This window comes from Sphingomonas rosea (assembly GCF_039538065.1).
Taxonomy (GTDB): domain Bacteria; phylum Pseudomonadota; class Alphaproteobacteria; order Sphingomonadales; family Sphingomonadaceae; genus Sphingomicrobium; species Sphingomicrobium rosea.
In genome coordinates this window covers 1722989-1835978 of record NZ_BAABBR010000001.1, presented here as the reverse complement: position 1 = coordinate 1835978, position 112990 = coordinate 1722989, and the positions used below count along the sequence as shown (strand labels likewise).

At 67.8% G+C, this 112990-nt stretch carries 106 protein-coding genes and 3 tRNA genes (2 of these 109 cut by a window edge); 77 read left to right on the top strand and 32 right to left on the bottom strand.

The window, feature by feature from the left end:
* From ABD693_RS09180 to tpiA, 7 genes are all read right to left on the bottom strand, one after another.
* A protein-coding gene (locus ABD693_RS09180; protein WP_344696762.1) for a hypothetical protein crosses the window boundary here: on the bottom strand, positions 1 to 527 show its start. 1024 nt of this gene lie to the left of the window's left edge; 527 of the gene's 1551 nt are visible here — the first part of the coding sequence; the start codon lies at positions 525 to 527; the stop codon falls past the left edge of the window.
* A gap of 55 nt (positions 528 to 582) precedes the next feature.
* Entirely contained in the window at positions 583 to 879 is a 297-nt protein-coding gene (locus ABD693_RS09175) for a hypothetical protein (RefSeq protein WP_344696761.1), read from the bottom strand.
* A 38-nt stretch (positions 880 to 917) separates the two neighbouring features.
* Positions 918 to 1667, bottom strand: coding sequence for a MauE/DoxX family redox-associated membrane protein (locus ABD693_RS09170; RefSeq protein ID WP_344696760.1), 750 nt, complete (start codon positions 1665 to 1667; stop codon positions 918 to 920).
* Positions 1668 to 1732: 65 nt separating this feature from the next.
* Positions 1733 to 2425, bottom strand: coding sequence for a M10 family metallopeptidase C-terminal domain-containing protein (locus ABD693_RS09165; protein ID WP_344696759.1), 693 nt, complete (start codon positions 2423 to 2425; stop codon positions 1733 to 1735).
* Between the two features lie 46 nt (positions 2426 to 2471).
* A complete protein-coding gene (pyrG, locus tag ABD693_RS09160) occupies positions 2472 to 4103 on the bottom strand; it encodes a CTP synthase (RefSeq protein WP_344696758.1) in 1632 nt (543 codons plus the stop codon).
* Positions 4104 to 4245: 142 nt separating this feature from the next.
* Positions 4246 to 4635 carry a preprotein translocase subunit SecG gene (secG, locus tag ABD693_RS09155; RefSeq protein ID WP_344696756.1) on the bottom strand — a complete coding sequence of 130 codons (390 nt, stop codon included), beginning with the start codon at positions 4633 to 4635 and terminating at the stop codon, positions 4246 to 4248.
* Between the two features lie 49 nt (positions 4636 to 4684).
* The gene (tpiA, locus tag ABD693_RS09150; protein WP_344696755.1) at positions 4685 to 5428 is read right to left on the bottom strand and encodes a triose-phosphate isomerase; all 744 of its coding nucleotides are present in this window, start codon (positions 5426 to 5428) and stop codon (positions 4685 to 4687) included.
* A 124-nt stretch (positions 5429 to 5552) separates the two neighbouring features.
* On the opposite strand from tpiA, the gene ABD693_RS09145 reads away from it, so the two are divergent.
* The 4 genes from ABD693_RS09145 (at position 5553) to ABD693_RS09130 (ending at position 9527) form a co-directional block, all read left to right on the top strand.
* Entirely contained in the window at positions 5553 to 7508 is a 1956-nt protein-coding gene (locus ABD693_RS09145; RefSeq protein WP_344696754.1) for a peptidylprolyl isomerase, read from the top strand.
* A 27-nt stretch (positions 7509 to 7535) separates the two neighbouring features.
* Positions 7536 to 8099 carry an anthranilate synthase component II gene (locus ABD693_RS09140; protein ID WP_344696753.1) on the top strand — a complete coding sequence of 188 codons (564 nt, stop codon included), beginning with the start codon at positions 7536 to 7538 and terminating at the stop codon, positions 8097 to 8099.
* 116 nt (positions 8100 to 8215) lie between these two features.
* Positions 8216 to 8875, top strand: coding sequence for a transcriptional repressor LexA (lexA, locus tag ABD693_RS09135; RefSeq protein ID WP_344697605.1), 660 nt, complete (start codon positions 8216 to 8218; stop codon positions 8873 to 8875).
* A 124-nt stretch (positions 8876 to 8999) separates the two neighbouring features.
* A complete protein-coding gene (locus ABD693_RS09130; RefSeq protein ID WP_344696752.1) occupies positions 9000 to 9527 on the top strand; it encodes a PRC-barrel domain-containing protein in 528 nt (175 codons plus the stop codon).
* Between the two features lie 25 nt (positions 9528 to 9552).
* Here the strand turns inward: ABD693_RS09130 and ABD693_RS09125 are convergent, their stop codons facing one another.
* From ABD693_RS09125 to ABD693_RS09110, 4 genes are all read right to left on the bottom strand, one after another.
* Entirely contained in the window at positions 9553 to 10152 is a 600-nt protein-coding gene (locus ABD693_RS09125; RefSeq protein ID WP_344696751.1) for a methyltransferase family protein, read from the bottom strand.
* A 64-nt stretch (positions 10153 to 10216) separates the two neighbouring features.
* Positions 10217 to 10867 (bottom strand): hypothetical protein, encoded by a 651-nt coding sequence (locus ABD693_RS09120; RefSeq protein ID WP_344696750.1) that lies wholly within the window; start codon positions 10865 to 10867, stop codon positions 10217 to 10219.
* Between the two features lie 70 nt (positions 10868 to 10937).
* A complete protein-coding gene (locus ABD693_RS09115) occupies positions 10938 to 12980 on the bottom strand; it encodes a M13 family metallopeptidase (RefSeq protein WP_344696749.1) in 2043 nt (680 codons plus the stop codon).
* 123 nt (positions 12981 to 13103) lie between these two features.
* Entirely contained in the window at positions 13104 to 13931 is an 828-nt protein-coding gene (locus ABD693_RS09110) for an energy transducer TonB (RefSeq protein ID WP_344696748.1), read from the bottom strand.
* A gap of 165 nt (positions 13932 to 14096) precedes the next feature.
* Here ABD693_RS09110 and uvrA point away from each other — a divergent pair, with 165 nt between their 5' ends.
* Positions 14097 to 17096, top strand: a complete 3000-nt coding sequence (gene uvrA, locus ABD693_RS09105; RefSeq protein WP_344696747.1) for an excinuclease ABC subunit UvrA — start codon at positions 14097 to 14099, stop codon at positions 17094 to 17096.
* Here the strand turns inward: uvrA and ABD693_RS09100 are convergent.
* Complete coding sequence (locus tag ABD693_RS09100) at positions 17082 to 18131, bottom strand: sterol desaturase family protein (RefSeq protein WP_344696746.1); 1050 nt, start codon at positions 18129 to 18131, stop codon at positions 17082 to 17084. The genes uvrA and ABD693_RS09100 overlap by 15 nt on opposite strands.
* 150 nt (positions 18132 to 18281) lie before the next feature.
* Between ABD693_RS09100 and ABD693_RS09095 the strand changes: the two genes are divergently transcribed.
* The 3 genes from ABD693_RS09095 to ABD693_RS09085 all read left to right on the top strand — a co-directional run bounded on the left by ABD693_RS09095 (position 18282) and on the right by ABD693_RS09085 (position 20702).
* Entirely contained in the window at positions 18282 to 19160 is an 879-nt protein-coding gene (locus tag ABD693_RS09095) for an SMODS domain-containing nucleotidyltransferase (protein WP_344696745.1), read from the top strand.
* Positions 19160 to 19702 carry a hypothetical protein gene (locus ABD693_RS09090; RefSeq protein ID WP_344696744.1) on the top strand — a complete coding sequence of 181 codons (543 nt, stop codon included), beginning with the start codon at positions 19160 to 19162 and terminating at the stop codon, positions 19700 to 19702. The genes ABD693_RS09095 and ABD693_RS09090 overlap by 1 nt, the downstream gene beginning before the upstream one ends.
* A gap of 136 nt (positions 19703 to 19838) precedes the next feature.
* Positions 19839 to 20702, top strand: coding sequence for a hypothetical protein (locus tag ABD693_RS09085; protein ID WP_344696743.1), 864 nt, complete (start codon positions 19839 to 19841; stop codon positions 20700 to 20702).
* A gap of 49 nt (positions 20703 to 20751) precedes the next feature.
* On the opposite strand, the gene ABD693_RS09080 is transcribed toward ABD693_RS09085, so the two are convergent.
* Complete coding sequence (locus ABD693_RS09080; RefSeq protein ID WP_344696742.1) at positions 20752 to 20967, bottom strand: hypothetical protein; 216 nt, start codon at positions 20965 to 20967, stop codon at positions 20752 to 20754.
* 112 nt (positions 20968 to 21079) lie between these two features.
* On the opposite strand from ABD693_RS09080, the gene ABD693_RS09075 reads away from it, so the two are divergent.
* Positions 21080 to 21655, top strand: a complete 576-nt coding sequence (locus ABD693_RS09075; RefSeq protein WP_344696741.1) for a NifU family protein — start codon at positions 21080 to 21082, stop codon at positions 21653 to 21655.
* On the opposite strand, the gene ABD693_RS09070 is transcribed toward ABD693_RS09075, so the two are convergent.
* The 6 genes from ABD693_RS09070 to ABD693_RS09045 form a co-directional block, all read right to left on the bottom strand.
* Entirely contained in the window at positions 21652 to 23076 is a 1425-nt protein-coding gene (locus ABD693_RS09070) for an MATE family efflux transporter (protein WP_344696740.1), read from the bottom strand. The genes ABD693_RS09075 and ABD693_RS09070 overlap by 4 nt on opposite strands.
* Positions 23077 to 23093: 17 nt before the next feature.
* Entirely contained in the window at positions 23094 to 25721 is a 2628-nt protein-coding gene (locus ABD693_RS09065; RefSeq protein WP_344696739.1) for a valine--tRNA ligase, read from the bottom strand.
* 121 nt (positions 25722 to 25842) lie between these two features.
* Positions 25843 to 27897: a S9 family peptidase gene (locus ABD693_RS09060; protein ID WP_344696738.1), complete on the bottom strand. Its 2055-nt coding sequence runs from the start codon at positions 27895 to 27897 to the stop codon at positions 25843 to 25845.
* 44 nt (positions 27898 to 27941) lie between these two features.
* On the bottom strand, positions 27942 to 28382 hold the full coding sequence (locus ABD693_RS09055) for a DUF2497 domain-containing protein (protein WP_344696737.1): 441 nt from the start codon (positions 28380 to 28382) through the stop codon (positions 27942 to 27944).
* 15 nt (positions 28383 to 28397) lie between these two features.
* Positions 28398 to 29846 carry a TolC family outer membrane protein gene (locus ABD693_RS09050; RefSeq protein ID WP_344696736.1) on the bottom strand — a complete coding sequence of 483 codons (1449 nt, stop codon included), beginning with the start codon at positions 29844 to 29846 and terminating at the stop codon, positions 28398 to 28400.
* A 17-nt stretch (positions 29847 to 29863) separates the two neighbouring features.
* Positions 29864 to 30499 carry a protein-L-isoaspartate O-methyltransferase family protein gene (locus ABD693_RS09045; RefSeq protein WP_344696735.1) on the bottom strand — a complete coding sequence of 212 codons (636 nt, stop codon included), beginning with the start codon at positions 30497 to 30499 and terminating at the stop codon, positions 29864 to 29866.
* A 252-nt stretch (positions 30500 to 30751) separates the two neighbouring features.
* Between ABD693_RS09045 and ABD693_RS09040 the strand changes: the two genes are divergently transcribed.
* From ABD693_RS09040 to metK, 24 genes are all read left to right on the top strand, one after another.
* Entirely contained in the window at positions 30752 to 33613 is a 2862-nt protein-coding gene (locus tag ABD693_RS09040) for a M16 family metallopeptidase (RefSeq protein WP_344696734.1), read from the top strand.
* A gap of 41 nt (positions 33614 to 33654) precedes the next feature.
* Positions 33655 to 33728 (top strand) — tRNA-Cys (locus tag ABD693_RS09035).
* A gap of 137 nt (positions 33729 to 33865) precedes the next feature.
* Entirely contained in the window at positions 33866 to 34618 is a 753-nt protein-coding gene (locus ABD693_RS09030) for a TorF family putative porin (protein WP_344696733.1), read from the top strand.
* A 94-nt stretch (positions 34619 to 34712) separates the two neighbouring features.
* The gene (kdpF, locus tag ABD693_RS09025) at positions 34713 to 34802 is read left to right on the top strand and encodes a K(+)-transporting ATPase subunit F (RefSeq protein ID WP_344696732.1); all 90 of its coding nucleotides are present in this window, start codon (positions 34713 to 34715) and stop codon (positions 34800 to 34802) included.
* Between the two features lie 12 nt (positions 34803 to 34814).
* Positions 34815 to 36533: a potassium-transporting ATPase subunit KdpA gene (gene kdpA, locus ABD693_RS09020; protein WP_344696731.1), complete on the top strand. Its 1719-nt coding sequence runs from the start codon at positions 34815 to 34817 to the stop codon at positions 36531 to 36533.
* 14 nt (positions 36534 to 36547) lie between these two features.
* Positions 36548 to 38587 carry a potassium-transporting ATPase subunit KdpB gene (gene kdpB / locus ABD693_RS09015; protein ID WP_344696730.1) on the top strand — a complete coding sequence of 680 codons (2040 nt, stop codon included), beginning with the start codon at positions 36548 to 36550 and terminating at the stop codon, positions 38585 to 38587.
* A gap of 11 nt (positions 38588 to 38598) precedes the next feature.
* Entirely contained in the window at positions 38599 to 39189 is a 591-nt protein-coding gene (gene kdpC / locus ABD693_RS09010) for a potassium-transporting ATPase subunit KdpC (protein ID WP_344696729.1), read from the top strand.
* The gene (locus ABD693_RS09005) at positions 39186 to 41843 is read left to right on the top strand and encodes a DUF4118 domain-containing protein (RefSeq protein WP_344696728.1); all 2658 of its coding nucleotides are present in this window, start codon (positions 39186 to 39188) and stop codon (positions 41841 to 41843) included. Before kdpC ends, ABD693_RS09005 begins: the two co-directional genes overlap by 4 nt.
* Positions 41840 to 42517: a response regulator gene (locus ABD693_RS09000; RefSeq protein WP_344696727.1), complete on the top strand. Its 678-nt coding sequence runs from the start codon at positions 41840 to 41842 to the stop codon at positions 42515 to 42517. Before ABD693_RS09005 ends, ABD693_RS09000 begins: the two co-directional genes overlap by 4 nt.
* 47 nt (positions 42518 to 42564) lie before the next feature.
* Entirely contained in the window at positions 42565 to 43113 is a 549-nt protein-coding gene (locus ABD693_RS08995) for a pseudouridine synthase (RefSeq protein WP_344696726.1), read from the top strand.
* Positions 43114 to 43163: 50 nt separating this feature from the next.
* On the top strand, positions 43164 to 43994 hold the full coding sequence (locus ABD693_RS08990; protein WP_344696725.1) for a 23S rRNA (adenine(2030)-N(6))-methyltransferase RlmJ: 831 nt from the start codon (positions 43164 to 43166) through the stop codon (positions 43992 to 43994).
* A gap of 1 nt (position 43995) precedes the next feature.
* Positions 43996 to 46011 (top strand): TonB-dependent receptor, encoded by a 2016-nt coding sequence (locus tag ABD693_RS08985; RefSeq protein WP_344696724.1) that lies wholly within the window; start codon positions 43996 to 43998, stop codon positions 46009 to 46011.
* A gap of 76 nt (positions 46012 to 46087) precedes the next feature.
* Positions 46088 to 47062 carry a quinone oxidoreductase family protein gene (locus tag ABD693_RS08980; RefSeq protein WP_344696723.1) on the top strand — a complete coding sequence of 325 codons (975 nt, stop codon included), beginning with the start codon at positions 46088 to 46090 and terminating at the stop codon, positions 47060 to 47062.
* Positions 47063 to 47143: 81 nt separating this feature from the next.
* Entirely contained in the window at positions 47144 to 47752 is a 609-nt protein-coding gene (gene tsaB, locus ABD693_RS08975) for a tRNA (adenosine(37)-N6)-threonylcarbamoyltransferase complex dimerization subunit type 1 TsaB (RefSeq protein ID WP_344696722.1), read from the top strand.
* Complete coding sequence (locus tag ABD693_RS08970) at positions 47749 to 48225, top strand: GNAT family N-acetyltransferase (protein ID WP_344696721.1); 477 nt, start codon at positions 47749 to 47751, stop codon at positions 48223 to 48225. The genes tsaB and ABD693_RS08970 overlap by 4 nt, the downstream gene beginning before the upstream one ends.
* 122 nt (positions 48226 to 48347) lie before the next feature.
* Positions 48348 to 48776, top strand: a complete 429-nt coding sequence (locus ABD693_RS08965; protein WP_344696720.1) for a Ros/MucR family transcriptional regulator — start codon at positions 48348 to 48350, stop codon at positions 48774 to 48776.
* A 116-nt stretch (positions 48777 to 48892) separates the two neighbouring features.
* Positions 48893 to 49315: a Fur family transcriptional regulator gene (locus ABD693_RS08960; protein WP_344696719.1), complete on the top strand. Its 423-nt coding sequence runs from the start codon at positions 48893 to 48895 to the stop codon at positions 49313 to 49315.
* A gap of 82 nt (positions 49316 to 49397) precedes the next feature.
* Entirely contained in the window at positions 49398 to 50057 is a 660-nt protein-coding gene (locus ABD693_RS08955) for a lysophospholipid acyltransferase family protein (protein ID WP_344696718.1), read from the top strand.
* Between the two features lie 10 nt (positions 50058 to 50067).
* On the top strand, positions 50068 to 51381 hold the full coding sequence (gene miaB, locus ABD693_RS08950) for a tRNA (N6-isopentenyl adenosine(37)-C2)-methylthiotransferase MiaB (protein ID WP_344696717.1): 1314 nt from the start codon (positions 50068 to 50070) through the stop codon (positions 51379 to 51381).
* Positions 51382 to 51443: 62 nt separating this feature from the next.
* Positions 51444 to 52454 (top strand): PhoH family protein, encoded by a 1011-nt coding sequence (locus ABD693_RS08945; RefSeq protein WP_344696716.1) that lies wholly within the window; start codon positions 51444 to 51446, stop codon positions 52452 to 52454.
* Positions 52451 to 52957 carry an rRNA maturation RNase YbeY gene (gene ybeY / locus ABD693_RS08940; RefSeq protein ID WP_344696715.1) on the top strand — a complete coding sequence of 169 codons (507 nt, stop codon included), beginning with the start codon at positions 52451 to 52453 and terminating at the stop codon, positions 52955 to 52957. The genes ABD693_RS08945 and ybeY overlap by 4 nt, the downstream gene beginning before the upstream one ends.
* Positions 52957 to 53835, top strand: a complete 879-nt coding sequence (locus ABD693_RS08935; protein WP_344696714.1) for a hemolysin family protein — start codon at positions 52957 to 52959, stop codon at positions 53833 to 53835. The genes ybeY and ABD693_RS08935 overlap by 1 nt, the downstream gene beginning before the upstream one ends.
* Before the next feature lie 5 nt (positions 53836 to 53840).
* Complete coding sequence (gene lnt / locus ABD693_RS08930) at positions 53841 to 55385, top strand: apolipoprotein N-acyltransferase (RefSeq protein ID WP_344696713.1); 1545 nt, start codon at positions 53841 to 53843, stop codon at positions 55383 to 55385.
* A gap of 47 nt (positions 55386 to 55432) precedes the next feature.
* Complete coding sequence (gene metK / locus ABD693_RS08925) at positions 55433 to 56647, top strand: methionine adenosyltransferase (RefSeq protein ID WP_344696712.1); 1215 nt, start codon at positions 55433 to 55435, stop codon at positions 56645 to 56647.
* Here metK and ABD693_RS08920 read toward each other — a convergent pair.
* On the bottom strand, positions 56644 to 56898 hold the full coding sequence (locus ABD693_RS08920) for a hypothetical protein (RefSeq protein ID WP_344696711.1): 255 nt from the start codon (positions 56896 to 56898) through the stop codon (positions 56644 to 56646). The genes metK and ABD693_RS08920 overlap by 4 nt on opposite strands.
* A gap of 50 nt (positions 56899 to 56948) precedes the next feature.
* On the bottom strand, positions 56949 to 57452 hold the full coding sequence (locus ABD693_RS08915; protein WP_344696710.1) for a DUF2231 domain-containing protein: 504 nt from the start codon (positions 57450 to 57452) through the stop codon (positions 56949 to 56951).
* Between the two features lie 57 nt (positions 57453 to 57509).
* Here ABD693_RS08915 and trmB point away from each other — a divergent pair, with 57 nt between their 5' ends.
* Positions 57510 to 58208: a tRNA (guanine(46)-N(7))-methyltransferase TrmB gene (trmB, locus tag ABD693_RS08910; RefSeq protein WP_344696709.1), complete on the top strand. Its 699-nt coding sequence runs from the start codon at positions 57510 to 57512 to the stop codon at positions 58206 to 58208.
* A gap of 50 nt (positions 58209 to 58258) precedes the next feature.
* Positions 58259 to 58507 carry a CsbD family protein gene (locus ABD693_RS08905; protein ID WP_344696708.1) on the top strand — a complete coding sequence of 83 codons (249 nt, stop codon included), beginning with the start codon at positions 58259 to 58261 and terminating at the stop codon, positions 58505 to 58507.
* A 63-nt stretch (positions 58508 to 58570) separates the two neighbouring features.
* On the opposite strand, the gene ABD693_RS08900 is transcribed toward ABD693_RS08905, so the two are convergent.
* Positions 58571 to 59797, bottom strand: a complete 1227-nt coding sequence (locus ABD693_RS08900; protein WP_344696707.1) for a PQQ-dependent sugar dehydrogenase — start codon at positions 59795 to 59797, stop codon at positions 58571 to 58573.
* Between the two features lie 70 nt (positions 59798 to 59867).
* On the opposite strand from ABD693_RS08900, the gene ABD693_RS08895 reads away from it, so the two are divergent.
* The 14 genes from ABD693_RS08895 to ABD693_RS08830 all read left to right on the top strand — a co-directional run bounded on the left by ABD693_RS08895 (position 59868) and on the right by ABD693_RS08830 (position 73995).
* Positions 59868 to 60914 carry a type III polyketide synthase gene (locus ABD693_RS08895; protein ID WP_344696706.1) on the top strand — a complete coding sequence of 349 codons (1047 nt, stop codon included), beginning with the start codon at positions 59868 to 59870 and terminating at the stop codon, positions 60912 to 60914.
* Entirely contained in the window at positions 60911 to 61411 is a 501-nt protein-coding gene (locus ABD693_RS08890; RefSeq protein WP_344696705.1) for an isoprenylcysteine carboxyl methyltransferase family protein, read from the top strand. The genes ABD693_RS08895 and ABD693_RS08890 overlap by 4 nt, the downstream gene beginning before the upstream one ends.
* A gap of 125 nt (positions 61412 to 61536) precedes the next feature.
* A complete protein-coding gene (gene rimP, locus ABD693_RS08885; protein ID WP_344696704.1) occupies positions 61537 to 62106 on the top strand; it encodes a ribosome maturation protein RimP in 570 nt (189 codons plus the stop codon).
* A 3-nt stretch (positions 62107 to 62109) separates the two neighbouring features.
* Positions 62110 to 63747 carry a transcription termination factor NusA gene (gene nusA, locus ABD693_RS08880; RefSeq protein WP_344696703.1) on the top strand — a complete coding sequence of 546 codons (1638 nt, stop codon included), beginning with the start codon at positions 62110 to 62112 and terminating at the stop codon, positions 63745 to 63747.
* Positions 63728 to 64444 carry a DUF448 domain-containing protein gene (locus ABD693_RS08875; protein WP_344696702.1) on the top strand — a complete coding sequence of 239 codons (717 nt, stop codon included), beginning with the start codon at positions 63728 to 63730 and terminating at the stop codon, positions 64442 to 64444. Before nusA ends, ABD693_RS08875 begins: the two co-directional genes overlap by 20 nt.
* A gap of 17 nt (positions 64445 to 64461) precedes the next feature.
* On the top strand, positions 64462 to 67152 hold the full coding sequence (gene infB, locus ABD693_RS08870) for a translation initiation factor IF-2 (protein ID WP_344696701.1): 2691 nt from the start codon (positions 64462 to 64464) through the stop codon (positions 67150 to 67152).
* 136 nt (positions 67153 to 67288) lie between these two features.
* The gene (rbfA, locus tag ABD693_RS08865; RefSeq protein WP_344696700.1) at positions 67289 to 67681 is read left to right on the top strand and encodes a 30S ribosome-binding factor RbfA; all 393 of its coding nucleotides are present in this window, start codon (positions 67289 to 67291) and stop codon (positions 67679 to 67681) included.
* Positions 67678 to 68286, top strand: coding sequence for a GNAT family N-acetyltransferase (locus ABD693_RS08860; protein ID WP_344696699.1), 609 nt, complete (start codon positions 67678 to 67680; stop codon positions 68284 to 68286). The genes rbfA and ABD693_RS08860 overlap by 4 nt, the downstream gene beginning before the upstream one ends.
* Before the next feature lie 82 nt (positions 68287 to 68368).
* Positions 68369 to 68515, top strand: coding sequence for a hypothetical protein (locus ABD693_RS08855; RefSeq protein ID WP_344696698.1), 147 nt, complete (start codon positions 68369 to 68371; stop codon positions 68513 to 68515).
* A gap of 38 nt (positions 68516 to 68553) precedes the next feature.
* Complete coding sequence (locus ABD693_RS08850) at positions 68554 to 69141, top strand: thymidine kinase (RefSeq protein ID WP_344696697.1); 588 nt, start codon at positions 68554 to 68556, stop codon at positions 69139 to 69141.
* Positions 69138 to 70031 carry a tRNA pseudouridine(55) synthase TruB gene (truB, locus tag ABD693_RS08845; protein WP_344696696.1) on the top strand — a complete coding sequence of 298 codons (894 nt, stop codon included), beginning with the start codon at positions 69138 to 69140 and terminating at the stop codon, positions 70029 to 70031. Before ABD693_RS08850 ends, truB begins: the two co-directional genes overlap by 4 nt.
* An 11-nt stretch (positions 70032 to 70042) precedes the next feature.
* Positions 70043 to 70312, top strand: coding sequence for a 30S ribosomal protein S15 (rpsO, locus tag ABD693_RS08840; protein WP_344696695.1), 270 nt, complete (start codon positions 70043 to 70045; stop codon positions 70310 to 70312).
* A 157-nt stretch (positions 70313 to 70469) separates the two neighbouring features.
* Positions 70470 to 72836 carry a polyribonucleotide nucleotidyltransferase gene (pnp, locus tag ABD693_RS08835; RefSeq protein WP_344696694.1) on the top strand — a complete coding sequence of 789 codons (2367 nt, stop codon included), beginning with the start codon at positions 70470 to 70472 and terminating at the stop codon, positions 72834 to 72836.
* Between the two features lie 172 nt (positions 72837 to 73008).
* Positions 73009 to 73995, top strand: a complete 987-nt coding sequence (locus ABD693_RS08830) for a sensor histidine kinase (RefSeq protein ID WP_344696693.1) — start codon at positions 73009 to 73011, stop codon at positions 73993 to 73995.
* Positions 73996 to 73998: 3 nt separating this feature from the next.
* Here the strand turns inward: ABD693_RS08830 and ABD693_RS08825 are convergent, their stop codons facing one another.
* The 5 genes from ABD693_RS08825 to ABD693_RS08805 all read right to left on the bottom strand — a co-directional run bounded on the left by ABD693_RS08825 (position 73999) and on the right by ABD693_RS08805 (position 76781).
* The gene (locus ABD693_RS08825; protein ID WP_344696692.1) at positions 73999 to 74925 is read right to left on the bottom strand and encodes a methyltransferase; all 927 of its coding nucleotides are present in this window, start codon (positions 74923 to 74925) and stop codon (positions 73999 to 74001) included.
* A gap of 46 nt (positions 74926 to 74971) precedes the next feature.
* Complete coding sequence (locus ABD693_RS08820) at positions 74972 to 75874, bottom strand: iron-containing redox enzyme family protein (protein ID WP_344696691.1); 903 nt, start codon at positions 75872 to 75874, stop codon at positions 74972 to 74974.
* A 132-nt stretch (positions 75875 to 76006) separates the two neighbouring features.
* Positions 76007 to 76282, bottom strand: a complete 276-nt coding sequence (locus ABD693_RS08815) for a DUF3253 domain-containing protein (protein WP_344696690.1) — start codon at positions 76280 to 76282, stop codon at positions 76007 to 76009.
* The gene (locus ABD693_RS08810) at positions 76279 to 76569 is read right to left on the bottom strand and encodes a UvrB/UvrC motif-containing protein (protein WP_344696689.1); all 291 of its coding nucleotides are present in this window, start codon (positions 76567 to 76569) and stop codon (positions 76279 to 76281) included. Before ABD693_RS08810 ends, ABD693_RS08815 begins: the two co-directional genes overlap by 4 nt.
* Before the next feature lie 136 nt (positions 76570 to 76705).
* Positions 76706 to 76781, bottom strand: a tRNA-Ala gene (locus ABD693_RS08805).
* 193 nt (positions 76782 to 76974) lie between these two features.
* On the opposite strand from ABD693_RS08805, the gene ABD693_RS08800 reads away from it, so the two are divergent.
* Both ABD693_RS08800 and ABD693_RS08795 read left to right on the top strand, forming a co-directional pair.
* A complete protein-coding gene (locus ABD693_RS08800) occupies positions 76975 to 78342 on the top strand; it encodes a DUF2171 domain-containing protein (protein ID WP_344696688.1) in 1368 nt (455 codons plus the stop codon).
* Between the two features lie 180 nt (positions 78343 to 78522).
* Positions 78523 to 79515: an NADP-dependent oxidoreductase gene (locus ABD693_RS08795; protein WP_344696687.1), complete on the top strand. Its 993-nt coding sequence runs from the start codon at positions 78523 to 78525 to the stop codon at positions 79513 to 79515.
* 44 nt (positions 79516 to 79559) lie between these two features.
* Here the strand turns inward: ABD693_RS08795 and ypfJ are convergent, their stop codons facing one another.
* Positions 79560 to 80450, bottom strand: coding sequence for a KPN_02809 family neutral zinc metallopeptidase (gene ypfJ, locus ABD693_RS08790; protein ID WP_344696686.1), 891 nt, complete (start codon positions 80448 to 80450; stop codon positions 79560 to 79562).
* A 164-nt stretch (positions 80451 to 80614) separates the two neighbouring features.
* Here ypfJ and ABD693_RS08785 point away from each other — a divergent pair, with 164 nt between their 5' ends.
* The 8 genes from ABD693_RS08785 to ABD693_RS08750 all read left to right on the top strand — a co-directional run bounded on the left by ABD693_RS08785 (position 80615) and on the right by ABD693_RS08750 (position 91013).
* Entirely contained in the window at positions 80615 to 81400 is a 786-nt protein-coding gene (locus ABD693_RS08785) for a 3-hydroxybutyrate dehydrogenase (protein WP_344696685.1), read from the top strand.
* Between the two features lie 38 nt (positions 81401 to 81438).
* Positions 81439 to 82059 carry a DUF4893 domain-containing protein gene (locus ABD693_RS08780; RefSeq protein WP_344696684.1) on the top strand — a complete coding sequence of 207 codons (621 nt, stop codon included), beginning with the start codon at positions 81439 to 81441 and terminating at the stop codon, positions 82057 to 82059.
* A gap of 37 nt (positions 82060 to 82096) precedes the next feature.
* Positions 82097 to 83380, top strand: coding sequence for an amidohydrolase (locus ABD693_RS08775; RefSeq protein WP_344696683.1), 1284 nt, complete (start codon positions 82097 to 82099; stop codon positions 83378 to 83380).
* Positions 83381 to 83432: 52 nt separating this feature from the next.
* A complete protein-coding gene (gene prsK / locus ABD693_RS08770) occupies positions 83433 to 85511 on the top strand; it encodes an XrtA/PEP-CTERM system histidine kinase PrsK (RefSeq protein ID WP_344696682.1) in 2079 nt (692 codons plus the stop codon).
* Positions 85508 to 86878 (top strand): PEP-CTERM-box response regulator transcription factor, encoded by a 1371-nt coding sequence (gene prsR, locus ABD693_RS08765; protein ID WP_344696681.1) that lies wholly within the window; start codon positions 85508 to 85510, stop codon positions 86876 to 86878. The genes prsK and prsR overlap by 4 nt, the downstream gene beginning before the upstream one ends.
* 109 nt (positions 86879 to 86987) lie before the next feature.
* On the top strand, positions 86988 to 88118 hold the full coding sequence (locus ABD693_RS08760) for a DUF47 family protein (RefSeq protein ID WP_344697604.1): 1131 nt from the start codon (positions 86988 to 86990) through the stop codon (positions 88116 to 88118).
* Complete coding sequence (locus tag ABD693_RS08755; RefSeq protein WP_344696680.1) at positions 88118 to 89131, top strand: inorganic phosphate transporter; 1014 nt, start codon at positions 88118 to 88120, stop codon at positions 89129 to 89131. The genes ABD693_RS08760 and ABD693_RS08755 overlap by 1 nt, the downstream gene beginning before the upstream one ends.
* Positions 89132 to 89189: 58 nt before the next feature.
* Positions 89190 to 91013, top strand: a complete 1824-nt coding sequence (locus tag ABD693_RS08750; protein ID WP_344696679.1) for a DUF885 domain-containing protein — start codon at positions 89190 to 89192, stop codon at positions 91011 to 91013.
* On the opposite strand, the gene ABD693_RS08745 is transcribed toward ABD693_RS08750, so the two are convergent.
* Complete coding sequence (locus ABD693_RS08745) at positions 91010 to 92794, bottom strand: ABC-F family ATP-binding cassette domain-containing protein (protein ID WP_344696678.1); 1785 nt, start codon at positions 92792 to 92794, stop codon at positions 91010 to 91012. The two genes, ABD693_RS08750 and ABD693_RS08745, sit on opposite strands and share 4 nt — an antisense overlap.
* 129 nt (positions 92795 to 92923) lie before the next feature.
* On the opposite strand from ABD693_RS08745, the gene ABD693_RS08740 reads away from it, so the two are divergent.
* From ABD693_RS08740 to ABD693_RS08705, 8 genes are all read left to right on the top strand, one after another.
* A complete protein-coding gene (locus tag ABD693_RS08740) occupies positions 92924 to 93214 on the top strand; it encodes a hypothetical protein (RefSeq protein ID WP_344696677.1) in 291 nt (96 codons plus the stop codon).
* A gap of 76 nt (positions 93215 to 93290) precedes the next feature.
* On the top strand, positions 93291 to 93953 hold the full coding sequence (locus ABD693_RS08735; RefSeq protein WP_344696676.1) for a response regulator transcription factor: 663 nt from the start codon (positions 93291 to 93293) through the stop codon (positions 93951 to 93953).
* A gap of 77 nt (positions 93954 to 94030) precedes the next feature.
* Positions 94031 to 95362 carry a sensor histidine kinase gene (locus ABD693_RS08730; RefSeq protein ID WP_344697603.1) on the top strand — a complete coding sequence of 444 codons (1332 nt, stop codon included), beginning with the start codon at positions 94031 to 94033 and terminating at the stop codon, positions 95360 to 95362.
* 83 nt (positions 95363 to 95445) lie between these two features.
* On the top strand, positions 95446 to 97464 hold the full coding sequence (locus tag ABD693_RS08725) for a M13 family metallopeptidase (protein ID WP_344696675.1): 2019 nt from the start codon (positions 95446 to 95448) through the stop codon (positions 97462 to 97464).
* A 77-nt stretch (positions 97465 to 97541) separates the two neighbouring features.
* A complete protein-coding gene (locus tag ABD693_RS08720; RefSeq protein WP_344696674.1) occupies positions 97542 to 98549 on the top strand; it encodes a polyprenyl synthetase family protein in 1008 nt (335 codons plus the stop codon).
* Between the two features lie 84 nt (positions 98550 to 98633).
* Positions 98634 to 99029 (top strand): DUF6632 domain-containing protein, encoded by a 396-nt coding sequence (locus ABD693_RS08715; protein ID WP_344696673.1) that lies wholly within the window; start codon positions 98634 to 98636, stop codon positions 99027 to 99029.
* 133 nt (positions 99030 to 99162) lie between these two features.
* Positions 99163 to 99588, top strand: a complete 426-nt coding sequence (locus tag ABD693_RS08710; protein WP_344696672.1) for an ExbD/TolR family protein — start codon at positions 99163 to 99165, stop codon at positions 99586 to 99588.
* 94 nt (positions 99589 to 99682) lie between these two features.
* A complete protein-coding gene (locus ABD693_RS08705; protein WP_344696671.1) occupies positions 99683 to 100798 on the top strand; it encodes an NAD(P)-dependent alcohol dehydrogenase in 1116 nt (371 codons plus the stop codon).
* Between the two features lie 154 nt (positions 100799 to 100952).
* On the opposite strand, the gene ABD693_RS08700 is transcribed toward ABD693_RS08705, so the two are convergent.
* Positions 100953 to 101219, bottom strand: a complete 267-nt coding sequence (locus tag ABD693_RS08700; protein ID WP_344696670.1) for a hypothetical protein — start codon at positions 101217 to 101219, stop codon at positions 100953 to 100955.
* 194 nt (positions 101220 to 101413) lie between these two features.
* Between ABD693_RS08700 and ABD693_RS08695 the strand changes: the two genes are divergently transcribed.
* The 10 genes from ABD693_RS08695 to ABD693_RS08650 all read left to right on the top strand — a co-directional run bounded on the left by ABD693_RS08695 (position 101414) and on the right by ABD693_RS08650 (position 110630).
* Positions 101414 to 101773, top strand: a complete 360-nt coding sequence (locus ABD693_RS08695; RefSeq protein ID WP_344696669.1) for a hypothetical protein — start codon at positions 101414 to 101416, stop codon at positions 101771 to 101773.
* A gap of 76 nt (positions 101774 to 101849) precedes the next feature.
* Entirely contained in the window at positions 101850 to 102017 is a 168-nt protein-coding gene (locus ABD693_RS08690) for a hypothetical protein (protein WP_344696668.1), read from the top strand.
* An 81-nt stretch (positions 102018 to 102098) separates the two neighbouring features.
* The gene (locus ABD693_RS08685) at positions 102099 to 102410 is read left to right on the top strand and encodes a hypothetical protein (RefSeq protein WP_344696667.1); all 312 of its coding nucleotides are present in this window, start codon (positions 102099 to 102101) and stop codon (positions 102408 to 102410) included.
* Between the two features lie 65 nt (positions 102411 to 102475).
* Positions 102476 to 104932: an ATP-dependent helicase HrpB gene (gene hrpB / locus ABD693_RS08680; RefSeq protein WP_425567272.1), complete on the top strand. Its 2457-nt coding sequence runs from the start codon at positions 102476 to 102478 to the stop codon at positions 104930 to 104932.
* A 32-nt stretch (positions 104933 to 104964) separates the two neighbouring features.
* Entirely contained in the window at positions 104965 to 105246 is a 282-nt protein-coding gene (locus ABD693_RS08675) for an NADH dehydrogenase ubiquinone Fe-S protein 4 (protein ID WP_344696664.1), read from the top strand.
* Positions 105247 to 105332: 86 nt separating this feature from the next.
* Positions 105333 to 106454: a non-hydrolyzing UDP-N-acetylglucosamine 2-epimerase gene (gene wecB, locus ABD693_RS08670; protein WP_344696663.1), complete on the top strand. Its 1122-nt coding sequence runs from the start codon at positions 105333 to 105335 to the stop codon at positions 106452 to 106454.
* A gap of 58 nt (positions 106455 to 106512) precedes the next feature.
* Positions 106513 to 106588, top strand: a tRNA-Glu gene (locus ABD693_RS08665).
* Positions 106589 to 106750: 162 nt separating this feature from the next.
* The gene (gene otsB, locus ABD693_RS08660) at positions 106751 to 107476 is read left to right on the top strand and encodes a trehalose-phosphatase (protein ID WP_344696662.1); all 726 of its coding nucleotides are present in this window, start codon (positions 106751 to 106753) and stop codon (positions 107474 to 107476) included.
* Positions 107473 to 109254, top strand: a complete 1782-nt coding sequence (locus ABD693_RS08655) for a glycoside hydrolase family 15 protein (protein ID WP_344696661.1) — start codon at positions 107473 to 107475, stop codon at positions 109252 to 109254. Before otsB ends, ABD693_RS08655 begins: the two co-directional genes overlap by 4 nt.
* On the top strand, positions 109251 to 110630 hold the full coding sequence (locus tag ABD693_RS08650; RefSeq protein ID WP_344696660.1) for an alpha,alpha-trehalose-phosphate synthase (UDP-forming): 1380 nt from the start codon (positions 109251 to 109253) through the stop codon (positions 110628 to 110630). The genes ABD693_RS08655 and ABD693_RS08650 overlap by 4 nt, the downstream gene beginning before the upstream one ends.
* 92 nt (positions 110631 to 110722) lie before the next feature.
* On the opposite strand, the gene ABD693_RS08645 is transcribed toward ABD693_RS08650, so the two are convergent.
* Positions 110723 to 110914 carry a hypothetical protein gene (locus tag ABD693_RS08645; RefSeq protein WP_344696659.1) on the bottom strand — a complete coding sequence of 64 codons (192 nt, stop codon included), beginning with the start codon at positions 110912 to 110914 and terminating at the stop codon, positions 110723 to 110725.
* A gap of 47 nt (positions 110915 to 110961) precedes the next feature.
* Positions 110962 to 112990, bottom strand: the 3' portion of a protein-coding gene (gene mprF / locus ABD693_RS08640; RefSeq protein WP_344696658.1) for a bifunctional lysylphosphatidylglycerol flippase/synthetase MprF. 587 nt of this gene lie beyond the right edge of the window; only the last 2029 of its 2616 coding nucleotides appear in the window; its start codon lies off the right edge, out of view; its stop codon occupies positions 110962 to 110964.

Sequence of the window (112990 nt, the reverse complement as noted above, 5' to 3'; positions counted from 1 at the left end):
TTGAGGTCGGCATGCCCCATCAGCATCCACTCGCCGGCCTGGCGCATCAGCCCGCGATGCTCGGTGCTGTCGGGCGCCCAGGCGGTACCCGAGGATTCGCGCCCGGCCGGATACACGCCGAGCGCGCCCGTCATCGCATGCGCCTCGTGCCCCATCGCCGCATGATCCATCCCCGGCATGGCGTTATGATCCATGGTCGTCGCGGCGGACGGCGGCGTCGTGGACGGCATGGCCATGCCCGGCATCGCCTCATGGTCCATCGCGCCATGGTCGTGAGCCGCGGGCGCTTCGGCGGCGGGCGGCGCGGCCTCGGTGACCGACGGCTTCGTCGCCGCGGGCTTGGCCGCGACCGGCTTCTTGGCAGCGATCGGCTTCTTCTTGGCCGCAGGCTTCTTCGCCGCCGGCTTCTTCGCCGGCTTCGGCATGGTCATGCCCGGCATATTATGGCCCATGTGCGATTGCGCGCTCGCGGGCGCGGCGACGAGCAGGCCGGCAAGGCCGCTCGCCAGCAGAAACTGGCTTTTCATCGTGTCAAAACTCCTGAGGATAGCGTCAGCGGACGTCATCATCCGCGTTTCGGCCTCAGGATCGTGGCGGAGGAACTTCGACGTCGGCGCGCTGGGCGGTCAACTGCGCCACCGGCCCGGCCTTGGCCGAGACCACGGGAGGAAGCGGATCGGGCGCATCGCCCGCGCTCGGCAAGGCGGCCGCTGCCGCGACGCAGCAGCTCTTCTCCTTAGGAGCCGCCTTATCGCCATGCGACTTGGCCATGCCACCCATCTCGGCGCAATGATCGGGCCCCGCCGCCGCCATCGCAGGCGTCGCCAGCGGCGCCACGAGCAGCGCGCACAAGGTCAAGAGGGCAAGCCAGAGCCGCATCGGCGCTATCTGATGCCTCGCGCTCCCAACCACAACCCTCACATCAATGCCATCCACAGCGCCATCGCGACCATCATCACGTTTTCGGTCAGCGAGACGAAGCCCAGCGGCACGTTCGACGAGCCCCCGACGCAGGCGCATTTCAATTCGCGCCTGTCGACATAGACCGCCTTGAACACGCTCACCGCGCCGATCCCGCCGATCACCAACGCGATCGGGACCGACAGCCAGCGCGCCCCGCCCCACAGCATCAGCACGCCCGCCAGCCCTTCGAGCCAGGGATAGGCATAAGCATAAGGCACCCAGCGCTTGGCCAGCAGGTCGTAGTTCAGGAACATCGAGGAGAATTTCTCGATGTCCTGCAGCTTGAGGAGCGCCAGCACGCACATCGACAAGGCGATGAACCACTCGCCCGCGCGCACCGTCAGCGGAGTCCCGTAAACCGCCAAGCTGAGCGCCAGCGCCATCAGCGCGGTCATCCCGAACAGCGCCGCCACCGGCCGGTAGCTGGTCGCCCCCGGCTCGGCCACGCGAAGCCCGAGGAACCGCCGCAGGTCGTCATGCCCGCCGATCCTTTTGCCGTCGATGAACACCTGCGGGGTCGTCTGGACGCCATGCTCCGCCTTGAACGCGTCGGTCTCCTCGCGCGTCCGCAGGTAATGATCCTCGACTGCATAGCCGCGGCTTTTCAGCAGATGCAGCGCCTTCAGCCCGAACGGGCAGGTGTGGCTGGGCATCACCATCCGGTAGAGGACGGCGCGCGGCTTGGTCGTGGCGGGAGCGTTCATGCCCCCGAGATAGGAAGCGCGGTCGTTTTCGGAAACCGGCGCTTGCCGTTGCCGTCGTCGGCAGGTCACTCGGACGGTTCGGTCACCGCGCCCTCGCCGACCCCGCAGAAGAGAGCGGGCGTCAGGCTGAAATTGCCGATCAACCGCAAGGCCACATCGGCCTTGGAGTCACCATCGACATCGACGAGCACTTCGGTATCGCCGCTCCGGGGGCGCGACCAGACGGCGTAATTGCCCGGCCGACGACCGGTGAAGAGGAACGTTGCCGGGACGTTCGCGCCTTCCTTGCGCATGCCGCGCAGGTCGATCTTGTCAAAGTCCTTCGGCGTCAGGACGACGATAGTGTCGCCGTTCAATTGCGACCAACTCCCGCTCTCGTCCGCCGCGCTGTCGTCGGCGCTGTCGATCACGAAGCGGTCGCTGCCCGCGCCGCCGACGAGGATGTCGAGGTCGGGCCCACCGACCACCTCGTCGTCGCCGGGCCCACCGGCGAGGAAGTCCTGCCCTGCCCCGCCGAATAGCCGGCTGTTCATGTCGCTGCCCCACACCCGCTCGCTGCGCGGTCCACCGCGAAGCGCCGGAACCCCGCTGTCGTCACGCGAGCAGGTCGTGTCGGTCTGCGGGAAGCCCGACCTCCAGCCCGGCGTCCCCGCGCTCGGCGTCGGCGGTGCCGGAGTCAGGATCTGCAGCGGCTCACCGCTTGCGGGCGGTTGAGCGGGCGGCAAGGGCTGCGCGAGGGCGAAAAGCAGGAACAGCATGCCACCACTTGTGCCCGCCGCGCCTTACCGCCCGGTTAGCGGAAGCTCAGACCAGCCGGCTCTGCTTCACCGCCGCCGCGATGAAGCTTGCGAACAGGGGGTGGGGTTCGAACGGGCGGCTCTTGAGTTCGGGGTGGAACTGGACGCCGACGAACCAGGGATGATCGGGCCGCTCGACGATCTCGGGCAGCCGGCCATCGGGCGACAGCCCGCTAAACACCAGACCGTCCTTTTCGAGCGCGGGCCGGTAATGCGCATTGACCTCGTAGCGGTGGCGGTGCCGCTCGCTGATCGTGGTCGTCCCGTAGATCGCCGCGACATGGCTGTTGCCGCCAAGCGTCGCCTCATAGGCGCCGAGGCGCATCGTGCCCCCGAGGTCGCCGCCGGCGGCGCGCTCCTGCAGGCCCTCTTCGCTCATCCACTCGGTGATCATTCCGACCACCGGCTCGCTGGTATCGCCGAACTCGGTGCTCGACGCCTCGGCGTGACCGGCCGCCCGCGCACCCTCGATGCAGGCCATCTGCATGCCCAGGCAAATGCCGAAGAACGGCACCTTGCGCTCCTTGGCGAAGCGCACGCTCGCGATCTTGCCCTCGCTCCCGCGCTCGCCGAACCCGCCGGGCACGAGGATCGCGTGCATCGGCTCTAGTTCGCCCGCGAGGCTCTCGTCGCCCTTCTCGAACATCTCCGCGTCGAGCCACTTGATGTTGACCTTGACGCGGTTGGCGATGCCGCCGTGGACCAGCGCCTCGCGCAAGCTCTTGTAGGCGTCCGGGAGGCCGACATATTTGCCGACCACGCCGATCGTCACTTCGCCCTCGGGATGGTCGACCGCATCCATCACGCTTTCCCACCGGCTCAAGTCGGGGCGCGGGTCGGTCGGAAGCCCGAACGCCTTCAGCACCTCGTCGTCGAGGCCTTCGCGATGATATTGCAGCGGCACGTCGTAGATCGAGCGCGCGTCCAAGGCCTCGATCACCGCGCTCTTGGGCACGTTGCAGAATTGCGCGATCTTGGCCCGCTCGGCCTCGGGGATCGGCATCTCGCAGCGGCACAGCAGCACGTCGGGCTGGACGCCGAGGCTCGAGATTTCGCGCACGCTATGCTGGGTCGGCTTGGTCTTGAGTTCGCCCGCGACCTTGATCCACGGCACCAGCGTCGTGTGGACGCTCACCGTATTCCCGCGCCCGAGGTCGTTGCGAAGCTGCCGCAGCGCCTCGATGTAGGGCAGGCTCTCGATGTCGCCGACCGTCCCGCCGATCTCGCAGATTACGAAGTCGAGGCCGTCGGTGTCGGCCAGCGCGAATTCCTTGATCGCGTTGGTGACGTGCGGGATCACCTGCACGGTCGCGCCAAGATAATCGCCGCGCCGCTCGCGCGCGATGATGTCGCGATAGATGCGCCCGGTGGTGACATTGTCCGACTGCTTGGCCGACACGCCGGTGAAGCGCTCGTAATGGCCGAGGTCGAGGTCGGTCTCGGCCCCATCGTCGGTAACGAAGACCTCGCCGTGCTGATACGGCGACATCGTCCCCGGATCGACGTTCAGATAGGGGTCGAACTTGCGGATGCGGCACTTGTAGCCGCGCGCCTGCAGCAGGGCTGCAAGACTAGCCGAGAGGAGACCCTTACCGAGGCTGGAAACCACGCCGCCGGTGACAAAAACAAACCGCGCCATGGGAGTCGGGCCTTAGGGATGAGAATCGAAAAGGGGCAAGGAGAATCTTTCTCCCGGCCCGGTGGACGCATCACTTCCGGTCGCCTCGAGCGAGGCCGGGGCGCGGCCCGCGACGTCACCCGGGCCTGGCGGAAAATGGTGCTTATTGCGCGAGCGGGACCGCGCCGTTGTCGGCCGGCGGGGCGTTGTTCGGCTTGACCGCACCCGCCGGCGGGGCGGTAGTGGTGCCGGCATCGCCGAGCGGCGCGGTCGGTGCCTGCTGCGACACCGGCTGAGCGGCGATCGAGGCATCGACCTTCTGCGCATCGCCGCGCGTGCCGGCGATCGCGGCGAGCACGATGCACAACACCACGAACAGGCCGCCCAGCGCCGCCGTCGCCCGGCTGAGGAAATCGGCCGCGCCGCGCGCGGTCATGAACCCCGCGCTCGACCCGCCCACGCCGAGGCCGCCGCCCTCCGAGCGCTGCAGCAGGATGACCGTGCAGAGCGAGACGGCGACGAGGGTCTGGACGATGAGCAGGAAGGTGAACATGGGCGGCCACTTAGCGGCGAAGCCCGACAAGTTCAACGATGCGGATTTTCTACGCCGCGCCCGCCTCGACGATCGGCAGGAAGTCCGCCGCCGTCAGGCTCGCGCCCCCGACCAGCGCCCCGCCGACCTCGGGCGTCGCGAAGATCTCGGCCGCGTTCGATGCCTTGACCGACCCGCCGTAGAGGATCCGTACCCCCGCCCCCGCCTCGCCATAGGCTGCGACCAGCCGCGCGCGGATCGCCGCGTGCATTTCCTCGATGTCGCCGCATTCGGCGACGCGGCCGGTGCCGATCGCCCAGATCGGCTCATAGGCGACGCTGAACCGCGCCGGATCGACCGGCCCTTGCGGCAGCGAGGCATCGACCTGCGCCGCGACCGTTTCCTCGGCCCGCCCGGCCTCGCGCACTTCGAGGCTTTCGCCCACGCACAGGATGACCTTCAAGCCCGCGCGAAGCCCCGCCTCGGCCTTGGCCCTGACGTCGGCATCGGCCTCGCGATGCGCGTCGCGTCGCTCGCTGTGCCCGACGATGACGATCTGGGCGCCCGCGTCGTGAAGCATCGCCGCCGCGAGGTCGCCGGTATGCGCGCCCTCCTCGTTGGCATGCATGTCCTGCGCGCCGACGGTAAAGCCCGGGACCGCTTCGGCCGCGCGGTGGATGAGCGTCGCGGGCAGGCACAGGGCGACGTCGACCGCCCCCTCGTACTTCGCCGCAAAGGCCGCGATCGCGCGCACTTCGCCCAGATCGGCCGAGGTTCCGTGCATCTTCCAGTTGCCGGCGACCAGCTTGACCATATGCGCTCCGTTCACTTGCCGTTGAAGTGCCGGCGCCTAGCAAGCCCCTGTGCTTGAAGGAAGCGCCGCGCGGCCCTACAGCCCCGCCCCAGTCTCTCACACGTCCAGGACCAGATACGCCCCCATGCTCGGATTTTTCCGCCGCCTCACCAAGTCCAAGGCCGGCACGGTCATCGGCATCCTGTTCCTGGTCGCGATCCTCGCCAGCTTCGCGGTCGCCGACATCACCAACCTGCGTCAGGGCGGCGGGTCGCTGCCGCAGGGCACGCTCGCCAAGGTCGGCGGCGCCGAGCTGACGCAGGCCGATCTCGACACCGCGCTCCAGCGCCGTCTCGCCCAGGTCCGCGAGCAGAACCCGCAGGCGACCTACGCCGACCTCGCGGGCGAATTCGACACCATCGTCGACAGCCTGATCCAGGAGCGCACGCTCTGGGCCTATGCCAAGAAGCACGGCTTCACCGTCTCGAAGAAGCTGGTCGACGCCGAGATCGTCAAGATCCCGGGCGTCCAGGGCCTCGACGGCCGCTTCAGCGACGCCGCCTACAAGCAGTTCCTCGCCCAGAACCGCCTGACCGACAGCCAGGTCCGCCGCGAGATCGAGACCGCGCTCCTCCAGCGGCTCGTCCTGACCCCCGTCGCCGCCAACGCCCGCGTCGCGCAGGGCCTCGCACGCCCCTATGCCGACAGCCTGTTCGAGCAGCGCTCGGGCGAGCTCGCGCTCATCCCCTTCGCCGCCTTCGTCAACGGCCCGGCCCCGACCGACGCCGAGCTGCAGGCCTTCTACCGCCAGAACCTCCCCCGCTACACCATCCCCGAGCGCCGCGCGCTCCGTATCGCCCGCCTCACCGCCGAGCAGCTCGGCTCCATCGCCCCGAGCGAGAAGGAGATCGCGGACTATTACAAGGCGAACGCCGCGACCTACGGCGGGGTCGAGAAGCGCGTCGTCTCGCGCGCCACCCTGCCCGACCGCAACCAGGTCGCCGCAATCGTCCAGCGCGCCCGTGCCGGCGGCACCTTCGCCGCCGCCGCCGCGCCCGCCGGCTTCTCCGCCGCCGATGTCAGCGTCGGGCCGCAGACCCGCGCCGAACTCGCCGCCAAGACCGGTGAAGCCGTCGCCGCGCAGGTCTTCGCCGCTCCCGCCGGCACCGTAATTGGCCCGGTCCAGTCCTCGACTGGCTTCGACGCGATCAAGGTCGAGAGCATCCAGGCCGCCGGCGGCAAGAGCCTCGAGGCCGCACGCGCCGAGATCGTCGCCAAGCTGACCGCCGACAAGAAGAAGGAAGCGCTCGCCGACCTCGTCGGCAAGGTCGAGGATGCGCTCGCCGACGGAAAGACCTTCGACGAGGTCGCCGCCGCCTACAAGCTGCCGGTCCTCACCACGCCGCCGCTGACCCGCACCGGGGCGGTGTTCGACCAGCCAACCTACAAGCTCCCGCCCGAATATGGGCAGATCGCGACGCAGGGCTTCGACCTCGGCGTCGACGACGATCCCGTGGTCGAGACGCTTCCCAACGAGGTCGGCTACGCGCTCGTCGACGTGACCGACACCGTGCCGGCGACCCCCGCGCCGCTGGCCCGGATCGCCGCGCAGGTCCGCAACGACTTCGTCGCCCGCCGCGCCAACGAGCAGGCCGCCGCCGCCGCGCAAACCGTGCTCAACCAGGTCGCCCGCGGCACCGCGCTCAAGGACGCCATGGCCGCGCTCAAGCAGCCCGGCATCAAGCCCGCCGAGGCGATCGAGCTCAAGCGCGGCGCGCTCGCCCAGTTCGCGCAGCAGGGCCAGGAAGTCCCGCCGCCGCTGCGCATCCTGTTCTCGCTGCAGCCGGGCAAGGCCCAGCGCGCCGCGGGTCCCTCGGGCATCTATCTCGTCAAGCTCGACAAGATCGTGCCCGGCAGCGCCGCCTCGCAGCCGACGGTGATCGCCCAGCAGCTCGTCGAGGTGCAGCGCGCCGCCGGCACCGAACTCGCGCTCGAGTGGCTCACCGCCGCCCAGAAGGAGCTCAAGGTCAGCCGCAACGAGGAGGCCATCGCCGCCGCCAAGGCCCGCATCCTCGGCAACGGCGCCGCGCCGGCGGAGTAACGCCAGCCTTCTGCGCGTGAGGCCAGGATGAAGCTGCTCGTCATCGACAATGTCGACAGCTTCACCTTCACGCTGGTCGATTACCTCCGCCAGCTCGGCGCCGAGGTGACGGTCGCCCGCTCGACCGACATCACCGTCGCCGACGCCCTCGCCCACCCCGGCCCGCTTCTGATCAGCCCCGGGCCCGGCCACCCCGCCGACGCCGGCATCTCGGTCCCACTCGCCGCCGCCTGCGTCGAAGCGTCCAAGCCGCTCCTCGGCGTCTGCCTCGGCCACCAGGCGATCGCGCTCGCCGGCGGCGCGACCATCGCCCACGCCGCGCCGATGCACGGCAAGACCGACGCCATCACCCACGACGGCAGCGGCCTCTTCGCCGGCCTCCCCACCCCCGTCACCATGACCCGTTATCACAGCCTCGTGGCGGAGGACCTTCCGCCCGACCTCGTCGCCACCGCCCACGGAAGCGACGGCACGGTCCAGGCACTCTCCCACCGTTCCGCCCCGGTCCACGGCGTCCAGTTCCACCCCGAGAGCATCGCCAGCGACCACGGCCTCGCCCTCCTCGCCAATTTCCTGGCGCTGGCCGGGTAACCGGTCAGCGCTCCCGCCGGGTTGGCTGGTCGGCGGCGGGCACAAAAACGTCTTGACGGACCTCGTAACGTTCCTTACCCGTTCCCCGTCTGTTCACTACAGGGCCCGTGAACCTCATGCTGACCGCCAAGCAACGCGAACTGCTCACCTACATCGACCAGCGTCTCAAGGCGGAGGGGGTGAGCCCGAGCTTCGACGAGATGCGCGAGGCCCTCGACCTCAAGAGCAAGTCGGGCGTGCACCGCCTCATCTCCGCGCTCGAAGAACGGCAGTTCATCCGCCGCCTTCCCAATCGCGCCCGCGCGCTCGAGGTCGTCCGCATGCCCGAGACGGGTAGCGGCGCGCCGGCCCCTGCCCTGTCGCCGGCCCCGCGTCCGGTGGTCGCCGCCAATGACACAATCGACCTGATGCTCGCCGGCCGGATCGCCGCCGGCACCCCGATCGAGGCGCTGCAGGGCCAGGACAGCTTCCCCGTCCCTGCCGCCCTGCTGGGACCTGGCGAACATTATGCGCTCGAGGTGTCGGGCGACTCGATGGTCGACGAGGGCATCCTCGACGGCGACTATGTCCTCATTCGCAAGACCAACGTCGCGCGCGAGGGCGAGATCGTGGTCGCGCTGATCGACCATGAGGAAGCGACCTTGAAGACCTTCCGCCGCGAAGGGCAGATGATCCGCCTCGACCCCGCCAACCGCGCGCACGAGCCGCAGCGCTACGAGCCGCGGCGCGTCGAGATCCAGGGCAAGCTCGCCGGCCTGATCCGCCGCTACCACTGACACGCCCGCCGCCGGCCGCGCGGCACTTCGGCGGACGGTCGCGCCGTTCGGGCGCACGCCTCCGAAACGGTCGGAACGCGGCGGCGGGGTCTGGCTTTTCTCCTGCCTGAAGGAGGAACAAGCCATGGCTTTCGACCGATATCGTGACGACGACCGAACCCGCGACCGGCTCCGCGACGACGAGCGCGCGCCCGACCGCGACGCTTACCGCGATCGCGACCGCGGCTTCTTCCGTTCGGGCCGCGACGACCGCGACCCCGCCAGCCGCCGCGAAGACGCCCGCGACCGGTTCGCCCGCACCGATCGCGGCGCTCCCGTCCCGACCGACGAGACCCGCGACCTGATCGCCTCGAGCAAGGTTGAGGGAACGCCGGTCTACGGCCGCGACGACCAGCGCCTCGGCACGATCAAGACGCTGATGCTCGACAAATATCGCGGCCAGGTCCGCTACGCCGTCCTGTCCCACGCCACCGGATTCCTCGGCATGGACCAGCAGCATTTCCCCGTGCAGTGGGACGAATTGCGCTACGACGAGCAGCGCGGCGGCTACCGTGTCGATTTCACGAGCGAGGACGTGCGCTACACGCTCGAACGCCGCCAGCGTGAACGCGCGGACCCTGGCCGCGACATCGACCGCGACTGGCGCCGATAGACGGCGCCAGACGGATCGTCCCGGGTCAGATCAGGCCCGGGATGATCCTTTTCACTCGCGCCGCATAAGCGTCATAGGCCCCGCCGAAACGCGCGCGCAGCAACCGCTCCTCGGCCTGGACCCGGATCGCCGTCCCGACTGCGAAGGCGACCAGGGCAAAGGGCAGATGCCGCTCATATCCCAGCGCGACCGCCATTCCGCCGAGGTAAAGCAACAGCCCGAGATAGATGGGATTGCGCACCAGCGCGAACGGCCCGTTCGTCACCAGCCGGTGCGCCTCGCGGGTCCGCGCGACCAGCGCCCATTCCTCACCCATCACGCGAAACGCGCTCAGCACCAGCCACAGGCTCGCCCCGATGAGTAGCAGCACGAGCCAAGTCCGCGGCGCTGCAAGCCCCTCGGAGAAGCCGGTCGTGACGGCGACCGGGCCCGAGGCGAGGGCAAAGCCCAGCGCCTGGACGAGGATCCCGAGCTTCGAAGAGCCGGCCTTCTCGCCGCCCTTCTGCTGCTCCGCATCCTGTCCGCGGCTGACCCGGATGATCCCGATCAGGCCGATCGCCAGACCGACGAACAGCACCGCCAGCGCCGCCGCATTGGTCGGCACGCCGCGCCACAATTGCATCATGCTTCACTCCCCCACGTAAACCCCGCGCACGGAGTGCCGCACGGTCCCGGGACTGGCAAGCCGATCAGTAGCCCGACGCGCTTTGCCCGGTCGGCTTGCTCGGGTCGATCATCGGCGCGGTGCTCGCCCCGGCGGTGCTTGCGCCGCGCGTGCTCACCATCGGACGGCTCGCGGCATAGGCCTGCGAGCGCGCTTCCATCTCGCGCTCTTCGGGATCGGTGCTCGCCTGCCGTGCGCGGCTCGAAAGGCTGCCGAACGGCCCGCCATAGCCGAGCGTGCCGTCGACCTTCATCTGCTTGGATGCCTCGGCCAGAAGCGACTTCAGCGCCATGTTCGCGAGCATCCCGTTCAGCGGCGGCATGTCGGTCGCGCCGGTCGCCTTGCGGAACTTCTCGTCGTCGATCCGGATCGTGCCCTGGACGTCGGTCGCCTTGCCCTCGTCGGCCGCAACCATCTCGAGCCCGACCATCGCGGCTTCCTCGCCGTCGATCGTCATGATCGCCTCGAGCCTCTTCCCCTCGACCTTTTCGTAATCGTAGGCGACGACGACGCTCTTGCCGTCGATCGTGCGCAGGTCCTTGCTCGGCTTGCCCCACGCCTGCTCGAAGGCGGCATAGGTCGCGCTCGGGCTCGCCTCGAACCGCTGGGTCACCGCCGGACCGCAGCCGGCCACCGCGAACCCCAGCACGCATATTCCAAGCAGACGCAACGCCATGAAAAACCCCCTAGCTCGGCACGGGCCAAGCTAGGGGGCGATCACTTGAAAATCGATTAAACGACCGCGCTTACCAGATCCGGACCCGGTCCTTGGGCGCGATGTAATATTTGCTGTCGGGCCCGACCTTGAACGCCGCATACCAGGCATCGAGGTTGCGGAGCGGCCCGATCACGCGGAAGCGCTGCGGGCTGTGCGGATCGCTCGCGACCTGCGTCTTGATCGCCTCGGGCCGCGCCTTGCCGCGCCAAGCCTGGGCGAAGGCGAGGAAGAAGCGCTGGTCGCCGGTCAGCCCGTCGATCACCGGCGCCTTCTTGCCGTTTAGGCTCTTCATGTAAGCGAGGTGCGCGACCTCGAGCCCGCTCATGTCGCCGATATTCTCGCCCATGGTGAAGTCGCCGTTGATGAACACGCCCGGCGCCGCCTCGTAGCTGCTGTACTGCTTGCCGAGCGAGGCGGTCAGCGCCTTGAAATTCTCGGCGTCCTTGGGCGTCCACCAGTCGCGCACCGCGCCATTCTCGTCGATCTTGCGGCCCTGGTCGTCGAAGCCGTGCATGATCTCGTGGCCGATGATCGCGCCCGCCGCGCCGTAGTTGACCGCGGCGTCGGCGCGCGGATCGAAATAGGGCGGCTGCAGGATGCCCGCCGGGAACACGATCTTGTTCTCGAGCCCGCCATTATAGGCATTCACCGTCGCCGGGCTCATCGCCCACTTCTTGCGGTCGACCGGCTGGCCGAGGTCGGCGAGGCGGTAGTTCCACTCGAACTGGCTCGAGCGCTTGACGTTGCCGTAGAGGTCGTCGGCCGACATGCTCAGCGCCGAATAGTCGCGGAACTTGTCCGGATAGCCGACCATCACGTCCATCTTGGAAAGCTTGCGCAGCGCCGCTTCCTTGGTCGGCTGCTCCATCCAGCTGTTGCCGCGGATCCGCTCGGCCGCCGCCAGCTTCAGGTTGGCGACGAGGCTTTCCATCTTGGTCTTGGCCTCGGCCGGGAAATAGCGCTCGACATAGGTCTTGCCGACCAGCTCGCCGAGGCGGCTGTCGACCTGCCCGATCCCGCGGCGCCAGCGCGGCCGCTGCACCGCCACGCCCGTCAGCGCCTTGGCGAATTCGAACTGGCTGTCGACGAAGCGCTTCGACAGATAGGGCGAGGCCTGCGCGGTCACCTTGTAGCGCTGCCACGTCTTCAGGGTGTCGAGCGGGGTCGCCGCGAACAGCGCCGACTTGGCCTTGATCGCCGTATTGTCGCTGACCAGCACCTTGGGGCTCGCCGCGACGCCCGACAGCGTCAGGTAGCGGTTCCAGTCGACGCCCGGCGCATAGGTCGCGAGGCTCGCCGGGGTCATCGGATTGTTGATCTTGTTGATGTCGCGAAGGTCGGTCCGCGCCCAGCTCGCCTTGGCCAGCTCGGTCTCGAAGGCGAGGATCTCGTCGGCCTTGGCTGCCGCATCCGGCGTGCCGGTCAGCGCCAGAGTCCGCTCGACATAAGCGCGATAGGCGGCGAGCTGCGGCTTGTACTTGTCGGAGAGATAGTAATCGCGGTCGGGCAGGCCGAGCCCGCCCGAGCCCACCGCCAGGCTGTTCATCGTCGGATTGGCGAGGTCGGGGATGATCTGCACCCCGAACAGCGATCCGCCGAAGCTCCACTGGCTCTCGGCCATGAACTTGAGCATCTCGTCCTTGCTCGCGATCGCGTCGACCCGCGCGAGGTCGGCCATCAGCGGCTTGGCGTCGAGCTGCTCGAGCAGCGGCTCGTTCATGTAGCTCCGGTACAGCGCGCCGATCTGGCTGTTAGCCGGCGCGCTCATCACGATCGCGCGCAGCTGCTCCTGGTTGCGGTCGTTGAGCTCGGTGCCGACGCCATTGCCCGGCTTGTCCGAGGGGATGTCGTTCGAGGCGAGCCACTTGCCCGAGGCATAGGCCTCGAAATCGTCGCCCGGCTTCACCGACAGGTCGCGCGCGCCAAGATCGACGCCCCACTTGCCGAAGGTCACCGGCACCGGCGGCGCGGCGACGACCGGCGCGGGCGCCTGCATCTGGGCGATGGCGGCGGGCGCAATGAGCGCAGCCCCCGACAGAAGCAGCGCAGCGCGTGCAAGACGATTGGTCATTAAAAATCCCCCAAAAACCGGAAAAACATGAGTCGAGCCGGAGACTGACGCGCCCCCACGCCCGCGCCAAGCCTGATCGACGAACGACTTGCGGGCATCGACGGACCTACGGAGGAACGTCGCTCAGACGGTCGGCATGACCCAGCGCACGCTGGTGAAGGTCGGCGCGTCCATCGGCTGGCCCGCCTTGTCCCGCGCCGGCTCGAACTTCCCGCGCTTGCGCAGCAGGTCGCAGGTGACGGCATCGAGCCGGGGATAGCCGCTGCTGTAACGCACCTTGCAGTCCTTGAGCTTGCCGTTCGCCCCCACGACGCCGCGCACACGCACTTCGCCCTGCTCGCCCCGCATCATCGATTCGGGCGGATAATCGACATAGGTCAGCATGGTCTGGGCATTGCGATGCTTCGGCCAGGTCGCGAGCCGGTCCTGCTCGGCGAGGGCAAAGCCCCAGCTCTTGAGGAGGTCGCGCGTGCACTCGTCGAGCACCGCGGCGACCTTGTCGGCGCCGCTGACCGGCAAGGTCACCGACAGCCGCGCCGTCGCCAGCGAGAGCGACTTGAGCTGGGGGAGCGGCATTGCGGGTTCGCGATCGTCTCCCCGGCTTCCGCTGTAGATCAGGAGCCCGTCCTTGGCGGCCGGCCAGATCATGACATAGCCCCACTTCTGCTCGACGCCGTTGATCGACAGCCTGCCCGACGTGCTGCCGTACGGTTCGTCCTTCCGCGCCGGCACCCGGAAGATGATCCGCATCCCGTCCCTGTCGGGCGAAGGCTCGAGGGCGAGCACCACCGGTCCCGCGGGCGTCGCATATTGCCTGAGCGCGACGCAGCGTTCGCCGGCGAAGTCGACCGTCCACGCGCTGGTCGGAACCGCTTCCTTGGGCGCTCCCTGGGAGAAGGCGGGACCGGACAGGATCGCCGCCACGACGCACGGAGCCAACAACAGACGCATGACAACTCCCCCTCGACCCGGCCGCACTCGGCCGTCGCCAGCTTGCCCTGCCGCGCCGCTTCCATCAACCCGGCCTTCGCCTTGAGTTTCAACGGGTCGCTACCCATCTGACCAACCCAGCGCTGGCCGCTTGCTTCAAGAACGAAAACGGAACAAAATCCCTCCATGCTGACTCACATCACCGTCAAGGGCGCGCGCGAACATAACCTCAAGGGCGTGGACGTCGCGATTCCCCGCGACCAGCTGACGGTGATCACCGGCCTCTCGGGATCGGGCAAGTCGAGCCTCGCCTTCGACACCATCTATGCCGAAGGCCAGCGCCGCTACGTCGAATCGCTTTCGGCCTATGCCCGCCAGTTCCTCGAGATGATGCAGAAGCCCGATGTCGAGCATATCGACGGCCTCTCGCCCGCCATCTCGATCGAGCAGAAGACCACCAGCCGCAACCCGCGCTCGACCGTCGCCACCGTGACCGAGATCTACGACTACATGCGCCTGCTCTGGGCGCGGGTCGGAATCCCTTACTCGCCCGCCACCGGGCTCCCGATCCAGGCGCAGCAGGTCAGCCAGATGGTCGACCGAGTCATGGCCCTGCCCGAAGGCAGCCGCCACTATCTCCTCGCCCCCGTCGTGCGCGGCCGCAAGGGCGAGTATCGCAAGGAGATGCTCGAGTGGCAGAAGGCCGGCTTCACCCGTGTCCGCATCGACGGCACCTTCTACGAGATCGACGAAGCCCCCGCCCTCGACAAGAAGTACAAGCATGACATCGAGGTCGTGGTCGACCGCATCGTCGTTCGCGACGGCCTCCAGACCCGCCTCGCCGACAGCTTCGAGACCGCGCTCAAGCTCGCCGAGGGCCTCGCCTACCTCGACCCCGCCGACCCGCCCGCCGACCCCGCGGGCGCCGAGAACACCGGCGTCGCCGAAGTCCTCCACAAGGCCGCCGACCGCGCGGTCCTCGCGACCAACGCGCCCCCGGGCCGCATCACCTTTTCGGAAAAGTTCGCCTGCCCCGTCTCGGGCTTCACCATCGCCGAGATCGAGCCGCGCCTCTTCTCGTTCAACGCGCCGCAAGGCGCCTGCCCCGCCTGCGACGGCCTTGGCGAGCGGATGGAGTTCGATGAGGACCTCGTCGTCCCCAACCACGACCTGACCCTCGCCAAGGGCGCGGTCGTGCCCTGGGCCAAGTCGCAGCCCCCCTCGCCCTACTACATGCAGGTCCTCTCGAGCCTCGCGCGGCATTACGGCTTCGAGCTTTCCACTCCGTGGAAGGACCTCGCGCCCGAGCACCAGCACGCCATCCTCCACGGCACCGGCGGCAAGGCCATCACCCTGCGCTTCGTCGACGGCCGCAAGAGCTACGAGGTCAAGAAGGCGTTCGAGGGCGTCATCGGCAACTTGAACCGCCGCCTCGCCCAGACCGAGAGCGCGTGGATGAAGGAGGAATTGTCACGCTACCAGGCCGCGCATCCGTGCGAGACCTGCCATGGCGCGCGCCTCAAGCCCGAGGCGCTGGCGGTCAAGATCGCCGGCGAGGACATTTCCATCGCCGTCCGGCGCTCGGTCGCCGATGCCTTCGCCTGGTTCGGCAGCCTCGAGCCCAAGCTCACCCCGCAGCACCAGGAGATCGCCCGCGCGATCCTCAAGGAGATCAACGAGCGCCTCGGCTTCCTCCACAATGTCGGGCTCGACTATCTTCACCTCGACCGCACCAGCGGCACGCTGTCGGGCGGCGAAAGCCAGCGCATCCGCCTGGCCTCTCAGATCGGCAGCGGCCTCTCGGGCGTCCTCTACGTCCTCGACGAGCCCTCGATCGGCCTTCACCAGAAGGACAATGACCGCCTCCTCGAGACCCTCCAGCGGCTGAAGTCGCTCGGCAACACCGTGCTCGTCGTCGAGCATGACGAGGATGCGATCCGCGCCGCCGACCATGTCATCGACATGGGGCCGGGCGCGGGCCTCCACGGCGGCGAGGTCCTCTATTCGGGCGAGCTTTCCGGCCTCCTCGAACAGGAGGGCAGCCTCACCGCCGACTATCTTTCGGGTCGCCGCGCCATCCCGCTGCCGGCCAAACGCCGCAAGGGGTCGGGCAAGAAGCTCACCGTCCACAATGCGCGCGAGAACAACCTGCGCGGAGTCACCGCCTCGGTCCCGCTCGGCACCTTCACCTGCATCACGGGCGTCTCGGGCTCGGGCAAGTCGAGCTTCACCATCGACACGCTCTACGCCAGCGCCGCGCGCTCGCTGAACGGTGCCCGGATCCTCGCGGGCAAGCACGACAAGGTCACCGGCCTCGAACAGCTCGACAAGGTCATCGACATCGACCAGTCGCCGATCGGCCGCACCCCGCGCTCCAACCCGGCCACCTACACCGGCGCGTTCACCCAGATCCGCGATTGGTTCGCCGGCCTCCCCGAAAGCCAGGAGCGCGGCTACAAGCCCGGGCGCTTCTCGTTCAACGTCAAGGGCGGCCGCTGCGAGGCCTGCACCGGTGACGGCCTCCTCAAGATCGAGATGCACTTCCTCCCCGACGTCTACGTCACCTGCGACGTCTGCCACGGGCAGCGCTACAATCGCGAGACGCTCGAGGTGAAGTTCAAGGGCAAGAGCATCGCCGACGTGCTCGACATGACGGTCGAGGACGCGGTCGAGTTCTTCAAGGCGGTCCCCGGCATCCGCGACAAGATGGCGATGCTGGCCGAGGTCGGCCTCGGCTACATCAAGGTCGGCCAGCAGGCGACCACGCTCTCGGGCGGCGAGGCGCAGCGCGTCAAGCTCGCCAAGGAACTCGCCCGCCGCGCGACCGGCAACACCCTCTACATCCTCGACGAGCCGACCACCGGCCTCCACTTCGAGGACGTCCGCAAGCTCCTCGAGGTGCTCCACGCGCTCGTCGAGCAGGGCAACACCGTGGTGGTGATCGAGCACAATCTCGACGTCATCAAGACCGCCGACTGGATCATCGACCTCGGCCCCGAAGGCGGGGTCAAGGGCGGCGAGATCGTCGCGGTCGGCACCCCCGAGCAGGTGGTGCAGGAGCCCCGCAGCTTCACCGGCCATTATCTGAAGCCCCTCCTCGAACGCGCCGTCCCCGTCGCCGCCGACGAGCCCGAGGCCCCCAGGCGCCGCACCCGCAAGAAGGTGGTCGAACTAGCCGCCGAGTAACGCCCCCTCTTCTCCCCTCCCGCTTGCGGGAGGGGCCGGGGGAGGGCTTGCCCCTCCCTCGTTCGTCCTGAGCGCAGTCGAAGGACGCATCCCCAGGGCCCGCCAGAACGGCGCCACCAGGCTCCCGCCCACCGTCTCCAGCGCCCTGTCCTCCTCGCCCAGCCCGAACCGGTAGCGCGCGCCCTTCTCCGGCACGACCAAAGTCCCGAACGCCCAGTCCCACAGCGACAGGCAGAAGCCGAGGTTGCGGTCATAGTGCGCCGGATCGACCGAATGGTGGATCTGGTGGTGCGCCGGCGACTGGACGAGCCGCCCGAGCCAGCCGGTCGCCGCGAACGGCAGCTCGCTGTGCCGCAGGTGCAGCACGCTCACCATGAAGCCCACCAGAATGAGGTTCGCGCCCCCCGCCGCGGTCACCGCCGCGGCGCCGAACGCCGTCACCAGCGCCCCCTGCACCGCCGCCACGACCGCCCCGATCACCACCGGGAACAGCGCCCATTCGAGCGGATGCTGCCGCCATTCGGTCAGCGGCGTCAGCACTTCGGCGCTATGATGGACCTTGTGGAACTCCCACAGCGCCGGCACCCGGTGCATCGCTAGGTGCGCCAGCCAGTAGCCGAGCTCGATCGCCAGAAAGGTCGCCAGCACCGACAGCCCCGTCACCCAGGGACTTGCGGCCCCGTTCGGCCCAAGCGCGGTCGAGGCACCGAAGACCAGCCCCTCCCCCCGCGCCACCGCGTCCCGCACGAAGGACACCGCCCCCGCGACCCACGGCTCCTGGAGCGTCCCCACGACCAGCGCCACCACCAAGAGCTTCACGTCGAGCCGCGTCGAGCGATGCCCGACCAGCCGCGCCGGCAACAGATAGCGCAGCACGGCCCTTGGGGACCCCACCCGCCCCCGCCGCCGCCACAAGAGCCCCGCCGCCAGTCCGGCCGCCCCGACATAGGTCCACCAAGCAAACTGCGACCCCCACGCCACGAACGGCAGCGTCCAGGCGCGGAGCAGGTCGGTGAAGGCGGCGAGCGAGGGCATCGCCGGAGAGGCTAGAGCGGGAAGGTGAAGATGGGGTTAGGAAATCTCAGTCGAGTAAACGATTGCCGAACGACAATTTTTGCCACTGGACGACCGGATCGCAGCGGTTAAGCTCACAACCAGCGAAGTTTTGCAGGCCTAGGACTTTTCATGAGCGTTAGTAAACGGTTCTCGACGTTTCTCAACAACCTTAAACTTACCGACGCTCAAAAAAGCGACGGAGCGTCTAAGAGAGAAAGTGTCGTTAGAGCTCTCAACATCCATTATTGGGGTTCAAGCAGCGGAACTTCCAATTCCCGTTTCGTCGGCTCGTGGGCCAAAAAGACGCGTATCCGTCCACCCCGAGATGTTGATGTGCTCTTCGAGCTTCCTGCAAGTATACATGCGAGGTTCGAGCAGCGGTCAGGTAACAAACAATCGCAGTTGCTTCAGGAGGTCAAGACTGTCCTCGCCAATTCGTTTACGAGGACCGCGATTAAAGGCGATGGTCCAATCGTGCTCGTCTCATTCGCCAGCTACGATGTAGAGCTTATTCCATCTTTCCAGCGATTGGGCGGTGGACACTTCGTCTGCATGACCTCTCTCGGAGGATGGTATAAACACGAGGCATACGAAGCTCAGAATGTCGCCATGACGGCTAGCAATGCTCTCTCTCGTAACAACACCCGTGATCTTGTACGAATGATGAAGCGATGGCAGAGCTTCTGCGGAGTACCTCTACGATCTTTCCATATAGAACTTCTTGCAATCGAATTCATTGCGACATGGGGAAATCGGGGTAATTCAGAAGTTTACTATGATTATATGTGTCGAGACTTCTTTGCATATATCATGGGACGTCAGAATGGCTACGTTTACGCTCCCGGTACCGCAGAAACGATGTCGCTCGGTTCAATGTGGAGCAGCAAGGCCCAATCGGCTTTAAATCGAGCCCAGAAGGCGTGTGCCCATGAAGCGAACGCCGAAATCGGACTAGCCGGTGAACAGTGGCAAATGATTTTTGGTACTGACATTCCTAGGTTTGTATGATGGATAAGACCACTTCTGCACTAATCGATGAGTGCAAACGGCAAGAGGAGTCCTGCAAGTTTACTGCAGCCAGCCTTTATATTTGGCAGAAGCGTTCGCGCTTTTGGCGCGCTGTTTTTATAATTGCTCCGATTGTTTTTGGATCAATCGCAGGGTCACAGATAATTGGCGTTTTTGGAGAGGATCGCGGAAAGCTACTTGGGCTGGCTAGCGGACTTTTAGCAGGTTTTTTCCCCGCCATATATTCGAACTTTGATCTTGGAATGCACGTCAAGGACATTGGTCGTGCAGCAGGAGATTTTACAAGCTTACGTGATCGCTTTCGTCTTCTCGCGAATGTGGACTCATTATCCTCTTACGAAGAATTCCGTAGTGCCTTCGAGCAAGTCATAGATCGGAAAGAAGCCGTCCGAAGTGGTGCTCCGACTGCACCGGAGTGGTGCTTTAAGATTGCACAAAAGAAGATCAAAGATGGTGACTACACTTTTGCAGTAGATGAAAAAGACGCACCGGCAAGCGAGCCGAGCTCGCAGGCATCTTGAGATGGCATACGTTGACCGCTTTTGCCGAGTCGTGAGCAACCTTCAGACTTGAAGCACGAGCGTCCTTTCGCTCGCGGTCTTACATTCAGAAAGCGACCCCTTGCCTAGTAGGATTTCGCCTGTTCTATCCTAGCGGATGAAGCCCTTCCCCTTTCCGCTCGACGCCGAACCCGGCGACACCGCGACCGGGCCCGATGGCCGGACTTACCGCTTCGACTATGACTGGTGCTGGCACGTCTCGCACGCCGAACGCCGCCCCGACGACAAGCCCATCCCCGTCCCCGACGATCCCGAGACCCGCGCCGCCGAGCGCGAGGCGAACCTCGCGTTCAACGCGCGGCTGAAGGCGCAGGAAGCCGCCGAGCGCGACGTCTTCCTCGCCGAGGCCGCCGCCAAGGCCGCGCGCGAGACCCGCGCCGCCGACGCCCGCGCCGTCCTTGCCGCGCAGGACAGCCGGCCCGATCCCGACGACCAGATCGTCGACCTCTACAGCAAGGACGATTACGCCGCCGTCATCGCCGAGGTCCCGCCCAACACCCGCGTCGACGGCTGGACCGCCGCGCGCCGCGTGCTGTTCCTCGAACGGCTGGAGGAGCAGGGCAGCATCATCGCCGCGGCACGCGCCGCCGACATGTCGCGCCGCGCCGTCTACCGGCTGCTGCCGCGCGCGCCGGCCTTCGCCGCCGCCTTCGCCAACGCGCTGCGCCACCATACCGCGATCCTCGCCGACACCCTGTTCGACCGCGCCATCCACGGCCACCAGGTCCCCGTCTTCCACGGCGGCGAGCTGGTCGGGACCCGCACCGTCCACCACGATGCGCTCGGCATCTACCTGCTGCGCGTGCGCGATCCGTTGAACTATGCGCCGATCGACGAGCTCGAGCGGTGGAAGCGCGAGCGCGCGCTCGATGCCGGGGCCGAAACGCCGGAGCCGCCCGCGCTGCCCTCGCCGCGCCCGCCCGAATGGCCCCTGCCCCATGGCGGTGCCGGCGCCGCGTGATTTCGACTCGCGGACCCTAGGACATTCGAGACCTTGTTCAGCTTTCTCCCTAGACCGGCGGGAGCACCGACACCCGCGCCCCCTTGCCCCCGCAGCGCGCGCAGCGGAGCCGGGCCTCGGCCTCCTCGAAGCTCGTCACCCCCATCGCCCGCACCGTCTCGAGCCCGCTCATCGTCCGGGCGGCGGCGCAATGGGGGCAGTCGATCCGGATGCTGGCGCGAAAGCGCATGAGGTCACCGGTGTTGCGGATATGCTTGGCGGACATGGGTGCTGATTATACGCATGGGAGAACGGAACGGGAACATCGACGCGGCGAAAAAGCTGTGGATCATGTCCCCGGGGTTGCGTCGGTCGGCCGGGGACCACAAATGAGCCCCATGCTGATCCAGACCGAGCGCACGCCCAATCCCTCGACCCGCAAGTTCCTTCCCGGCCGGACCGTGATGGAAGCGGGCAGCCGCGACTTTCCCGACGCTGCCTCGGCCGAGGCGAGCCCCCTCGCCGCCGCGCTCTTCGCGACCGGCGACGTCGAGGGCGTCTTCTTCGGCAGCGACTTCGTCTCGGTGACCGCCGCGCCCGACGTCGACTGGGCGGGGCTCGAGATCGACGTGATCCAGATCCTGCTCGACCATTTCGTCGGCGGCGCCCCGCTGTTCGTGGCCGGAAGCGCCGGCTTCCACGTCGCGCCCGACGACACGCCCAGCTTCGACGAGGACCCCGCCGACGCCGAGATCGTCGAGCAGATCAAGGAACTGCTCGAGACCCGGGTCCGCCCGGCGGTCGCGCAGGACGGCGGCGACATCGTCTATCGCGGCTACAAGGAGGGCACGCTCTTCCTCGCGATGCAGGGCGCCTGCGCCGGCTGCCCGTCCTCGGCGGTGACCCTGAAGCGCGGGGTCGAGAACCTCATTCGCCACTACGTCCCGGAGGTCGAGACGGTCGAGGCGGTCTAGACCGCCGCGGGCGCGACCCGCCCCGCCCCCATCTTGGCCTGCCGCCAGTGGCCCGACTTGTAATAGGCCGTGGCGAGCGCGAGGTTGACGAGCGTCGAGGCGGGGAAGCTCCACCACAGGGCGTCGGGCCCGATCAGCGGCTCGCCCGCCCAGGCCACCCCCAGCCGCACCGGCAGCAGCCCGATCGCGAGGATCACCAGCGGCCCCACCACCGCGCCATTGGCCCGGACGGTGCCGAACAGCACCAGGGTGACGCCGAACAGGAGGAAGCTCCAGGTCGCGATCCACTGGATGTGCATCGCGATCGGCAGCGCCGGGCTGTCCATCCCGAGGAACAGGCCGAGCGCCGGCTTCTCGAACAGGAGGAACAGCCCGATCAGGCTGGCGGTGATGACGAGCGTCTGGACGATCGCGGTCCTGGTGATCTCGGCCACCCGGTCCCAGCGCCCCGCCCCGATGTTCTGCGCCGTCATGGCGCTCACCGCCGCGCCGAACGCCATCGCGGGCATCTGGATATAGGTCCACAGCTGCATGGTGACGCCATAGGCCGCGGTGGTGTGGACCCCTTGGCGGTTGACGAGGAACACCAGCATCAGGCTCGACACCGAGATGACGATCATCTGGAGCCCCATCGGGAAGCCCTTGACGATGATCGACCGGAGCGTCGGCCCGAACGGGTTGAGGTAGGCGAGCTCCGGCCCCCGCAGGCGGAGGACGAGGTCCTTGGCGTAGATGTAGGTGACGAGCCCACCGAGCGCGACCCAGTTGGCGATGACGGTGGCGGTGGCCGAGCCGGCGATCCCCATCTGCGGGAACGGCCCGATCCCCGCGATCAGCAGGGGGTTCAAACCGCTGTCGAGGATCACCGCGAGGATCATGAACCAGAGCGGCGTCAGGCTGTCCCCCGACCCGCGCAGCGCCATCATCGACATGACGAGCAGGATCGTCGGCGGCATGCCGAGGAAGATGACCCGCAGATAGTCGTCGGCAAGCGGCACCGCTTCTGGCGGCGTTCCGAGCATCCCCAGGATATGCGGCGACAGGAACCAGCCGCCGATCGCGACCAGCGTCCCGAGCAGCGCGAAGAAGCCAGCGGCATTGCCGAAGGCGCGGCGGGCGCTGTCGATGTCGCGGCGGCCGAACGCCTGCCCGATGAGGATCGAGCTCGCCATCGAGAAGCCGAAGGTGAAGGCGGTCAGCACGAACACCGTCATGTTCGCGTTGGCGGTCGCGGCGAGCGCGTCCTCGCCGATCAGCCGCCCGACCCAGGCGGCGTTGATCGAGCCGTTGAGCGACTGGATGATCGACGACCCCAAGGTCGGCAGCGCGAAGGCCAGCAGGGTCCGGGCGATCGGCCCCTGCGTCAGGTCACGTCGGTTCGGGCTCTGGGCGCTTGGGGGCTTGGGATCGGCGTCGGCCATTCACTCTCCTTGGACGGTCACCCCAAACGCGCCAAGGCGGCCGAAAGTCGCTCCGCCTCGGCCGACCTGGTCTCATGGTCAGCCCGCGCCTTGGCGACGGCCTCGGGCTTGGCCCGCTCGGCAAAGGCGGGATTGGCGAGACGCGCGGCGAGGCTGTCGCGTTCCTTCGCCGCCGCCTCGATCGCCTTGGCTAGACGCGCCTTCTCCGCGTCGAGGTCGATCGCGTCGCCTAGCGGGAAGGCGATGGTCGCCCCGGCCGCGAGGATCTGGGCCGAGCCCGCCGGCGGCGCATCGGCGGCAATCGGCACGCCGATCTTGACCATGCGCGCGAGGATCGCCTCGCCCTTGCGCAGCTGCGCCAGCGCCGCGTCCGACCCGCCGAGGACGTGCGGCACCAGCGTCGCGGTCCACGGAATGTTGAGCTCGGCGCGAAGCGTGCGGACCCCCGCGACCACGTCGATCAGGCTGTCGATCTCGGCCTTGGCGGCGGGGTCGACCGAGGCTTTCGGCTCGGGCCACTTGGCGACGATCAGGTCGTAGGGACGTGTGCCCATGCCGTGCCACAGCTCTTCGGTGACGAAGGGCATGAAGGGGTGGAGCATGACGAGGATCTGGTCGAACGCCCAGGCGGCAACGGCGCGGGTCTCGTCGTCGAAGCTGCCCTTGATGAGCTCGACATACCAGTCGCAGAAGCTGCCCCAGGTGAAGTGGTAGATGGCGTCGGCCATGCCGTCGAAGCGCAGTTCGTCGAAGGCGCGGTCGAGCTTGCCAAGCGTCCCCACCACCTCGCCGATGATCCAGCGATTGACCGGCTGGGTGGCGGCGGGCGCTTCGATCGAGGCCGACGGGCCGACCCCGTTCATCTGGAGGAAGCGGGCGGCATTCCACAGCTTGGTCGCGAAGTTGCGATAGCCCTCGACGCGCTTCTCATCGAGCTTGATGTCGCGGCCCTGGCTTTCCATCGCGGTCAGCGTGAAGCGCAAGGCGTCGGCGCCGTACTTGTCGATGAGCCCAAGCGGATCGACGGTGTTGCCCTTGGACTTGCTCATCTTCTGGCCGGCGGCGTCGCGGACGAGGCCGTGAAGGTAGAGCGTCTTCCACGGCACCTCGTCCATGAATTCCAGCCCTTGCATCGCCATGCGGGCGTCCCAGAAGAACAGGATGTCGAAGCCCGAGATGAGAACGTCGTTGGGATAATGGCGCTTGAGGTCCGCGGTCTCCTCGGGCCAGCCGAGCGTGGCGAAGGGCCACAGCGCCGAGCTGAACCAGGTGTCGAGAACGTCGGGATCCTGCACAAGCTCGCGGTCGTCGCCGGCAAGCGCACGGGCCTCGGCTTCGGTCTCGGCGACGAAGGGCGTGCCGTCGGCGTCATACCAGGCCGGGATGCGGTGGCCCCACCAGAGCTGGCGCGAGACGCACCAGGGCTGGATGTTCTCGAGCCAATTGTACCAGGTCTTGGCCCAGCTTTCGGGGACGATCCTGATCGCGCCCGAGCGGGTCGCCTCCATCGCGCGGTCGGCGAGCGGCTTGACGTCGACATACCATTGGTCGGTCAGCCACGGCTCGATCACCACGCCCGAGCGGTCGCCGAACGGGGTGGCGATGGTGCGGTCCTCGACCTTGACCAGCGCGCCCGCCTCGTCGAGCAGTTCGACCACGCGGCGGCGGGCATCGAAGCGCTCGCGGCCGACGAGTTCGTCGGGGACCAGCCCGTCCTGCGTCTGGCAAACGTAGGCAGCGGCATCGAGCATGTTGAGCATCTCGCCCGCCTTGAAGCCGGCCCGCTTGCCGACCTCGAAGTCGTTGAAGTCGTGCCCCGGGGTCACCTTGACCGCGCCCGACCCAAGCTCGGGATCGGCATGCTCGTCGGCGACGATGGGGATGAGGCGGCCGGTGATTGGCAGCTTGATCTGCTTGCCGACCAGCGCGGTGTAGCGCGCGTCCTCCGGGTGAACCGCGACCGCCATGTCGGCGAGCATCGTCTCGGGCCGGGTGGTGGCAACCTCGATGTGGCCGCTGCCGTCGGCGAGCGGATAGCGCAGCGTCCAGAACTTGCCCGCGACTTCCTTGGTCTCGACCTCGAGGTCGGAGATGGCGGTGCCAAAGCGGGGGTCCCAGTTCACGAGGCGCTTGTCGCGGTAGATGCGCCCGCGCTTGTGGAGCTCGACGAACACCTTGAGCACGGCTTTCGAAAAGCCCTCGTCCATGGTGAAGCGCTCGTTCGACCAGTCGCACGAGGCGCCGAGGCGGCGGAGCTGGCGGGTGATCTGGCCGCCGCTCTCGTGCCGCCACTCCCAGACCTTGGCGACGAAGTCGTCGCGGGCGAAGTCGGTGCGCTTCTGCTGGCGCTCGGCCATCTGCCGCTCGACCACCATCTGGGTGGCGATGCCGGCATGGTCGGTGCCCACGACCCACAGCGCGTCCTTGCCCTGCATGCGGGCGCGGCGGGTCAGGATGTCCTGCAGCGTGTTGTCGAGCGCGTGACCGATGTGGAGGCTGCCCGTGACATTGGGCGGCGGCATGACGATGGTGAAGGGCTCGGCCTCGCCGCGGCTCGGGCGAAACTGGCCCGAGTGTTCCCAATGGTCGTACCAGCGGGCCTCGATCGGGCCCGGCTCGAAGGTCTTCGGCAGTTCGGTGCTCATGGTGCAGTGCGGTAAAGAGCGCAGCCGCATCCATCAACCGTCATGCCGGACTTGATCCGGGATCCCCTGCCTTCCCGTATAAAGAAAGGCAGGCGGACGCCGGATCAGGTCCGGGGTGACGTCATTGTGCAGGCGGCGTCGCGGCGGTCCACTTGTTCAGCCAGTTGCCGACCTCGCGGTACCACTGGATCGAGTTCTGGGGCTTGAGCACCCAGTGGTTCTCGTCCGGGAACACGACGAGGCGCGAGGGGATGTTGCGGCGCTGGAGGGCGGTGAAGGCGGCGATCCCCTGGGTGTAGGGAATGCGGAAATCCTTCTCGCCGGTGATCACCAGCTGCGGGGTCTTCCACTTGGCGACGTGGTTGACCGGGTTCCACTTCTCGAACGCGGCGGGGTCCTCGTAATAGGTCTTGCCGCCATGCTCCCACTCGTCGAACCACAGCTCCTCGGTCTCGTAGGCCATGGCGCGGGCGTCGAACACGCCGTCATGCTGGACGATGCACTTGAAGCGGTCGGGCCATTGGCCTTCGATCCAGTTCATCATGTAGCCGCCGTAGCTGGCGCCCAATGCACAGGCATTGTCGGCCTGGAGCTGCTTGTCCTGGCTGGTGGCGAAGGCGAGGCCCTTCTGGAGGTCCTCGAGCGGCCACCCGCCCCAGTTGTTGCGGATCGAGTCGGTGAAGGCCTGGCCGTAGCCGGTGCTCCCGTGGAAATCGACGCTGACCACGCCATAGCCCGAGCCGAGGCCCGCGAAGGCACGCGGGTTCCAGCGGTAGGACCAGCCGTTGCCGAAGCTGCCCTGCGGGCCGCCGTGGACGACGAAGGCGATCGGCAGCGGCTTGTCGGTCACCGGCTTGATCTTGATGCCCCAGACCTTGTCGCCATTGGCACCGGTAAAGCTGAAGCGGTCGACCGTGACGGGGTCGAGCTCGGCCAGCAGCGACTTGTTCACCGCGGTGAGCTGGACCGGCTTGGCCTTGCCGCGGAGCATGTAGAGGTCGTCCGGCGCCTGGATGCTGTTGGAAGTGTAGAGCACGGTGCCGTTGGGAAGCTGGCGGACGTTGCCGGTGTGGCCCTCGCCGGTCAGGCGCGCGACCTTGCCGCTGCGCACATCGACGCGGAAGACCGGGGTCTCGAGCGTGTCGTCGGCGGTGACGAGGATCGACTTGCCGTCGGGGGCCCAGGCGATCGAGCCGACCGAGCGGTCCCAGCCCTGGGTCAGCGCCCGGACCTGGCCGGTGGCAATGTCGCGCAGCTTTAAGACCTGGCGGTCAGCCTCGTAGCCCGCGCGGGCCATCGAGACATAAGCGAGCGTCCGGCCGTCGGGCGAGACGGTCGGCAGCGTGTCGGTGCCGTCATTGTCGTCGGTGAGGTTGGTCGGCTGGGACGAACCGTCGGCGGGCGCGGCGAAGATGTCCAAGTTGGTCGAGGTCGGCTCGATCCGACCCGCCTCGCGCAGCGCGAAGAAGACCGTCCGGCCATCCTTCGACCAGCTGATCTCCTCGCCGCCGCCGAAGGGCTTCGAGGGCGTGTCGCCGACGAGCCCGCCGGTGACCCGGGTACCGAGGCCGGTCAGGCGGCCGTTGACCACCGGGAAGGTGAAGATGCGGCTCTTGACGCCGGGCTCGGCCCAGGTGTCCCAGTGGCGCACGAACAATTGGTCATAGGTGCGGCCCGAGCCGCCTTCCTTGCCGGCGAAGCGGACGGTGGCGCAGGTGAGATCGGGGCAGTCCTTCTGGTCGGCCCAGACGAGGACCGCGTTGCCCGCGGGCGACAGCTTGAAGCCGGAGATGTCGGCGCCGAATTCACTGATCTGGGTCGCCTGGCCGCCGATCGGCATGCGGTGCAGCTGGTCGCGCTCGCCGACCGCCTTGAGGAAGTAGAGCGCGCCGTCGGGTCCGAACACCGCGTCGTGCGCGCCCTCGGCGCCCGCCAGTGGCTGCGGTGCGCTGCCCGGCTTCGTCAGGTCGAGGATGTGGAGGACGTTGCTACGCTTGTTCTTCTCGAGATCGGTAGTCGAGAGGGTGAAGACGGCATAGCGACCGTCGGGCGCAACCTCGGGGCTGCCGAGACGACGCATCGACTGCATGTCGGTGGCGGTCATCGGCCGCGCGGTGGCGACGGCAGGGGCGACAATGGCGGCAGCGGCCGCGAGGAGGGCAAGACGCTTGATCATGGCGCGAGGGGTAGCAGCGCCGCGATGAACCGCAAGTGGTCGTTCTAGAGCGGCTGCCCGGTGATGCGGCCGATCTCGCGCTTCACATGCTCGTCGACGATCGCCGGCAGGTGCTGATCGAGCCATTCCTTGAGGATCGGGCGAAGCATGTCGCGGACCACCTGCTCGAGCGGATTGACCGACGGCGGCGGGGGCGCGGCGGCGGCGACTTCCTGCAACGCGACGAGCTTGGCGCGGCTGGCCTCTGCGGCATCCTCACTGACGAGCGGGGGGCCGAGGTCGACGTCGGGGAGGTGCAGTTCCTCGACCACCGGATCATCGAGTTCGAGCACGTGGGCGTCGTCCTCGTTTTCCTCCGAAGCCGGCGCGGGCGACCCATCCCCGATCGGCCCGGCCTGCACCGTGGTGCGCAGCTCCTTTTCCTCCGCGATCACTTTCTTGATCGACGCAAGGATGTCTTCCATCGAGGGTTCGCGGCCGGGCATGGTTACTTGCTAACCTTAACGCGGACGCGTTGTCACCCCCTCGGGCGGCCCCGCGACCGGGGTTTCGGAGCTCGTAACGGTACGAGTCGACTGCGGCGTGTGCCGCCCCTCGCCCGCCCAGTCGTTCCAGCTTCCGGACACGCGGCGATAGTTGCCGAGCGGATCGTAGAGCGGACCGCCGTCGAGGCCGAGGTCATCGGCTTCGGCCTGGCCGAGCGCGTTCAGAAGCTGGAAGCCCGCGACATAAGCATCGCGGCGTGCGCTGACGGTCTGGACCTGTGCGTTGAGCAATTCCTGCTCGGCGTTGAGGACGTCGAGCACGGTGCGGGTGCCGACGCTGCGCTCGGCGCGGGCGCCTTCGAGCGCGAGCGTCGCGGCCTGGACGGCGACGTCGTTGGCCGAGATCGCGCGCTGCGTCGCCTGGTAGGCAGCGAAGGCCGACCGGGTGTTGGCGACGACGAGGCGCTCGGTGCCGATCACCTGCTCGAGGGTCTGGCCCTCGATCGCCTGCGCCTGCCGGATCCGCGCCGCGGGCAGGCCGCCCTGATAAAGCGGAATGCGGGTGTTGATGCCGATGCTGGTCTGCGTGCCGGAATTGGGTAGGCCGTTGGGGACGTTGGTCCGGTTTAGATAGTCGCCGCTCAGCGTGCCCGAGACGGTCGGCAGGCGGTCGGCGCGGACGGTGCGGACGTCGAGCCCGGCGGCCTCGGCCTGACGGACGATGGCGATGATGTCGGGGTTCTGCGCAATCGCGATCCGGACCGCCTCGTCGGCGCTGGCCGGGAGGGGCGGAAGCGGCGGCGGCGAGGCGAGCGCGCCCGGCGCACGGCCGATGATCCGGCGATAATTTTCCTCGCTCGCGGCAAGGCGCGACTGGGCGTTGGCGAGCTGCGCGCGCTGGAGGCTGAGGCGCGACTCGCTCTGCGCGACGTCGGTACGGGTGACGTCGCCGATCTGGAAGCGGTCGCGGGTCGCCTCGAGATTGGTCGAGAGAACGCGGATCTGGTTGTCGTTCAACTCGACGATCGCACGGTCGCGGATCACGTCCATGTAGGCCGAAACGGCGTCGGTGAAGACGTCACCCTCGACCGCGCGCAACGTCGCGCGCCCGGCCTCGACCCGGGTGCGGGCCGCGGCGATCGAATTCTTGACCCGGCCGCCCGAGAAAAGCGGGACGCTGAGGTCGACGCCGCCCGAGATAGTCGGCCCCTTCGACCCGCCGGTGTCGAGGATGCCCGAGCGGGTGAGATCGCGGTTGACCCCGACCACGCCGCTGACCGCGGGACGACCGGCGGAGCGCGCGATGGCGACGTTGGCATCGGTCGAACGGAGCGACTCACGCTGCGCGTTCAGGGTCGGATTGGTGCGATAGGTCGAGACCAGTGCGTCGCGCAGGGTGTCGGCCACGGCCGGGCTGGCGATCACCAGAGCGGCGGTGGCGCAGCAGGCGAGAAGGCGTGACAAGGCGGATTGCTCCAGTTCTAGAAAGTGAAGGCGTGGGGACGGGCGAAGCCGGGCAGCGGCGCCATGCTCGCGTCGGCGACCGACTTGAGCCCGAAGCCATGAACCGAACGTGTCCCGGTCATCAGCCGCGGAACGCCATTCTCGACGATGCAGGCGGCGATGCGGCCGCCAATGCGGAGTTGCTCGACCAGCGCATCCGGAAGTTGCTCGACCTGACCGTCGACGAGAATGATGTCGTAGGGGGCACCGTCGGGGGCGCCCTGTTCGAGCGGGCCGCTGACGACCTCGATGCCCTCGACCTCGCCGAGTCGTGCCGCCAGCGCCGCGTCGCTCTCGACCGCGGTGACGATCAGACCCATGTCGGCGAGCACTGCGGCGCTGTAGCCGGTGCCGGCCCCGATCACGAGCACGCGCTCGCCCTGGCGGCATTGGAGTTCGGTCAGCATCCGGCCGAGGCTGGCGGGCGGGCTCATGGAGCGGCCGCCGCCGATTGGCACGATGCGGTCGATATAGGCGCTCGCCGCCGCGCTTTCTGGCACGAAGCGCTCGCGCGGGACGACCGCCATCGCCGCCACGACCAGCGGGTCGGTCACGGCCTGCGGGCGCAGCTGGCTGTCGACCATCGCACGGCGTGCAGCGGAAAAGTCCATCATGTTCCTCTTGTCGATCGGCGCTGTCCTATCTCGATAAGACAGCAAAGTGCAATCGCCCATGTAGCGAGGCGCGTCACGGACGCCAAGCAAACTGACCGCCGTTCGTCGAGCGGATGGGGCCATGCAGTCGAGTGGCGCAGCCCCGGCACTTGGCAGCAGTGGGTGGCTCGGCTTTAGCTAGGACCCTCGCAAGTTGCCGTGATTCGGGCTGGAGTGGTTGTGATCTCTCGATTTTCCCGGGCGTTCGCCCTGTTGCTTGCCGCCGCTCCCCTGTCCATCGCCTCGGCCGACGTCCAGCAGCCCTCCGCCACTAGCAGCGCCTGGTTGCAGGGCGCCGGTCTCAAGGCCGACCCGCAGCTCCGGATCGGCACGCTGTCGAACGGCATGCGGTACGTCATCCGGGTCAACAAGACGCCGCCCAAGGAAGCCTCGCTCCGGCTGCGGATCGACAGCGGATCGCTGAACGAAGCGGACGACCAGCGCGGCCTCGCCCACTTCCTCGAGCACATGGTGCTGAACGGGACCGAGAACGTGCCCGAGGGCGACTTCGTGCGGCGGCTCGAGCGGCATGGGCTCAGGTTCGGGCCAGACACCAATGCCTCGACCGATTTCGGCCAGACCGTCTTCAAGCTCGACCTGCCCTCGACCGACAAGGCGACGCTCGACGAAGCCTTCTTCCTGCTGCGAGAGGTCGCGGGCCGGGCGAAACTCGACGCGGCCGCGGTCGACCGCGAGCGCGGGATCGTGCTGTCCGAGGAGCGGGCCCGGGCGAGCGCTGCTTATCGGCAGTCGATCGACCAGCTCGGCTGGCTCTATGCGGGCCAGCGGCTTCCGAGCCGGCTTCCGATCGGCACCACCGAAGTCATCAGCACCGCGCCGCGCCAGCGCCTGCTCGATTATTATCGCGCCTGGTATCGGCCCGAACGGGCGACGCTGGTGGTGGTCGGCGACGTCGATCCCGCCGACATCAAGGCGCGGCTCGAAGCGCAGTTCGGCGACTGGCGGGGCGTTGGCCCTGCGGGCAAGCCCGCCGACGAGGGGCAACCCCAAGCGCGGCCGAGCGCGGCGCGGCTGTTCGTCGACCCCGCGGTCGGCGCGAGCTTCAACGCGACCTGGATCCGCCCTGCCGACCGCTCGCCCGACAGCGTGGAGAAGCGGCGCCGCGACCTCGAGGAGCAGATCGCCGCCGCGGTGCTCAATCGCCGGCTCGAGAAGCTCGCCCAGCAGGATGGCAAGCCACCGTTCGTCGGCGCGCGCTCGGGGGTGAGCGACATCGAGCAGACCGCCGAGACGACCAGCATCGGCGCGCAGGCGCGGATCGGCGAGTGGCGCGGGTCGGTCGTCGCGGTCGAGCAGGAACAGCGCCGGCTGGTGCAATATGGAGTCACCCCGGACGAGCTCGAGCGCGAGCTGACAGGGGCCCGCGCGGCACTCGAGGCAAGCGTCGCGGCTGCTTCGACCCGGACGACCCCGGCGCTTGCCGAAAGCCTGGTCGCGGCGGTCAATCGTGACACGGTGGTGACCTCGCCCGAGGATCGCGTCGCCTTCTACCGGAGCATCGAACCGTCGCTGACTCCCGAGCGGATCCACGCCGCCGCGCGACGCATGTTCACCGGTTCGGGCCCCCTCCTCTACCTCAGCACGCCGCGGCCCGCCGCGACCGAGGCCCAACTGCTCGCGGCATGGCAGGAATCGACCAGGGTCGCGCTCAATCCGCCGACCGCGCAGGCCAAGGTCGCCTGGCCCTACGACAGCTTCGGCGCGCCGGGCCAAGTGGTCGAGAAGCGCGAGATCGCCGCGATCGGCACCACGCTCGTTCGCTTCGCCAACGGCGTCCGCCTGACGGTCCGGCCGAGCAGCAGCCGCAAGGAGCAGGTGCTGGTCAGCGTCCGCTTCGGCAATGGCCGGCTGGCGATGAGCCGCGACCGGACCAGCCCCGAATGGGCGCTGGCGCAGGGGCTGATCCTGGGCGGCACCGGCAAGCTCGACGCCGACAGCGTCAATCGCGCGCTGACCGGCAAGCTCGTCGGTGCGTCGCTCGGGATCGAGGACGAGCGGTTCGTGCTCGGCGGGGGCACCCGTCCAGCCGATTTCGCGACCGAGATGCAGCTCCTCGCCGCTTATCTCACCGACGCCGCATGGCGGCCGCTCGGCTGGGAGCGCGCGCGGGCGACTTCGGCCAGCATCCACGACCGGCTCGAAAGCACGCCGGGCGGGGTCCTCACCCGCGACCTCGGCTACATCCTGCGCAGCGGGGACAGGCGCTGGGCGCTGCCCGACCGGGTGGCGATGCGGACCAGCAGCATCGCGCAGGGCCGTGCGCTGCTCGAGCCGGCGCTCAAGGACGGGACCATCGAGGTGATCGTGGTCGGCGATATCGGGGTCGACCAGGCGATTGCCGAGACGGCCAGAACCTTCGGTGCGCTCGCACCCCGTGCGGCTGCTGCCGCCGAGGCTGGACCGATGCGCTTCCCCGCGCCGCCGGCCGAGCCGATCACGCTCTTTCACAAGGGCCGCGAGGATCAGGCGATGGGGTTCATGGCGTGGCCGACGACCGGTTATTCGCAGGCGACCCGCCGCGAGGCGCGGCTCCTTACGCTTCTTGGCGCGGTCTTCCAGCTGCGGATCACCGACCAGCTGCGCGAAAAGGAAGGCGTCAGCTATTCGCCGAGCGCGGGGCATGCGGCCTCGGCGACTTGGGCGAACTACGGCTATCTCGCCGCGCAGATCGAAGCGCCACCGGCCAAGCTCGACAGCTTCTTCACCGAAGCGCAGGCCATCGCCGCCGACCTTGCAGCCAAGCCAATTGACGCGGACGAGCTCAACCGCGCGCGCCTTCCCTTGCTGTCCGCGAGCACCCGCGCCCGCGACGGGAACAGCTTCTGGCTGAACGCGCTCGAGGAAGTCGGCACCAAGCCGTTCGTGGTCGAGAGCATCACCAGCCAGCTGGTGGACTATCAGGCGGTAACGCCCGCGATGCTCCAGGATGCGGCGAAGCGCTATCTCAGGGCCGGGGCAGCACTGCGGATCAAGGTCGTGAAGGGCGGCTCCGCTCCGCGCCTGCTGACCGTGCCGGCCATTAAGGGACCCAAGCCGGTGACCGACAAAGATTGACAGTGCGGCGGCGGGCGGCTTTAGGCAGCCCACCACGCCGAGGCCCGATGGCGGAGTGGTGACGCAGAGGACTGCAAATCCTTGCACGCCGGTTCGATTCCGGCTCGGGCCTCCATTTTCCCGGCTTTCTTACTGGCGAACGGCGTAACGGAAGTTTTACGCTTCGCCCGCGTGGCTCACATGGCTTTGTAACGGCCACCCCGCCCACATGACCGTCCGTCCGGCACCTCTTCGCCGGCGGAGAATGTCATCTTGGCTCAGTATAGTCTTTTGCTGGTCGGCGCGCTGCTTGCCTCGGCCTTTCCCCTGCGCGCCGCAGCCCAGGAAACGCCCCGCGCACCGGCCCTGACCGCAACCGGCGGCGTCACCCTCGCCTCGCAATATCGCTTCCGCGGCATCGGCCTGTCGGACGAGAAGCCGGCGCTTCAAGGGACGATCAACCTCAACCACGAGAGCGGCGCCTATGTCGGCGCGTGGGCGTCGAGCCTCGACGGCTTCGGCGAGCTTGGCGGGTCGAACCTCGAGCTCGACCTCTACGGGGGCTACCGCACCGAACTCGCCAAGGGCGTCACCGCGGACGCGGGCCTGCTCTATTATGCCTATCCGGGAAGCCGCGGCGGCAAGTTCGAATTCTTCGAGCCCTATGCCAATGTCAGCGGCAAGCTCGGCCCCGTGACCGCCAAGGTCGGCGCCGCCTTCGCGCCGGCACAGTCGGCGATCGGCGGGAACAGCAACCTTTATCTCTTCAACGACAACAGCCTGCCCATCGCCGGAACGCCGATTGCCCTCGCCAGCCACGTCGGCTGGTCCAAGGGGCGGACCACACTGACTCCGGGCGGCGACTATCTCGACTGGTCGCTCGGCGCGCAGGCGACGTGGCGCAACCTCACCGCGGGCGTTTCCTATGTCGACACCGACATCGGCCGCCGCGACGCGCTTGCCGCCGGAGCGACCAAGGAAATCGTCGATGGCGCGGTCGTCCTGTCGCTCGGCGCGAGCTTCTGATGGGCCCGGTCAACTGGTGCGCCGCAGCCTTCGTCGCGGCGCTGCTGCTGCCGGTGGGAACCGGCCTCCTCCAGATCCTTCGGGAGCATCGCGCATGACGCTCGAACTGTGGCTCGGCGGCCTGACCGCGCTTGGCCTCCTTCTCTACCTCGCTGCCGCGCTGCTGCGGCCTGAGCGCTTCTAGGACCCCATTCCCATGGCCAATACGACGCCCGAGGGCTGGCTCCTCATCGCCCTCTTCATCGCCGCGACCTTCGGCATGGCCCGACTACTCGGGCCGTGGCTGTTCGCGCTTTACGAGGGCCGCGCGCCACGTGCCCTCGCCTGGCTCGCGCCGGCCGAGCGGCTGATCACCGGTGCCGCCGGTCGCGCAACTCGAGAGGAGCAGGGCTGGAAAGCCTACGCCGTCCATCTCCTCGTCTTCAACGCTGCCGGCATCCTTCTCCTGCTCCTGATCCAGCTGCTGCAGGCAGGATTCCTGCTCAATCCGCAGGAGTTCGGCGCGGTGCCGTTCGGAATCGCGCTCAACACCGCGGTCAGCTTCGTCACCAACACCAACTGGCAGAGCTATGCCGGCGAGACGACGATGAGCAACGGCACGCAGATGCTGGGGCTGACCGTGCAGAACTTCCTGTCGGCCGCGACCGGGATCGCCGTGGCCTTCGCGATCATCCGCGGCTTCGCGCGGCGCGAAACCAAGACGCTCGGCAATTTCTGGGCCGACCTGGTGCGCATCACCCTCTATCTACTTGTCCCGCTGTGCGTCGCGTATGCGCTGGCGCTGGTGCTGCTCGGCGTGCCGCAGACTTTCGCGGGCTCGGCCGTCGCCACCACGCTCGAGGGCGCCCGCCAGACGATCGCGCTCGGTCCGGTGGCCAGCCAGGAAGCGATCAAGATGCTCGGCACCAACGGTGGCGGCTTCTTCAACGCCAATAGCGCGCATCCGCTCGAGAACCCGAATGCGCTGACCAATCTCCTGCAGATGCTCAGCATCTTCGCGATCGGTGCGGGGCTGACCTGGTGCTTCGGCAAGGCGGTCGGCAACACCCGCCAGGGCTGGGCCGTGCTGGCGGCGATGATGCTGCTGTTCGCCGCGCTGACCAGCGCGACCTACATCGCCGAGGCGTCGGGCAACCCGATCCACCAAGCCGCGGGAGTCGTCGCCTCGGCCGGGAACATGGAGGGGAAGGAGGTCCGCTTCGGGATCGCCGCCTCGGCGCTGTTCGCGAGCGTCACCACTTCGGCGAGCTGCGGCGCGGTCAATGCGATGCACGACAGCTTCACCGCGCTCGGCGGCATGATCCCGCTGTTCAACATGCACCTTGGCGAGGTCATCGTCGGCGGCGTCGGCGCAGGCCTCTACGGCATGCTGCTCTACGTCATTCTCGGCATCTTCATCGCGGGGCTGATGGTCGGTCGCACGCCCGAATATGTCGGCAAGAAGATCGAGGCCCGCGAGGTCAAGCTGGCGGTCATCGCGATCGCTATCCTGCCGCTCTTCATTCTCGGCCTCACCGCAAGCGCGCTGGTCCTTCCGGAGGGGCTCGCCGGGCTCCAGGAGAGCGGTCCGCACGGCCTGACCGAGGCGCTCTATGCCTACACTTCGGCGGTCGCGAACAACGGCTCGGCCTTCGGCGGCCTCACCGCAACCAACGACTGGTGGGCCTACACCCTGGCGCTTGCCATGGCCGTCGGCCGCTTCGCGGTGATCGTGCCCGTGCTCGCCATCGCAGGGAGCCTCGCCGCCAAGAGAGTGACCTCCGAAGGCGCCGGCAGCTTCCCGACCACCGGCCCGCTGTGGGTCGGTCTGCTCGCCGGCCTGATCATCATCCTTGGCGGTCTCACCTTCCTGCCGAGCCTCGCGCTTGGTCCCATTGCCGATCATCTCGCGATGATCTCCGGCCAGACTTTCTGAAAGGAGCGGCGGACATGACCCGTCACGACCGTCCCACCACGTCCATCTTTTCCACCGAGCTGGTGGCGCCCGCCATCGGCGAAGCATTCCGCAAGCTCGATCCGCGGCAGCTCGTCCGCAACCCGGTCATGTTCACCACCGGGGTGGTCGCGCTGCTGCTGACTGGCCTCCTCGTCACCGGGCACGGCGCCGGCAGCCTCGCCTTCCAGGTCCAGCTGGTGGTCTGGCTGTGGCTCACCGTCCTGTTCGGCAATTTCGCCGAGGCGCTGGCCGAGGGGCGCGGCAAGGCGCAGGCCGCCTCGCTCCGCGATACCAAGTCGCAGCTCTGGGCCAAACGAATGCTCGGGGTCGGCGAGACTGTCGAGAAAGTGCCGGCGAACCAGCTCGCGGTCGACGAGATCGTGCTGGTCGAGACTGGCGACCTCATCCCGGCCGACGGCGAGGTGGTCGCGGGCGTCGCCTCGGTCAACGAGGCCGCCATCACCGGCGAAAGCGCTCCCGTCATCCGCGAGGCCGGCGGCGACCGGTCGGCGGTGACCGCGGGGACTCGGGTCATCTCGGACTGGATCAAGGTCAAGGTGACGCAGGAGCCCGGCCAGGGTTTTCTCGACCGGATGATCGCGCTGGTCGAAGGCGCCTCGCGGCAGAAGACACCGAACGAGATCGCGCTGACGATCCTGCTCGTCGGGCTGACGATCATCTTCCTGATCGCCGTGTCCACCGTGCCCGGCTTCGCGGCCTATTCGGGCGGGCAGATCGGCGTGCCCCTGCTCGCTGCCTTGCTGATCACCCTCATCCCCACGACCATCGCCGCGCTGCTCTCGGCGATCGGGATCGCGGGGATGGATCGCCTCGTCCGGTTCAACGTACTCGCCAAGTCGGGCCGCGCGGTGGAGGCGGCGGGCGACGTCGACGTGCTGCTCCTCGACAAGACCGGCACCATCACCATCGGCGACCGTCATGCGACCGAATTCCGGCCGCTGGGCGGGGTCGGTGACCACCAGCTTGCCGAAGCCGCCTATCTCGCCAGCCTCGCCGACGAGACCCCCGAGGGTCGCTCGGTCGTCGTGCTCGCCCGCGAGAATTATGGCGTCGCCGATCAGGTTCTGCCCGACACCGCCGAAATCATCGCCTTCACCGCCCAGACCCGCCTCAGCGGCGTGCGGCTTGGCGACCGGCTGATCCAGAAGGGCGCGGTCGACAGTCTCCTCAAGGCCTGTGGCGGCAGCAACGGCCCGCAGGCCGCCGAGCTCAAGCGTATCACCGACGAAATCGCCCGCGCGGGCGGCACGCCGCTTGCCGTCGCGGAGAATGGTCGCCTGCTCGGCGCGCTGCATCTCAAGGACATCATCAAGGCGGGCATGCGTGAGCGTTTCGCGGAGCTTCGCCGGATGGGCATTCGCACGGTCATGATCACCGGCGACAATCCACTCACCGCCGCCTCCATCGCCGCTGAAGCCGGGGTCGACGACTTTCTCGCCGAGGCGACCCCGGAGGACAAGCTTGCGCTGATCCGCAAGGAGCAACAGGGCGGCCGCCTCGTCGCCATGTGCGGCGACGGCACCAACGACGCCCCTGCCCTTGCCCAGTCGGACGTCGGGATCGCGATGAATACCGGCACCCAGGCCGCGCGCGAGGCGGGCAACATGGTCGACCTCGACAGCGACCCGACCAAGCTGATCGAGGTGGTCGGCCTCGGCAAGCAATTGCTGATGACGCGGGGAGCGCTGACGACCTTCTCGGTCGCCAACGACGTGGCGAAGTATTTCGCGATCATCCCGGCGATCTTCGTGGCGCTTTATCCGACGCTCGGCGTGCTCAACGTCATGCGCCTGGGGTCGAGCGAAAGCGCGATTTTGAGCGCGATCATCTTCAACGCGCTGATCATCCCGCTGCTCGTGCCGCTGGCACTGAAGGGCGTCCGCTACCGCGCCGCGCCGGCCGGCGACATCCTGCGCCGCAACCTCGCCGTCTACGGCCTCGGCGGTCTCGTCGCGCCGTTCATCGGCATCAAGCTCATCGACCTGGCCATCACCGGCCTGCACCTCGCCTGAGGATTTGAACCATGCTCACCGACATCCGCACTGCCCTTCGCCCGGCCCTGGTCCTGCTCCTTGGCCTGACCTTGCTCACCGGGCTCGTCTATCCGCTCGCGATCACCGGCGCGGCCCAGTTGATCGCGCCTTCGCAGGCCAATGGCAGCCTCGTCCGCGACGGGGATCGCGTCATCGGGTCGGCACTGGTCGGCCAGTCCTTTGCCAGCCCGCGCTACTTCCATGGCCGGCCATCGGCCGCCGGCGCGGGCTATGATGCAAGCGCTTCCTCGGGTTCGAACCTTGGCCCGACCTCGAAGACGCTTGAGACCAGTATCGCCGAGCGGGTCGCCGCGACACGCAAGGACGGCGCGAGCGGGCCGGTCCCGGCGGACCTCGTCACGGCCAGCGGATCGGGCCTCGATCCCGACCTCTCGCCCGCCGCCGCGCTGGTCCAGGTCCGCCGCGTCGCCGAAACGCGTGGCCTCGCCGAAGCGCGGGTCCGGGCGCTCGTCGAGGCCGAGGTCCGCTCGCCGCTGCTCGGGTTTCTCGGCGAGCCGCGCGTCAACGTTCTGTCGCTCAATCGACAACTCGACCGGCTCGGGGCAGACACCGCACGGTGACCGCCAGCGAGCCCGCCCGCCCCTCTCCTGACGCCCTGCTTCAGCAGGCGCGGCGGGAGGGGCGCGGCCGCCTCAAGGTCTATCTCGGGGCCTCGCCCGGGGTGGGCAAGACCTACGAGATGCTGTCCGACGCCGCCGGCCTCCGCCGTGCCGGCGTCGACGTCGTGATCGGCGTCGTCGAGACCCACGGCCGGGCCGAGACCGCCGCGCTCACCGACGGTTTCGAAATCGTGCCCCGCCGTTCGATCGACTATCAGGGCCGCACCCTCGTCGAGATGGACGTCGACGCGATCCTCGAGCGGCGCCCCGGGATCGTGCTGGTCGACGAACTCGCCCACAGCAACGCTCCCGGCAGCCGCCATCCCAAGCGCTACCAGGACGTCGAGGAATTGCTGGCCGCGGGGATCGAGGTCCACTCGACCGTCAACATCCAGCACATCGAGAGCCTCAACGACGTCGTCGCCTCCTTTACCCGGGTCCGGGTGCGCGAGACGGTGCCGGACAGCATGCTCGAGCAGGCCGAGCTGGAAGTCGTCGACCTTCCGCCCGACGAGCTCATCCAGCGGTTGCGGGACGGCAAGGTCTACGTTCCCGACGAAGCCTCACGCGCGCTCGGGCATTTCTTCTCGCGCTCGAACCTGTCGGCGCTGCGCGAACTCGCGCTTCGCCAGGCCGCCCAGCGGATCGATCGCGACATCCTGACCGACGTGGCGGCCGCCGGGCTGGCGGGAAGCTGGGCGGCAGGCGAGCGCGTGCTCGTCGCGGTGAGCGAATTGCCCGGGGCCGAGAGCCTCGTCCGCGCCGCCAAGCGCCTCGCCGAAGCGCTGCACGCGCCGTGGACCGCGCTTCATGTCGAGACCCCGCGCGCGGCCAGCTTCGGCGCCGCCGAGCGCGAGCGGCTCGCCGCCACGCTCCAGCTCGCCTCGCGGCTCGGCGCCGAAGTGGTGTCGATCCCCGCGCAGAACGTGATCGAGGGGGTCCAGCGTCATGCCGCGGAGGCGCGCACCACCCAGATCGTGGTCGGCAAGAGCGCGCGCTCGCGCTGGTTCGAGCTCCGCCACGGTTCGGTCGTCGACCGGCTGGTGCGCGAAACCCCCGACATCGCCGTCCACGTCCTTCCAATGGAGGGCGCCGCAGCCCGTCGCACCGCCGCGCCGACGCGGTCGGACTGGGGCAGTGCACGAGGCTATCTCGCTTCTTTCGCGCTTGTCGCCCTCGTCACCGCCATCGGGCGGCTGATCAGCTTCGCGGGCGAGCTCAGCAATCTCGCTTTGCTCTTCCTCGTGCCGGTGATGTTCGCCGCCACCCGCCACGGCCTTCGAAGCGGGGTCGTGACCGGGCTGGTGAGCGGTCTTGCCTATAATTTCTTCTTCCTGCCGCCGCTCTACACCTTCACCATCCAGGATCCCGAAAACGTCATTACCTTCGTGGCCTTGGTGACGGTGGCGATCATCGTCAGCCAGCTTGCCGCACGGGTTAGCGCGCAGGCCACCATCGCGCAGCGCAGCGCCGCGCAGAACAGCGCGCTCGCCGGCTTCGCGCGGCACCTCACCAGCGTTACCGATCGCGCTGACCTCGGCCGGGCGCTGGTCCGCGAAAGCGCTCGCCTGCTCGGGCTCGACACCCTGTTTATCGAGCGCCGCGACGGTGCAATGCAGGTGACCGCCGGCGAGCCCGAAATCCGGGTCCTCGCGCCGATCGACCAAGCCGCTGCCGAATGGGCGCTCGATCATGATGAGCCCGCGGGCAGCGGGACCGGCACCCTCACCTCGTCCGACTGGCGCTTCCACCCCATCGGCAGCGGCGGCGCGTCGGTCGCGGTGCTCGGGCTCAGCCGTCCTCAAGGTGGCGACATCCTGCGCTCCGACCAGCACCAGTTGCTCGTCAGCCTTCTCGACCAGGCGGCGCTGGCCCTGCAGCGCGTGACCCTCGAAGAGGAGATGGCGGCCGTCTCGCAGCTGCAGGAGCGCGACCGCCTGCGCGGCGCCCTCCTATCCTCGCTTAGCCATGACCTGCGAACTCCGCTGACGACGATCCTCGCGGCAGTCGGCGAGCTCAAGCGGCTTAAGGAACAGCAGCCCGAGGCCGCACTGATCGAGCAAGAAGCCCGCCGCCTCGATCGCTTTGTCGGCAATCTCCTGGAAATGGTCAGGGTCGAGAGCGGGGCACTCGACCTCAGGATCACCGCCATCGACCTCACCGATGCGGTCGCCAGCGCCGCTGCCGACCTCCGGACCTCCCTCGCGGCGCACCCCTTCCGGCTGCAGGTTCCGCCCGACCTCGTCCTCGTCCGGGCTGACGAGCGACTGCTGCATCAGTGCCTTGTCAATCTCCTGGAGAATGCCGCCAAGTTCAGCCCGGACGGGACGCCGATCACCGTTCGCGGCGAGCGCGGGCCCGACGGGGTTCGCTTGCAGGTCCTCGACGAGGGACCGGGCCTTCCGCCAGGCGCCGAGGAACGCGCGTTCGAGACCTTCACCCGGCTCGAGGGCACCGACCGCGTCGGCGGCACCGGCTTGGGTCTCGCGATCGTTCGCGGCTTCGCGTCGGCCATGGGGCTGACCGCCACCGCCGCCAATCGCAGCGACGGCCACGGCGCGGTCTTCACGCTCAGCTTTCCGGAGCGCCTGCTGGTGAAGGGTGACGTCGAATGAACGCCCGCATCCTCGTGGTCGACGATGAAGCCTCGATCCGCCGGCTCCTGCGCGGCGCGCTGCAACGCGACGGGCACGCGGCGATCGAGGCGGGCGACGCGCGGGCGGCGCTCAGCGCCGCCGACGTCGACAAGCCCGATCTCGTGCTGCTCGACCTCGGCCTGCCCGATCGCGACGGACTCGAATTGATCCCCCTCCTGCGCGGCCGCAACATCCCGGTCCTCGTCATCAGCGCCCGAGAGAGCACCGACGAAAAGGTCGCCGCGCTCGACCTCGGGGCCGACGATTATGTGACAAAGCCGTTCGACACCGACGAAGTCCTCGCCCGGGTTCGCTCGGCGCTGCGCCGCGCTCAGCCGAACGGGGTCGAAACGCCGCGAATCGTCGCCGGCGACCTCGTCATCGACCTTGCCGCCCGGCAGGTGGTCCGCGCCGGTGAGGACATCCACCTCCGACCCAAGGAATATGCACTGCTTGCCGAACTGGCGCGGCAGCCGGGAAAGGTGGTGACCCACAGTCATCTCCTTCGCACCATCTGGGGTCCGGCACACGAGCGTGACCTCGAATATCTGCGCGTTGCGGCGCGCGGCCTGCGGCTCAAGCTCGAACCCGATCCGGCCCAGCCGCGCCTCATCATCAACGAACCCGCCGTCGGCTATCGGCTGAAGATCTGATTCGGTCGCCCGGAGACTTTGCGGCAACCAGCCGGTAAGCGCGGCGCATGGCCCGGTTGCTCCTGTTCAACAAACCCTATGGCGTGCTCTCGCAATTCACCGACAAGGGCTCGCCGACGGCGCGCGCGACGCTCTCGGACCACATCGCGGTAAAGGGGGTCTATCCGGCCGGGCGGCTCGATCGGGACAGCGAGGGCCTCCTCCTGCTGTGCGACGACGGAAAGTTGCAGGCGCGGATCGCCGATCCACGGTTCAAATTGCCGAAGACCTATCTGGTGCAGGTAGAGGGCGATCCGCAGACGCCGGCGCTCGACCGACTGCGCGAGGGAGTCTTGCTCAATGACGGTCTGACCCTTCCGGCCGAGGTCGAGCGGATCGACGAGCCGTCGCTGTGGCCGCGTGATCCTCCGATCCGGGTCCGGCAGAGCGTCCCCGACAGCTGGTTGCGGCTCACCATATGTGAGGGGCGGAACCGGCAGGTGCGGCGGATGACGGCGGCGGTGGGCTTGCCGACGCTCCGGCTGGTCCGCTGGTCGGTCGGCGACTGGACCGTTTCCGGGATCGCGCCGGGCGCCTTCAGGCAAATCTCCGTCTAGGTAAGCCCGGCCGCCGGTCTATAGGCGGCGGGTCATAAGTCCGGATCGCAATGAACTACCGCCACGCCTTTCACGCCGGAAACAGCGCCGATGTCGTCAAGCACAGTCTGCTGATCGCGCTCGTCCGCGCGCTCCAGCAGAAGCCAAGCGCGCTGACGCTGATCGACACGCACGCGGGGTCCGGCCTCTACGACCTCCAAGACGACAAGGCGCAGCGCACGGGCGAGGCCGTCGGCGGCGTACTGCGCGCGATGGCCAACTCCGACCCGTTGCTCGATACCTATCGCCACGCGGTCGAGGCGGTGAACGAGGATGGTGACGTGCGGCTTTACCCCGGTTCGCCGTGCGTGCTCGCGCAGTTGCTCCGGCCGCAGGACGTCCTCATCCTCAACGAAAAGCATCCCGAGGATGCGGCGGTGCTGCGCGGCGCGATGCGTGGCTCGCCAGCCGCGGTCCACCAGCGCGATGCCTATGAATTATGGCTGGCGCTGCTGCCGACCAAGACGCCGCGCGGCGTGGTAGTGGTCGATCCGCCCTACGAGCAGACCGACGAGCGCGCGCGGATCACCGCCACGCTCGCAGCCGCGGACCGGAAGTGGGGGCATGGCGTGACGGTGATCTGGTATCCGCTCAAGGATCGCGACACGCACGAAAGGTGGAAGCAGAGCCTGCGAAGGCTGGAAATCCCGAAATTCCTGACGGTCGAGCACTGGCTGTTCGATGCCGAGCAGCCCGGTATCTATAACGGCGCTGGGCTGTTCATCGTCAATCCGCCCTACGCTTTCATGCAAGAGCTGCCGCCGTTGCTGGACGCGCTTCGCGCCGCGCTCGCGCCCGACGGGCATCGGGGACGGCTCACCGCCGAATGGTTGAGGCCTTGAGATGATGTTGTTCGCCCTGCTCATGGCCTCGGCCGATCCCGCCCCGATCATCGTCACCGGGCGCGGACTGCCACCGGCGGAAAAAGCCGGCGCCGCCGTGGTGACGCTCGATCGCGGGCGCATCGAGCAATCGGCCAGCGGACGGCTCGAGGACGTCATCCGAGATGCAGCCGGGGTGCAGAGCTTTCGTCGCTCGGACTCGCGCTCTAGTCATGCGACCAACCAGTCGATTACCTTGCGCGGCCTCGGCGGCAATGCGTCGTCGCGCGCGCTGCTTCTGTTCGACGGCGTCCCGCAGGGCGATCCGTTCGGCGGATGGATCACCTTTCCCGCTTATGCGACCGACCGTATCGGCGAGATCCGGATCACGCGCGGTGGTGGCAGCGCGTTCTTTGGGCCCGGTGCGCTGGCCGGCACGGTGGAACTTGAAAGCGCCGCGCCATCGGACCGCGAACGTCTAACCGCCTCGATCGCGGGCGGAAGCCGCGCCAGCCTCGACGCCCGCGCCAGCCTGGTCGCACCGACGGCGCGCGGTTCCGTTTCGCTGTCGGGCGCCGTTGCCCGCGGCGACGGCTTCGTGCCGATCGTCGCGCACGACCGTGGGCCGGTCGACCGTCCTGCCCCCTATCGGCAGGAATCGGGCGCGGCGCGACTGGTCCAGGATCTTGGCTCCGTCGAAGCGCAGGTGAATGCCAGCGCCTTCAGCGATCAGCGCGATCGAGGCGTGCCCTTCACCGCCAATCGCGGCTCGGGGGTGGACATGTCGCTTCGCCTCGTCGGTAAGGGCCGGACGAAGTGGTCGGCGCTCGGCTACGCTCAGCAACGCCGCTTCGCTTCGGCCTTCAGCAGCGTCAACGCTGCGCGCACGACCAGCACGCAGACGCTTGATCAATATGCGGTCCCCTCGCGCGGCTTTGGCTTTCGCGGCGAGGTGCGACCGCTGTCGGGCGCGACCGAGATCGGGCTTGGCGTTGATGGACGCTTCGTGCGCGGCGAGACCCGCGAGCGCTACCAGTTCGTGTCGGGCAGCCCGACCCGTCGGCGCGAGGCCGGTGGCAGGTCGGGCACCGTCGGCGTCTTCGCCACGGGCGCGGTCACGACCCGCGCGGCAACCTTCAGCGCCAGCGCACGGGTCGATCGCTGGACGATTTCCGACGGTCGCCTTTTCCAGGAATTGCTGAGCGGCGGCGCACCGCTGACCGACACGCGCTTTCCCGATCGGCACGGCTGGCAGGGCAGCGGCCGTGTCGCCGGCGAGGTCAGGGCGTCCCGTGCGCTCAAGCTGCGGACTGCCGCCTATCGCGGATGGCGGCTGCCGACCCTGAACGAGCTCTATCGTCCCTTCCGCGCCGGGGCCGACGCCACCGCGCCCAATGCGGCGCTTCGGCCCGAGAGCATGACCGGCGCCGAGATCGGCGGCGACCTCGCCCTCGCGTCCGGCTGGCGGGCGGGCGTCACCGGCTTCGTCGCGCGGCTCGACGACGCGATCGCGAACGTCACGCTCGCCCAAGGTCCGGGCACCTTCCCCATCGTCGGCTTTGTTGCGGCCGGCGGCACCTATCGCCAGCGCCAGAATCTCGACTTCATCCGCTCGCGTGGGATCGAGGCCGACGTCAGCGGCAAGATCGGTCCGTTCGACGCGCGTCTCTCCTACGCGCTCGCCGACGCGCGGGTCCATGGCAGCGGAGCGGCCGCCGCACTCGACGGCAAGCGCCCGGCGCAAACCCCGCGCCATCAGCTTTCGACCACTCTGGGCTGGAAGGACGCGCGCGAGCGGCAAGTTTCGTTGACGGCCCGGGCCCTGTCCGCGCAGTTCGAGGACGACCTCAACCAGCGCCGGCTCGCACCCGCGCTCACGCTCGACAGCTATGCTGCCATTCCGGTCACGCGGCGTGTCGCGCTCGAACTTCGCGGCGAAAACATCTTCGATCGCACGGTCGAGGCCGCGGTGAGCAACGACGGCATGGTCGAGCGCGCCCTTCCGCGCACCCTGTGGATCGGGCTTCGGCTGCGCTGATCAAGGTCTCGCCGAAAGCGGGACGAAGGAGTGGCGACGGTTTGTCGCGCGGCATCGAGACGCCTACATGGCGGGGATGAAAGCTCTTCGCGCCGTGATCCGCCACACCGGCGGCCCCGAGGTTATCGAGTGGGAGGAAGTCGCGCTCGGTGCGCCCGGACCCGGCGAAGTGCTGATGGCGAACGAAGCGGTCGGCCTCAACTTCATCGACACCTATCATCGCTCGGGCGTCTATCCGGTCGACCTGCCGGGCGCGCTCGGCATGGAGGCGGCGGGCCGGGTGCTGGCGGTCGGACCGGGGGTTGAGTGGAAGGAAGGCGACCGCGTCGCGACGTTCGGCCCGCAGCGGGGCGCCTACGCCACCGCGCGGCTGATTCCCGCCGAGCAACTGCTGCCCGTGCCCGAGGACGTGCCGAGCGATCTCGCCGCCGCGGCGCTGCTCAAGGGCTGCACCGCCGAATTCCTCGTCGAGCGCTGCGCCAAGGTGCAGGCTGGATCCGATGTCCTCGTGCATGCGGCGGCGGGCGGGGTCGGCCTCATCCTTGTGCAATGGCTCAAGGCCGTCGGCGCCCGCGTCATCGGGACAGTCTCGACCGAAGCGAAGGCGCAGCTAGCGCGCGAAGCCGGCGTCGACGAGATCATCCGTTACGATCACGAGGACGTCGCAGCGCGCGCTCGTGCACTCACCGGCGGCAAGGGCTGTGAAGTCGTGTTCGACGGGGTCGGCCGCGACACGTGGGAGGCGAGCCTCGATTCGGCGGCGCGGCGCGGAATCCTTGTCAGCTACGGCAACGCCTCGGCACCGGTGACCGGAGTCGGCCTCGGCACCCTCGCCTCCAAGGGATCGCTGTGGGTCACGCGGCCGACCCTCTTCGATTATTACCGCAACGCCGACGAACGCCGGGCCGGGGCAGAGCGCCTGTGGGAAATGATCCGCTCGGGCAAGGTCCGGGTAACGATCGGGGGTCGCATGGCCCTGACCGAAGCTGCCGAGGCGCACCGAAGGCTCGAAGCGCGCGAAACGACGGGATCGTTTCTCCTTCTGCCGTAACCTCTCGCACCGGCGTCCAAACTTGTTTCGGGCACGGATTTTCTTGCCCTTCCGGCACTTTCATGTCCCTATCGAGAAACCATGTTGCTCGCGCTCGATACCGCCACGCCTGCCTGCACCGCGGCACTTCTTGCGCCTGACGGCACTGTCCTGGGCGAGGTCCACGAGGTGATGAATCGAGGGCATGCCGAGCGTCTGGTGCCCATGCTCGACGTCCTCCTCGACGGTCGCCGGGCGGACCAGATCCTCGTCGGTTGCGGCCCGGGGAGTTTCACTGGCCTGCGGGTCGGCATCTCGGCCGCGCAGGGACTGGCGATCGGCTGGGGCGTTCCCCTGCACGGCATGTCGACCCTTGCCCTGCTCGCGGCGACGGCGCCCGGTGACGGGCCGGTCGGCGTGGCGCTGATCGGTGGTCACGGCGAATTGTTCGCCCAGCAGTTCGCGCGGGGGCCGCTGGCCGAAGCCGGACCGCTTGCGAGCCTCACGCCAGCGAAGGCCGCCGAAGCGATCGACGCGCCGCTCGTCGTCGGGACTGGCGCGAGGGCGCTGGTCGAGGCACGCGGCTGGGGCGAGGTGCTCGAAGTCTTGCCGCGCGCGAGCGCCGCGCTTGCACTCCCCGATGCTTTGCGTTCGCTTGCGCCCAAGCCGAGCTACGCTCGCGCCCCGGACGCCAAGCCGATGGCAGCATGAGCGGATTGGCGCCCGATAGCCTGACGATCCAGCGCGGCGGCGGCGCCGATCTCGACGAGGTCATGGCGGTCATGGCCGATGCCTTCGATCCTCGCTTCGGCGAAGCCTGGACCCGCGCGCAATGCGCCGGGATCCTGCCGCTGCCCGGCGTCATTCTTCACGTCGCGCGCCGCCGCGGTGAGGCGCTCGGCTTCAGCCTTTCCCGCCGCGCAATGGACGAGGCCGAACTGCTCCTCATCGCGGTACGTCGCCAGGCGAGCGGCCAGGGTATTGGCGGTCAACTCATCGCTCGCTTCGTCGAGGATCATCGCGCGGCGGGCGCGCATCATCTTCACCTCGAGGTACGCGACGGCAATCCCGCCGTATCCCTCTACACGGCACATGATTTCGAGATCGCGGGACGCCGTTCGCGTTACTATCGCGGAACTGACGGTGAGTTGTTCGATGCGCTCACGATGGTCCGTATGATCTAGAATCGTATTGCTCTAGGTTAAATCCAAGAAACAATCGTTGCATTCACTTGGCACCGCTTGTTAGGCCGGGCCCGCGCTGCTCGGAGCGTGAGTACCGGTATCCGACTTGGATAGGACCCACCATGAACGACAATGACCAAAGTGCCGAAACACTGATCACCCTTACTGCCGACATTGTCGCTGCCCACGTCAGCAACAACAGCGTGTCGGTCAACGACTTGCCGCAATTGATCCAGAACGTGCATGGTGCGCTTTCGGGCCTCGGTAGCCGTCCGGCCGCCCCCGAAGTCCGTCCCGAACCCAAGGTTCCGATCCGCTCGTCGGTGAAGCCCGACTATCTCGTCTGCCTCGAAGACGGGAAGAAGCTGAAGATGCTCAAGCGGCATCTGATGACCCACTACAACATGACGCCCGACCAGTATCGACAGAAGTGGGGCCTCAACGCCGACTATCCGATGGTCGCCCCCAACTATGCCGAACAGCGCCGCACGCTCGCCAAGAGCATTGGCCTGGGCACCAAGCGCAAGCGCGGCGCGCGCGCGGCCAAGTAATCCCCGCAACGTCGCACGCGCCGGACAACATCGAAGGCTCATGCCTTTCGAATTTGCCCGGCGCGGGCGGCGGATTGGCCTAGACGCCCCCACCCTCCTCCCTTAGTTGAGCGTCCATGCACCGCATGATCGACATCGAGGCGCTCTGCGCCGAAAAGGGGCTGCGGATCACCGAGCAGCGGCGGACCATTGCGCGCATCATCGGTGAGTCCGAGGATCATCCCGACGTCGAGACGCTCCACGAGCGAGCGAGCGCGGTCGATCCGAACATCTCGATCGCCACCGTCTATCGGACGGTCCGCCTGTTCGAAGAGGCCGGCATCCTCGAGCGGCACGAGTTCGGCAACGGCCGCTCGCGCTACGAAGCGGTATCGGAAGAACATCACGACCATCTGATCGACGTCGAATCGGGCAATGTCGTCGAGTTCCACGACGAGGAGCTCGAGGATTTGAAGCGCCGCGTCGCCGAGCGGCTGGGCTTCCGGCTCGTCGACCATCGGCTGGAGCTCTACGGCGTCCCGCTTGGTCGCGACCGCTAGGTCATCCTCAAGCGTCCGGGCGGCGGTCCGGCTGACCTTGATGGCCGGCTGGCTCGGCTTTTGCGTCATCCCTCATCTTCTGATGCGTCCATTCGGGCCATCGCCCTGGCCGCGCCGCCTGCTGCGCGGGATCGGCTGGATCGCGGGCGCACGGGTCGAGACCACGGGTCCCAAGCCGACGGCAAGGACGCTGATCGTCTCCAACCACGTGAGCTGGCTCGACATCCCCATGCTCGCCGGCGCCACCGATTGCGCGTTCGTCGCCAAGGACGGCCTCAAGGGGCATCCGATCATGCGCTGGCTGTGCGAGCAGAACGGCACGGTGTTCGTCGACCGCGACCGCAAGGCGAGCGTCGGCGACCAGCTCAGCGACATGGAGCGGGCGCTCCGCAGTCCCAAGCCGCTCACCCTCTTTCCTGAAGGCACCGTCAGCGACGGTCACGGGCTGCTGCCCTTCCGCTCCTCGCTTCTGAAGCTCGCCGAGGATCCGCCTGTGCCGCTGACCGTCCAGCCGGTCGCGATCGACTATCGGGGGGCGGCGCCCGAGTTCGGCTGGCCGCAGGGCGAGACTGGGCAGGCGAACTTCGTCAGGCTGCTCGGGCGCAAGGGGACAGTATCTGTGACGCTGCACTTCCTCGCGCCGCTCGCGCCGGGTCAGGACCGGAAAGCGCTGACCCGCCAGAGCCACGCCGCCGTTGCCGCCGCGCTGGCGCCTAGCGGTGTGGCGCCGGCGCGCGTATAGGCGCGGCCCCATGACCAAGACCTTTGCGATCAAGAGCTTCGGCTGCCAGATGAACGTCTATGACGGCGAGCGCATGGCCGAGTTGCTGCGCGCCGAGGGGATGGCCCCGGCCGAGGCGGGCGCCGATGCCGACGTGGTCGTGCTCAACACCTGCCACATCCGCGAGAAAGCCGCCGAAAAGGCCTATAGCGAGGTCGGCCGCCTGACCCGCGAGGACGGCTCGAAGCCCGTGATCGCACTCGCCGGCTGCGTCGCGCAGGCAGAGGGCGCCGAAGCGAAGCGCCGCTCCAAGGCGATCGACCTCGTCGTCGGACCGCAGGCCTATCACCGGCTGCCGGAGATGCTGCGCGAGGTCCAAGGCGGCGCGCGTCCGGTCGACACCGATTTGCCCCCGCTCGACAAGTTCGCTGCTCTCCCCCGGCGCCGCCGTGCGGGGGTCAGCGCTTTCCTCTCGGTTCAGGAAGGGTGTGACAAGTTCTGCACTTACTGCGTCGTGCCCTACACGCGCGGGGCGGAGGTCAGCCGACCGATGGCGGACCTCCTCGACGAGGCGGCACAGCTGGTCGAAGACGGTGCGCGCGAGATCACGTTGCTGGGCCAGAACGTGAATGCCTGGGAGGACGGCGCCGAGAACCTCGCGACCCTCATCCACCGGATCGCCGAACTCGGGGGGCTGGAGCGCATCCGCTACACCACCTCCCACCCGATCAACATGGGCGGGGCGCTGGTCGCGGCCCATCGCGATTGCGCTAAGCTCATGCCCTATCTGCACCTGCCCGTGCAGGCGGGGAGCGACCGCATCCTCAAGGCGATGAACCGCCATCACACTGCCGCCGACTATCTCCGCGCGCTCGACCAGGTCCGCGCGGCGCGGCCCGACATCGCCATCTCGGGCGACTTCATCGTCGGCTTCCCGGGCGAGACCGACGCCGACTTCGCCGACACGCTCAGGATCGTGCGCGAGGTGGGCTACGCCAGCGCCTTCACCTTCAAGTACAGCGCCCGGCCGGGCACCCCCGCTGCGACCATGGACGGGCAAGTGCCCGAAGCGGTCAAGGACGCGCGGCTGCAGGAATTGCAGGCACTGGTCGCCGAGCAGAGCCGTGCCTTCAACGCGTCCAAGGTGGGCGTCCAAACGCGGATACTCATCGACCGCGTCGGTCGAAAGCCGGGCCAGATGATCGGCAAGTCGCCATGGCTCCAGTCGGTGTTCGTCGAGAGCGAGGCCAAGATCGGCGACATGGTCGATGTCCGCCTGACCGGGGCGCTGCCCAACAGCCTCGCGGGCGAACTTGTCACCAAAGTGCAGCAAGAGGCCGCGTGACTCTTGGGCGAAGCGCATTACATTCGGGAACGATGACGACCTCCAAGGCTTCACGCCGCTAGATGCCCAAGCGCCCCGACCTCCGCGCGGTGGACGATCCCACCCGCGCCCGCCTCGAGATCGAGTTCGAGCAGCCCTATCTCCTCGGCCCCCTGTTCGGCGACTATGACCGGCACCTGGTGGCGATCGAGGATCGCCTCGGCGTCAACATCGCTGCGCGCGGCAATCGCGTGCAGATCGAGGGCGAACCCGACAGCGCGGCCAAGGCGCGTGAAGTGCTGGTCGACCTCTACAGCCGGCTCGACGCCGGTCAGGACGTCGACCTTGCGGTGGTCGAAAGTGTCATCGGCATGGGTGCGCAGCGCAAGCTCGACGGCATCGTGCCCGACGCCGACGCCCCGGCGAGCAATCCCAACCGGGTGATGATCCGGACGCGCAAGAAGACAATTGTCCCGCGCTCGACCATCCAGACGCATTACATGGAGGCGCTTGCCCGCGACGATATGATCTTCGCGCTGGGACCGGCGGGCACGGGCAAGACATATCTTGCGGTCGCGCAGGCCGTGTCGATGCTGATCGGCGGCCAGGTCGACCGGCTCATCCTCTCGCGCCCAGCGGTCGAGGCAGGCGAGCGGCTTGGCTTCCTGCCTGGCGACATGAAGGAGAAGGTCGATCCCTATCTCCGCCCCCTTTACGACGCGCTCTACGATATGCTCCCGACCGAGCAGGTCGAGCGTCGCATCGCCAGTGGCGAGATCGAGATTGCACCGATCGCCTTCATGCGTGGCCGGACGCTCAGCGATGCCTTCATCATCCTCGACGAGGCGCAGAACACCACGCCGCAGCAGATGAAGATGTTCCTGACCCGCTTCGGCATGCGTTCGCGCATGGTGATCTGCGGCGACCCCAACCAGACCGATCTTCCGCGCGGGGTCGAAAGCGGCCTGGCCGACGCCGTTCACAAGCTCGAAGGCATTCCGCGGCTGGCGATGGTCCGCTTCGGCGCCGCGGACGTCGTCCGCCATCCGCTCGTCGGCCGGATCGTCGAAGCCTATGAAGGGCCCGCCGCATGACCCTCGACCTGATGCTCGACGCCGACGAGGAATGGGACAGTAGCACCGACTGGGCGCGGCTCGCCGAAGCCGCGGCCCGGGCGGCGATCGCCGAGAGCGCCTTCCCGCGACTGGCCGCGCTCGAACGGCCGGTCGAACTGTCGGTCGTCCTCACCACCGACGCCGAAGTCCATGCCCTGAACGCCGAGTGGCGGGGCAAGGACAGGCCGACCAACGTCCTGTCCTTTCCCCAGGCCGAGGCCCATGAACTGGCCGCGGCCGACACGCCCGGCCCCGAACTGATGCTCGGCGACATCGTGCTCGCGCGCGAGACCTGTGCCCGCGAGGCAGAGGAAAAGTCGATCAGCCTGGAGCATCACGCCGCGCACCTGATGGTCCACGGCACACTTCACCTGCTCGGCTATGACCACCTCGAAGACGATACCGCCGAGGACATGGAAGCAAGAGAAACGCGGGCGCTCGCCCGGATGGGTATCGACAACCCTTATGAGGTCGCCGCCTGATGGCCTCCCAGCCCGACAGCGGTTCGCGCCTGTGGCGCGGCCTTCGCAGCCTGATGTTCGGCGAGGACAGCGAGCCGTCGCTGCGCGACCAGATCGAGGAAGCGATCGACGAAGCCGAGGAAGATCAGCCCAAGAAGGGCGACCTCAGCCCGCTTGAGCGGCAGATGCTCAAGAATTTGCTGCATTTCGGCGACCGGACCGCCGGCGACATCTGCGTCACGCGTGGCGAGATCATCTCGGCCCCGCACGGCAGCAGCATGGAAGAGCTCGCCAAGGCCTTTGCCGAGGCTGGCCACAGCCGCCTGCCGATCACCGGCGACAGTCTCGATGAGATCATCGGGATGGTTCACATCAAGGACGTGTTCAACGCCTACTTCGACGCGACCGAGCGCAAGAGCGTCGACGAGATCATGCGCACGCCGCTGTTCGTGCCCGAAAGCATGGGCATCCTCGACCTTCTCGTCCGGATGCGTGCCGAGCGGATCCACCTCGCGGTCGTGATCGACGAGTTCGGCGGGACCGAAGGCCTCGTCACCATCGAGGACGTGGTCGAGGAGATCGTCGGCGACATCGCGGACGAGCATGACGAGGAGGAGCAGCCGCTGCTGGTCCGCCTCGACGATGGGCTGTGGGACGCCGACGCGCGGCTCGAGCTCGACGACCTCGCCGAAGCGGTCGACCCGCGCCTCATCGCCGAGGACGACGAGGTCGATACGTTGGGCGGTCTCGCCTTCCTGCTTGCCGGCCGGATCCTCGAGCCGGGCGAGAGTATTGCGCATCCGAGCGGATGGCGGCTCGAAAGCCTCGAGGCCGACGAACGCAAGATGCTTCGTCTCCGGCTCCACGCGCCCGAGGGCGCCGAACGCGAAGACGCCTGAGCCTCTTGACCGACCTCGTCCGTAATCCGCGGGTGGCGAGCCTCGCCGCCTTCCTGCTCGGCCTCGTCTCGGCCTGCGCCTTCCAGCCGCTCGGGCTCTGGCCGCTCATGCCCCTCGCCTTCACCGGGCTGACCTTGCTACTTCGCCAGCGGCAAACGCTGCGCGGCGCGCTGCTGACCGGCTGGCTGTTCGGGCTAGGCCAGTTTGTGCTCGGCCTCAATTGGATCGCCACCGCCTTTACCTTCCAGGCGGCGATGCCCCACTGGTACGGCTGGCTCGCGGTGGTGCTGCTGAGCTTCTACCTCGCGGTCTATCCGGCGATCGGTATTGGAGTGGCCTGGCGGTTCGGACGGCGGTCGCCGACGGCGCTCGTGCTCGGTCTGGCAGGATGCTGGGCGCTCGCCGAGTATCTGCGGGCGACCATGTTCACCGGCTTTGCCTGGAACCCGGTCGGCGTCACGCTGATCGATACCTACCTCCACCGCTTCGCCCCGCTGATCGGGACTTACGGCCTGTCCGCTCTTGTCGTTGCCGCCGGCGGTGCCCTGTGGCTGCTCGTCCGCGGCGAGCGGCGTCCTGCGATCATCGTTCTCGCCCTTCCGACACTCTTCGCATTCTGGCCGCAGCCGAGCGCGCTTCCCCCGACCGACATCCGACCGATCCGCGTCGTCCAGCCGAACATCGGGCAGGAGGAGAAATGGCGCGAGGGGCTCGACGAGGAGGCGTTCCAGCGACTCGCCAAGCTTTCGGCCGGGCGCCCCTCGCCCAGCCTCCTGCTCTGGCCCGAAGTCGCCGTGCCGGTGGCCTATCAGGCCGCGCCCACCGATCCGCGTCAGCTTCCGATCACCCTTCCGCCCGCTGTCCGTGCCTCCACGCTGTTGCGGCCGGGCGACCTTCTCGTGACCGGGGCCTTTGCTCTCACTGTCGATAATCAGGGCCGGGTCACGGGCAGCACCAACAGCGTCATGCCGATCGACGCGCAGGGCCGCATCCTCGGCCGCTACGACAAGGCGCATCTGGTGCCTTACGGCGAATATCTGCCGATGCGCCCGCTCCTCTCGGCGCTCGGTCTCTCGGCACTGGCCCCCGGCGTCGGCGATACCGTCCCGGGGCCCGGCCCGCGCACCCTGAACCTCGCCGGCTGGGGCAAGATGGGGCTTCAGATCTGCTACGAGATCATCTTCTCGGGTCAGGTCATTGATCGGGCGCATCGCCCCGATTTCCTGTTCAATCCTTCGAACGATGCCTGGTTCGGCGCCTGGGGTCCGGTCCAGCACCTTGCCCAGGCCCGTCTGCGCGCGGCGGAAGAAGGCATTCCGATCATCCGCTCGACCCCGACCGGCGTCAGTGCCGTGATCGACGCCGACGGTCGCATCCTCCAATCCCTGCCGTGGAAGACGGCGGGTGTGATCGACGCCCCCCTCCCTGCCCCCAAGCCGCCGACCTTCTTCAGTCGGCACGGCAATATCATCCCGCTCGTCCTCGCCTTCCTGCTCCTCGCAATCGCGGTTGGCATGGACGCGCGCGCTCGCTACAGGGCCGACATATAAAGCTTTCTTTATATCCTTATTCTCGCGTCTGAACGCTCCGGAGACCCATGCGCAACTCCTATCTCTTCACCTCCGAATCCGTGTCCGAAGGCCATCCCGACAAGGTTGCCGACCAGATCAGCGACGCCGTCGTCGACCTGTTCCTGTCAAAGGATCCCGAGGCGCGTGTCGCCTGCGAGACGCTGACCACGACCAATCTCGTCGTGCTGGCGGGCGAGATCCGCGGCAAGGGGATCATGGACGAGGCCGGCAACTGGGCCGAAGGCATCGAGCAGGAAATCGAAGATGTCGTCCGCGAGACGGTCAAGAAGATCGGCTACGAACAGGACGGCTTCCATTGGGAAAAGCTGACCTTCCAAAACCACCTGCATCCGCAGTCGGCGCACATTGCGCAGGGTGTCGATGCCGGCGAGGGCAAGGACGAGGGCGCGGGCGACCAGGGCATCATGTTCGGCTTCGCCTGTGACGAGACGCCGGACCTCATGCCCGCGACGCTCTATTACAGCCACAAGATCCTCGAGCAGTTGGCCGCCGACCGCCATTCGGGCGCCGCGTCGTTCCTCGAGCCTGACGCCAAGAGCCAGGTGACGCTTCGCTTCGCCAACGGTCGCCCGGTCGAAGCCACCGCGATTGTCGTCTCGACGCAGCACAAGGAAGGCTATGACCAGGGCGCCGAGGAAGCCGAGCTCAAGGACTATGTGAAGGCGGCAGTCGCCAAGGTCATTCCGGGCGAGCTCCTCACCGACGGCACGGTCTACCACATCAACCCGACCGGCAGCTTCGTCATCGGCGGACCCGACGGCGACAGCGGACTGACCGGTCGCAAGATCATCGTCGACACTTACGGCGGCGCGGCCCCGCATGGCGGCGGCGCGTTCAGCGGCAAGGACCCGACCAAGGTCGACCGCTCGGCCGCCTATGTCGCGCGCTATCTTGCCAAGAACATCGTCGCCGCGGGCCTCGCGACCCGCTGCACGATCCAGCTAAGCTATGCGATCGGTGTCAGCGAGCCGCTCTCGCTCTACGTCGACACGCACGGCACGGGTAAGGTCGGCGACGACGTGCTCGAGCAGGCGATCGGCAAGATCGAGCGGCTCGGCAAGCTTACGCCGCGCGGCATTCGCGAGCATCTGAAGCTCAACCAGCCGATCTATTCGCCGACCGCGGCCTACGGCCACTTCGGGCGCAAGGCCGAGGGCAACCTGTTCCCGTGGGAGCGGACCGACCTCGTCGACGAACTGAAGGCGCTGGCCTCGGCCTAAACCGTCGCGGCGACCGGCAGCTTGGCGATCTTGCCACTGCCGGTCGCAGGCGCGGCACGCCGGCCCATCGACCAATTGGCCTGCATCCGCACCTGCGGGTTGGGCACGCACCAGATCTCGCCCCCATCGTCCATCGCGACCACCCACAGGAGGTCGAATTCCGGACCATAATCGATGACGGCGACGGCAACGCCCTTGCCGCGATCGACGACGTGAAGGGGCAGATAGGGCTCAAGCTGAGTGAAGGACATGGGAGCACAACGGTCGGCCCCCGAGCTAGGTTGCTAGGCCTTTGGTCCGGTCACCGGCGATCGCGGCTGAACTTGCGGTCGCGTCCGGGGACCGGCGCGGCGTCGGGCGTTCGCACCCCGATGCCGTGGCGGTAGACGAGCTCGCCGCCGAGCCAGCCCGAATAAGCGAGGATCGCCACCGACAGAGCACTCAGCCAGATGCCGGCTCCGCCGATCCGCTCATGTCCTCCGGCGAGGCGAAGAATGATATTCACCGTTTCGAGTACGACAACCGCGAGATTCGCGATCATGTGGCGGCTGGCCGCACCGATCCGGCGAACCCGTTCGTCGCCGAGATAGTCGATGAAGCCCGTAATCGCAGCGAGGAGGGCCGTAGCGAGGCCGACGCCGAGCAGCCAGTTGCTCGCGGTCGCCCACCCCTCCTCGCGGCCCGTCATCCACATGACGTCGGTGACGAAGGCGCCGATGAAACTGACGATCGGAAAGGGGATCAGGAGCGGGTGTAGGGGGTGCCCGCCGACCTTTGCGGTCGAACGCGGATTGTCACCTTCCATCAGCCAAACACTCCTCACCGGTTGTCCACGCAACGCAGATTACTAAAGGCCTATGTCATGACCGCTTTCAAGTCCGGCGATCCGCTGACCCTCAATCGACTCTATGGCCGTTCGAGTGGCCACAAGCTGCGCCAGGGGCAGCAGGAGCTGATCGACACCCTCCTTCCGCAAATCTCGGTTCCGGCCGATGGCGAGGTGACGAGCCGCGCCCTGTTCGGCGACGATCGTCCGCTTCACTTCGAGATCGGCTTCGGCTCGGGCGAGCATCTGGCGCATCGCGCGGACCTGCTGCCAGACCACGGCTTTGTCGGCGCCGAGCCGTTCCTCAACGGGGTCGCGACCGCGCTCGGCCATGTCCGCGACGGACCGCTGCGCAACGTGCGCCTTCATATGGGTGACGCGCTCGAAGTGCTCCGCCGGGTGCCCGATGAAAGCCTCTTCATGCTTTACCTGCTGCATCCCGATCCGTGGCCCAAGGCCCGGCATGCCAAGCGGCGGATGGTCAACGACGGGCCGCTCGAACTCATCCATGCCAAGCTCAAGCCCGGCTCCGAATTCCGGATCGCCACCGACCATCCGGTCTATCTGGAGTGGACGCTCAGCGTCATGCAGCGGCACGCGGATAGGTTCGAGTGGCTCGCCGAAAAGCCGGCCGACTTCCTCGAGCCGCCCTCGGGTTGGATTCAGACCCGCTACGGAACCAAGAGCCGGCGCGAGGGAAGACGGCCATATTACCTGCGCTATCGACGGACCTGATTGGTCCCTGTCGCGTTCAGCGTCCGAACCATCACATGGAGTAAACGCACATGAACGTCGACACGCTCGCCGGCACCGGCAGTCAGCTCAAGGGTCAGATCAAGGAAGGTCTCGGCGAAGCCACCAACGATCCGACGCTGCAGCAGGACGGCATTGCCGATCAGGTTACCGGCACCGTTCGCAAGGGCATCGGGCAGGTCCGCGACCTCGCCATGAAGCAGCCGATCGCCACGGCTGCGGCCGCCGGCGTGATCGGTCTTGCGATCCTCAATTCGCTTCGCGGCAAGAAGAGCTACTAAGCTCCTCGCAAGCCTCAAGATTGAGGGCGGCTCCGGTGACGGGGCCGCCCTTTTTCATGCGCCTCAGGCCGGCGACAATCGGAGCAGCCGTCCGCCCTCGCCATCCTCGAGCAGATAGACATTGCCGTCGGGGCCCTGCTCCACCTCACGGACGCGCGCGCCCATGTCCCACTGGTCGGCCTTCTGCGCCTTGTCGCCGGTGACATTCACGCGGATCAGCGCCTGACCGGAGAGAGCGCCGAGCAGGAGGTCGCCGCGCCACTGGGGGAACTTGTCGCCAGTGTAGACGATCAAGCCGGCGGGCGAGATCGAAGGGTTCCAAGACACCTTGGGCGCCTCGAAGCCGTCACCAGGCTTGTGGTCCGGAATGTCGACGTCGTTGTAATTGCTGCCGTTCGACGCGCGCGGCCAGCCGTAATTCTTGCCCGGAAGGATGAGGTTGACCTCATCGCCGCCCTGCGGCCCCATTTCAGTTTCCCACAAGCGCCCATCGGGGCCGAAGGCGAGGCCATAGGGGTTGCGGTGCCCGCTCGACCACGTCTCGGCCGGCGTCAGGTTAGCGCCAGGCCAGGCGACGCTGCGACCCTGCGCCTTGGCCGCCGCGACGCTGTCTTCGGGCGGATCGAAGACGGTGACGGTCGAAGGGCCGGTCTTGCCTGCGAAGGGATTGCCCGCCGCCGGCTTGCCGTCGAGGGTGAGGTGCAGGATCTTGCCGAGCGGCTGACCCGGGTCCTGTGCCGGCGTGAAGCGCTGCCGCTCGCCCGAGGAGAGGAAGAGCGACTGTCCGTCAGGCGCGAAGGCGATCCGGGCACCATATTGACCGCCGCGGCCACCGGCCGGATCGCGCCAGATGACGCTCAGCCCCTCGAGCCGGGGCGCACCCCCGTCGGTCACGATCCGCGCCCGCGCCAGCGCCAGCCCGCTGCCGCCAGTCGCCGAAGGCTCCGAGTAGGTCAGGTAGACAAGCTTGCTCGTCGCGACGTCGGGCGCGGCAACGATGTCGAGCAGACCGCCCTGCCCGCCCGCCTGCACCTTGGGCGCGCCGGCGACGGCGGTGACCTTGCCGTCGGGCTGCCACCATTTCACCTGCCCGCCCTTTTCGGTGACGAGCGCGCTGCCGCCCGGGAGGAACGTCATCGCCCATGGCGAATCGAACGTGCCGAGCGGCGTGACGACAAAGGGCTTGGCGCCCGCCGCCGCGGGCCGTTCCGCTTGGCTGACCGCTGGGCTGCCGCAGGACGACAGAACCAGTCCAAAGGCGAATAGTGCTTGTGAAGCCGTGCGCCGCATCCTTACGTATCTCCAACGGTTATGAGAAAAGTGCCCGCTCAGGGGCACGATATAGGAAGCAATCCGCCTGGTGCAGCCCGTCAAACTCCTCGGCCTCGCCACGGCGCTGCCTCCCTACCGTATCACCCAGGACGAAGCGAAAGCGACCGGACGCGAGCTGTTCGCCGGCCGCAAGGCGCTCTTCGATCGTCTTTCGGGAGTGTTCGACAATGCCGGGATCCGCGAGCGCGCGATCGTCGCACCGCTCGAATGGTATGCCGAGGATCATGGCTGGCAGTCGCGAAACGCGCTCTATCTCAACGCTTCCGAGCGCTTGTTCGAGGAAGCCGCGCTCGCCGCCATCACCCGTGCGGGGCTGACGCCGCAGGACATTGCCGGCGTCGTCACCGTATCGACCACCGGCATCGCCACCCCGAGCCTCGAGGCGCGGGTCGGACCGAAAATCGGGCTGCGCGACTCGGTCCGCCGTGTGCCCGTCTTCGGCCTCGGCTGCGCGGGCGGCGTCAGCGGGCTCGCGCTGGCGTCGCGCATGGCTGCGGCCGAGCCCGGCAAGCCGTTTCTCTTCGTCTGCATCGAGACCTGTTCGATCTCGATCCGCCTCGACACCGACGATCCCGCAGCCCTGGTCGCGACCGCGCTGTTCGGTGACGGCGCTGCCGCGGCCGTGGTCTCGACCGAGGGCACCGGGCTCGGAATCATCACCGGCGCGGGCGAGCGGCTCTGGCCCGACACCCTCGGGATCATGGGCTGGCGGGTCGAGGATCCCGGACTCGCAGTGGTCTTCGACCGCGCCATCCCGCCCTTCGTCACCGCCGAGCTGGCCGACGCCGTCGACTCGATCCTCGCCGAACTCGGCCTCGCGCGCGGCGATATCGACCGGCTGTGCTCGCATCCCGGCGGCGCCAAGGTCGTCACCGCGATCGAGCAGGCGATGGCGCTTCCGGAGGGCACACTCGACCTCGAGCGCGAAGTGCTCCGCGATCACGGCAACATGAGCGCGCCGACGGTGCTGTTCGTCCTCGAACGCCTGCTCGAGCGTGGCATTCCCGAGCGCACCCTGCTGACCGCTTTCGGCCCCGGCTTCACCTGCGCCGCGCTGACGCTGGAACGGCCATGACCATGACTCCGATGTGGCCGCATTATGCGATCCTCTTCTTCGTCCTGTTCCAGCGCCTCTCCGAGCTTGTCATCGCGCGCGCCAACACCGCGCGGCTGCTGGCAATGGGTGCCTATGAACATGCGCCGGGCCATTATCCGCTGATCGTCGCCGTGCATGCGGGCTGGCTGGCCTCGCTGTTCTGGCTGGCGCCGGGCCAGTCCATCCACTGGTGGCTGTTCGGGATTTTCCTGTTGCTTCAGGCCGGACGGCTGTGGGTCCTGCGCACGCTCGGGCCTCGCTGGACCACGCGGATCATCGTGCTCCCGGGCGCGCCGCTCGTCACCGGCGGCCCGTTCCGGTTCGTCCGCCACCCCAACTACCTCGTGGTGATCGGCGAGATTGCAGTCCTGCCGCTGGTCTTCGGTCTGTGGCAGGTCGCGCTCATCTTCTCGCTCCTCAACGCGATCGTGCTGACGATCCGGATCAGGGCCGAAATGGGCGCGCTCGGCGGCTGAAGGGCCGCTTGCGGATCATAGGCGAAGCGCCTATGTGCACGGCTCCTCCTCACATCGTCGATGCTGGCGAGGCTGCCCGGGTTCCCGCGGCGGTCCGAGGGGGGCTGAACTTTTCAAGGACGGGCATGGACGCTGCACTCACCGCACTGATCGACACCGAGGCCCGGGCGCTCGGCTTCGATCTCGTGCGAGTCGCGATGATCGGCGGCAAGTCGGACCCGACGCTGCAGGTCATGGCCGAGCGTCCCGACACCCGCCAGCTCGACCTTTCCGACTGCGAGGCGCTGTCCCGCCGCATTTCGGAGAAACTCGACGCGCTGGAGGAAGCGGGCAAGGACCCGATCGAGGGCGCCTACCGCCTCGAGGTCAGTTCGCCCGGGATCGACCGGCCGCTGACCCGGCTCAAGGACTTCGCCGACTGGCAGGGCCATGAGGCGCGCCTCAAGCTCGCCCGCGAGGTCGATGGCGCCAAGCAGGTCACCGGCGACATCGAGGGTGTGGACGGCGAGCAGGTGATGATCTCGGGCTCGCAGGGCACCCGCACCATTCCTTTCGACGCCATTCATTCGGCCAAGCTCCTGCTGACCGACCGCCTGATCGCCGCTACCGTGCCGCTCGATTCCGAGGGCGCAGATGACTTCGTCGAGGCGCCGCTTGACGGTGCCGACCATCCGACAACCCAAGAGGAAGACTGACACATGGCCACTGCCGCTCCCGCCGCCGCCACGGCCAACAAGGCCGAGCTGCTCGCCATCGCCGACAGCGTCGCGCGTGAGAAGCTGATCGACCGCGGCATCGTCATCGAGGCGATGGAGGATGCGATCCAGCGCGCCGCCCGTGCCCGCTACGGTGCCGAGAACGACATCCGCGCCAAGCTCGATCCGCAGACCGGCGAACTGCGCCTGTGGCGCGTCCTCGAAGTGGTCGAGGAAACGCCCGAGGATTATTACAAGCAGATCGATCTGAAGGGCGCGGCCAAGCTCAAGGCCGATGCCGCGGTCGGCGACTTCATCGTCGATCCCCTGCCCCCGATCGAGTTCGGCCGCATTGCCGCGCAGGCCGCCAAGCAGGTCATCTTCCAGAAGGTTCGCGACGCCGAGCGCGAGCGCCAGTACGAGGAATTCAAGGACCGCGTCGGCGAAATCATCACCGGCGTCGTCAAGCGGGTCGAATTCGGCCATGTCGTCGTCGACCTCGGTCGCGCCGAGGGCGTCATCCGCCGCGACGCTCAGATTCCGCGCGAAATGCACCGCGTCGGCGACCGCGTTCGCAGCCTGATCCTCCGCGTCGCACGCGAAACCCGCGGGCCGCAGATCTTCCTTTCCCGCGCGCACCCCGACTTCATGAAGAAGCTGTTCGCGCAGGAAGTTCCCGAGATTTACGACGGCATCATCGAGATCAAGGCCGCCGCCCGCGATCCGGGCAGCCGCGCCAAGATCGGCGTCATCAGCTACGACAGCTCGATCGATCCGGTCGGCGCCTGCGTCGGCATGAAGGGCAGCCGCGTCCAGGCGGTCGTCCAGGAGATGCAGGGCGAGAAGATCGACATCATCCCGTGGTCGGAAGACACGGCGACCTTCGTCGTCAACGCGCTCCAGCCCGCGACCGTCGCCCGCGTCGTCATCGACGAGGAAGAGAGCCGGATCGAGGTGGTCGTTCCTGACGACCAGCTCAGCCTCGCGATCGGCCGTCGCGGCCAGAACGTCCGCCTAGCCTCGCAGCTCACCAGCAGCCAGATCGACATCCTGACCGAGGCCGACGCCTCCGAGAAGCGCCAGAAGGAATTCGTCGAGCGCTCCGAGACGTTCCAGAACGAGCTCGACGTTGACGAGACGCTGGCCCAGTTGCTGGTCGCCGAGGGCTTCACCAGCCTCGAGGAAGTGGCCTACGTCGAAGCCGACGAGATCGCCTCGATCGAGGGTCTGGATGATGACATCGCGTCCGAGTTGCAGGAGCGCGCATCCGAGGCGCTTGAGCGCCGTGAAGCTGCTTCGCGCGAAGAACGCCGCGGCCTCGGCGTCGAGGATGCGCTGGCCGAGCTTCCGCACCTCACCGAGCAGATGCTGGTGACGCTGGGCAAGGCCAAGATCCTGACGCTCGACGACCTGGCCGACCTCGCCACCGACGAACTCGTCCAGAAGAAGCGTCCGGAGCCGCGCCGCCGCGCCGAAAATGCGCCGCAGCGGGAGCAGGACAAGGGCGGGATCCTCGCCGAATATGGCCTGACCGAAGAGCAGGGCAACGAGATCATCATGGCCGCCCGCGCCCACTGGTTCGAGGACGAGGCCGAAGCGCCGCAGACCGAGGAGGCCGCCGATGCGGAATCCTCGCAATGACGCGCTAGAGTCGGCAGACGCTGAGGGAGCGGTCGGGGATGGCCCCGAGCGCTCCTGCATCCTAACCCGTCGCACCGCGCCGAAGGACGAGCTCATCCGGCTCGTCCTCGGTCCGGACGGGCAGGTCCATCCCGACGTCCGCGCCAAGGCACCCGGTCGCGGCGCGTGGATCGGAGCCACCCGTCCCGAGCTTGAGACCGCGATCGCCAAGGGCAAGCTCAAGGGCGGGCTCGCCCGCGCCTTCCGGACACAGGCGGTGAACATCGCGTCCGATCTTCCGGACAAGATCGAGCAGGCGCTGGCCCGTGCCGCACTCGACCGGCTCGGCATGGAAGCGCGCTCGGGCACGCTGATCAACGGCTCGGACAAGGTCGAACAGGCCGCGCGCATGGGCAAGGTTCGCCTGCTCCTTTACGCCGCGGATGCGGGTGCCGACGGGCGCCGCAAGCTCGACCAGGCATGGCGCGTCGGCGGGTCGGAGGACTTGGGCTACCGGCAAGGCTTGGAAATCCCGGTCGAACGCACCATCTTGAGCATGGCGCTCGGCCGCGAAAATGTGGTACATGTCGCCTTGACCGACCCGGGAGCTGCCAGCCGCGTTGCCCAAGCGCTGAACCGCTGGCGCGCTTTCATTGTAGGACCTGCTGGGCTAGGCCGCGGCGACGACGCCGTCGGCACGGGCACGGCTGACGATTGAGTGAAGTAAAGGAATTTATGAGCGACCAGACCGACAAGCCGAAGCTGGGTACCCGGCCGCCGCTGGGCATCAAGCGCACGGTAGAGACTGGCAAGGTCAAGCAGAGCTTCAGCCATGGCCGCTCGAACACGGTCGTGGTCGAGGTCAAGAAGCGCCGAATCCTCGGCCGCCCGGGCGAGGCGCCTGCTGTCGCGCCCGAGCCCGAGGCCGTCGCCCCGGCGCCCGCGCCGGTCGCTCCCCCGGCCCCTGCTCCCGCGCCCGCACCGCGCCGTTCGGCTGCGGACGACATCGCCGCGCGCAAGGAAGAGACCGCGCGCCGGATGCGCGAGGCCGAGGAAGCGCGCATGGCCGCGCTCGAGGAAGCCCGCCGCCGCGAAGAGCAGGCCAAGGTCAACGCGACCGAGGAAGACAAGCGTCGCGCCGAGGAAAACCGCAAGGCCGAGGAAGAGGCCGCGCGTCAGGCAGAGGCCGAAGCCAAGCGCCGGATCGAGGAAGAAGCCCGCGCCGCCGAGCAGGCCGCGGCCGCGCCCGCCCCGGTCGAAGAGCCCGCCGCGCCCGCCGCCGCCGCGCCGGTCGAGCCCACGCCGGCAGCTGCGCCTGCGCCGCGCACCGTGACCGCGCGCCCGGGGCAGATGTTCCAGCCGGTGCGCCGTCCGCCGCCGCCCCAGCCCAAGCCGCAGCCGGTCCAGCAGGCGCAGCCGAGCGCGCAGCCGCAGGCCTCGGCCCCGTCGAGCCAGCCTTCGAGTGGTGGAGGCTCCTCGTCGAGCCCGCGCCGGCCCGAGCCCACGCGTCCGACCCGTCCAGGCCAGCGTGGCGACGATCGCCGCCATTCGGGCAAGCTCACCGTCAGCCGTGCGCTGTCGGGTGACGACGACCGCGCGCGCAGCCTCGCCGCGCTGCGCCGTGCCCGCGAGAAGGAAAAGCGCGCCTACGCACAGTCGGGTCCGCGCGAGAAGCAGGTCCGTGACGTCGTGGTGCCCGACAGCATCACCGTCGGCGAGCTCGCCAACCGCATGGCCGAAAAGGCCGCCGACCTCGTGAAGGCGCTGTTCAAGATGGGCACGCCCGTCACCGTCAACCAGGTCATCGACCAGGATACGGCCGAGCTGTTGGTCACCGAGTTCGGGCACAACATCAAGCGCGTCAGCGAGAGCGATATCGACATCGATACCGCGACCGACGTCGATGCCGACGAGACGCTGCAGGCGCGTCCGCCCGTGGTCACCATCATGGGCCACGTCGACCACGGCAAGACCTCGCTGCTGGACGCGATCCGCGGCGCCAAGGTCGCGTCGGGCGAAGCCGGCGGGATCACCCAGCACATCGGCGCCTATCAGGTGAAGGTCGCCGATGGCAGCCAAGTCACCTTCCTCGACACTCCGGGCCATGAAGCCTTCTCGGAGATGCGGGCGCGTGGCGCCAACGTCACCGACATCGTGGTGCTGGTGGTCGCGGCCGACGATGGCCTTCGTCCGCAGACCGTCGAGGCGATCAACCACACCAAGGCCGCCGGCGTGCCGATGATCGTGGCGATCAACAAGATCGACAAGCCCGAGGCCAAGCCGCAGCGGGTCCGCGAGGAACTGCTCCAGCACGAAATCGTGGTCGAACAACTCGGCGGCGACGTCCAGGATGTCGAGGTCTCGGCGCTCAAGGGCACCAACCTCGACGGTCTTCTCGACGCCATCGCGCTCCAGGCCGAGATCCTCGAACTCAAGGCCAATCCCGAGCGCGCGGCCGAAGGCACCGTGATCGAAGCCAAGCTCGACAAGGGCCGCGGTCCGCTCGCAACCGTGCTGGTCCAGCGCGGTACGCTCAAGGTCGGTGACGTGTTCGTGGTCGGCGCCGCGAGCGGCAAGGTCCGCGCGATGATCGACGACCATGGCCGCCAAGTGAAGCAGGCCGGCCCGTCGATGCCGGTGGAGGTCCTCGGCCTCGGCTCGGTGCCGAGCGCGGGCGATCGCCTCACCGTGGTCGAAAACGAGGCGCGTGCCCGCGAGGTCGCCGCCTACCGCCAGGGCGTGCTCGACCGGAAGCGGACCACCGCCGCGCCGATGAGCCTCGAGAACATGTTCGCCAATCGTGCCTCGACCACCATCGAGTTTCCGCTCGTGGTCAAGGCCGACGTGCAGGGTTCTGCCGAGGCGATCGTCAATGCACTGAACCGCCTGTCGACCGACGAGATCAAGGTTCGCATCCTGTCTTCGGGTGTGGGCGCGATCACCGAGAGCGACGTCACCCTGGCCTCGGCCACGGGCGCGCCGATCATCGGCTTCAACGTCCGTCCAAACGCCAAGGCGCGCGAGGTCGCGGCGCGGAACAAGGTCGAGCTTCGCTACTATGACGTCATCTATCACCTGACCGACTGGGCCAAGGGTGCGATGGCGGGCGAGCTCGGGCCCGAGATCATCGAAACGGTCGTCGGCCGTGCCCGCGTGCAGGAGGTCTTCCCGGCCGGCAAGCGCGACAAGGCCGCCGGTCTGCTCGTGCTCGAGGGCGTCATCCGCAAGGGCCTCCATGCCCGCCTCACCCGCGAGGACGTCATCGTCTCGAAGACCACGATCAGCTCGCTGCGTCGCTTCAAGGACGACGTGGCGCAGGTCATCGCGGGTCTCGAGTGCGGTGTGTTGCTGGCCGACACGAACGACATCAAGGCTGGCGACAACCTTGAAGTCTTCGAAGTCGAGGAGCGCGCGCGCACGCTGTGACGCAAGAGGGCGGGAGGAACTCGATCGTCGATCGCATCGCGGACGGCCTGTCCGTCCTAGGATGCACTATCGACGGTTGTGGCTGTTTCCTGCCCTGCTTGCTGCTGACGCCGATTGCCGCTTGGATGCTTGCGTGATGAAGAAACAGGAATCTTCCGAAGGCCGCTCGGTCCGCCTGCTCCGCGTCGGCGAGCAGGTCCGCCATGTCCTGAGCGACGTGCTCGCCCGCGGTGACGTGCATGACGATACGCTGCAGAGCCACCTCGTCAGCGTCACCGAAGTCCGCATGTCGCCCGACCTTCGTCACGCCACCGTGTTCGTGAAGCCGCTGCTCGGCCAGGACGAGGCGGTGGTATTGAAGGCGCTGCGCACCAACACCGCCTTCCTCCAGAGCGAGGTCGCGCGGCGGGTGAACACGAAATATGCGGCGAAGCTGAAGTTCCTCGCCGACGAGAGCTTCGATGAGGGGGGCAAGATCGACCAGATCCTGCGCAGTCCTCACGTCAGCCAGGATCTGAGCGAAGAGTGAGCGAGCTCGGCCAGCCCATGCAGGGCGACGGCTGCTCCGCCCTCCCCTTCGCAGAAGACTATCGGGCACGACTCAAGGCCGCTTGCGCCGAGGATCCCGACATCTGGCCGATCTACTCGATCAGCTTCGACCCCGATCATTTCGACCAGAGCCTCGACGGTTGGCTCGCGAAACCCGACATGCGGGTCTTCGTCCTGTTTGACGGCAACGAGTTCGCCGGCATGTCGAGCTTTCTCGGGATCGACGAGGAACGTGGCGTCCTCGAGATCGGCGGCACTTACTATCGCCCGCACCTGCGTGGCACCGGCTTCAATCGCCGGGTCAAGGACATGATGCTGCGCCGCGCCTTCGACAGCGGGTTCCGGCGGGCCGAGTTCCGCGTCGACAGCCGCAACAAACGCAGCCAGGCCGCGATGGCCAAGCTTGGCGGCGTCTGCGAGGCGATCATCCGTGCCGAGCGCATCACCTGGACGGGCCACATCCGCGACACTGTCCTCTTCTCGATCCACCGCGAGGAATGGCCCACGGCCACCTCGCTCCGCCGCCGGGTCGGGCTCGACTTCTCCTCCTACCGCGATGCGAACGAGGACCGGGGTGAGCCCTGACGCGCGCGGGGTGGCCCAAGGCAGGTAGGACAAAGCGGCCCATGCTTCGTTCACGCTCCATCACAAGCGACGGAGCATCATCATGACCGAGAAGAAGGGCCACGGCAGCGCGACTGCGCAAAAGGCCAATGCCAAGGCTGCCCACGAAGGCAAGTCGAACCCCCGCAAGTCGTCCGCGGCGCAGGCCGAGCTCGGCAAGAAAGGTGGCAAAGCCGCCGCCAAGAAGTGAACTGGACCCCGGCGTGAGCCGGGGTACAAGGCCCCACCATGGCCAAGCTCTATTTCTACTACGCCGCGATGAATGCGGGGAAGTCGACGACCCTGCTGCAGGCCGACTTCAACTACCGCGAGCGCGGAATGGAGACGATGCTGTGGACCGCCGCGCTCGACGATCGGGCGGGCGCGGGGCGGATCGCCTCCAGGCTCGACATCGGGGCGGCGGCGCACAGCTTTGATGGAACGACCGACCTGTTCGAGACGGTGGGCGCCGAACTTACGCGCCGTCGTTTGCACTGCGTGCTGGTCGACGAAGCACAATTCCTGACCGAGGCGCAGGTCCTGCAGCTCTGCCGCTTGGCGGATGAGCTCGATCTGCCCGTGCTCTGCTACGGCCTTCGAACCGACTTCCAGGGGCAACTCTTTCCCGGAAGCGCGACCCTGCTCGCCCTTGCCGATTCCCTCGTCGAACTGAAGGCCGTCTGCGAATGCGGCCGCAAGGCGACGATGAATTTGCGCGTCGATGCCGAGGGCCGTGCGGTCGCGCAAGGGAAGCAGACCGAGATCGGCGGCAATGACCGTTATGTCGCCATGTGCCGCCGCCACTTCTTCGCCCGCCTCCGCGCGAGCGAGGAATGACCCCGCCTCGCCCGCTGTCGGGCTGGATCGTCCTCGACAAGCCGCTCGGTCTCGGTTCGACCCAAGGGGTGAGCGCGGTGAAGCGCGCACTTCGCGAGGCCGGGCAGGCCAAGACCAAGGTCGGCCATGGCGGCACGCTCGATCCGCTTGCGACCGGTGTCCTCCCGATCGCGCTTGGCGAAGCGACCAAGCTTGCCGGGCGAATGCTCGATGCGACCAAGGCTTATGACTTCACCGTCGCATGGGGCGCGCAGACCGACACGCTCGACCTCGAAGGCCAGGTCATCGCCGAGAGCGACCACCGCCCGACCCGCGCCGAGATCGAGGCCGTGCTGCCGCGCTTTACCGGACCGATCGAACAGGTCCCGCCGGCCTATTCGGCGCTTAAGGTCGACGGCAAGCGCGCCTACACCCTCGCGCGCGAAGGCGCCGAGGTCGAACTCAAGAGCCGCCATGTCACGATCCTGGCGCTCGCGCTGCTCGATGCCGACGAGAACGCCGCCACCTTCGCTGCGACGGTCTCCAAGGGCACCTACATCCGGAGCCTCGCCCGCGACCTCGCGCTGGCGCTCGGCACCGTCGGCCACGTGACCATGCTCCGGCGGACCAAGGCCGGTCCGTTCGGGCTCGATCAGGCGATATCGCTGGACTTTCTGGGTGATTACGCTAAGGGCGGCTCGCTCGACGGGGCACTTCTGCCATTGCAAGCAGGGCTGGACGACATCCCGGCCTTTCCCGTCACCCCCGAAGAAGCGCGTCAGCTCCGGCTGGGTCAGCGACTTCAACGGGTTCCGCCTGCGGGCGGTCTCCACGTTGCGGTCGAGGGCATCACCCCCGTCGCTCTGATCGAGGGGACCGACATCGTGCGCGGGTTCAACCTGTCAGAATAAGGAGTAACACGATGTCGATCACTGCCGAGCGCAAGGCCGAGCTGATCAAGGAGCACCAGCGCGACGAGAAGGACACGGGTTCGCCCGAGGTCCAGGTCGCCATCCTGACCAGCCGCATCCAGACGCTGACCGAGCACTTCAAGGGCCACGCCAAGGACAATCACAGCCGCCGCGGGCTGCTGATGATGGTCAATAAGCGCCGTAGCCTGCTGGCCTACCTCAAGAAGGAAGACGCCCAGCGCTACACCGACCTGATCGGGAAGCTCGGCCTCCGCAAGTAACCAGTTTCGAAGGGCGCCCTAGCGGCGCCCTTCGCTTATCGGACTTCCCGCATCCGGCGGGGCGTTCAGGGGCAAGGAAAACGCTCCACCCGCTGGCAGACCGGCTTGTCTGCCAAGCTGCACCGGTTCGCATCCGGCGACCGGACAAAGGATAATCATGTTCAACATCAACACTGTAGAAGTCGATCTCGGCGGCAAGACGCTGAAGCTCGAGACCGGCCGCATTGCCCGTCAGGCCGATGGCGCCGTGCTGGCCACCATGGGCGAAACCGTCGTCCTGTGCGCCGTCACCGCCGCCAAGAGCGTCAAGCCCGGCCAGGACTTCTTCCCGCTGACCGTTCACTATCAGGAGAAGTTCTCCGCTGCCGGGCGCATCCCGGGCGGCTTCTTCAAGCGTGAGCGCGGCGCGACCGAAAAGGAGACGCTGACCAGCCGTCTCATCGACCGCCCGATCCGCCCGCTGTTCCCGGAAGGCTTCTATAACGAAGTCCTCGTGATCGCGCAGGTCCTTTCCTACGATGGCGAGAACGAGCCCGACATCGTCGCCATGTGCGCCGCTTCGGCCGCCCTCACCCTGTCGGGCGTTCCCTTCATGGGCCCGATCGGCGCCGCCCGCGTCGGCTACCAGAATGGCGAATACATCCTCAATCCTAGCCCCGAGCAGGTGAAGGAAGGCGATCTCGATCTGGTCGTCGCCGCCACCGGTGGCGCGGTCATGATGGTCGAATCCGAAGCCAAGGAGCTGTCGGAAGAAGTCATGCTCGGTGCCGTCGTGTTCGCGCACGAGGCCGCCAAGAAGGTCGTCAACGCGATCTGCGATCTCGCCGAAAAGGCCGCCAAGGATCCGTGGGACCTCAAGCAGGCCGACGACAAGGCCGCGACCAAGGCCAAGCTCAAGGACCTCATCGGCGCCGACATCGCGGCGGCCTACAAGGTCACCGCCAAGGCCGAGCGTTCGGACCTTCTGAACGCCGCCCGCGCCAAGGCCAAGGAAGCCTTTGCCGAGGCCGAGCCGCAGGAGCAGCTCGTTGCGGCCAAGCTCGTCAAGGTTCTGGAGGCGGACATCGTCCGCACCGCGATCCTCGAGGAAGGCCGCCGCATCGACGGCCGCGACACCAAGACCGTCCGTCCGATCGAGGCGATGGTCGGCTTCCTCCCGCGCACCCACGGGTCGGCGCTGTTCACCCGCGGCGAAACGCAGGCGATCTGCACCACCACCCTCGGCACCAAGGACGCCGAGCAGATGATCGACGGCCTCGACGGCCTCAGCTACTCGCGCTTCATGCTGCACTATAACTTCCCGCCCTATTCGGTCGGTGAAGTGGGCCGCTTCGGTGCGCCGGGTCGCCGCGAAGTCGGTCACGGCAAGCTCGCCTGGCGCGCGCTTCATCCGGTGCTCCCGACCAGCGAGGAATTCCCGTACACGATCCGCGTCCTGTCGGACATCACGGAGAGCAACGGCTCGTCGTCGATGGCCACCGTCTGCGGCGGTTCGCTGTCGATGATGGACGCGGGCGTTCCGCTCGCCCGTCCGGTCGCGGGTATCGCCATGGGCCTCATCCTCGAGGGTGAGAAGTTCGCGGTGATCAGCGACATCCTCGGCGACGAGGATCACCTCGGCGACATGGACTTCAAGGTTGCCGGTACCGACCAGGGCATCACCACGATGCAGATGGACATCAAGGTCGCCGGCATCACCAAGGAGATCATGCAGGTCGCTCTCGCCCAGGCGAAGGACGGCCGCGCGCACATCCTCGGCGAGATGGCCAAGGCGCTCGACAGCACCCGCACCGAGCTTTCCGCTCACGCGCCGCGCATCGAGACCATGCAGATCGCCAAGGACAAGATCCGCGAAGTGATCGGCACCGGCGGCAAGGTGATCCGCGAGATCGTCGCCACCACCGGCGCCAAGGTCGACATTGACGACGAGGGCCTGATCAAGATCAGCTCGTCCGACGTGAAGCAGATCGAGGCCGCCCGCGCCTGGATCCAGGGGATCACCCAGGAGCCGGAGCCCGGCACCATCTACACCGGCAAGGTCGCCTCGATCGTCGATTTCGGCGCGTTCGTGACCTTCATGCCCGGCAAGGATGGCCTGGTGCACGTCTCGGAAATCAAGAACGAGCGCGTCGAGAACGTCCGCGACGTCCTGACCGAGGGTCAGGAAGTGAAGGTCAAGCTGCTCGAGGTCGACAATCGCGGCAAGGTCCGCCTGTCGATGCGTGTCGTCGACCAGGAAACCGGCGCCGAGTTGGAGGACACCCGTCCTCCGCGCGAGCCGCGTGAAGGCGGCGATCGTGGTCCCCGCGGTGATCGCGGTGATCGTGGTGGCCGCGACGGCGACCGTCGCCGCGAGGGCCGTGGTCCCCGCCGCGAAGGTGGCGGTGATCGCGACCGTGGTCCGCGCGGCGAAGGCCGCGGCGATCGCGGCCCCCGCCGCGACCGTGACGGCGGCGGCAGCCGCGACGACGGCCCCGCGCCCGAGTTCGCTCCCGCGTTCCTGACCGGCGGCAACGACGACTGAGGAACGAGGCTGTTTAGCCAAGGTTAAGCTGTTGAGTTACAGGGCCTCGCGGGGAAACTCGCGGGGCCTTTTTCTTGTCTTCGCTTCCTTTTCTGTTCCGAAACGTTAGGAAGTCGTCGTGCCGGATCAGCAAGTCACAGAAATTGGTGGTCGCTGGACCGAACGCTTTCCGATGACGAGGATCGGTTTTGCCGGCGACGTCCTCGTCGCGCTGACCGCGTGCGCGCTGGCCACCGTTGTCCGCTCGGCGCTCGACGACCAGCTTCCTCCCGGTTTCCCGTTCCTGAGCTACTTCCCGGCAGTCATCCTCGCCGCCTTCGTTTTCGGGACCCGCGCGGGCATCATGACCGCCCTCACCTGCGGCCTCGCCGCCTGGTACTGGTTCGTGCCCCCCGCCCGCAGCTTCATGCTCGAGCATAACGCGCGCATCGCGATGGGCTTCTACGCTTTCATCACCGCGACCGAGATCGCGCTGGTGCACTGGATGCAGCGCGCCAATCGCCTTCTGGTCGCCTCCCGCGAGGCGAATGCCCGGCTGGCCCAGACCCGCGAGCTATTGTTTCGCGAACTCCAGCACCGAGTCTCGAACAACCTGCAGATGGTCGCCGCGCTCCTCACCGTGCAGCGCCGCCAGTTGCAGGACGAGAATGCCCGCGCCGCGCTCGACGAGGCCGCCCGACGTCTCCAGACCGTGGGCCGCATCAGCCGCCAGCTCTACGATCCCTCGGGGTCGGGCCAGAAGCTCGAGACCTTTTTGCGCGACCTTGCCCGCGACGTCATCGATTCGAGCGGCGGCGCGCAGATCACCCACGAGGTGACCGGCCATTCGGACGCCAGCATGGCACCCGAGGCGGCGATCCCCCTCGCCCTCGTAGTCGCCGAGAGCATCGCCAACGCGATTGAGCACGGCTTCTCCGACGACCAGACCGACCGCAAGCTGTGGATCCGGTTGCAGCCGATGGCCGATCAGCGGATGGCGGTCGAGATCGAGGACAATGGCCGCGGCCTCCCTGCCGGCTTCAGCCTTGCCGGTAGCGACAGCCTCGGTCTCAAGATCGCCACCATGTTGGCCGGCCAGCTCGGCGGCACCTTCACGCTGCTTCCCGCCACGTCGCGAGGGGCACTCGCCCGCCTCGAGCTACCGCTCCAGCCGGCGTAATCCCTAGCGGCGGAGGACGATCCCGACCGCCGCAATCCGCTCCGCTCCTGCCTCGGCGTAGGCCGGCTGGTCGAGCTCCTCGCCGAAAATATCGGGATCGATTTCTTCGTAGCGGAGCTGCGCCTCGGTTTCGGCAGCCAGTTCGGCCAGTTCAGATAGAAGCCGGTCTTCGCCGTCGATGATCGGGCTCCCGGTGTAGAGCAGCATCGTGCCGCCCTCACTCAACCGACCAAGCGCCTGCCGCGCCCAGTCGAGCGAAACGCCGGCACCGAGCATGTCGCCGCCATCGCGATAGGCCCGCCCTTGCGCGTCGGCGATGAAGGGCGGGTTGGCGATGATGAGGTCGATCTCGCCCTCGACCTGATCAAGCCCGCCGACCCGCGTCTCTACGTCCATTCCGGCAGCCATGGCATTGGCTTCAGCCAGCGCGAGCGCTGTAGGATTGATGTCGAGAAGCGTGACGCGTTCGGGTTCGAGCAGCCCGGCCGCACTGATCCCGCCAGGGCCCGCACCGGCGCCAAGATCGACGAGATCCCGCGGTGGCGCGATCTCCTCGGCCTGCGCCTCGACGAAGCGGGCGAAGCGGTAGGTGTCGGGGCCGAAGAAGACGCTGTCCGCTTCCTCGGTCGGATAAGCCGAATGAAGGAACAGCCGTCCGCTCAGCGACGAAACGCGAACGAGGCTCCGGCAAGTGCCGCCCTGCCGGTCGAGCGCGCCGCCTTCCTCGAGCAGCGACAGAATATCGGACGGCAGCAGATCGGCCGCGAACGGCATGCTCCAGCCGAAGACATCGCGCAGGTCGCGCGCCTGCTCGTAGCGCCGCCGGCCGAGCACGCGGGCGTGGGTCGCGGGCGTGACGGTGGTGAAGGCATAGCCTTCGTTGTCGAGCTCCTGGAGAAGCCCGGCCAGTGGTTCGGGGGAAAAGGTCATGCCGAAGCGGGTAGCGGCGCTATCGCGAAGCGCAAGCGTCCGCGCCTCAGTCGACCCCGAGCATGTCGCGATAGCGCGCAAAGCAGCGCTCGCCGCAGGTCAGGCGCATCAGCGCGCCTTCTGCCATCGCACGGGCCCGCAGCGGACCTTCCGCCTCGTCCTCAAGCAGCGGGCGGATCGCTTCCCTGTTCCACTCCTCGCTATGCTTGATGTCGAGCGTGGCATGGAGGTCGAAATAGCGCCGCAGCCTCGGCTCGAAACCCAGCCGGCGCATCGTCTTCGACACGGCCGCCGAGCGGGCCGGAGCGGTCAGCTCGATCACGCCGAGCGCACCGACGCTATGCCAGGCATAGTCACGGTTCGTGGCCATGCCGGTCATCGCATTGGCGAGCGCGAGGCTTTCCCAGCAGGTGCGCTCGATGGTCGGCTCGAGCCCGAGCGCGTCGACGACATAATGCAGCATCGGGCCGTGCATGCCCTTCATGTTACCGCGGCCCATCTCGTCCCAGTAATTGCGCGCAAGTTCCATTTTCGCGCGATCGGGCAGCCGGATCTGGGTCAGCGCGACCAGATCGTCGAATCCCGCCTCCCCCGCCGCTTCCTGCGTCAGGAAGAGCTCGAGGTCGTCGAGGTTTGCCGAAGTCTCCAGCCAGTCGAACAGCTTGTCATGCTGACCAGGACCGGTCCGCTCGAGGCCTTCGAACCAGGCGATGAACCCGTCGGCGTCGGTCGGCGCATCCGCGGCCTGGGCCCGAATGTCGTCGCGCAGTTCCTCGAGAAAGCCCAGTTCGAGCCGCTGCATCCGCGCGTCACGGTCGATGCGGGCGGCCGATCCCGCGCCGGGCACGGAAGGCGCGAGGCGCTCGCGGTTCCAGTGGCTCAACGCCTGTTGAAACACGCCATTGGTGAACTGCGACCCCGAAAGCGTCGACTGGAAGCGGGTGGCCATGGAAATCTCGCAAGCTGGAGGATGCCGAGAGAACGGCCCCGCTCTCCTCGATGTTCCTGCAGACCGACAATCGCTTGCGTTGGAGACGGGGCGCGTACGCGCCTGTTGGCAGTCGACGATGGTCGCTCGCGGCTAATCGGTTGCCGGCTTGCAGCTCCGATCAGTCTGGGCAGCGGCGATGCCGATCCGATAAGGACCGGCGCGCGACACCAGTTGCTGTCCTTTCCAGCTCAACCGGATCGCGCCCTCGTCGAGCAGGCAATCCACCGCCGAATGCACTTCCGGCATGGCTGCACGCCAATTTTCGCCCGAAGCCAGCGCCCGCGCGACTTCGCTCGGACAGATCGTGTAGGCTGGTTTTCGATTGGCGAGCATGGCCAATGTCGTCGTGCGCGCGTCCGCCGTCATGGCTGCCGACGACGCCCCTTCGACGATCGCCCGGTGGTCATCGGATCGGGCTTGGGTGGCCGTTTCCAGCCCGGCGGCGGGGTAAGCCGCTGCTGGCTGGTGCCCAGCCCCATGGCGCCGGGTTCCTGGCGCTCGATGCCTGTGAAATCGGCTCGAGCCGCCTCATCGGGCGTCGCCCCGCCGCGCAGCATCGCGATCCGGTCACGACAGCGCTTCGCTTCCTCGAAATCAAGCGCGAGCGCGGCCCGCTCCATTTTCCGCTGAAGGGTCTCGATCGTATCCGCCATAGCACTCAAACGCGCCAGCAGTCGCTGGGATGCCGTCGATCAGTCGGATCGGAGTGAAAGCATCAGACCGATCCAACACGGGAACCCCGCGTCGTCGTCTCTAGGCATCAGGGGAAGATTTCGAAACCGGCGCGGATGGTGGAGCTGAGGGGAATCGAACCCCTGACCTCTGCAGTGCGATTGCAGCGCTCTCCCATCTGAGCTACAGCCCCGCACCGGTTCTTGGGCGCCTCTAGCGGTGCTTTACGCAGAGCGCAACGCGCTTTTCGTCTCGGCGACGAAGGATCTCGTTTCGGCCCTGCGGGACCTTACCCTGACCTTTCGGGCCGGAACGGCACCCCCTTCATGACGTTTGTCTTCCATGGACCCGCCGCCCCCTTGGCGGATCCCCATGGAGGAGTATCAATGGCTTACGATCGGTACGACAGCCGCGACCAGAACCGCGGCTACCGTGACGACCGCTCGCGCGATGATCGCAGCGGCTATCGGAACAACGACGGCGACGACCGCGGCTTTTTCCAGCGCGCGGCCGACGAAGTTTCCAGCTGGTTCGGCGATGAAAGCTCGGGCGGACGCCGCGAGCGCGACGACCGCTACGGCCGCAGCAACGAAAGCAGCCGCCGCTACGAGACCCGCAGCGACAACGAGCAGCGCGGCTACACCGCCGGCCAAGGCGGCTGGGGCAGCAGCAGCAGCACCTATGAACCGCGCGCCTATGACGAGAGCGAGAGCGGCGGACGCTATGGCCGCGACAATGATCGCTCGGCCTTCTTCAGCGGCGGCCAGTCGAGCAGCTATGGCCGTGGCCGCGACCAGGGCGACTATCAGAACCAGTATGGTCGCGGCGGCGGTGAAAGCGGCGGCTTCGGCGGCGGCAACTACGGCCGGCAGGATTCAAGCCGGAGCGACTATGGCAGCCGCTCGTCGTCCTACGGCCAGTCGGGTAACTCTTCCTTCGGTCAGAGCCAGTCGTTCGACCGCAACCGCGACGACTTGCAGGGTCGCGGCCATCAGAGCCAGGGTGGCGATCGCTATCGCCCGATGACCGGCGACTATGGCCGGGGCCAGTCGGACCGCGGGTCGGGCTTCGGAAGCCAGGATTATGGCCAGCAGCAATATGGCCGCCAGGACCGCTTCCAGGACCAGGATCGCGACACGGGCCGTTCGTCGATGTTCGGCGGCCAGACGCAGTTCGGTCGCGGCACGCACGACGACCATTATTCGAGCTGGCGCCAGCGCCAGATCGAGGATCTCGACCGCGACTATGACGAATATCGCCGCGAGCATCAGAGCCGGTTCGAGAACGAATTCTCGAGCTTCCGCGCGACCCGCCAGACCAAGCGCCAGATGCTCGGGCAGATCCGTGAGCATGCCGAAGTCGTCGACGAAAATGGCGAGCGCATCGGCACCGTCGACAAGGTCCGCGGTGACAAGATCATCCTGACCAAGAACGATCCGGAAGCCAATGGCGTCCACCGCAGCTTCACTTGCTCGCTCCTCGAGAAGGTCGAGGACGGCAAGGTCACGCTGAGCGGCACCAAGGACAGCATCCGTTCGCGTCTTCAGGAAGAGCGTGACGAGGGTCAGCAGGGCGGCATGATGGGCGGCCTGTTCGGCGGCTCGGACAACGACCGCCAGCAGGATCGTTCGGCCTCGTCGCTGTCGACCACGTCGACCTCGACCACCGGCACCACCGGCCAGTCGTCGGACGGCCCGCACATGCTCGATAAGAGCTTTTCGGGCACGTACGACGACAGCAGCGAGACCAAGTAAGCCCTAGGCTCACCTGATCGGGAGAGGCCCGGCCGCCGCGAGGTGGTCGGGCTTTTTCATGCCCGAAACGCCGCCTTTTCGTCGCCGCGGGCTTGACCCGGGGTCCGGCTTCTTCTTCTCCGGTCTCGCATAACAACGGGTTCCGGGTCAGGCTCGGACCGATGAGCAGGAGAAGCAGACATGCCCCACGCCTGGCACCTCAAGAGCCGCCCCCACGGCATGCCCACCGCGGAGAATTTCGAATATAAGGAAACCGCCCTCCCCGCGCTCGGCGACGGCATGGTCCACGTCCGCAACCACTATCTGTCGGTCGACCCGTACATGCGCGGCCGGATGAACGACGTGAAGAGCTATGTCCCGCCGTTCCAGATCGGCGAGCCGCTCGAGGGCGGCGCGGTCGGCGAGGTGGTCGAGAGCAAGTCGCCCGACTTTCAGCCCGGCGACAAGGTGCTCCACATGATGGGCTGGCGCGACGAGGCGGTGATCCCGGCGCAGGCGCTCAACAAGCTGCCGGCCATCTCCGGTATCGAGATCAAGGACTTCCTCGGCAACCTCGGGCTGACCGGCGGCACCGCTTACTGGGGCCTGCTCGACGCCGCGCAGGCCAAGGAAGGCGACATCGTCTTCGTGTCGGCTGCCGCGGGCGCGGTCGGCTCGGCGGTGGTCCAGATCGCCAAGGCCAAGGGCATGACCGTGATCGGCTCGGCCGGCGGGGCCGACAAATGCGCGTTCGTCAAGGAACTCGGCGCTGACGCGGTGATCGACTACAAGAGCGGCACCAGCCTCGTGAAGGCGCTCGGCGAAGTCGCGCCCAAGGGCATCGACGTCTATTTCGACAATGTCGGCGGCGAGCATCTCGATGCCGCGCTGGCCCACGGCCGCAAGGATGCGCGCTTCGCCATCTGCGGCATGATCGACGGCTACAACAGCGGCGAGCCGACCAGCCTCCGCTACATCATGCGGGTGATCGCGATGCGGATGATGCTCAAGGGCTTCATCTATACCGACTACCTGCCGCGCAACGCCGAGTTCTTCGCCGACATGGGCCAGCTCGTCGCCACCGGAAAGGTGAAGAGCCGCGAGACCGTCATGGAAGGTCTCGAGAAGACCCCCGACGCGTTCCTCGGCCTGTTCAGCGGTGCCAACACCGGCAAGATGCTGGTCAAACTCTAAGCCATTCGCCTCCCCGCCGCAGGCTGCGGCGGGGAGGCTTCTCCTTACACCCGATTATAATTGCACTGCGCGGGGTCGCCCGAGGTCAGGCCACGACGCAGCGCTTCCATCCGCTGCTGGCTCGATCCGTGGGTGAAGCTCTCGGGCCGAATCGCCTGGCCCGCCTGCTGCTGCAGCGCGTCGTCGCCGATAGCCGAGGCCGCACGCAGACCTTCCTCCAGATCGCCCGGATCGATCGCCCTGGTCCCATCCGGCGCCTTGGCGCGATTGGCCCAGACGCCGGCATAGCAATCGGCCTGCAGCTCGACGCCGACCTGCACCGCATTCGCTTCGGCCCCGCCCCGCGCCTGCTGCGCACGGCTGGCGCGGTCGAGCGTTCCCTCGAGATTCTGGATATGGTGCCCGACTTCGTGCGCGAGCACGTAATACGGGGCGAAGTCACCGGTCGCGCCGAAGCGGGTACGGAGCTCTTCGAAGAAGCTGGGATCAATGTACACGCTCTGGTCGCCCGGGCAGTAGAACGGGCCCATCACGGCTTGCCCCGCACCGCACGCGGTCTGCGTGCCGCCGGTATAGGCGACGAGCTTGGGCTGGCGATATTGCGCGCCGCTCTGCCGGAAGATGTCGGTCCACACCGCGTCGGTATTCTTGAGCGTGTTGACGAGCATGTTGCGCTGCTCGGGCGAGAGGCGCGATGCGGCTTCCGAGCCCTGCTGCGTCGGCGCGACACCGCCACCGAGTCCGCCGCCGATACCGCTCAGCGCGCAATAGCCGAGCGCCAGGATGAGCAGGCCGACGAACCCGAACCGGCTCAGCACCAGCGGTATGAGCATTCCGAGGATGCCGCCCCCACCACCAAGCGAAAAGCCGCCGCCGCCCGATTGCCCGGTACGGTCGATGAAATCTCCGTCGTTCCCGTCGCCGCCAATACGCATCCGCCTCTCCCTTTCGCCCCCATAATGATCGGCGGCCACGCGAAGTTGCAAGCGATGCAATTCGTCTCCTCGGGCTTGACCCGGCAGCCCGCTTCTTCTTGGGATTCGCGCATGACGCGGGCTGCCGGATCGACAGCCGGAGCGACGAACAACGGGAGTGAAGCATGATCCTCAAGGACAAGGTTGCGCTGGTCACGGGTTCCACCAGCGGCATCGGCCTCGCCATCGCCCGGTCGCTCGCCGCCGAGGGTGCGCGGGTCATGCTCCACGGCTTCGGCGACCGCGACGCCAATCTCGCGCTCAAGGAGGAACTCGCTGCGCTGTCACAGGATTGCGCCGGTTTCTCGGACGCCGACCTCTCAAACCCGGAAGCGATCGACGAGCTGGTCGCGCAATGCACCAATGAACTCGGCAGCCCCTCCGTCCTCGTCAACAATGCCGGTGTCCAGCATGTCGCGCCGGTGGACGACTTCCCGCCCGAAAAGTGGGACATGATCATGGCGGTGAACCTGTCGGCGGTGTTCCACACCACCCGCCTCTGTCTTCCCTCGATGCGCCAGCGCGGCTGGGGCCGGATCATCAATACCGCAAGCGCGCACAGCCTCGTCGCCTCGCCCAACAAGAGCGCCTATGTCGCGGCCAAACACGGGGTCGCCGGCTTCACCAAGTCGGTCGCGCTCGAGGCCGCCAAGGACGGCGTCACCGTCAATTGCATCTCGCCCGGCTACGTCTGGACCCCGCTGGTCGAGAACCAGATCCCCGACACGATGAAGGCCCGCGGCCTCACCCGCGAGCAGGTCATGAACGACGTCCTCCTCGCCGCCCAGCCAACCAAGCGCTTCGTCGAGCCGGTCGAGGTCGCCAGCCTCGCGCTCTACCTCTGCCGCCCCGAGGCGGGCAGCATCACCGGCGCCAATCTCAGCATGGACGGCGGCTGGACCGCGCAATGATTTCGCGCGGGCGAGGAAACGGACTAAGGATCGTGGTCATGCGTCGCTTTCTTCCCGTCCTGCCGCTTCTTGCGCTCACCGCCTGCACGCCGACCGAGCGGCCGACCGCCGGCCCGGTCGCGATCGCGTCGGCCTGGCACACGGTCGCGACTACGCAGGACCGTCGGCGCCTGCGCGACTGGCGACCCTCTTTCGTCGAGGGCCTGCGCCAGGCGCGTGCCGCCGGTCACGGCGCCGAGATCGACCGCGAGGGCGCCCTGCTTCAGCCCGATGCCGCACTCGGCGGGGGCATTCCCAACGGCAACTATCGCTGCCGCATGACCAAGCTCGGCGCCCGCGGCGCGGGCATGCTGCCCTATATCGCCTATCCGAGTTTCGCCTGCCGGATCGACCAGAACGGGCGTCTCCAGCAATTCGCCAAGCTGACAGGCTCGCAGCGCCAGGTCGGCTCGATCTTCGCGCACGATCGCTTGCGCTCGGTGTTCCTCGGAACCCTGGTCCTCGGCGACGAGCAGAAGGCGCTACCCTATGGCGCCGACGGCGACCGCGACCTCGCCGGCTGGGTCGAGCGCATCGGCGAGCGGCGCTGGCGGCTCGTGATTCCCTCGCCGCGCTTCGAAAGCCTGACCGACGTGGTGGAGCTGGTCCCCCAAAACTGAGGATGGACGGGCGTTCCGTTCCCGATAGATTGTCGGAATGATCAGCTCGCTCCTGGCCGCCGCCGCCCTCGCCGCCCAGCCGGTACCGCCGGTTTCCTCCGATCTCATGGCGCTCTACCGCGAGCTTCACGCTGCGCCCGAGCTATCCATGCAGGAAGTCAAAACCGCGGCGAGGCTGGCGCCCGAACTCAGGAAGCTCGGCTTCACCGTGACCGAGAAGGTCGGCGGGACCGGCGTCGTCGCGGTTCTCCGCAACGGGCCCGGCAAGACCCTGCTGATGCGCGCCGACATGGACGGCCTCCCGGTGGTCGAGCAGACCGGCCTGCCCTTCGCCTCCAAGGTCCGCGCGACCGCACGCTCGGGCGTCGAGACCGGCGTCATGCACGCTTGCGGCCACGACACGCACATGACCGCGATGATCGGCACCGCCCGCCGCCTCGTCGCGCAAAAGGCGGGCTGGAGCGGCACGCTCGTCATCGTCCTCCAGCCGGGCGAGGAGACGGGTGAAGGCGCCAAGGCGATGCTCGACGCAGGCCTCTACAACCGCTTCCCCAAGCCCGACACCGCCATCGCCTTCCACGACAGCGCAAGCCTGCCCGCCGGCACCATCGGTGTGACGCCGGGCTATGCGCTCGCCAACGTCGACAGCGTCGACATCCTGGTGAAGGGCGTAGGCGGCCACGGCGCCTATCCGCAGACGACCAAGGACCCGATCGTGCTGGCCAGCCAGATCGTGATGGCGCTGCAGACCCTCGTCAGCCGCGAGAACAGCCCGCTCGACCCTGCGGTCGTGACCGTCGGAAGTTTCAATGCCGGCGCCAAGCACAACATCATTCCTGACGAAGCCAAGCTCCAGCTCACCGTCCGCAGCTACACGCCCGAGGTCCGCAAGCTGCTGCTCGACGGCATCGCCCGGATCGCGCGCGGCGAGGCGATCGCCGCCGGCATGCCCGCCGACCGCATGCCCGAGGTCAAGGTCCACGAAGAAATGTTCACGCCCTCGACCTTCAACACCGAAGCGCTGTCGAACCGGACCCTCGCGCTATTACAGGAGCGCTTCGGCGCCGAGCGCGCGCGCAAGGTCCCGGCGGTGATGGGCGGCGAGGATTTCAGCCGCTTCTGGCTTGCCGACCAGAAGATCGACAGCCTCATCTTCTGGGTCGGCGGCGTGCCGCAGGCGGCGTGGGACAAGGCGGGAGGTGATCCCGCCAAGCTGCCCTCGCTGCATTCGCCCTTCTGGGCGCCCGAGGCCGAGACGGTGATCGCCACCGCGACCGAGGCCATGACCTTGGCGGCATTGGCGGAGCTCAAGAAGGGCTGATCCCGCCCGGTCGTTCACGCTTCCTTTGTAAATTTCTCCGACAGTGCGGGCCGTGGACAGCCTGCTCGCCTTCTGGAGTCACGCGCTTGGCGCCGTAGCGGTCTCGGCGGTCCTGCTGTGGCAACTACGTGGCTGGGCCTCCGGTCCGGCGCAAAAGCTCCTCCTCGCGGGACTCCTCACGACCGCCGCGGCCGCCTGGTTCTGGGCGGTCTCGCCCGGCACGATGCTTGCCGCGCACGCCGAGACCGCGCGTAACCTCATCTGGGTCGCGATGCTGTTCGTCCTTTCGGACAATGCCGAGGACGGCAAGCGCCAGCGCGGCGTCAGCCTCGTCTATGGCGCAGTCGCCCTGGTGCTCGGCGCACAGGCGCTGATCGACACGCTTGCGCCCTTCGCCCGCCCCGAGGACCGTGCGTCGCTCCTCGCCACCGGCAACGTGCTCCGGACCATCGCGGCATCGGGCGCGCTCATCCTCGTCCACAACCTCTACGGCCAGAGCGCCGCCGCCAGCCGCGGTCCGATCCGGCTGCCCATGCTCGGCCTCGCCTTGCTCTGGGTCTACGACCTCAACCTCTACACGCTGCAGATGCTGCACGTGCCGACCGGCAACGACCTCGCCGAGGTGCGCGGCGGCCTCGTCGCGCTCGCCGCGCCGTTCTTCGCGCTGACCCGCAGCGACAGCACGGCCTGGCGCCCCAAGCTGTCGCGCGCCGCGACCTTCCAGTCGCTGTCGCTTCTCGCCCTCTGCTCCTATTTCGCGATCATGGCGCTGCTCTCGGCGGCGCTTCGGACGGGGGAATGGGACTGGCTCCGCTCGCTCGCGATCCTCGTCCTCGCCGGCATGACCGTCGCGCTCGCCGTCCTGCTGCCAAGCCGGCGCGCGCGCAGCTGGACCCGGGTCAAGATCGCCAAGCATTTCTTCGAGCATCGCTACGACTATCGCGCCGAATGGCTGCGCTTCGCCGCAACACTCGGCGCGCGCGGCAACGACACGCCGCTCGCCAGCCGCCTCGTCCGCGCCTTCGCCGACATCCTCGAAGCGCCCGCCGGCCTGCTCGTCGCGCCCGACGAGCTCGGCGGCTTCGGGGTTGCGGGATCATGGCAATGGCCCGGCCGCGTCCCCGCCGGCGCGCTTGGCGGCGAAGGTTTCGGCGCCCTTTGGCCGCAGCTCGACGAGGGCCGGATCCTTGAGCTCGACGCGCATCGCTATCGCTGGGGCTCGGCCGCCGACCTCGCGCTTCCGCTGCCCGGCTGGCTGCTCGACGACGCCACCTTCTGGATCGGGATCCCGCTCGTCCACGGCGAGACCACCGTCGGCCTCGTCCTCCTCGCCGCGCCCGAACTGCGCCGCCCGCTCGATTGGGAGGATTTCGACCTCCTCCGGACCGCCGGGCGCCAGGCGGGATCGAGCCTCGCCGAGGCGATCGGCCAGCAGCGGCTTGGCGAAGCCCAGCGCTTCGACGAATTCAACCGCCGCTTCGCCTTCATCCTCCACGACATCAAGAACCTCGTCAGCCAGCTGAAGCTGCTCGCCCGCAATGCCGAGCGCCACGCCGACAATCCCGAATGGCGCAAGGACATGGTCGCGACGCTGCAGGGATCGGTCGGCAAGATGAACGACCTCCTCGCCCGCCTCGCCCCCGCCGCCGCGCCCGCCGCCCGGCCGCCGCTTCGCGCGACCGAGCTTCGCCCCCTCCTCGCGGCCACCATCACCGCGCACCGCAGCAACCACGAGGTCCGGCTGCTCGGCGATAGCGGGCTCGAGGTACTTGCCGATCCGGTCGGGCTCGAGCAGGCGCTCGGCCATCTTCTCGCCAATGCGGTCGAAGCGAGCCCGATCGCCGAACCCGTCACCGTTCGCGTCTCGCGCGCCGGCACCCGCGCCCGGATCGAGATCAGCGACGCCGGCCCCGGCATGGACGCCGATTTCGTCGCCACCCGCCTGTTCGCGCCCTTCGCCTCGACCAAGCAGGGCGGCTTCGGCATCGGCGCCTATGAAGCCCGCAGCCTCGTCCACGCCATGGGCGGCCAGCTCGGCGTCGACAGCCGCCCCGGCCAAGGCACCCGCTTCACAATCACCCTGCCGCTCGATCCGGCCCCCTCCGTCAGCCTTGAAAGATTGTCCGCATGAGCGATCCCGCCGACCTTCCCGTCCTGCTCGTCGTCGAGGATGACGAGGGCCTGCAGCGCCAATTGAAATGGGCCTATGAGGGTTATCGCGTCGTCAGCGCGTTCAACCGCGCCGAAGCGCTCGAACTGCTCCGCCTCCATGAGCCCGCGGTCGTCACGCTCGACCTCGGCCTTCCGCCCGACCCCGACGGCACCACCGAGGGCTTCGCCGCGCTCACCGACATCCTCCGCCTCAAGCCCGACACGAAGGTCATCGTCGCCTCGGGTCACGGCGCCCGAGAGAGTGCATTGAACGCCATCGCGCTCGGCGCTTACGACTTCTACAAGAAGCCGGTCGACATCGACGAGCTGGGCCTGATCGTCGCCCGCGCCTTCCACCTGCACGCGCTCGAGGCGGAGAACCATCGCCTCGAAGCGCAGGCGGCCGAGGGCGGGACCGTGCTCGGCTCGATCATCACCGCCAGCCCATCGATGCTCAAGGTCGCACGCACGATCGAGCGCGTCGCCCCGGCGGACGTCTCCGTGATGCTGCTGGGCGCCAGCGGCACCGGCAAGGAACTTCTCGCCCGCGCCGTGCACGAAAAGAGCCGCCGTGCGGGCAAGCCCTTCGTCGCGATCAACTGCGCGGCCATTCCCGAGAACCTACTCGAAGCCGAGCTGTTCGGCTACGAGCGCGGCGCTTTCACCGGCGCGGTCAAGACCACGCCCGGCAAGATCGAGCTGGCCGAGGGCGGCACCCTCTTCCTCGACGAAATTGGCGACGTGCCGCTCCCGCTGCAGGTCAAGCTCCTGCGCTTCCTTCAGGAGCGCGTGATCGAACGGATCGGTGGTCGCGCGACGATCCCGGTCGACATCCGCATCGTCTGCGCGACTCATCAGGACCTTCACGCGATGCAGGCCGACGGCCGCTTCCGCGAGGACCTCTATTATCGCCTCGCCGAGATGGTCGTCCCGATCCCCGCGCTTGCCGAGCGCCCCGGCGACGCCGTGCTCCTCGCGCGTCATTTCACCCGCCGCTTCGCCCGCGAGCTTGGTTCGCCCATCACCGGCCTCGCTCCCGACGCGGTCGACGCGATCGACAGTTACGCTTGGCCAGGCAACGTCCGTGAGCTCGAGAACCGAATCAAGCGCGCGGTGATCATGGCCGAGGGCAAGCTCCTCGGTGCGCTCGACCTCGACATCACCGAAATGTCCGAGGAGGCGTTCGAGGCCATCAACCTGCGCGCCGCCCGCGAAAAGGCCGACCGCCGCGCGATCCACCAGGCATTGATCCGGGCCGAGCACAATATCTCGGGCGCGGCCAAGCTCCTCGGCATCAGCCGACCGACGCTCTACGACCTGCTCAAGCAATATCAGCTGCAGGCTTGAGCCGGACGCCTTCCCGCGCCCTTGCAAATTGCAAGATTTCTGTCATTTCGCCGTGACCTAGGAGACCGGCCGCGCGGGCGTGCCGGCGGCCAGTTCGGGGTTTCACGCCATTCGCCAGATTGCCGCCCTTCCCTACCGTGCGCGGGGAGCGAACCTCGATGCGCCGGTAAGCGTGCTGCTCGTCACCTCGCGCGAGACCAAGCGCTGGGTCATTCCCAAGGGCAATCCCATGGGGAGCACCGCGCCGCATGCCGCGGCCGCCCTCGAAGCCGAGGAAGAGGCCGGAGTGCGCGGTTCGGTCTGCCCGGTGCCCCTGGGCTCCTATCGCTACCGCAAGCGGCGCAAGACCGGCGCGAGCCTGATGTTCGACGTCGAGGTCTATCCGCTGTCGGTCGACGAGGAACTGGCCGACTGGAAGGAAGCAGGCGAGCGGACCCGACAGTGGTTCAGCCTCGCCGAAGCCGCCGACAAGGTCGAGGAGCCCGATCTCGCCGATCTCATCCGCTCCTTCAACGCGGCCGAATTCAACAGCGCGGCGCGTCGCCGCAGCCTCCTGTCGGCAATCGCCGAACGATCAAAGGTTGGACCCATGTTTGCCTGGTTTCAAAATCTCCTGCCGAAGACCGGCGACTTCTTCACCCTGTTCGAAACGCACGCGCAAAGCGTGTGCGGCGCCAGTCAGGCGCTTGGCCGCCTGTTCACCGACGGCAGCGCGCGCGCCGAGCATATCCGCGAGATCAATGAGCGCGAGCATGACGCGGACAATATCATCCGCGAGACGCTCGGCACCGTTCGCCGGACCTTCCTCACGCCCTTCGATCGCGGGGCGATCACTTCGCTGATCGGCGCCATGGACGATGCAGTCGACGAGATGCAGGCCGCGGCCAATGCGGTCGATCTCTACGACTTCGACGAGTTCGAGCCCGAGATGAAGGACATGGTCGCCATCATCATCGATTCGGGCCGCCTTGTCGCCGAGGCGCTGCCGCTGTTGCGCGACGTCGGCGCCAACGCCACCCGTCTCCACGAACTGACCGAACGGCTCGTCCGGATGGAAGGCCATGCCGACGAACTTCACCGCGCCGGCCTCAAGAGCGCCTTCCAGCGCTTCGGAAGCGACCCGGCGGGCGCGATGCGCTTCACCGTCCGGCGCGAGATCTTCAAGCATCTCGAGCGGATCGTCGACGCGTTCGAGGACGTCGCGAACGAGATCGACGGCATCGTCATCGATCACGCCTGATGCACGAGCTTGCTTTCCCGCTGCTGGTGGGACTGATCATCGTCGCACTGGCCTTTGACTTCCTCAATGGCCTCCACGACGCCGCCAACTCGATCGCCACCGTGGTCGCGACCCGCCTTCTTGGGCCCGTTCAGGCGGTGGCCTTCGCCGCGTTCTTCAACTTCGCCGCCTACTTTCTGACGCTCGCCTTCCCGGCGCTGCACAAGGTCGCGGACACGGTCGGCAAGGGACTGATCGACAAGGACCTCGTCACCCCCGCGGTCGTGTTCTCCGCGCTGATCGGGGCGATGTTCTGGAACGTCGTCACCTGGCTCAAGGGTATTCCGTCCTCGTCGAGCCATGCGCTCGTCGGCGGTATCGTCGGCGCCGGCCTCGCCTCGGCCGGACTCGGGACGATCCAGTGGAGCGGCGTTTCGAAGACCCTCCTATTCATCCCGCTCGCCCCCCTGCTCGGTATGGCGATGTCGATGCTCGTCATGCTTGTCTCGAGCTGGCTTGCACGGCGGGCGACGATGCGCGGCGCGGACAAGAGCTTCCGCGCGCTCCACCTCGTCTCATCGGCCGCCTACTCGCTCGGCCACGGCCTCAACGACGCGCAGAAGACGATGGGCATCATCACCGTGCTTCTCTTCTCGACCGGCTATCTCAAGGGCGAATTCCAAGTCCCCCACTGGGTCGCGATCAGCTGCTACATCGCGATCGGGCTGGGCACGATGACCGGCGGCTGGAAGATCATCGAGACCATGGGCAGCCGCATCACCAAGCTCGACCAGCACCAGGGCTTCTCCGCCTCGACCGGCGGTTCGTTCCTGCTGTTCGGCGCGAGCTGGTTCGGCATTCCGGTCTCGACCACCCACACCATCACTGGCGCAGTGATCGGCGCGGGCGTCGCGCGGCGGGCCAGCGCGGTCAACTGGGGCGTCGCGCAGAGCGTGGTCATGGCCTGGCTCATCACCATTCCCGCCAGCGCCAGCGTCGCCGCGGCCATCTACTGGATCACGACGCTGTTCTAGGCCTTGCCGATGGCGGTGCGACGGCTAGCATGCCCCTCACAACAGGGGACGCTCAGCCATGGACCGCCGTCATTTCCTCGCCAGCTCGACCGCCGCGCTCGGGCTCGCCGCAACCGCCGCACCCGCCCAAAGCGCGCGTAAGGCAGCGGCCAGACCCGGCAGTGGCGACGCGCGACTGAACGAACTGTTCGAGCAGGTCTTCAACGACCGCGTCGCCCGCTCGCCCGAACTCGCCACCTCGCTTGGGCTCGACAAGGGCAAGCTTGCGCCGCTGAAAGCGCAATTCGACACCCGCACCGCCGTCGCGCAGCGCACCGAGGACCTTCGCATCCTCCGGGCCGAGCAGAGCCGCATCCAGGCTATCCCCGTCGCCAGCCTGTCGGCGTCGAGCAAGCTCAACCGCGAAGTCGTGCTCTATCAGATGGCGCAAGGTGCGAAGGCGCCGGCCCAGTTCGGGATCGACAGCGCCGTGCGCCCCTATCCCATTTTCCAGCAGGGCGGCGCCTATTTCTCGACGCCCGACTTCCTCAACACCGCGCACACGATCAATGACGCGACAGACGCTGAAGCCTATCTGTCGCGCCTCGCCCAATTCGCGACGCTGCTCGACAACGACACCGCCGAACAGCGTGCGCAGGCCGCGCGCGGCTTCCTCGCGCCCGGCTGGTCGCTCGACCTGACGCTCGGTCAGATGAAGAAGCTGCGCGAACAGCCCGCGTCGACCAGCACCATGGTCGGCTCGCTCGTCAGCCGCGCCGCCGCCAAGAACCTCGCCGGCGACTGGCGTGGCCGCGCCACCGCGATCGTCGAGCGGCAGGTCTATCCCGCGCTCGACCGGCAGATCGCCGCGATGACCGCGCTCCGGCCCACCACCCGGCCCGGCGACGGCGCCTGGCGCCTCCCCAACGGCGAGGCGATCTACGCCGTCGCACTCGAGCAAATGACGACGACCCGCTTCACGCCCGACGAGGTCCATCGCCTCGGCCTCGCGCAGGTGGCGGAGATCAGCGCCCAGCTCGACACGATCCTCAAGGCCGCCGGCTATACCCAAGGGACGGTCGGCGAGCGGCTGGCCAAGCTCAATACCGACCCGGCGCAAATCTATCCCGCGACCGATGCCGGCCGCGCCGCGCTCCTCGCCAGCCTCAATGCCGGCGTCGCCAAGATGAGCGCGCAGCTTCCCCGCGCGTTTGCCACCATCCCGACGCAACCGCTCGAGATCCGTCCGGTCCCGGTCGAGATCCAGGACGGCGCGTCGAACGGCTATTACCGCAGCGCCTCGCTCGATGGCTCGCGCCCGGCAATCTACTTCATCAACCTCAAGGACACCGGCGACTGGCCGAAATACAGCCTGCCCGCGCTGACCTATCACGAGGGCGTCCCCGGCCATCACCTGCAGATCAGCCTCGCTCAGCAATCGGCCGACATCCCCACCTTGCGCAAGCTCGGCGGCTTCTCGGCCTACAGCGAGGGCTGGGCGCTTTACGCCGAGAGCGTCGCCGACGAGCTTGGCGGCTATGACGGGATCGAGCGGGCGGGCTTCTTGCAGTCCTATCTGTTCCGCGCCGCGCGGCTGGTGGTCGACACCGGCATCCACACCAAGCGCTGGAGCCGGGAGAAGGCGACCGACTATCTCGTCGCCACCACCGGCTTCGCCCGCGCCCGCTCGCAGCGGGAGGTCGAGCGTTACTGCACCCAGATCGGGCAGGCCTGCAGCTACAAGATGGGCCACATCGCCTGGACCCGCGCCCGCGCCGATGCCGAAAAGGCGCTGGGCGCGCGCTTCGATCTCAAGGCCTTCCACGAAGTGCTCAAGGAAGGTGCCATGCCGCTCACCATCCTCGAGCGGCGGATCCGCGAACGGACGGCGGCACGCGTCTAGCCGGCGAGCCCCTCGGCCATTTCGGCGACCTCGAGCCAGCGCATTTCAGCGGCGTCCTTAGCGGCGCGCTTCTTCTCGATCGCCGCCATCAGCGCCGCGAAGCGCTTGGGATCCTTCGTATAGAGATCGGGGTCGGCGAGCGCCTTCTCGTCCGCCGCAATCTCCGCCTCGATCCTCTCGATCTCCCCCGGCAGGCGGTCGAGGTCGCGCTGGTCCTTGTAGCTGAGCTTGGTCGCCGCCGCGGGCTTCGACGCCGGCTGCTCGACCTTCTTCGGTCTTGCCGCGACCGCCTTGGGCGGCGCCCGCCGCTTGGCCCAATCCTCATAGCCGCCCGCGACCACGTCGACCTTCCCCGACCCGTCGAGCCCCAGGGTCACTGTCACCGTGCGGTCGAGGAAGTCACGGTCGTGGCTGACGATCATCACCGTGCCTTCATAATCGGCGATCACCTCCTGCAGGAGATCGAGCGTCTCGAGATCGAGGTCGTTGGTCGGCTCGTCGAGGACCAGGAGGTTCGACGCCCGCGCGAACTCGCGCGCCAGGAGTAGCCGCGACCGCTCGCCGCCGCTCAAGCTGCCCACCGGCGCCTCGGTCAGCTCCGGCGAGAAAAGGAATTCCTTGAGATAGCCCTTGATGTGCTTCTTGGTGCCGCGCACCTCGATCCAGTCGCCGCCATCGGCCAGCACGTCGCGGACCTTCTTCTCGGGCGCCATCAGCTTGCGCTGCTGGTCGATCACGATCCCCGACAGCGTCTTGGCCTGAACGACCTTGCCCTCGTCGGGCGCGAGTTCGCCGGTCAGCAGCTTGAGCAGGGTCGTCTTCCCCGCGCCGTTCGACCCGACGATCCCGATCCGGTCGCCCCGCTGAACGCGCAGGCTGAAGTGCTTGATGATCGTCCGCTCGCCGAATTTCTTGGTGACATGCTCGGCGTCGATGACCGTCTTGGTCTTGGCGTCGTCCTTGGCGAGGCCGAGCTTCGAGACGCCGGGCCCGCCGATCATCGCCGCCCGCGTCGCGCGCATTTCGTTCAATTTCGCCAGCCGCCCCTGGTTGCGCCGCCGCCGCGCGGTCACGCCGCGCTGCAGCCAGTGGAGTTCGATCGCGAGCTTGGCGTCGAGCTTCTCGGCCGCGCGCTCCTCCTCGGCATAGACGCGCTCGGTCCACGCCTCGAACCCGCCGAAGCCCACCTCGGCCCGCCGGATCTGCCCGCGGTCGAGCCACAGGCAGCTCTTGGTCAGTCGCGTCAGGAAGGTGCGGTCGTGGCTGATGACGATGAAGGCGCCCTGGAAGCGATTGAGCCAGCTTTCGAGCCAGTCGATCGCGGCCAGGTCGAGATGGTTGGTCGGCTCGTCGAGGAAGAGGAGGTCGGGCTCGCGCGCCAGCGCCCGGACGATCGCCGCCCGCCGCCGCTCGCCCCCGCTCGCCGTGCCGGTCGTGCGGGCGAGATCGATGCCGAGCTGGTCGGCGATCGCGGCCGCCGCATGCGCCTCAGGCGGATCCTCGCCGCCGAGCACCCAATCCTCGAGGGTCGCATGGCCGGCCATCGGCGGATCCTGCTCGAGCAGCACGACCTTCTTGCCCGGCACGACCATGCGCCGCCCTTCGTCGGTGTCGATCACGCCCGCGAGGCATTTGAGCAGCGTCGTCTTGCCGGCACCGTTGCGCCCGATCAGTGCCAGCCGGTCGCGCGGCCCGACATGGACATCGAGATGCCGGAACAGCCAGCCTTCGCCCTGCACGAGGCCGAGGTCTTCGAAGGAGAGAATGGGAGGAGCGGCCATGTGGGGCGCAGATAGCGATGTGGCACGCTCCCGTCATCCCGCTACCCAAAAGTCCCGGGTGACAGGCAACTGACAATACCATTCACAACACATTCAACGGCTTGTGCTAGAAGCGGTCCAAGACACGATATGCGTACATTCACCGCCCTGTTCCTGGCGCTTGCCGCCGTCACCAGCACCGCCGAGGCGCAGCCGCGCCCGCGCGATCAGGACCGTGCGTTCGAGGCGTTCCGCGAGGGACGCTCGATGCCGCTCCCGCAGATCGAGCGGCGCGTCCTGCCGATGATGAACGGCGCCGACTATCTCGGACCTGAATTCAACGGCCGCACCTACCGCCTGAAATTCATGCGCGGCGGACGGGTGATCTGGATCGACGTCGACGCGCAGACCGGCCGGATCGTGGGGCGAAGCGGCGAATAACCGCCCCCACTTCATTTCGAGTCTGCAACCGTTCATCTTGGCACGTGTTTGACCTCTCCAAAGGAGAAGAACCTTCATGCGCGTCCTCATCGTCGAAGACGAACCCTCGCTCGGCCGCCAGCTCCGCTCGACGCTGGAAGGCGCCGGCTATGCCGTCGACCTCGCCACTGACGGCGAAGATGGCCATTATCTTGGCCAGACCGAAAACTACGACGCGGTCGTCCTCGACCTCGGCTTGCCCGAGGTCGACGGCCTGACCGTGCTCGATCGCTGGCGCAAGGAGGGTAAGCGCATGCCCGTCCTCGTGCTCACTGCCCGTGACAGCTGGTCCGACAAGGTCGCCGGCCTCGATGCGGGCGCCGACGACTATCTCGCCAAGCCGTTCCAGACCGAGGAACTGATCGCCCGCCTGCGCGCGCTCATCCGCCGCGCGTCGGGTAACGCTTCGTCCGAGCTTATCGCCGGCGACATTCGCCTCGACACCCGATCGGGCAAGGTCACCAAGGCCGGGGAGCCGGTGAAGCTCACCGCGCAGGAGTACAAGCTCCTGAGCTACCTCATGCACCACAAAGGCAAGGTGGTCAGCCGGACCGAGCTCATCGAGCATATCTACGATCAGGACTTCGACCGCGATTCGAACACGATCGAGGTGTTCGTCACCCGCATTCGCAAGAAGCTCGGGCCTGACGTCATCACCACCATCCGCGGCCTCGGCTACTCGCTGGAGGAGCCTGCGTGACAGACCTCGTCCCGGCGCAGGCCGGGACCTTGCCCACCAGGCGCGGGCAGAACAGGACCGGATCGCTCAACCGCCGCATGATCGTCATTGCGGGCGTGTGGATCGTCATCCTCCTGTTCGCGGGCGGCTTCGCCCTCGACCGGGTGCTGACCAACAGCCTGGTGCGCAACTTCGACGAGCAGCTCGAACTGATCCTGCGCTCGATGATCGGCTCGTCCGAGGTCGGCCCCGAAGGCGAGATCCGTTTCTCGCGGCCGCCCGCGGACCAGCGCTTCATCGAAGCCTATTCGGGCAGCTATTATTACATCAGCCCGCTCCCGGGCGCTGACGGCAAGGTGCCGAGCGTCGCCGACTTCCCGTCCCGCTCGCTGTGGGACCGGCGGCTCGAGATCGACACCAAGCACGACCACAGCAGCACCCAGATCCACGACAGCTTCCAGTTCGCCGGCGAGCCGCTGCGGATCGTCGAGCGCGACGTCATCATTCCCGGCTCCCCCGTCAAATGGCGCTTCCAGGTCGCGCAGAGCCGCGAGAACCTCGACGCGCAATTGAAGGAGCTGCGCACCACGCTCGTCTGGGCGTTCGCGGTGCTTGGCCTCGGCCTCATCATCCTCGCCGCGCTCCAGACCTTCTACGGGCTGTGGCCGCTGCGACGGGTGCGAAGCGAGGTGGCGGCGATCCGCTCGGGCGCCAAGACCCGCGTCTCCGAGGATTTTCCCAACGAGCTTCGCCCGCTCACCGACGAGATCAACCAGCTCCTCGCCCACAATGAGGAGCAGGCCGAGGAAGCGCGCCGCCACGCGGGCAATCTCGCGCACGCGCTGAAAACGCCACTGACCGTCATCACCAACGCCGCGACCGCCCGCTCGGAGGATCTCGCCGACACCGTCTGCCGCGAGGCGACGACCATGCGGCGGCAGGTCGACCACCATCTCGCCCGCGCCCGCGCGATCGGCCGCCGCGCCTCCTCGCAGGCCCGTGCCGCGGTGTGGGACAGCCTGTGCGCGGTCCAGCGCGCGGTCACCACCATGCACGAAGGCGTCACCGTCGACATCGCCGGCGACAAGAAGGTCGAGGTCCGGGTCGAACGGCAGGACCTCGATGAAATGCTCGGCAACCTCGTCGAGAATGCCGCCAAATATGGCTCGGGCCGGGTGTTCGTGACGGTGGAGAAGTCGGCGCCCTTCGTCGACATTCTGGTCGAGGACGACGGCCCCGGCATCCCCGCCGAACAGCGCGACGAGCTGTTCATCCGTGGCAAGCGGCTCGACACCACCGGCAAGCCGGGCACCGGCCTCGGCCTCGCCATCGTCCGCGACGTCGCCGAAATCTACGGCGGCCGCATCACGCTCGAGGAGAGCGAGGACCTTGGCGGGCTACTCGCCAAGCTGAGCCTACCGCTCGGCTGAGCCCCGCCGTTTGCCGAAAGCCCCTGTTCAATCGCAGCGACTTAGGGAAAGACGCTGCCACATCCTCTCTTGAAGGTCCGCCGATGTTCCGAGTCCTGATCAGCAGCGCCGCCGTAGTCTCGCTTCTCGCCGCCCCCGCCATCGCCCAGCCGGCCTTCGGCACCTGGGGCTATGACGCCGCCTCGATGGACCGCTCGGTGAAACCCGGTGACGACTTCTTCGCCTTCGTCAACGGCAGCTGGGATAAGAACACGCCGATCGCCGCCGACCGGACCTTCGCGGGCATCGACAGCGTCCTCAACGACAAGATCGACCGCGACGTCCGCGCCATCGTCGAGGACCTGGCCCGCGATCCCCAGAAGGCCGGCCGCCTCGGCCAACAGGTCGGCGACTATTACGCCAGCTGGATGGACGAGGCCGGGATCGAGGCCCAAGGCGCCGCGCCGCTGAAGCCCTATCTCGCCCGCATCAACGCGGTGAAGGACCGCAACGGCCTCGTCGACCTCTTCACGACGCCCGGCTTCGACAGTCCGATCGGCATCGGCATCTACGCCGACCTCAAGAACCCGACCCGTTACTCGGCCTACGTCGGCCAGGGCGGGCTCGGGCTTCCGAACCGCGACTATTACCTGCTCACCGGCGACAAATATGTCGGATATCGCAAGGCCTATCGCGACTATATCGTCCGGATTCAGCAGCTTGCCGGCATTTCCGATGCCGCCGCCAAGGCCGATCGAATCCTCGCGCTCGAGACCCAGATCGCCAGGATCCATTGGACGCCCGAGCAGAGCCGCGACGTCGACAAGGGCTATAACCCCAAGAACCTCGCGCAGCTGAACGCCTTCGCGCCGCAGCTGCCGTGGGCGCGGATGATCAAGAACCTCGGCCTGACGCAGGCCAGGCAGCTTATCGTCGGGCAGCCGAGCGCCATCGCCGGCGAGGCCCGGCTTCTCGCCTCGACGCCGCTGTCGACCTGGAAGGACTGGAGCGCCTTCCACTTCGTCAGCAACAACGCGCAATATCTCCCCAAGGCGTTCGACGAGGCCAAATTCGGCTTCTATTCGAAGACCCTGCGCGACGTGCCCGAGCAGCGCGCCCGCTGGAAGCGCGGCGTCGACCTCGTCAATGGCGCGCTCGGCGAGGCGGTCGGACAGGTCTATGTCCAGCGCCACTATCCGGCCGAGAGCGACCGGCAGATGGGCGAGCTCATCACCAACATTCGAGCGGCGCTCGCCGACAAGATCGACCGGGCCGGCTGGATGGACGCGGCGACCAGGAAGGCCGCCATCGCCAAGCTCGACGCCTTCGATCCGCGTACCGGCCACCCCAAGAACTACATCGATTATTCGAGCCTCGAGGTGAAGCGCGGCGACCTGCTCGGCAACGCCATCCGGGCCGACGACTTCGGCTGGAAGCTCCAGCTCTCGCGCTTCCCCAAGCCGGTCGACCGCACGTTGTGGGACATGCTCCCGCAGACCAACAACGCTTATTACGACCCGACCCAGAACCAGATCACTTTCCCGGCTGCGATCCTCCAGCCGCCCTATTTCGACCCCAAGGCCGACCCCGCGTCCAACTACGGCAGCATCGGCGCGACCATCGGCCATGAGATCGGTCACGGCTTCGACGACCAGGGCCGCAAGTTCGACGGCCAGGGCCGGCTGCGCGACTGGTGGAGCCCGCAGACCGCCAAGCTCTACACCGCCAAGGCGCAGCGCCTCGTCACCCAGTACAACGCCTACGAGCCGCTCCCGGGCGTCCACATCAAGGGCGAACTCACGCTGGGCGAGAACCTCGGCGACCTCGGCGGCCTCGAAGTCGCCTACGCCGCCTATCGCCGCTACGTCGCCCAGCATGGCGAACCCGCGGTGATCGACGGCCTGACCGGCGACCAGCGGTTCTTCATCGCCTATGGCTACAGCTGGCAGACCAAGCAGCGCGAGGGCGCCCTTCGCGCACAGCTCCTCACCAACGAGCACAGCCCGGCCAAGTATCGCGTCAACGGCGTCGTCCGGAACATGGACGAATGGTATCGCGCGTTCGACGTGAAGCCCGGCGACAAGCTCTATCTCGCCCCGGCCGACCGGGTCCACGTCTGGTAAGGAGCCGGGGCGGCCGCGCCACCCGCGGCCGCCCCGCTCTTGCCCGACGCTCGTCCCGCGCGTAACCGCCAGCCACCGTGACCGCGACCCTCCACAGCCTCACCCCCGCGCCCAGCCTCGATCCGCTGGTGGCGCTCACCGCCGCCGACATGAATGCGGTGAACCAAGTCATCCTCTCGCGGATGCAGAGCGAGGTCCCGCTCATCCCCGAGCTCGCCGGCCACCTGATCGCCGGTGGCGGCAAGCGGATGCGGCCGATGCTGACTTGCGCCAGCGCCGCGCTGTGCCAATATCCCGGCAGCCGCCAGCACATGCTCGCCGCCGCGGTCGAATTCATCCACACCGCGACGCTCCTCCACGACGATGTGGTCGACGGCTCGGGCACCCGCCGCGGCAAGCGCACCGCCAATCTCATCTGGGGCAATCCCGCGAGCGTGCTGGTCGGTGACTTCCTCTTTTCCCGCGCCTTCGAGCTGATGGTCGAGGACGGCAGCCTCAAGGTGCTCAAGATCCTCAGCCGCGCCTCGGCCGTGATCGCCGAGGGCGAGGTCGCGCAGCTCACCGCCCAGCGCCAGATCGCGACCAGCGAAGACACCTACCTCCAGATCATCGAGGCCAAGACCGCGGCCCTCTTCGCTGCCGCCTGCCAGATCGCGCCGGTCGTCGCCGAGGCCGGCGAGGAGGCCGAGGAACGGCTCGGCGGCTTCGGCCGCAACCTTGGCATCGCCTTCCAGCTGGTCGACGACGCGATCGACTACACCAGCGAGAGCGCGACCAGCGGCAAGGACCTCGGCGACGACTTCCGCGAGGGCAAGATGACCCTCCCCATCATCCTCGCCTACGCCCGCGGCTCTGACGAGGAGCGCCGCTTCTGGCGCGAGGCCGTCGGCGGCGAGCGCACGAGCGACGCCGATCTCGCTCACGCGATCCAGCTGTTCGAAAAGACCGGCGCCATTGCCGAAACCCTTGAACGCGCCCGGACCTACGCCCGCCGCGCGCTCGACTGCCTCGCCCCCTTCCCCGGCGGCAAGGCCAAGGCCGCCCTCACCCAGGCGGTCGAATTCGCGGTCGCGCGCGCCTACTGATCTGTCCCCCTCAGATCGTTTCGGGATTGGCGGAAAAGGTGGTATTCTTCGGCTGCAGGCCGAGGGGGCTTGCGGGGGAACACGATGGCGAATGACCGGATGCTGCGCGCCGCGCTGCTGATCTTCGGTGTGATTTTCTGCCTGATCTACCCACTCGCGATGGTCTGGCCGAGCGGCTGGGCCTGGCACGAGGGCAGTCCTGCAGCGAACGATTATTTCCTGATGATCGTCGCCGTCTATGCCGTGCTCGGCATCTTCCTGGTCCGCGCCGCGACGAACCCCGCCGGCAACGCTTCGCTCATCTGGTTCACCGTCTGGTCGAGCGTCGCGCATGCTGCGGTCATGGCCCTGGCCGCCCTGCGGACACCGATGAGCCACGGGCATCTGCTTGGCGACGTACCCGCCCTGCTGCTCGTCGCCGCGGTCCTCGGCCTCCTGATGTCGCGCGTTTCCGCAGCCGACCGCAGCGCACTAGCCTGACATATATCGCAGTCGAATCCCTCTCGTCGCACGCCCGCCGAGCGGATCACCTTCCCGACCCTTGAAGCGCCCGCTTGCACCGCGCGATCGATCGTGAGACGTTACACTGTCTCATAGATGAGGAGTCGCTCGCATGGCCGCACTTGCCTTCACGCCGCAGCCCACCCCCGAGCCGATGGTGGACCTCAACACCACCCCGCTGATCGATGTCATGCTGGTGCTCATCATCATGCTGATCATCACCATTCCCTCGCAGACCCACTCGGTCAGCCTCGATCTCCCGACCGGTCCACCGCTCAAGAATCCCCCGCTCCTCGACAAGAACAAGGTCGTGATCACCGAAGCCGGCGCGCTCCTGTTCAACGGGCGGCCGGTCGACCGGGCCGAACTCCGCGCGCTCCTCGACGCGACCGGCCAGCTCGCGCACGAGCCCGAACTCCAGCTTCAGCCCGCCGCCCTCGCCCCTTATGGCGCGGTCGACGAGGTGCTCGTCGCGGTCCGCCAGGCGCACCTCAACCGCGTCGGCTTCGTCGGCAACGAGAATTACGCCCGGTTCTAGCCCGCCTGACCGCGACCAAGGCCCGTGCGGGGGAACATTCCCCCGCGCAGCCAGCTTTCCCAGTCTCACCCACGCGAGACAGAGAAGAGCATCCATGGTCGACACGATCGGTTACGCCGCCAAGCACAGCTTCAGCCGCCTCAAGCCCTTCCGCTTCGAGCGCGAGGAACCCAAGGACAACGAGGTCCTCATCGACGTCCTCTATTGCGGCGTCTGCCATTCGGACATCCACCAGGTGAAGAACGAGTGGTCGAACACCGTCTATCCCTGCGTTCCCGGTCACGAGGTCGTCGGTCGCGTCGCCAAGGCGGCGAATAATGGCAAGTACAAGGTCGGCGACATCGTCGGCGTCGGCTGCATGGTCGACAGCTGCCAGTCCTGCGCGCCGTGCGAGGAAGGCGACGAGCAATATTGCGAGGGCCCGAACGGATTCCTCGCCACCTACAACGGCCCCTTCATCCCCGCCGCCAAGGCCGCAACGGGCGAGAACATGTACGGCCGTGACAACACCTACGGCGGCTATTCCTCGAACATCGTCTGCCGCGAGGACTTTGTCATCGCGATCCCCGACGCCCTCAAGCCGGAAGAAGCCGCGCCGATCCTGTGCGCCGGCGTCACCACTTATTCGCCGATGAAGCATTGGGGCGTAAAGAAGGGTGACAAGATCGGCGTCGTCGGCCTCGGCGGCCTCGGGCACATGGCGGTGAAGCTTGCCAAGGCGCTCGGCGCGGAGGTCACCGTCTTCACCACCAGCCCCGAGAAGAAGGACGAGGCCGAAAAGCTCGGCGCGACCCACGTCACGATCGAGAAGGACCTCAAGAAGGAAGCCGAGAAACTGTCGGCGGTGCCCGGCACCTTCGACTTCATCATCTCGACCGTACCCGAAAAGCACGACATCAACCCGTTCATCGCACTCCTCAAGCGCGACAAGACGCTGGTGATCGTCGGCGCGCTCGAGCCGATGGCGGGAGTCGACAACAGTCAGGTCGCCTTCCACCGCCGCTCGGTCGCGGGCTCGCTGATCGGCTCGATCGCCGAAACCCAAGAAGTGATCGACTTCTGCGCCGAGCACGGCATTGCGCCCGAGATCGAGGTCATTCCGGCGCAGGATATCAACAGTGCGATGAAGAAGGTCGAGAAGGGTGACGCACGCTTCCGCTACGTCATCGACATGGCCAGCCTCGACAAGGAAGAGGCCGACGAGGACTGATCTTCGCAATGCTGGCGCCGATTCGGTCCGCCGTTTCGGCGCCAAATCAATAGGTTAGCTTCATCCATTCCGGACGAAAGCGGGACAGGGCGAGGGATCGGCGCGGCAAGCCGATCTCTTGCTCCTGTCTTGAGCGCTGCCGATAACCTATTGTTTATTCATGAATTTCATGCCCGACCTTGGCGGCATGGAGTTGCGGGGGCGGCGTCTGATCATCTTGATCGCCACCTCGCTGTTCCTGTGGCTTTTCCTTCTCTGGGTAGTCTCGCTGCTTTTCTGAGCGAGGCTTCCGGTCGTCAGCAGGCGAAGACGGACCTGCCGCGCGCAGTCGCCGCTCGCGAAGGATGCTGATCCCCAACAACACGCCGAGCAACGCTGCGGGAGCCAGCCAGATCAGCAGGACGACGAGAAGGATCGGCATAAGCAAACTCCGGCAACCGCAGCGACACACTGACTGCGGCTACGTTTCTGCCGGCAGTCGCCTGACCTTCGCCGGAACGCCGCGTTCAAGCCCGCTTCATGCCCGAGCGCCATTTCGCAGCGGCAACGACCGCTCATTTCACGCCGCTTCGTCGGTTGCGGTTCATCTTCACCGGCCCATATGGGGATGACGCGATGGACGATTTCGCTCCTCCTTCACGGCTGACCAGGGCCCGCGGCGCAGCGTTGCTGCTAGCCTTGCTCTATGGCCTGTTCGGCGGATCCTTCTTCAATCCCCTGCCGGCACAGGCCCGCGCGCAGGCCATCGCCCTCACGCTCGACGGCCATCCCGGCATCGCGATTGCGGCGAAGAGCGGCAAGTCCTTCCTCAAGGCGCCGCGGCCCACGCCCGGCCCGCTCCTTCTCCCGACCGCCGCCGCGCCGGTCACCGCCCGCCTGTTCCGCCCGCTCGGGGCTTCCACCACGCGCACCGCCGCGCCGCGCGCCGGCGCCGTCTTCCTCCCCTATCGTGCAAGGGCGCCGCCGACCGTCTGATCGATCACCCATCGACCACACGGATCAATTCCGCAGCCGGCCCGCGCCGCTGCGGTACGGCAAGGAGTGAAATTCCATGAGCACGCACGCCATCAGGCTGAATGCGCTGCGCTACGACATCGAGCGCGCGCTGGACGGGGAACTGCGCAAGTCGCGGCCCGACCCCCTGCGCATCTTCCGTCTCCGGCGGGTCCGCGCGACCCTGAAGGAGCGCTTCAACCGGCTCTTCCGGCGCCGGCGCTAGCCGCTCCCTTTCATTCACCGAACTGACCAGCGCGGGCGGGGCACGACCCCTGCCCGCGCCTCTTTGTAGCGAGTAATCACCATGACCACCGCCAGTCGCGCCCGCGTGGCGAACGACCCCATTTCGCTTGCCCGTCTCGAGGACCTGCTCATTCGCTATCCCGCGGTGAGCCCGGCCGAAAATGCCGAGATCGGCACGCTTCTTCGAAGCACCGGCCCGCTCGACATGGGTCTCCTCTCGTCCAACGCCTCGGCCTGGCCGCAGGCCGAACTCTACCGCCGCGACCACCCGACCCATTTCCGGATGAGCTGGAAGGAACGCGGCTTCTGGCTCGTATCGGCGGCGCTGGCCGTCGCCGCGCTGGTCTTTGCCTGGGACATGGGCGTCCCCTGATCCCCTGGGGTGGGAGCGGCATCGCGCGCTCCCGCCCCGCATTGCCATGCGCCGCGCGCTTGCCCATGAGGCGCCACGTGAGCGCCCTGCCGATCCACGACGTTCTTCCCGACCTCCTCGCCACGCTCCGCGAGGATCCGCGTGCGCTCCTCATCGCGCCGCCCGGCGCGGGCAAGACCACCGCCGTTCCTCCCGCGCTCCTCGACCAGCCCTGGTGCACCGGGCAGGTCCTGCTCCTCGTTCCCCGCCGCCTCGCCGCGCGCGCCGCGGCCGAGTTCATCGCCCGCCAGATCGGCGAGCAACCCGGCGAAACCGTCGGTTACCAGACCCGCCTCGACAGCCGCGTCGGCAAGGCCACTCGCCTCGTCGCCATGACGCACGGCGTCTATCTCGCGCGCCTTCAGGCCGACCCCGAACTCGCCGGCGTGTCCGCGGTCCTGTTCGACGAAGTCCACGAGCGCAGCCTCGACAACGACCTCGCGCTCGCCCTGACCCTCGATGCGGCCGAAGGGCTGCGCCCCGACCTTCGCCTTGTCGCCATGAGCGCGACGCTCGACGGCGAGCGCTTCGCCCGGCTCCTCGGCGATCCCCCGCTGATCCGCTCGGACGGCAAGAGCTTTCCTCTCACTCTTCGCCACCTCGGGCGCGACGCCGCCGCGCGGATCGAGCCGCAGGTCGCCGCCGCCTGCCGCCTCGCGCTCGCCGAACAGCATGCCTCGGTCCTCGCCTTCCTGCCCGGCGTGGCGGAGATCGAGCGCACCGCCGCCGCGCTCGGCAGCCTGCCGCCCGGCGTCATCCTCCACCGCCTCCACGGTCAGGTCGATCCCGCCGCGCAGCGTCTCGCCCTCGCCGCGCCCGAGCCCGGAACCCGCAAGCTCGTCCTCGCAACCAGCATTGCCGAGACCAGTGTCACGCTGAACCATGTCGCGGCGGTGGTCGACAGCGGCCTCGCGCGCCGTCCGCGCTACGATCGCGACGCGGGCCTCACCCGCCTCGTCACCGAGCGCGCCAGCCGCGCTGCGGTCACCCAGCGCGCCGGCCGTGCCGCGCGGCAGATGCCGGGCACCGCCTATCGTCTGTGGGAGGAAGCGGCGACCGCTGCCCTTCCCGCGCATGACCCGCCCGAGATTCTCGAAGCCGACCTGTCGAGCCTGCTCCTGACGTGCCTCCAGTGGGGAGAGGCCGAGCCTTCGCGCCTGCCTTTCCTCGATCCGCCGCCAGCCCCCGCCATCGCCGAAGCCCGCCAGCGCCTCGCTAGCCTTGGCGCGATCGACGGCGACGGGCGCCTCACCGACCACGGCCGAGCCATTGCCTGCCTGCCGCTCGACCCGCGCCTCGCGCACATGCTGATCGAGGCCGCCGCCCGAGGTTTCCTCGACGCCGCTGCCGACGCCGCCGTCCTCCTCACCGAGCGCGGCCTCGGCGGCAACGACCCCGACCTCGAGCAGCGCCATCGCCGCTGGCGAAGCGATCGCGGCAAGCGCGCGGACGCGGCACGCTCTCTAACCCGGCGCTGGATGAAGCAGATCCCGCAAGCGCCGTCGTTGGGGCCAACCGCAGACTATCTCGCCGCCGCCCTCGCCCTTGCCTTTCCCGACCGCCTTGCCCGCCGCCGCGATTCCTCGGGCGAGCATTGGCAATCGGTCGGTGGCCGCGGCTTTCGCCTCGATCCAAGCTCCAGCCTCACCTCGGCGTCATGGCTCGCGGTCGCCGAAGTCGCCGGAAGCGCGGCGGGCGCGCGCATCCTTGCCGCCGCCGCGATCGACGAGGCGCAGGTCCTGGCGCTGTTCGGCGACAGCGTCGAGATCCGCCATGACGGCGCCTTCGATCCGGCGACGGGCGCGGTCACCCCGACCCGCAGCCGCCGCCTCGGCGCCATCCGCCTCGCCTCCGGCCCCGATCCCAAGCCCGACCCCCAGGCCATCGCCGCAGCCCTCGTCGAAGGCGTGCGCGAGCATGGCCTGTCCCATCTCCCGTGGAGCGAAGACGCCATCGCGCTGCGCCAGCGCCTCGCCTTCGCCCGCGGCCATGACGAGAGCCTTGCCGACCTCGGCGACGAGGCGCTCCTCGAGCGCCTGGACGACTGGCTCCCCGCGCTCACCGAAGGCAAGCGCCGCTTGTCCGACATCGCTCCCGGCGCGCTCACCCAGGCCCTTCACAACCTTCTTGGCTGGGACGGGCAGCAGAAGCTCGACAAGCTGTTCCCTTCGCACTTCCGCTCGCCCGCCGGCTCGGCCCACCCGATCGACTATGCCGCGCCCGGCGGCCCAACAGTCGAAGTCAGGGCGCAGGCGCTGTTCGGCCTCGCCGTCCATCCCACCGTCGGCCGCGGCCTGCCCCTGACGCTCGCCATCACTTCCCCCGCCGGCCGCCCGATCCAGACCAGCCGCGACCTCCCCGGCTTCTGGGCAGGAAGCTGGCGCGAAGTCGCCAAGGAAATGCGCGGCCGCTATCCCCGCCACCCCTGGCCCGACGATCCCGCCAGCGCCGCACCGACCCTTCGGGCCAAACCGCGGTCTTGATTTCGGCCGCCGCTTCGGCCACCTCGCGGCCCATGCCGACCGCCCGGATCATCGAACAGGATCGCAAGACCACCCAGTCGGGCCGCGCCAAGGCCGGCAAGTGGACTCTCGAATTCGAGAGCGATCGCGCGCAGAAGCACGATCCGCTGACTGGTTGGGTCGGTAATGCCTCAACCAGCACCCAGGTCCGTCTCGCCTTCGCGACAAAGGAACTGGCGATCGCTTATGCGGAAAAGAACGGCTTCGACTATCATGTCGTCACCGCACCGCCGGTAAAGCTCAAGCTTCAGGCTTACGCCGACAATTTCCGCTGAGATCGCGCAGTCAATCATCGGGATTGTTACTCACCCGATGTTAGTCTAATACTTGGCGCCGCCGGATCGCTCGATGGAGAGCGCCGGTGCCGCACACCTCAGTCATGCTTCTGGTCGGGACCCGTCCCGAGGCGATCAAGCTGGCGCCCGTCGCCGAGGCCCTTGTCGCGCGCAAGATGCGGGTGATCCTCGCCTTCACCGGCCAGCATCCCAACTTGGACCCGGCCGCTTACGGTCTCGGCAACCTGCCGGCCCTTCGACTTCGCTGTCGTTCTCAGGACGATCCGCGGCTCCACGCCGAGGCGGTCGCGGCCACGCTTGCCCCGCACCTGCGCGGTGAAGGCCGGCCCGCCCTGCTCATCGTGCAGGGCGATACGTCGAGCGCGCTCGGCGGCGCGCTGGCCGCCGAAGCCGCCGGGGTGCCGCTCGGCCATGTCGAGGCGGGGCTGCGCAGCCACGACCCGTCGCTGCCCTGGCCCGAGGAAGGAAATCGCGTCGCGATCGACCGGCTCGCCAGCCTGCTCTTCGCCCCCACCGCCGACAACGCAGCCAACCTCGCCGACGAAGGGCTTGGCGGCGAGGTGCACGTCACCGGTAATACTGCGATCGACGCCCTGTTCGCGGTGCTCGGCCACCTTCCGCCGCGCAGGGCCGAGAGCGGCGGGCTTCCGCACCTCCTCGTCACCTGCCACCGCCGCGAGAATTGGGGCACGGCCTTTACTCCGATCGCCATGGCGCTGACCGAACTCGCCCGCTCCCCCTGGCTCAAGATCGACGTGGTGCTGCACGGCAATCCCGCCGTCGCCTCGTCCGCGCGGCTGCTGCTTGGCGGCCATCCGCGCCTCCGGCTCATCCCGCCCATGGATCATCGCAGCATGATCGGCGCGATGCGCTCGGCGCAGCTTGTGCTGAGCGATTCGGGCGGAATCCAGGAAGAAGCCCCCGCACTCGGCGTTCCGCTCCTCGTCCTGCGCAGCAAGACCGAGCGACCCGAAGGAATCGCCAGCGGCAACAGCATCCTCGTCGGCTGCGACCGCGACCGGATCGTAAGCGAAGTCCGCCGCCTGCTCGACGACGGCGCGGCCTACCGGGCGATGGCGGTGCCGGCGCTGCCCTTCGGCGACGGCAAGGCCGCCCCGCGCATCGCGGCGATCGTCGAGGAATGGCTGGTCCGCCAACGCGGGCGGCATGCAGCGCACGTCGCCTGATTGACGAACGGCCAATGGCGCGTCATATGCGCGCCTGCCGCGAGCATTCATGCCGCACGGCCCCTTCGTCTAGCGGTCTAGGACGTCGCCCTCTCACGGCGAAAACACGGGTTCGAGTCCCGTAGGGGTCACCATTTTCGCACTTGCGTCGCGGTCCACCAGAAATCCCTGATACGCCGCCGTCCTTCCAGGCGCATCGCGATGGTTCGGAACAGCCTCGGCGGGGCCTCGTTCTAGGGGGGTACGACGCATTCGGTCGCCCGCCCTGTCACCGGTCCCTTAGCAGCGCGAGGATCATGCCCCTACCCGCCCCGCCACGTTCGTTACTGCAGGATTGCGCGCTCTTTCTCGATTTCGATGGCACGCTGGTCGCGATCGCGGACCGGCCCGATGCCATCACCGTGGCGCCCTCGCTCCTGCCGCTCCTGCAAGGCTTGAGCCGCAAGCTCGATGGACGGCTGGTGGTGGTCAGCGGGCGGGCCACCGCCGACATCCGGCAATGGCTCGTCCCTCCGGAGATTGCCGTCGTGGGGAGCCATGGGCTCGAACGCGACGGCCTCGCCATCGCTCGCCCGGCCGCGCTCGACCAAGCGCTCCCCGACCTTCGCGAACTCCAGACGCGCCACCCCGGCGTTGCGATCGAGGAGAAGCCCTTCGGTGTCGCCATCCATTTTCGCGAATCCCCCCAGGCCGAAGAAGTTTGTCGCGGCGCTGCCGCTGAGTTGGCCATGAAAGCGGGAATGCAGGTCCTCCCGGGCAAGATGGTGTTCGAGATCAAGCCCGCCGACGGCAACAAGGGGACCGCGATCAGCGCCCTGATGACCCTGCCCGCCTTTACCGGCCACAAGCCGTTGTTCATCGGCGACGACATCACCGACGAAGACGGCTTCGCCGCCGTCCGCGCGCTTGGCGGCGCGGCGATTCTCGTCGGGGACGAACGGAACACTGCTGCAAGCTTCAGGCTGGATGATGTCGATCACGTCCACCGCTGGCTGCGCGACGCATGCGAGGAGATGGAATGAGTTCGCTCGATCTTTGGCCGATCGGAAATTGCCAGGTCAGCGCGCTGGTCGACCGCGCCGGCACCATGGTCTGGGGCTGCGTCCCGCGCGTCGATGGCGACCCGCTCTTCTCGAGCCTGATGGGCGGCGAAGAGGCCGAACAGGGCCTGTGGGCGATCGATCTCGACGAGGAAGCGCAGGTCGAGCAATCCTATCGCCGCAACACCCCGATCCTGGTCACCCGCAAGACCGACCGCGCCGGCAACGCGATCGAGATCATCGACTTCTGTCCGCGCTTCCAGCGCCTCGGCCGCACCTATCGCCCCGCGGCCTTCGTGCGCCTCGTCCGCCCGCTCTCCGGAAGCCCGCGGATCCGGGTCAGGCTGCGTCCAACGCAAGGCTGGGGCACGGCCGCCGAGCCATTGCCGGGCGGATCGAACCACATCCGCTACGACCTTCCCGCCCTGCCGATGCGGCTGACCACCGATGCCCCGGTCACCTTCGTGCGCGAGGAGCATTTGTTCCGGCTGGAGCGTCCCCTCGTCTTCTTCCTCGGCCCCGACGAGCCGTTCACCGACAATCTTTCGAACGCCACCAGCGAGATGCTCCGCAGCACTGCCGAGGAATGGCAGGAATGGGTGCGCGGACTGGCGACCCCGGTCGAATGGCAGGAAGCGGTGATCCGCGCCGCCATCACGCTCAAGCTTTGCCAGCATGAGGAAACCGGCGCGATCGTGGCCGCCCTCACCACCTCGATTCCCGAGCATGCCGGCTCCGAGCGCAACTGGGACTATCGCTACTGCTGGATCCGCGATGCCTATTACACCGTGCAGGCGCTCAACCGGCTCGGCGCGCTCGACGTGCTCGAGGGCTATCTGAGCTACCTGCGCAACATCGTCGACGAGGCCAAGGGCGGGCACATCCAGCCGCTCTACGGGCTCGGCGGCGAGGCGCGTCTCGAAGAGCGGATCGAGACGGGCCTGCCCGGCTATCGTGGCATGGGCCCGGTCCGTGTCGGCAACCAGGCCTACGAGCAGGTGCAGCACGATGCCTATGGCCAGATCGTCCTGTCCAACGTCCAGGCCTTCTTCGACCAGCGCCTGTTCCGGATGGCGACCGAAGAGGATTTCGTCGCGCTCGAAAAGGTCGGGGACCGCGCCTTCGCCCTGTTCGACCAGCCCGACGCCGGTCTGTGGGAACTGCGCACGCGCCGCCACGTGCACACCTATTCGGCAGCGATGTGCTGGGCGGCCTGCGATCGGCTCGCCCATGCCGCGGAGGCGCTCGGGCTTGGCGAGCGGGCGAGGCACTGGTCGGACCGCGCCGCGCTTGTCCGCCAACGGATCGAACAGGCCGCCTGGCGGGAAGACAGCCAGCGCATCTCGGCGACCTTCGAGGGCGACGACCTCGACGCCAGCCTGATCCAGCTCCTCGACCTGCGCTTCTTCACCCCCGACGACCCGCGCTTCAGCGGGACCCTGAAGGCCGTCGAGGAGGGCTTGCGTCGCGGTTCGCACATGCTGCGCTATGCGACCGAGGACGATTTCGGCCTGCCCGAGACCGCTTTCAACGTCTGCACCTTCTGGCTGATCGAGGCGCTTCAGGCGACCGGACGCGAAGCCGACGCCCGGGTCCTGTTCGAGGAGATGCTCACCCGGCGCACCGCCGCCGGCCTCCTTTCGGAAGACATCGATCCGCAGACCGGCGAATTGTGGGGCAATTACCCGCAAACCTATTCGCTGGTCGGCACCATCAATTGTGCCGTCCTTCTCAGCAAGCCGTGGAGTTCGGTCCGATGAGCCGCCTGATCGTCATTTCGAACCGCGTGTCCGCCGCGACCGGCGGCGCGGCCGGGGCGCAGGGCGGCCTGTCGGTCGCGCTCACCTCCGCGTTGCGCGAAAGCGGCGGTCTCTGGTTCGGCTGGTCAGGCAACGTCACCGACGAATTCACCGGCCAGATCAGCTTCCACCGCGAGGACGGGGTCACCACCGCCACGCTCGACCTCGAGGAACAGGACGTCGAGGAATATTACAACGGCTACGCCAACCGCACCTTGTGGCCGCTGTTCCATTACCGCGTCGACCTGGCCGAATATGAGCGCGGTTTCGCCGACGGCTACCAGCGCACCAACGAGCGTTTCGCCGAGACGGTGATCCCGCTGATCGAGGCCGACGACATGGTCTGGGTCCAGGATTATCACATGATCCCGCTCGGCCAGGAGCTGCGCAAGCGCGGCTGCCGCAACCGGATCGGCTTCTTCCTTCACACGCCGTGGCCGCCCCGGCGCCTGCTCCTGACGTTGCCCGAAGCCTCCGATCTCGTCGCGACCCTGTTCGCCTACGACGTCATCGGCTTCCACACGGACGAATGGCTCCAGTCGTTCGTCGAATTCGTCGTCTTCGAGAGCGGCGGCGTCTACGAGGACGGCATCCTCAAGCTCGAGGGCCGGCAGATCCGCCTGATCATCTGCCCGATCGGGATCGACAGCGACGAATTCGCGACGCTGGCGACGGGCCCCGAAGCGCAGGCCACCTTCCGCCAGATGCGCGAGAGCGCCAACGGCCGGGCGATGATCGTCGGGGTCGACCGTCTCGACTATTCGAAGGGCCTCGAGGAGCGCTTCCTCGGCTACGAGCGCTTCCTCGTCGAAAGCCCAGAGGAGCGGAAGGAAGTCTTCCTTCTCCAGATCGCCCCGCCCTCGCGCGAGACGGTGGAAAGCTACAAGCGCATCCGGAGCAGCCTCGAAGGATTGTCGGGCCGCATCAACGGCGAGCACGCCGACCTCGACTGGGTCCCGATCCGGTACGTCAACCAAGGCTATCCCCGCGCCGTTCTTGCCGGCGTCTACCGTGCCGCCCGGATGGCGCTGGTGACCCCGATCCGCGACGGCATGAACCTCGTCGCCAAGGAATTTGTCGCCGCGCAGGATCCGGCCGACCCCGGCGTTCTCATCCTCTCGCGCTTCGCCGGCGCCGCCGTGCAGCTGACCGAGGCGCTGCTGATCAATCCCTACAGCGCCGAGGAAATGGCGGACGCGATCCGCACGGCGCTTGCCATGCCCAAGGCCGAGCGCATCCGCCGCTGGCAGGCCATGTTCGAAATCATCTGCAGGGAAGACGTGCTGTGGTGGCGCCGCCGCTTCACCGAAGCCCTCGAGCAGAGCGTGGCGGGCTGACGACCGCCCGCGCCCGAGCATTCTTGGCGCCCACCATGGGTGGAAACACGAGGGCCGGCCCAGGGTGAAACCGGCCCTCGATCACGCGTGGCTCAGCGACGCTTCTGCGACTTGGCGGCGGGCTTCTTGGCGGTCGACTTGGCGGCGGTCTTATGGGCCTGGACCTTCTTGACGCTCTTGGTCGAGGCGGCGGCGGGCTTGGCGGGCGCCGGCGCGGCGGCGGCGAGCGCGGGCGCACCGGCGAGCGCGAGGGCACTGAGGCCGATCAGGGTGTTGCGGATCATGATTGTCACTCCTTGCATGCGATTGCTCTGCCCGACTGGGGCGTCCTTCATATGGCGGCCGCCGCCATGCGCTGGGGTGAAGGGCAACTTACGTTTCTGTTAGGTTGCGGCAGGGGCTCGGCCCGTTCGCGCCCGATCAGCCGGCTGAGGTCGATCAGCGCCGCCATCATCGCCAGGCCCGGCGGCCCCGCGAGATAGCGCGGCTCCCACACTGGATTGAACTTCGCCTTGTAGGCCCGGAGCCCGCGAAAGCCGTAGAAGCGCTCGCCATGCTGCGACAGGAAGGCCAGGACCTTCGCCCAGCGTGGCGCCAGCGCCCGGGCGTCGATCCCCGTCAGCGGCGCCATGCCGAGCGAGAAGCGCGCATAGCCCGCCTCGCGCCCCCACTCCATCAGCCCGGCGAACAGGAGGTCCATCGTCCCCTGCGGAATGTCCGACCGGTGCCGCATCAGGTCGACCGACAATTCCTGCCGCCCTGCCGTCTTCCAGACGTTGGCGAAGGCGAGGATCTCGCCGTCCCGCTCAACCAGCGCGCAATCGAACTTGCTGAGATAGTCCTCGTCGAAGGCGCCGAGGCTGAAGCTCTTCTCGCGCCCGTCCTTGGCGCGCAGCCATTCGTCCGACACCCCGCGCAGCCGCGGCAGCAGGGCCGGAACCTCCGCCGCCGCCACGACCCGGAACGCCGCCCCCGCCTTGGCCGCATGCCGGCTCGCCCGCCGGACGCTGCGAAGCGCGGGCGTGGCGAGGTCGAAGCCCGGTAGCTCGACCACTGCCTCCTCGCCAAACTTGATGATGGCGAGCCCGAGCTCGACCGCGAGACCGAGCGATTGCGGGCTGATCTCGTAGAGGAGGAGATGGCCAGACCCCGCATCGGCCGCAGCGCGCATCTGCCACAGGAGGGCGGGCCATTCCTCCGGCCGTCCCACCGGATCGCCCATCACCACCCAGGTCTTTCCCGCCACGCCGTACATGGCGAAGGCCTCGCCCGACGGCGCCTCGACGAAGCTCTTGTCGCCGGTCAGCGCGAGCATCGCGTCGGTCCGGGTGGCATAGCCAAGCGCGCTCGCGAGCGTCGCCGGATCGATTGCGCGCCGCCCCGCGCTTGCTGTCGGCGCGCGCAGCAGGTGCCACAGGCTCAAGGTCACCAGTGTCGCCGAGGCCACCAGGCTCGCCCGCAGGAAGCGCGACGAATCCGCGTGAAGCGCAAAGCGCCACCACAGCGAATCCTGATACGCGACATGGCGATAGGCGAAGAGGCCGATCCACACCGAGGCCGCGATCGAGAGCGCGGCGGCGGTAAGCCATCCCCCGCTCAGCGTCTCGGCGGTGAGCCGCGTCCGGCGGTAGAAGGCGGGCCGAAGCCAGTGCAGCAGCGCCGCGACCGCCGTCAGGATGCTCGCCTCCTCATAATCCAGCCCCTTGGCGAGCGACAGGATCGCGCCCGCCATCAGCAGGATCGAGGCCAGCCACGCCGCCCCGTCGAGCCGCCGGTAGAGCCCCGGCGCCAGCAGCAGCAGGATCGTCCCGATGAGGCTGGTCCCGAGATGCGATGCCTCGATCAGCGACAAGGGGATGATGCCCGACAGGAGGTGCAACCGCTCGGGCAAGGCCGGAAGCGCACTCGAGGCGAGGAGCACGCAGCCCGCCGCGAAGGCGAGGAGACTGAGCGCCGTCGGCGCGACCGCGCTCGCAATGCCCCTGGCGACACCGACCCCGCGCGCGATCGGCCGCGCAACGTTTCGCCCCTCGCGCAGGATGAGGATCGCCAGCGCGGCCCCCAGGGGAATGAGATAGTAGATGATGCGATAGGCGATCACCGCGGCCAGCAGCGCCGCCTTGTCGCTCGGACCCAGCGCCAGCAGCACCGCCTCGAACACCCCGATCCCGCCCGGCACATGGGTCACCAGCGCGACGATCATCGCCAGCGCATAAGCGAGGAAGAAGAGCGGAAAGGCGTGCGCGGCAAGGCCGGGGACGAGCATGAACAGCGCCGCGGTCGCCGCCGCGAGGTCGATAACCGCGATCCCGACCTGCGCGAGCGCCACCGGCGCGGGGGCAAGCGGCAGCGTCCAGCCG

Bases quoted from the DNA above. Each gene is read 5' to 3' on its own strand.
- ABD693_RS09130 (WP_344696752.1), top strand. From the start codon at position 9,000: ATGGCTTTCGACCGATATCGTGACGACGACCGAACCCGCGACCGGCTC.
- ABD693_RS09115 (WP_344696749.1), bottom strand. From the start codon at position 12,980: ATGACCAATCGTCTTGCACGCGCTGCGCTGCTTCTGTCGGGGGCTGCG.
- ABD693_RS08700 (WP_344696670.1), bottom strand. From the start codon at position 101,219: ATGCCGATCCTTCTCGTCGTCCTGCTGATCTGGCTGGCTCCCGCAGCG.
- ABD693_RS08890 (WP_344696705.1), top strand. From the start codon at position 60,911: ATGACCATGACTCCGATGTGGCCGCATTATGCGATCCTCTTCTTCGTC.
- rpsO (WP_344696695.1), top strand. From the start codon at position 70,043: ATGTCGATCACTGCCGAGCGCAAGGCCGAGCTGATCAAGGAGCACCAG.
- ABD693_RS08655 (WP_344696661.1), top strand. From the start codon at position 107,473: ATGAGTTCGCTCGATCTTTGGCCGATCGGAAATTGCCAGGTCAGCGCG.
- ABD693_RS08995 (WP_344696726.1), top strand. From the start codon at position 42,565: ATGGCCCGGTTGCTCCTGTTCAACAAACCCTATGGCGTGCTCTCGCAA.
- secG (WP_344696756.1), bottom strand. From the start codon at position 4,635: ATGTTCACCTTCCTGCTCATCGTCCAGACCCTCGTCGCCGTCTCGCTC.
- ABD693_RS08915 (WP_344696710.1), bottom strand. From the start codon at position 57,452: ATGGAAGGTGACAATCCGCGTTCGACCGCAAAGGTCGGCGGGCACCCC.
- kdpC (WP_344696729.1), top strand. From the start codon at position 38,599: ATGCTCACCGACATCCGCACTGCCCTTCGCCCGGCCCTGGTCCTGCTC.
- metK (WP_344696712.1), top strand. From the start codon at position 55,433: ATGCGCAACTCCTATCTCTTCACCTCCGAATCCGTGTCCGAAGGCCAT.
- ABD693_RS09085 (WP_344696743.1), top strand. From the start codon at position 19,839: ATGAAGCCCTTCCCCTTTCCGCTCGACGCCGAACCCGGCGACACCGCG.
- ABD693_RS08965 (WP_344696720.1), top strand. From the start codon at position 48,348: ATGAACGACAATGACCAAAGTGCCGAAACACTGATCACCCTTACTGCC.
- ABD693_RS09095 (WP_344696745.1), top strand. From the start codon at position 18,282: ATGAGCGTTAGTAAACGGTTCTCGACGTTTCTCAACAACCTTAAACTT.
- prsR (WP_344696681.1), top strand. From the start codon at position 85,508: ATGAGCGATCCCGCCGACCTTCCCGTCCTGCTCGTCGTCGAGGATGAC.
- ABD693_RS09045 (WP_344696735.1), bottom strand. From the start codon at position 30,499: ATGATGGACTTTTCCGCTGCACGCCGTGCGATGGTCGACAGCCAGCTG.
- ABD693_RS08650 (WP_344696660.1), top strand. From the start codon at position 109,251: ATGAGCCGCCTGATCGTCATTTCGAACCGCGTGTCCGCCGCGACCGGC.
- ABD693_RS09000 (WP_344696727.1), top strand. From the start codon at position 41,840: ATGAACGCCCGCATCCTCGTGGTCGACGATGAAGCCTCGATCCGCCGG.
- ABD693_RS08830 (WP_344696693.1), top strand. From the start codon at position 73,009: ATGACGAGGATCGGTTTTGCCGGCGACGTCCTCGTCGCGCTGACCGCG.
- ABD693_RS09075 (WP_344696741.1), top strand. From the start codon at position 21,080: ATGCTGATCCAGACCGAGCGCACGCCCAATCCCTCGACCCGCAAGTTC.
- ABD693_RS08990 (WP_344696725.1), top strand. From the start codon at position 43,164: ATGAACTACCGCCACGCCTTTCACGCCGGAAACAGCGCCGATGTCGTC.
- otsB (WP_344696662.1), top strand. From the start codon at position 106,751: ATGCCCCTACCCGCCCCGCCACGTTCGTTACTGCAGGATTGCGCGCTC.
- ABD693_RS08745 (WP_344696678.1), bottom strand. From the start codon at position 92,794: ATGGCCGCTCCTCCCATTCTCTCCTTCGAAGACCTCGGCCTCGTGCAG.
- ABD693_RS08705 (WP_344696671.1), top strand. From the start codon at position 99,683: ATGGTCGACACGATCGGTTACGCCGCCAAGCACAGCTTCAGCCGCCTC.
- ABD693_RS08810 (WP_344696689.1), bottom strand. From the start codon at position 76,569: ATGGCGGATACGATCGAGACCCTTCAGCGGAAAATGGAGCGGGCCGCG.
- uvrA (WP_344696747.1), top strand. From the start codon at position 14,097: ATGCTGACTCACATCACCGTCAAGGGCGCGCGCGAACATAACCTCAAG.
- ABD693_RS09055 (WP_344696737.1), bottom strand. From the start codon at position 28,382: ATGCCCGGCCGCGAACCCTCGATGGAAGACATCCTTGCGTCGATCAAG.
- ABD693_RS08815 (WP_344696690.1), bottom strand. From the start codon at position 76,282: ATGACGGCGGACGCGCGCACGACGACATTGGCCATGCTCGCCAATCGA.
- ABD693_RS09090 (WP_344696744.1), top strand. From the start codon at position 19,160: ATGGATAAGACCACTTCTGCACTAATCGATGAGTGCAAACGGCAAGAG.
- ABD693_RS08645 (WP_344696659.1), bottom strand. From the start codon at position 110,914: ATGATCCGCAACACCCTGATCGGCCTCAGTGCCCTCGCGCTCGCCGGT.
- ABD693_RS09100 (WP_344696746.1), bottom strand. From the start codon at position 18,131: ATGCCCTCGCTCGCCGCCTTCACCGACCTGCTCCGCGCCTGGACGCTG.
- ABD693_RS08985 (WP_344696724.1), top strand. From the start codon at position 43,996: ATGATGTTGTTCGCCCTGCTCATGGCCTCGGCCGATCCCGCCCCGATC.
- ABD693_RS09080 (WP_344696742.1), bottom strand. From the start codon at position 20,967: ATGTCCGCCAAGCATATCCGCAACACCGGTGACCTCATGCGCTTTCGC.
- ABD693_RS08900 (WP_344696707.1), bottom strand. From the start codon at position 59,797: ATGCGGCGCACGGCTTCACAAGCACTATTCGCCTTTGGACTGGTTCTG.
- ABD693_RS08710 (WP_344696672.1), top strand. From the start codon at position 99,163: ATGGCCGCACTTGCCTTCACGCCGCAGCCCACCCCCGAGCCGATGGTG.
- tpiA (WP_344696755.1), bottom strand. From the start codon at position 5,428: ATGGTCAAGCTGGTCGCCGGCAACTGGAAGATGCACGGAACCTCGGCC.
- ABD693_RS08820 (WP_344696691.1), bottom strand. From the start codon at position 75,874: ATGGCCACCCGCTTCCAGTCGACGCTTTCGGGGTCGCAGTTCACCAAT.
- ABD693_RS08970 (WP_344696721.1), top strand. From the start codon at position 47,749: ATGAGCGGATTGGCGCCCGATAGCCTGACGATCCAGCGCGGCGGCGGC.
- ABD693_RS08735 (WP_344696676.1), top strand. From the start codon at position 93,291: ATGCGCGTCCTCATCGTCGAAGACGAACCCTCGCTCGGCCGCCAGCTC.
- ABD693_RS08775 (WP_344696683.1), top strand. From the start codon at position 82,097: ATGATCAGCTCGCTCCTGGCCGCCGCCGCCCTCGCCGCCCAGCCGGTA.
- nusA (WP_344696703.1), top strand. From the start codon at position 62,110: ATGGCCACTGCCGCTCCCGCCGCCGCCACGGCCAACAAGGCCGAGCTG.
- ybeY (WP_344696715.1), top strand. From the start codon at position 52,451: ATGACCCTCGACCTGATGCTCGACGCCGACGAGGAATGGGACAGTAGC.
- ABD693_RS09065 (WP_344696739.1), bottom strand. From the start codon at position 25,721: ATGAGCACCGAACTGCCGAAGACCTTCGAGCCGGGCCCGATCGAGGCC.
- ABD693_RS08750 (WP_344696679.1), top strand. From the start codon at position 89,190: ATGGACCGCCGTCATTTCCTCGCCAGCTCGACCGCCGCGCTCGGGCTC.
- ABD693_RS09165 (WP_344696759.1), bottom strand. From the start codon at position 2,425: ATGCTGTTCCTGCTTTTCGCCCTCGCGCAGCCCTTGCCGCCCGCTCAA.
- ABD693_RS09110 (WP_344696748.1), bottom strand. From the start codon at position 13,931: ATGCGTCTGTTGTTGGCTCCGTGCGTCGTGGCGGCGATCCTGTCCGGT.
- ABD693_RS09125 (WP_344696751.1), bottom strand. From the start codon at position 10,152: ATGATGCAATTGTGGCGCGGCGTGCCGACCAATGCGGCGGCGCTGGCG.
- ABD693_RS08945 (WP_344696716.1), top strand. From the start codon at position 51,444: ATGCCCAAGCGCCCCGACCTCCGCGCGGTGGACGATCCCACCCGCGCC.
- ABD693_RS09175 (WP_344696761.1), bottom strand. From the start codon at position 879: ATGCGGCTCTGGCTTGCCCTCTTGACCTTGTGCGCGCTGCTCGTGGCG.
- tsaB (WP_344696722.1), top strand. From the start codon at position 47,144: ATGTTGCTCGCGCTCGATACCGCCACGCCTGCCTGCACCGCGGCACTT.
- hrpB (WP_425567272.1), top strand. From the start codon at position 102,476: ATGAGGCGCCACGTGAGCGCCCTGCCGATCCACGACGTTCTTCCCGAC.
- ABD693_RS08785 (WP_344696685.1), top strand. From the start codon at position 80,615: ATGATCCTCAAGGACAAGGTTGCGCTGGTCACGGGTTCCACCAGCGGC.
- lexA (WP_344697605.1), top strand. From the start codon at position 8,216: ATGCTGACCGCCAAGCAACGCGAACTGCTCACCTACATCGACCAGCGT.
- ABD693_RS08980 (WP_344696723.1), top strand. From the start codon at position 46,088: ATGAAAGCTCTTCGCGCCGTGATCCGCCACACCGGCGGCCCCGAGGTT.
- ABD693_RS08715 (WP_344696673.1), top strand. From the start codon at position 98,634: ATGGCGAATGACCGGATGCTGCGCGCCGCGCTGCTGATCTTCGGTGTG.
- ABD693_RS09060 (WP_344696738.1), bottom strand. From the start codon at position 27,897: ATGATCAAGCGTCTTGCCCTCCTCGCGGCCGCTGCCGCCATTGTCGCC.
- infB (WP_344696701.1), top strand. From the start codon at position 64,462: ATGAGCGACCAGACCGACAAGCCGAAGCTGGGTACCCGGCCGCCGCTG.
- ABD693_RS08685 (WP_344696667.1), top strand. From the start codon at position 102,099: ATGACCACCGCCAGTCGCGCCCGCGTGGCGAACGACCCCATTTCGCTT.
- kdpF (WP_344696732.1), top strand. From the start codon at position 34,713: ATGACGCTCGAACTGTGGCTCGGCGGCCTGACCGCGCTTGGCCTCCTT.
- ABD693_RS08690 (WP_344696668.1), top strand. From the start codon at position 101,850: ATGAGCACGCACGCCATCAGGCTGAATGCGCTGCGCTACGACATCGAG.
- ABD693_RS08695 (WP_344696669.1), top strand. From the start codon at position 101,414: ATGGACGATTTCGCTCCTCCTTCACGGCTGACCAGGGCCCGCGGCGCA.
- kdpB (WP_344696730.1), top strand. From the start codon at position 36,548: ATGACCCGTCACGACCGTCCCACCACGTCCATCTTTTCCACCGAGCTG.
- ABD693_RS08780 (WP_344696684.1), top strand. From the start codon at position 81,439: ATGCGTCGCTTTCTTCCCGTCCTGCCGCTTCTTGCGCTCACCGCCTGC.
- ABD693_RS08935 (WP_344696714.1), top strand. From the start codon at position 52,957: ATGGCCTCCCAGCCCGACAGCGGTTCGCGCCTGTGGCGCGGCCTTCGC.
- pyrG (WP_344696758.1), bottom strand. From the start codon at position 4,103: ATGGCGCGGTTTGTTTTTGTCACCGGCGGCGTGGTTTCCAGCCTCGGT.
- ABD693_RS09070 (WP_344696740.1), bottom strand. From the start codon at position 23,076: ATGGCCGACGCCGATCCCAAGCCCCCAAGCGCCCAGAGCCCGAACCGA.
- ABD693_RS08725 (WP_344696675.1), top strand. From the start codon at position 95,446: ATGTTCCGAGTCCTGATCAGCAGCGCCGCCGTAGTCTCGCTTCTCGCC.
- ABD693_RS09170 (WP_344696760.1), bottom strand. From the start codon at position 1,667: ATGAACGCTCCCGCCACGACCAAGCCGCGCGCCGTCCTCTACCGGATG.
- ABD693_RS08920 (WP_344696711.1), bottom strand. From the start codon at position 56,898: ATGTCCTTCACTCAGCTTGAGCCCTATCTGCCCCTTCACGTCGTCGAT.
- ABD693_RS08740 (WP_344696677.1), top strand. From the start codon at position 92,924: ATGCGTACATTCACCGCCCTGTTCCTGGCGCTTGCCGCCGTCACCAGC.
- pnp (WP_344696694.1), top strand. From the start codon at position 70,470: ATGTTCAACATCAACACTGTAGAAGTCGATCTCGGCGGCAAGACGCTG.
- ABD693_RS08855 (WP_344696698.1), top strand. From the start codon at position 68,369: ATGACCGAGAAGAAGGGCCACGGCAGCGCGACTGCGCAAAAGGCCAAT.
- ABD693_RS08960 (WP_344696719.1), top strand. From the start codon at position 48,893: ATGCACCGCATGATCGACATCGAGGCGCTCTGCGCCGAAAAGGGGCTG.
- ABD693_RS09145 (WP_344696754.1), top strand. From the start codon at position 5,553: ATGCTCGGATTTTTCCGCCGCCTCACCAAGTCCAAGGCCGGCACGGTC.
- ABD693_RS08755 (WP_344696680.1), top strand. From the start codon at position 88,118: ATGCACGAGCTTGCTTTCCCGCTGCTGGTGGGACTGATCATCGTCGCA.
- ABD693_RS09120 (WP_344696750.1), bottom strand. From the start codon at position 10,867: ATGGCGTTGCGTCTGCTTGGAATATGCGTGCTGGGGTTCGCGGTGGCC.
- ABD693_RS08800 (WP_344696688.1), top strand. From the start codon at position 76,975: ATGGCTTACGATCGGTACGACAGCCGCGACCAGAACCGCGGCTACCGT.
- kdpA (WP_344696731.1), top strand. From the start codon at position 34,815: ATGGCCAATACGACGCCCGAGGGCTGGCTCCTCATCGCCCTCTTCATC.
- trmB (WP_344696709.1), top strand. From the start codon at position 57,510: ATGACCGCTTTCAAGTCCGGCGATCCGCTGACCCTCAATCGACTCTAT.
- ABD693_RS08675 (WP_344696664.1), top strand. From the start codon at position 104,965: ATGCCGACCGCCCGGATCATCGAACAGGATCGCAAGACCACCCAGTCG.
- ABD693_RS08850 (WP_344696697.1), top strand. From the start codon at position 68,554: ATGGCCAAGCTCTATTTCTACTACGCCGCGATGAATGCGGGGAAGTCG.
- miaB (WP_344696717.1), top strand. From the start codon at position 50,068: ATGACCAAGACCTTTGCGATCAAGAGCTTCGGCTGCCAGATGAACGTC.
- ABD693_RS09140 (WP_344696753.1), top strand. From the start codon at position 7,536: ATGAAGCTGCTCGTCATCGACAATGTCGACAGCTTCACCTTCACGCTG.
- rbfA (WP_344696700.1), top strand. From the start codon at position 67,289: ATGAAGAAACAGGAATCTTCCGAAGGCCGCTCGGTCCGCCTGCTCCGC.
- ypfJ (WP_344696686.1), bottom strand. From the start codon at position 80,450: ATGCGTATTGGCGGCGACGGGAACGACGGAGATTTCATCGACCGTACC.
- ABD693_RS08955 (WP_344696718.1), top strand. From the start codon at position 49,398: ATGCGTCCATTCGGGCCATCGCCCTGGCCGCGCCGCCTGCTGCGCGGG.
- ABD693_RS08795 (WP_344696687.1), top strand. From the start codon at position 78,523: ATGCCCCACGCCTGGCACCTCAAGAGCCGCCCCCACGGCATGCCCACC.
- ABD693_RS08905 (WP_344696708.1), top strand. From the start codon at position 58,259: ATGAACGTCGACACGCTCGCCGGCACCGGCAGTCAGCTCAAGGGTCAG.
- rimP (WP_344696704.1), top strand. From the start codon at position 61,537: ATGGACGCTGCACTCACCGCACTGATCGACACCGAGGCCCGGGCGCTC.
- truB (WP_344696696.1), top strand. From the start codon at position 69,138: ATGACCCCGCCTCGCCCGCTGTCGGGCTGGATCGTCCTCGACAAGCCG.
- ABD693_RS08730 (WP_344697603.1), top strand. From the start codon at position 94,031: ATGATCGTCATTGCGGGCGTGTGGATCGTCATCCTCCTGTTCGCGGGC.
- ABD693_RS08825 (WP_344696692.1), bottom strand. From the start codon at position 74,925: ATGACCTTTTCCCCCGAACCACTGGCCGGGCTTCTCCAGGAGCTCGAC.
- ABD693_RS08875 (WP_344696702.1), top strand. From the start codon at position 63,728: ATGCGGAATCCTCGCAATGACGCGCTAGAGTCGGCAGACGCTGAGGGA.